A 115,343-nucleotide genomic window follows, 5' to 3' on the forward strand; every position below is an offset into this window, starting at 1 on the left:
CAGACGCGGGCTGATGCGGATCGGCGCGATCGGCCTGCCGATCGCTTTCGTGCTGACCTTCGCGGTGCCGGCGGGGATCGGCCCTGCGGCATCCGCGATCTGGGTACTGATCGCATTCATCGCCGCGGCGACCTGCTTCAGCCTGTTCCAGGTGCCCTACATCGCCCTGCCTGCCGAACTCACCGACGGCTACCGTGAGCGCACGCGGCTGCTGACCTGGCGGGTGGTGATGCTCACCGTCGCGATCCTGTTGTTCGGCGCCGGCGGCCCCGAGATCCGGGGCATGTTCCCCGACGACCCGTTGCTGGGGTATCTGGTGATGGCGCTGGTCGCCGCTGTAGTGCTGGGTATCGGGCTCTACATCGCGTCGACGGTTGCGCCGCAGCGTCCGCTGCTTCCGGTGCACCCGGGGGCGTCGATCGGCACCCACTACCGCGACGGAATCGCGGTGCTGCGGCAGAGCCAGCCGTTCCGCGCGCTGCTGGCGACCTTCATGCTGCAGGGTCTCGCCACGGGCCTGATGCTGGCCGCCGCGCAGTTCGTCGCTCGGTGGGTGCTGAACGATGAGGATGCCGTCACGCCGCTGTTCGCGTCATTGATCGCGCCCGCCCTGCTGATGGCCCCGGTCTGGAAGAAGATCGCCGACCGTGTCGGCAAAGAGCGAGGGTTCCGCCTGGCCAGCATGATCTTCCTGGTCGCCACGTTGGTGCTCACGGCGATGGTGTGGATGCCCGGGTGGTGGATCCTGTTGCCGGTCGCGCTCGCCGGCGCGGCCTACGCGGGCATGCAGACGCTGCCGATGGCGATGCTGCCGGATGTGATCGCCCACGACCGCAGCGAGACCGGTGGCGCGAACCGCTCCGGGATCTTCGGCGGGGTGTGGACCGCGGGTGAGACCACCGGCATGGCGCTGGGCGCGACGGTGCTGTCGATCGTGCTGGCGGCCACCGGGTACATCGAGACGACCGCGAACGTCGAGGTCGTCCAGCCGCATGCGGCCGTCACCGGCATCGCCGTCGCGTTCAGCCTGCTGCCCGCCGCACTGATGCTGATCAGCCTCGCGACGTTGGCCCGTTATCGCCTGCGCGAGCACGACATCATCGGGACGTCGGTATGAGCGCGGGGGAGCCGCGTCCGGCCGACATTCTCGACCGGCTGCATCGATTGCGCGCCGCTGACGCGCCGACGCACGGTGGCCGCGTGCTCTCGTATGTCTACGACTCGGGCGTGACCGAGCTCGATGAACTGGCGGATGCCGCCGCACGCCTGGCGCGGCCGTTGAACGGCCTCGACCCCACGGTGTTCCCGTCCATCGCCGCGATGGAGCGCGACGTGATCGGTTTCGCGCGGCGGATGCTGCACGGCCGACGTTCTGTGGTCGGTACCGTCACCAGCGGCGGGACCGAGAGCTGCCTGCTCGCGGTCAAGTCCGCCCGCGACCTCTGGCGTGCCGAGAACCCGACGGATGCTGCACGGAAGCGGCCGCGGCTGGTGGCTCCGGCCACTGCTCACGCTGCATTCCAGAAAGCCGCGGCGCTGTTCGACCTCGACTTCGATCCGGTGCCGTGCGCGCCGGACGGGTCGGTTGATCCGGCCGAGATCATTGGGCGGATGGGCAACGATGTGGCGCTGGTCGTCGTGTCTGCACCGAGCTATCCGACGGGCCTGCTCGACCCGGTCGGCGCCGTCGCCCCCGCCGCCGCCGACCGGGGCATCCCGTGCCATGTCGATGCCTGCTTCGGAGGTTTCGTCCTGCCGTGGTGGCCGAAGCTGCCGGCGTGGGACTTTCGGGTGCGCGGTGTCACCAGCATCTCGGCCGATCTGCACAAGTTCGGCTACGCACCCAAGGGCGTCTCGGTGCTGCTGCACGGCGGACCCCAGGCGCGCCGGCGCCGCCGCGCCCAGTTCTTCGCCACCACACGCTGGGCGGGGTACCCGGTCGTCAATCCGACGCTGCTGGGTTCACGCTCGGCCTCTCCGCTTGCCGCCGCCTGGGCGATCACGCAGCATCTGGGTGACGAGGGCTACGCCGAGTTGACCGCTGCGATCCGCCGTGCCGCGACGGCCGTGCGGCGTGCGGTGCACGAGATTCCGGGGCTCGCGGTGCTCGGCGATCCGGTCGGACCCGCGATCGCCGTCGTCGCCGATGAGTCGGTTCCGTCCGCGGACCGCGTGGACCCGCATCGCCTGGCGGATGCCCTCACCCGGCACGGCTGGAAGATCCAGCACCAGCCAGGATTCACGCAGTCCGACGGCGTGCGCATTCCGCACAGCGCGCACCTCACGCTCACACCGGCGCTCGACGACGGCATCGACGAGTTCACCGGGGCGCTGGCTGCGGCATCCGATGAGGTGCGCGGCGTGCCGCCCGCTGACGCGCGGGCCCTCGTCCGGGTCGTGACGGCGCTCGGGTACAGTCACGGCGGTCGCGTCCCGGGGCCGCGCGCCGCATGGACCCTGCTGCGCCTGGCCGGGGCCGCGAAGGTATCGGCCGATGCGCCGCTGGCCACGCTGATGGCGCTGGTCGAGCTTCTCCCGGCGCCGGTCGCCGAGGCGCTGCTGTCAGAGTTGCTGGCGCGGCTGTCGGATCCGCGCTGATTGGGGCGGGCGCCGCGTGGCGTGCGCTGTGCGTCGTGCCCCGCACGAGAACAGGCTCGTTGCCGAGAACAGGCTGGATTTCGAGCATCCATCCTGTTCTCGGGATTTGTCCTGTTCTCGGTGAGGGGAAGTGCGCGGTGGGCGACGAGTAGCGAACGGTGAGGGACGCGCGGTGCGCGGGGAGAGTGAGCGCGACGGCATCGGATGCCGGCGGCTGATAGCCTGGCAGGCTCGCCACTCGGTGGGCGGAAGGAAACCACCGTGGCCCACATCGACGTCAGTGCTCTTTCACTGACCCTCCCTGACGGACGCCCCCTGCTCGATGAGGTGACGTTCCGCGTCGGCTCCGGCGTGACCAGCGCGCTGATCGGGCCGAACGGCGCCGGCAAGTCGACGCTGCTGCGGATTATCCGCGGCGAACTCGCGGTGGATGCCGGTGCGGTGACCATCGACGGCTCCCTGGGGGTGATGGATCAGTTCGTCGGTCATGGCGACGGTGAGATGACCGTTCAGGATCTTCTGGTGAGCGTCGCGCCCACGCGCATCCGGGCCGCCGCCGAAGCACTCGACGCCGCCGAGAACGCGCTCATCGACACAGAGAACGAGCGCACGCAGATGGCGTACGCGACCGCGCTCGCCGACTACGCGGATGCCGGTGGCTACGAGCACGAGACCGTGTGGGACCAGTGCACGGTGGCCGCGCTCGGAGTGCCCTACGACCGTGCCCGGTATCGCTCTCTCGACAGCCTTTCGGGTGGCGAGCAGAAGCGGCTCGCCCTGGAGGCGCTGTTGCGCGGTCCCGACGACGTGCTGCTTCTGGACGAGCCCGACAACTACCTCGATGTGCCGGGAAAACGCTGGTTGGAACAATCTCTGCGCGACAGCGCGAAGACCGTGCTGCTGGTCTCGCATGATCGCGAGCTGCTGGCCAGAGCGGCCGATCGCATCATCACCCTGGAGGTCGGGGGAGCGGGCGCTACGGCGTGGGTGCACGGCGGTGGGTTCGCCACGTACCATCAGGCGCGCAGCGATCGCATGGACCGCCTCGACGAGCTGCGGCGCCGCTGGGACGAGCAGCACGCCAAGCTCAAGGCACTCGTCGCGACTCTCAAGGTCAAGGCGTCCGCCAACGACGGATTCGCCTCGCGCTACCAAGCGGCCCAGACCCGACTGCGCCGGTTCGAAGAGGCGGGCCCGCCCGAGGAACGCCCACCCGCACAGGACTTTGACATGCGTCTGCGTGGTGCGCGCACCGGCAAACGGGCGCTGGTGTGCACCGGGCTCGAGCTCACGGGCCTGATGCGGCCGTTCGATGCCGAGATCTGGTTCGGCGATCGGGTGGCCGTGCTCGGCTCGAACGGCTCTGGCAAGTCGCACTTCCTGCGCCTGCTGGCCCGCGGCGGCAGCGACCCCGATCCCACCCGGGGACACCTCACGACAGCATCCGAGGCATTGCTTCCCGTTCCGCACGGCGGCGCGGCCGTGCTCGGAGCACGCGTCGTGCCCGGCCTGTTCGCGCAGACCCACGCCCACCCGGAGTTCGTCGGACGCACCCTGCTCGACATCCTGCACCGCGGCGATGACCGGCGCGCGGGGATGCCTCGCGATGCCGCCAGCTCGGCCCTCGACCGCTACGGTCTGGTCCGGCAGGCGCAGCAGGCGTTCGAGCAGCTTTCCGGAGGTCAGCAGGCGCGCTTCCAGGTGCTGTTGCTGGAGCTCAGCGGAGCCACCATGCTGCTTCTCGATGAGCCCACCGACAACCTCGACCTGGAATCCGCCGAGGCACTCGAACAGGCCATCGCGCGCTTCGAGGGCACCGTGCTGGCCGTCACCCATGACCGGTGGTTCGCGCGTTCGTTCGACCGGTTCCTGGTCTTCGGCGAGGACGGTGACGTGTACGAGTCGGATGCCCCGGTCTGGGACGAGAAACGGGTGGTCCGCGCCCGGTGAGGAGCGGGCGGGGGCTTCCGCACCCGGCCGACGTGCGCCCGTGAACGAGAACAGGCTCGTTACCGAGAACATGCTGGATTTCGGGCATCCGTCGTGTTCTCGGGACTCGTCCTGCTCTCGGTGACGCGATGCCCACACCTCACCTGCGCGCCCGGCGCAGCCCCTGGGCGACGGCGTTGATGATCGTCTGCTGCACGTACGTCGGGTCGAACATCACCTGTTGGTAGTCGAAGCGCAGCACGGTGTACCCGAGCAAGGCCAGCCGGGCGTCCTGACGCAGGTCGCGGCGGCGGTCCTTCGGCTTGCGGTGATGTGTGAACCCGTCCAACTGCACCACCAGCCGTTCGCCGATCAGCGCGTCGACAGGGTGCCCGTCGATGACCACCTGCTGCTGCACCTCGACTCCGCAGCTGCGCGCGATCGCCAGGAAATGCGTCTCGACACCAGAGTCCGACAGGGTGCCGACGACGTCGAGCACGTTCTGCACCGCGGTGCTGTGCCATTCCGTGCGGCGCAGTTGCGGGAGCGTCACGAGACCGATGCGCAGGGCCGACTCCCAGATCGCGGTGGCATCCGAGGGATCCTGGCATCGACCCACGTGGTAGAGCACGTTCAGTATCGGATCCTCCACGGCGAAGCGCGCGACGGGCGCCGGGCCCGGTGCCCAGTGCAGCACATGGTCGTGATCCCCGATCCGCGACGACGCGCTCGGCCCTCCCGGCCTCGACGGCGCTCCGCATCTCGTGCACGGAGTAGCCGGCGGTGCGCAGATCCCTACTGTGTGCGACGCCGCCCCGCTGTCGCATCCACATGTCCAGGGGAGTTCTCATGCCACGACGATGCCGGTTGCGGGCATCCGCCGTGAGTCGGTTTCACGCCTTCTGGGGAGAACTCGTGCGAAATCGCGTTTGTGGAGGGCGGGCACGTGCGGGGAAGTGCGGGCACGCGCGAGCACGCCCGGCGAGATCGGGGCGGTGACCCCACGGAAGGGCGATGTCGGCCCGACGGGTAGGGTGGAGGGGTGAGCATGGACATCGAGATCGGCCGAGGCAAGCGTGCGCGACGCGCCTACACGTTCGACGACATTGCGGTCGTGCCATCGCGACGCACCCGCAACCCCGAAGACGTGTCGACGGCCTGGACGATCGACGCGTTCTCGTTCGACATTCCGGTGATCGGCGCGCCGATGGACTCGGTGATCAGCCCGCAGACGGCGATCATGCTGGGCCAGCTCGGCGGCGTCGGCGTGCTCGACCTCGAGGGCCTGTGGACCCGGTACGAGAACCCGCAGCCGATGCTCGACGAGATCGCCGCTCTGCCTGCCGAGCAGGCGACCGTGCGCATGCAGCAGCTGTACTCCGAGCCGATCAAGCCCGAGCTCATCAAGCAGCGCCTCGCCGAGATCCGCGAAGCCGGTGTCACCGTGGCCGGCTCGCTGACCCCGCAGCGCACGCAGGAGCTGTACGAGACCGTCGTGGCCGCCGGTGTCGACCTGTTCGTGATCCGCGGCACCACCGTGTCGGCCGAGCACGTCTCCAGTGTCACCGAGCCGCTGAACCTGAAGAAGTTCATCTACGACCTCGATGTGCCCGTCATCGTCGGCGGCGCGTCGACCTACACCGCGGCGCTGCACCTGATGCGCACCGGAGCGGCTGGTGTGCTCGTCGGTTTCGGTGGGGGAGCGGCATCCACCACACGCGTGACCCTCGGCATCCACGCCCCCATGGCGACGGCCGTCTCGGACGTCGCCGCGGCGCGCCGCGACTACCTCGACGAGTCGGGCGGACGCTACGTGCACGTGATCGCCGACGGCGGCGTGGGCACCTCCGGCGACATGGTCAAGGCTCTCGCGATGGGTGCGGATGCCGTCATGCTGGGCGTCGCGCTCTCGCGTGCCACGGATGCACCCGGTCAGGGCTACCACTGGGGTGCTGAGGCGCACCACCCGCAGCTTCCGCGCGGACGCCGTGTGGCGGTCGACCGCGTCGCGAACCTTGAAGAGATCCTGTACGGCCCGGCCCCGGTCGCGGACGGCACCGCCAACCTGATCGGCGCGCTGCGCAAGTCGATGGCCACCACCGGCTACTCCGACCTGAAGGAGTTCCAGCGGGTCGAGGTCGTGCTGGCGCCGTACGAACTGGGATGACGACACGAGCCGGGATGAGCACGACGGAGCCCGACGCGACACCGCGATTCGCCCCCACGCTGCGCGAGGTAATGCTGCGTCCGCGCTGGATGGGCGTGCTCGGGCTGTGCTTGATCGTCGCCGGCGTGTTCGCCTGGCTCGGACAGTGGCAGCTGGCCAGTGCGATCGATACCGACCCGCCTCCGCCCGGTGCGACAGAGCAGGTGCTCCCGCTGACCGAGGTCATCGAACCGGGTACGTACCTCGCTGAGGAACTGGGCGGCCAGAAGGTCACCACCAGCGGCACGTGGGTGCCCGAGGACTTCATCGTCATCTCGTCGCGCGTGAACGACGGTGCCGAGGGCTATTGGGTCAGCGGTCAGCTCCGGGTCGCCGAGCGCACGTCGATCGCCGTGGCGCTCGGGTGGGCTCCGACGCGCGAGCAGGCGGATGCCGCCGTCGCGTCCCTCACGCAGGCGGGCGCCGTACCGGCTGAGCTGCAGGGGCGACTCATCGACGACGAGGGTGTCCAGGTGCCGCCGAGTACCGAGCCGATGCGGCTGGATCGGATGTCTCCCGCAGCGCTGCTGAGCCGCTGGCACGACACCGAGCAGCTCGATGTCTACCGGCCGTACCTGGCCTCGATCGAGGCTCCGCAGGGGCTGGTCGACATCAGCTCGCCGGCACCCGAACTGAAGTCGCCGATCAACTGGCTCAACATCTTCTACGCCATCGAGTGGGCGGTCTTCGCCGGCTTCGCGTTCTACCTCTGGTATCGCCTCGCGCGCGATGCGTGGGAGCGTGAGGTCGAGGAGTTCGAGGACGCCACGAGTAGCGCAGCCTGAGCGGGTTCTTCGCACCGGGCCGCGCCGCAGGGTGACGCGCGCGACAGCTGTTCCGCTGCCGTTCACCCCGGCGACGCTTTGGTGCGTGCCCGGTGTCGGCGCCGACCCCTATGGTCGCATTCATGCGCGTGTTCCCGTGGCACGCGTCGGTCGCGGGGTTCACAGCACCTCCTGACCGTTCACCGATGGAGGAGACTGCAACGATGATGCCCGATCTCCGGGACGCGAGCCGCACGGCTTCCGCACCCCGACACCGGATGCGAGCGCGCTGGGGCGCACTCGCACTGACGACCGCATGCGCGATGAGCCTCGGAACGCTCGTCGCCACACCCGCCTTCGCCAACCCGGCAGGCACGGGCGTGGTCATCAACGAGGCGTACCTGTCCGGCGGAAGCGCCGGCGCTGCGTTCACGAACAAGTTCGTCGAGCTGTACAACCCGACCGACCAGGACATCGTCCTCGACGGCATGTCGCTGCAGTACCGCTCTTCGGGCGGCACGGAGGCGTTCACCGGGGTCGGTGTGCTGACCGGCACGATTCCCGCCGGTGGCTACTTCCTGGTGCAGGCGAACAGCAACGGATCCAACGGTGCAGCACTGCCGACAGCCGATGCCGAGACCTCCCTCACGCCGAGCGGCACGAAGGGCACCCTCGCGCTGGTGCAGGGCACCACGGCGATCACGCTGACGCCCGGTTCCTCCGTGGGCGCTGAGAACGTCATCGACCTGCTCGGCTACGGCACCTCCAACACGTTCGAGACCGCCGCGGCGACCGCGCCGTCGGGCAACACCGACGTCAAGTCGCTGAACCGCACCGACGCGGTGGATACCGACGACAACAGCGCCGACTTCTCGCTGTCCGCCGACATCACTCCGACCAACGCCGCCGGCGAGACCGACGGTGGTGACGGTGGTGACGGTGGCGCCGTGATCGAGGCGACCATCGCCGAGGTGCAGGGCACCGCAGGCGCGTCTCCGCTGGTCGACGAGACCGTCAAGGTCGAGGGCGTCATCACCGCCGACCACCGCACCGGTGGATACAACGGCATCGTCATCCAGACCGCCGGTTCCGGTGGCAGCGACGCCGCGCGCGAAGCATCCGACGGTGTGTTCGTCTACCTCAACGGCAAGAGCGTTCCCGGTGAGATCGGCGATCTCGTCTCGGTGACGGGAGTGGTCGGAGAGTACTTCGGTCAGACCCAGATCACGCCGGCGTCGGCATCCGATGTCACCGTCGTGACCGCCGAGGCGGGCCTGCCCGCGCTCACCCCGCTGCCCGCCACGGTCATCGGCGACGACCGCGAGGCCTACGAGAGCATGCTCGTCGTGCCGACCGGCGACTACGCGGTGGCCTCCAGCCACCAGCTGTACAACTACGGAACGCTGTGGCTGAACCCCGGCGAGCTGAACGTCAAGAGCACCGAGATGCACCGGCCCGGTGCCGACGCCGACGCCGTCGCTGCGGCCAACCGTGCTGAGCGCATCCTGCTCGACGACGGTTACAGCATCCAGGTCAGCAACGCGGCCCACCCGGGCGACCAGCCCTACTTCACGAAGGATGTCGTCGTGCGCAACGGCGACGTCGTCGACTTCGGCGACAACGGCTTCGTGCTGCAGTACGGCTTCAACGACTGGCGTCTGCAGCCCACGACTCCGCTGAACAGCGAGTCGCCCGCGGCACAGAAGGTCACCTTCGAGACGAAGAACCCGCGCCCCGAGGTCCCGGCCGTCGGTGGCGACGTGCAGGTCGCGGCGTTCAACGTCTACAACTACTTCACGACGCTGCGCTCCGAGAACTCGGATGCCCGTGGCGCCGGCGACGCGGCGCAGTTCGCGATCCAGAAGTCGAAGATCGTCACGGCGATCAACGATCTGGACGCTGAGATCGTCGCGCTGATGGAGATCGAGAACTCGGTCAAGTTCGGCGACCCCGTCGACACGGCGCTCGCCGACCTCGTCGACGGGCTCAACGCCGCCGCCGGCAGCGAGGTCTGGGACTACGTGCCCACGCCCGAGGTGCTGGACAACGCCGCGATCACCGACTTCATCACGAACGCGATCATCTACAAGAAGGATGCGGTCTCGACCATCGGCGACAGCGCCTCGATCGTCGACGAGACGGTGTGGAACATCGCTCGTGAGCCGATCGCGCAGGCGTTCGACATCGACGGCCGCACCGTCACCGTGGTCGCGAACCACTTCAAGTCCAAGGGCGGTAGCGGTGCTGAGCCGGCCGACGGACAGGGGCGTTTCAACGCCGAGCGCGTCGAGCAGGCCGAGTCGCTGCTGGACTTCACCGAGCAGCTCGCCGATGACGCGGGCAGCGAGGACATCCTGCTGATCGGCGACTTCAACGCCTACAGCGAAGAAGACCCGATCGACGTGTTCGCCTCGGAGGGATGGAGCAGCCTCGTCGCTGACCGTACCGACGGTCAGTACACCTACACGTTCGACGGTGAGCTCGGCTCGCTCGATCACGTGATCGCCTCGCCGTCGCTGGCGCCGTCGATCACCGACGCGGCCGTATGGGCCATCAACTCGCCCGAGTGGAGCGACCGGGGCTACGCCTTCGGCGCCGCCGAGACCGGTACCCCCTACCGCTCGAGCGACCACGACCCGATCCTGGTCGGCGTCTCGGCGTCGGCCCCGCCGGTGAGCATCGACATCGCCACGATCAACGACTTCCACGGTCGGATCGAAGCCGATGGTGCTGCTGCTGGTGCCGCGGTCCTGGCCGGTGCTGTGCAGCACGTGCGCGACGAGAACCCGAACACGATCTTCGCCGCCGCCGGTGACCTGATCGGCGCATCGACGTTCACGTCGTTCATCAACAACGACGAGCCGACCATCGACGCGCTCAACGCCGCCGGGCTCGATGTGAGCGCCGCGGGCAACCACGAGTTCGACCAGGGCTGGGAAGACCTGCGCGACCGTGTGCAGGACCGGGCCGACTGGGAGTACATCGCGGCGAACGTGTTCCTGACCGACACCGGTCAGCCTGCGCTCGCCCCGGCCTGGGTCAAGGAGATGGACGGCGTGCGCGTCGGCTTCGTTGGCGCCGTGACCGAGGATCTTGGTTCGCTGGTCCGCCCCGAGGGCATCGCCGACCTCGAGGTGCGCAGCATCGTCGACTCGGTCAACGCCGTGGCCGACGACCTGCGTGACGGCAACAGCGCCAACGGCGAAGCCGACGTGGTCATCCTGCTGGTGCACGAGGGCGCGTCGACCGTCGTGGTCGAGGACATCACCCCCGACACCCCGCTGGGCGAGATCGTCTACGGCGTCGACGGCGACGTGGATGCCATCGTCTCGGCCCACACCCACCTGGCCTACAACCACGTGATCGACGGACGCCCGGTGATCTCGGCCGGTGAGTACGGTAAGAACCTCGGTGTGATGAACCTGCAGGTCGACCGCGACACCAAGGAGCTGCTCTCTATCGAGAACGAGATCCGTCCGCTGGCCACCGAGGTCGCACCGCGCCAGTGGGAGGGCAACTACCCGGCCGTTCCCGAGGTGCAGCAGATCGTCGACGCCGCCGTGGCGGAGGCCGACGTGCTCGGTGCCGTCAAGGTGGGCGACATCACCGCAGACTTCCTGCGGGCACGCCAGAGCGACGGCACCACCGAGAACCGCGGTGGCGAGTCGACGATCGGCAACTTTGTCGCCGACGTGCAGCAGTGGGCGACCGACGCCGATGTCGCACTGATGAACCCGGGTGGTCTGCGGGCCAACCTCACCTTCGCGTCCTCGGGCGCCGAGGACCCGGATGGCAACGTGACCTACCGCGAAGCGGCGACGGTGCAGCCGTTCGCCAACACGCTGGTCACGCAGCAGCTCACCGGTGCGCAGCTCAAGAGCGTGCTCGAAGAGCAGTGGCAGCCCGAGGGCGCCAGCCGTCCGTTCCTCAAGCTCGGTGTCTCGGAGGGGCTGGTGTACACCTACGACCCGACCGCCGCTCAGGGCGATCGCATCACCTCGATGATGCTCGACGGTGAGGTGATCGACATGTCGGCCAGCTACACCGTCGCGGCCAACTCGTTCCTCGCCGGTGGTGGCGACAACTTCGCCACGCTCGCCGAGGGCGCCGACAAGCGCGACACCGGCCGCATCGACCTGCAGTCGATGGTCGACTGGTTCGACGCGAACGGCACCGCGACCCCCGACTACGCGCAGCGTGCGGTCGGCGTGGTGCTCGACCCGGCAGATGACGAGTTCAGCGCCGGCACCGAGGTGACCGTCTCGCTGTCGTCGCTGGCATTCAGTGCCGGTGAACCCGCACCGGGCGAGGTCACGCTGTCGCTGGGCGCGACGCAGCTGGCGTCGGGCGCGATCGACCCCACCGTCGTCGACACCACCGACGAGGTCGGGCGTGCGAGCCTGACGTTCACGGTCCCGGACGACGTGACCGGTGCGCAGACGCTCACTGTCGCGGTCGCCTCGACCGGCACGGTCGTGCAGGTGCCGTTCCGCATCGCCGCCGAGGTCGCCGAGGGCACGATCTCGCTCGACCGCTCGACGGTCGCGGCGGGCGAGTCGGTGACGATCTCGGGTGAGGGCTTCCCCGCCGGCGAGAAGGTCAAGCTCGAGCTGCGTTCCACGCCGGTTCAGCTCGGCTCGGCGACCGTTCGCGAGGACGGCACGCTGTCGGCCACCGTCATGATCCCGAAGGGCACCGCGGCCGGTGAGCACAGCATCGTCGCGATCCTGACCGATGGATCCGAGGCGAGCGCGAAGCTCACGGTCACCGCGGCCGGCGGCGACACGGGCTCCGGTGACGGCGATCTCGCCACCACGGGTGCCGACTCGACCGCCTTCATCGTGCTGGCCGTGCTTCTGCTGGTGGCCGGTGGGGCGCTCGTGCTGATCCGCCGTCGCATGCGGGCATGAGTGCATGCTGGCTGACGCTCGAGGGATGATTCCCCAGGGCTGAAGGCCACGGGCCCGCCGCAGACGACACGTCTGCGGCGGGCCTTCGCGTTGCCCCGCACAACGCGCCAATCGCCCGCGCGCACGGCGGCTAGAATGGAGGGCATGCCCGAGCCCAGAGTCGCCAGCTTCCCGGCGATCCGCGGAGCGCTGAAGTTCTATCAGATCGCATCGATCATCACCGGCGTCATGCTGCTGCTGCTCGTCGCCGAGATGGTGCTGAAGTACACGCCGATCCGTCTCGAACTCTTCCTCGGAGGGTCCGGCGGATTCCTCTGGTTCGCCGATGTCATCGAAGGTCCCGAGGGCCTGGAATCGACCGGTGATGGGATCAACCTGTCGCTCGGCGTCCTCATCGTGCACGGCTGGTTCTACGTCGTGTACCTCTTCGCCTGCTTCCGCATGTGGAGCCTGATGCGCTGGAAGTTCCTGCGATTCATCTGGCTCGCCCTCGGTGGCGTCATCCCGTTCCTGTCGTTCATCATGGAGGCGCGGGTCGCGCGCGATGTGAAGACGTACCTCGCCGAGCGGGAGGCCGCCGACGCCGCGGCTGGAGCAGAACCTCAGAACTCTCAAACGGAAGGTGCCCGGTGACCGAGCAGACCGAGACCCAGCAGCGCCCCGCGCTCGTCGTCGATTTCGGCGCACAGTACGCCCAGCTGATCGCCCGCCGCGTCCGCGAGGCCGGCGTCTACAGCGAGATCGTGCCGCACACGGCGACGGCTGAAGAGATCGCCGCCAAGAACCCGGTGGCGCTGATCCTGTCGGGCGGTCCCTCGTCGGTGTACGAGGACGGCGCCCCCAAGCTCGACCCGGCCGTGTTCGATCTCGGCGTGCCGACGTTGGGCATTTGCTACGGGTTCCAGTACATGGCGCAGACGCTCGGCGGCGAGGTGGCACACACCGGCCTGCGCGAGTACGGCGCGACCGACGCCCACATCACGGCAGAGGGCAGCACGTTGCTGGGCGACCAGCCCGCCGAGCAGAACGTGTGGATGAGCCACGGCGACCAGGTCGCCCGCGCGCCCGAGGGCTTCGAGGTGCTCGCCTCGACCGATGCCACCAAGGTCGCGGCGTTCGCTGACGAGAACCGTCGTTTCTACGGTGTGCAGTGGCACCCCGAGGTGAAGCACTCCGATCACGGCCAGGCCATCATCGAGAACTTCCTGCACAAGGGGGCGGGCCTGCCCGCCGACTGGAACAGCGACAACGTCATCGCCGAGCAGATCGAGCGCATCCGCGAGCAGGTCGGCGACGCCCGCGTCATCTCGGCGCTCTCGGGCGGTGTCGACTCGGCCGTTTCGACCGCACTGGTGCACCGTGCCATCGGCGACCAGCTGACCGCGGTCTTCGTCGACCACGGTCTGCTGCGCAAGGGCGAGCGCGAGCAGGTCGAGAAGGACTACGTCGAGTCGACCGGTGTGCGTCTGATCACCGTCGATGCCGTCGACACGTTCCTGGGGCACCTGGCCGGGGTCACCGACCCCGAGACCAAGCGCAAGATCATCGGCCGTGAGTTCATCCGTGCGTTCGAGCAGGTGCAGCGCGATCTGGTCGAAGAGGCCAAGGCCACGGGTGGCGCGCCCGTGAAGTTCCTCGTGCAGGGCACGCTGTACCCCGACGTCGTCGAGTCCGGCGGCGGATCGGGCACCGCGAACATCAAGTCGCACCACAACGTCGGCGGCCTGCCGGACGACCTCGACTTCGAGCTCGTCGAGCCGCTGCGCGCGCTGTTCAAGGACGAGGTTCGTGCGATCGGTCGTGAACTCGGCATTCCTGAGGCGATCGTCGGGCGTCAGCCCTTCCCGGGGCCCGGCCTCGGCATCCGCATCATCGGCGAGGTGACTCGCGAGCGCCTCGAGGTGCTGCGCGAGGCCGACGCCATCGCGCGCGAGGAGCTCACCAAGGCCGGCCTCGACCAGACGATCTGGCAGTGCCCGGTCGTGCTGCTCGCCGACGTCCGTTCGGTGGGCGTGCAGGGCGATGGACGCACCTACGGGCATCCGATCGTGCTGCGTCCGGTCTCGTCGGAAGACGCGATGACCGCCGACTGGACCCGCCTGCCCTACGACGTGCTCGCGAAGATCTCGAACCGCATCACCAACGAGGTGCGCGAGGTCAACCGGGTCGTGCTCGACGTCACGTCGAAGCCACCGGCAACCATCGAGTGGGAGTGAGAGAAGGGGTCGCGAGAGCGGCCCCTTCTTCGTCTCCGGCACCCGTCATCCGCTGAGAAACCACTTCCCGTCTGAGGAACCACGTGTGAGGTGGTTTCTCATGCCGGAAGTGGTTTTTCGGCGGGATGCGTGGTGACGACAACAATGCCCCGGGCACACGAAAAGGGCCGCCCTCCGGAGGAGAGCGGCCCTTTCGAGAAGAGCGTGCGTCAGTCGCTGCCGCGCAGGATCGCGATCATCCGCAGGATCTCGATGTACAGCCAGACGACGGTGACCATGATGCCGAAGCCGCCGAGCCAGCCGTACTTGCGTGGGGCGCCGTTGCGCACACCCTGCTGGATCTGGTCGAAGTCGAGCACCAGCGAGTACGCGGCCATGAAGACCACGAGCACGCCGATGATCAGGCCGAGCGGGATGCCCGCGACCTCGATGCTGCGCATGCCGAAGGCGCCACCGGCCATCGGAACGCCGACCCACATCAGGATGAGGTTCAGCACCGAGAACGCCAGGTAGCCGAACATGGCGATCAGGAAGATCTTGGTCATCTTCGCCGACGCGCGGATCTTGCCGCTGGCGAACAGGGCGAGGGTCACACCCACGACGGCGAGGGTAGCGAGGGTTGCCTGCATGACGATGCCGGGGAAGATGGTCTCGAACCAGGCCGAGATCGCACCGATGAACAGACCCTCGAAGGCGGCGTACGCCCAGATCAATGCCGGACGCACCTTCTTGCGCGAGGTGAATGTGACGACCAGGGCGAGCACGAAGCCGCCGAGGGCACCGACGATCCACGGCGTGAGGTCAGCGCCGAGCTGCCCGGTGTTCGGGTCGACGTACAGCGTCGACATCGTCCACATCCAGCCCGCGACAGCGGTGACCAGCAGGATTCCGAACAGGCCGACGGTCTTCCAGATGGTGTCCTCGACGGTCATCCGGTCGGTCTCGATGGCGCCGGCGGGCGGAGCGGCGAACATGCCCTCCAGCTGCGCGTTCGCGGCGGCATCCGCAGCGGCGTGCTGAGCCGACGGCGGCGGCGGGGGCGCGTACTGCGTCGACGCGCCGTTGCCGCTGCGCGGCTCCTGGAACGCCGGGTTGTTGAATGCGAAGTTGCTCATTGGTGGCCTCTACTCCCGAGGGATCGGTCAACGCTTACCCCCACGATACCGGGACGAGGCTATGAGCACGCTCGTTTACGCTGAGAACGTGCCCAGGAGATCGCCACTTGTCATCGGGCACCGCGGTGCACCCGGATACCGCCCCGAACACAGCCGCTCGTCGTACGAACTCGCGTTCGCGATGGGAGTGGATGCTGTCGAACCCGACGTCGTCGCCAGCAAGGATGGCGTGCTCGTGCTGAGGCATGAGAACGAGATCTCGGGCACCACCGACGTCGCTGACCGGCCGGAGTTCGCCGAGCGCCGAACGACCAAGAAGATCGACGGGGAGTCGCTGACCGGCTGGTTCACCGAGGACTTCACCTGGGCCGAGCTTGCCACGCTGCGCACGCGCGAGCGGCTGCCGAAGATCCGTCGGTCGAGCGCGAGCTTCGATGATGCCCAGCCCATCCTGCGGCTGACCGACCTGCTCGAGATGGTGCGCCGGGCGTCGGCCGAGCACGGTCGCGAGATCGGGGTCGTGCTCGAGGTGAAGCACGCCACCTACTTCGCGGGCATCGGACTCGACCTGGTGCCGCTCATCGAGCGTGATCTGCGCGCGACCGGCTGGGCCGACGGCGCTCTGCCGCTGATCGTCGAGGCCTTCGAGTCGACGCTGCTGCACCGCCTCAGAAAGACCGGCATCGCGGCATCCTTCATCTATCTCATCGAGGCGAAGGGCAAGCCCTTCGACCTCGTCGCCGCGCACGGTCGTGCCGCTCCCAAGTACGCCGACGAGGTCACGCCGGTCGGGCTCGACGCGCTTGTGGGCACGGTGGATGGCATCAGTGTGAACAAGCGGATGCTACTTGCATCCGACTCCACGCTGGTGGCCGATGCGCACGCACGCGGCCTGCGCGTGTTCACGTGGACGTGCCGCCCCGAGAATGCGTTCCTGTCGGCGCCGTACCGCGCCGGTGGTGGCAAGGCCACCTTCGGCGACTACGAGTCGGAGTGGGGCGTGATCGCCCGCACCGGCGTCGATGGCGTGTTCGTCGACCACCCCGACCTGGGCGTGGCGTTCTTCCGCGGCTGAGGGTTCGCGACCGTCGTCAGCGCGTTGCGCGCACGATCTCTTTGCCGAGCGGCATGAGTGAGATCGGCACCATCTTGAACGCGGCGATGCCCATGGGGATGCCGATGATCGTCAGGCACATCGCCACACCGGTCACGATGTGCCCGATGGCGAGCCACCATCCGGCCAGCACGACCCAGATGATGTTGCCGAGCAGTGAGCCGACGCCCGAGGTGGAGCGGTCGACGACGTCGCGCCCGAAGGGCCAGAACGCGTAGTTCGCGAGGCGGAACGACGCGATCGCCCACGGGATCGTGATGATCGGAATGCACAGCAGGATGCCCGCGAGCACGTAGCCGAGGAACATGGACCACCCGGCGAAGATGACCCAGATGATGTTGAGGATGGTGCGCATGCCCTGATTCTCGCATCACCTGTCCTAGGCTTCGGGGCATGTGTGGAATCAGTGCGGAGGGGGTGCGCCGCTCATTCGGGTCGGTGCACGCAGTGTCGGATGCCACGTTCCGGGCGGAACCGGGGCGGGTCACAGGGCTGGTCGGCCCGAACGGGGCGGGAAAGACGACGCTGCTGCTGATGCTGGCATCGCTGCTGGCGCCGGATGCCGGCAGCATCCGCATCGGCGATGTCGATCCGGTTGCGGACCCGGCGGCGGCACGGCGGATGCTGGGATGGATGCCCGATGCGCTGGGAGCCTGGCCGTCGCTGACCGCCCGCGAGAGCATCGTGACCACCGCGCGCCTGCATGACATGTCGCCCGCCGACGCGGCCGCCCGTGCGGATGAACTGCTGCATGTGGTCGGTCTCGCCGAGCTCGCGGCATCACCGGCGCGGGTGCTCTCGCGCGGACAGAAGCAGAAGCTGGGGCTCGCCCGCGCGCTGGTGCACGAACCGCAGGTGTTGCTGCTCGATGAGCCGGCCTCCGGGCTTGATCCCGAGGCGCGCGTGCACCTGCGCGTGATGCTGCGCGATCTCGCCGCGCAGGGCAAGACCGTGCTGATCTCTAGCCACGTGCTCTCCGAGTTGGAGGAAGTCGTCGACGACGTCGTCTTCATGGTCGCCGGGGCGATGGTCGATGCCGCGGGCGCGCCCTCGGCGCGCGCGTATCGGGTGCGGGTGGCGGGTGCGGATGCCCGTGCCGGCGTCGCAGAGGCGCTGGGCCTGCCGGCGGAGAGCGTCGGGGCCGACCGGGGTGACGCGCTGGTGTCGTTCACCGATGACACCGCTGCCGTCGAGGGGCTGCGCCGCATGATCACGGCGGGACTGCCGGTGCTGGAGTTCGCACCGGCGCAGAGCGCCCTGGAGGAGTCCTTCCTGGCGCTGCGGCAGCCGGATGGTCAGCATCCGACGCCGCCGCAGACCCCGGACGCACCCCAGGAAGGAGCGGGCGCATGAGCTTCGCACGCATCACCACCCTCGCCCGACTCGAACTCACGCAGCGCCTGCGCAGCGTGGGCTGGTACGTGCTGCTGGGCGTCTTCGTACTGCTGCTGATCGGCATCACGCTGCTGTCGTTCATGGTGTTCTCGTTCCAGAGCGAACCGAACGCGGGCGTCTACTCGATCGTGGTCAACTTCGTGTTGCTGCTTGTGGTGCTCGTCTCACCGACGTTGAGCGGCAACGCGATCAACGGCGACCGTGAGGCCGCCACCCTCGCACCCGTGCAGGTCACCGCAGCGACGACCGGTGACATCATGCTGGGCAAGCTGCTCGCCGCTGTCGCGACCGGCTCGATCTTCCTGCTGATCGCCGTGCCGTTCCTGCTCATCAGCATGCTCGGTGGTGGGGTGACGGCGGGGATGCTGATCGTGTCGTTGCTGGTGCTTCTGGCCGAGATCATCGTCGTCGCCGCGATCGGCGTGGGACTGAGCGGTCTGATCGCACGACCGCTCTTCTCGATAGCGACCACCTACCTCGCCGTGGCCGCGCTCGTCGTCGGAACGCTGATCGCCTTCGGGCTCGGCGGCACGGCGATCCAGTCCGAGGCGCGTGGCTACGAGCGGCCGTGGGATGAGACGACCGGTGAGCCGGTGTGCGATGAGTGGGTGGAGGTCAATTACAACCAGCCCCGTTTCGACCTGGTGTGGGGATTCCTCGCGGCCAACCCGTTCGTCGTGCTCGCCGATGCGACCCCGACGACCTTCTCTCACGGGTATCCGAACGACCTCTTCGGACAGGTGAAGGTCGGCGTCCGACTGGCCCAGCTGCCGCCCGAGATCGAGCGCTGGGACGCCTGCGAGAACGGATGGATCGAGAGCCCGACGTCGCAGGAGCAGATCGAGGGGACCGTACCGAGCTGGTTCGTGGGACTCGGGCTGCAGGCGTTGATCGCCGGCGGTCTGTTCGCGGGCGCCTGGGCGCGCACGAGAACGCCCGCGCGGCGCTTGCCGCCGGGTACCCGGATCGCCTGAGCGGTCGGCTGCGGCCGCGCCTCAGGCGCGGTCGCGGCGCACGTGGCGGCCCGAGATCGTCTCGGGCGTCAGCCGCAGCGCGCGCGAGCGGTCGCCGCCTGCCCACGGGTGCTTGTGTGCGGCGCCGGGAGCGGTCGCGACCTCCGCGGCGTCGATCTCGGATGCCCGAGTGCTCAGCAGTACGCTCCAGCCGCTGCCCGCAAGGTCGTCGTGGCGATCCACCTCGAAGGCGATGGGGGTGTCGGGGAGGGGGCTCAGGATGCCCTCGGGTGCCGTGCGGATGAGGACGTCGCGTCCGTCGAGCACGTAGTTGACGGGCAGGATGAGCACGCGATCGTCGGCGACGAATCCGACGCGACCGACCGTGGTCGTCGTGAGGAGTTCGAGGCACTCCTGCTCGGTGAGCTCCGCGATCATCATGGCCTCCCAGCGTTCACGTGGCTCGAGCGTACCCGGCGTCGGAGGCCCGCTCTAGACTCGTAATGACATGACCGACGCACCCCTCATCGTTTCCGGAACGCCCGATTCGACCCCGAACGGCGACCCGCTGCTCGCCGGGCTCAACCCGCAGCAGCTCGAAGCCGTCACTCATCGCGGCAGCGCGCTCCTCATCGTGGCCGGTGCCGGATCCGGCAAGACGAGTGTGCTCACGCGCAGGATCGCCCTGCTGCTGCGCCAGCGTGAGGCATGGCCCAGTCAGATCCTGGCCATCACATTCACGAACAAGGCCGCCGGTGAGATGCGTGAACGCGTCGAAGGACTGGTGGGCGAGGCCGCGCGCGGCATGTGGATCTCGACCTTCCACTCGGCCTGCGTGCGGATCCTGCGCCGTGAGGCCGAGCAATTCGGGTTCACGAAGTCGTTCACGATCTACGACTCGGGCGACTCGCGCGCCCTGCTCAAGCGCCTGGTGAAAGAGCACGAGGCCGACGCGTACGGGCTGACCCCCGGAGCGGTGCAGTCGCGCATCTCGAAACTGAAGAACGAGCTCACCGATGCCGAGGGGCATGCCCGTCAGGCGAACCTGAGCGACCCCGCAGAGCGCAAGTTCGCCGACATCTTCAGCGACTACCAGCGGGCGCTGCAGAAGGCCAACGCCTTCGACTTCGACGACCTGATCGCGCAGACGGTGTTCCTGTTCCGGGCGTTCCCGAAGGTGGCCGACACGTACCGGCGCCGGTTCCGGCACATTCTGGTCGACGAGTATCAGGACACCAACCACGCCCAGTACGCGCTCATCCATGAGCTCACCCGTCCGGTCGCCGCTGAGGCACCCGATCCGTATGCCTCGAACGGCATGATGATCTTCGAGCCCGAGACGGCCGAAGCCCAGGCCGGTGCGTCGCTGACCGTCGTGGGTGACTCAGACCAGTCGATCTACGCGTTCCGCGGAGCCGACATCCGCAACATCACCGAGTTCGAGCGCGACTTCCCGGGGGCGAAGGTCGTGCTGCTCGAGCAGAACTACCGGTCGACCCAGACGATCCTGTCGGCGGCCAACGCGGTGATCGGCAACAACTTCGACCGCAAGGCGAAGAACCTGTGGAGTGACCGCGGCGCGGGCGACAAGATCGTCGGCTTCACCGGGTACTCGCAGCACGACGAGGCGCAGTTCGTCGCCGATGAGGTCGAGGCGCTGCGTCGCACCGGCATGCCGTACTCCGAGATGGCGGTGTTCTACCGCACCAACTCGCAGTCTCGCGCGCTGGAAGAGATCTTCATCCGCGCCGCTGTGCCATACAAGATCATGGGCGGCACCAAGTTCTACGAGCGCGCCGAGATCAAGGATGCGCTGGCCTACCTGATCGCGGTGGCGAATCCGGCCGACGAGATGGCCGTGCGTCGCATCCTCAACCGGCCGCGTCGCGGCATCGGCGGGGTCACCGAAGCGTCCATCGCGATGTTCGCCGAGCAGCAGGGCATCAGCTTCCGCGATGCGCTGCGCTCGCCGGCGTCACTCGGCGTCGGGCCGAAGATCCAGGCGGCGATCACCCGCCTCGATGCCGTGCTCGACGAGGCGACCGAGATTCTGCTGCCTGCCTCGGGCGAGGTGCCGCCGTCGACCGCGGTCGCCGAGGCGCTGACGGTGCTGCTCGACAAGAGCGGCTACTTCGAGGCGCTGCGTGCGAGCCGCGACCCGCAGGACGAGGCGCGTCTGGAGAACCTCGACGAGTTCGTCGCCGTTGCGCGCGACTTCGCACGCAACAACCCCGACGGCACGATCGCCGACTTCCTCACCGAGGTGGCGCTGGTCTCGGATGCCGATGACCTCGACGACGAGTCGGGCTCGGTCTCACTGATGACGATGCACACCGCCAAGGGACTCGAGTACGACGCGGTGTTCGTCACCGGTGTCGAAGAGGACCTCATTCCGCACCGCATCTCGGCGGGGGAGCCCGGTGGTCCTCAGGAGGAGCGGCGGCTGTTCTACGTCGGCATCACGCGGGCGCGCAAGCGCCTGCACCTGTCGTTGGCGATGACGCGCGCTCAGTTCGGCGAGGTGTCGGTCGCGATGCCGAGCCGGTTCCTGCAGGAGATCCCGGCCGACCTCGTCGACTGGCGGCAGTCGCCCGGAGACATCAACTCGCGCGGCGGCTCGTCCTCGCGGGCCGTCAATGCGCGCCGTTCCGGCGGAGGATTCGGCGCGAGCGGCGGTCGCTCCGGTGACCGCTTCGCGCCGACGGCGCTGCCGAAGGGCGCCGGACTCAAGCCGCTTTCGATGGCGATGGATCGCTTTCCGAACAAAGTCACCGGCAAGGTGCGCGACAACGGCGATCTCGAACTGGCCGCCGGCGACCGGATCCGCCACGACGACTTCGGTGAGGGGCGCGTCGAGGCTGTCACGGGTGAGGGCGCCAAGCGCATCGCTCACGTGCGCTTCGATGCGGCCGGGCAGAAGAAGCTGCTCATCAAGATCGCGCCGATCACGAAGCTGTAGCCCGGGATGCGGTGCTCGTCGTCCGGCGCTCACCGCGCGGCAAGGCGGATAGGCTGGCTGATATGGCCCTCTTCTCTCGCCGCAAGAAGTCCGTCGATCAGCCCGCCGTCGGTGAAGACGCCGCAGCAGCGGAAGACACCACCGGCGAGGTGAGCGCGCAGCCGAGCGCCGCAGCTCCGATGGATGCCGAGACGGCTGCCGCGGGCGAGCAGGACGCCAAGAATGCCGAGTCTGCGGTCGACGACGCCCCCGCGACCGAAGCCGTTCCCGCGGTCGGCATCTCGGTGCAGGCGTTCCGTGGCGTCGGGGCCGACGCTGGCCCGGAGGTCGCCTTGCCCGCCGACGAGGCCACGGCATCCGCGACGCCGCCGCGACCCGCGGCGCCCGTTGCAGCCGCGCGCCCGACCTCTCCCGGCGATGCGATGCCCACCGAACAGCAGACCGTGCCGCGCCTGCCGCTGGCCGCGGCTGTGCCGCCCGAGCAGACGCACACTGTCGATGGGCTCAACGACAACGTGCTGCTGCGTGAGGCGCTGGCCGAGCTTGGCGAGGGCGCCACGAACGAGCAGCTCATCGGCGTGATGCGACAGTCGCTGCAGAGCCACCTGTACCTGCGGGTCAACGGCGATGCCCGCGAGCAGCTCAAGAACGGTCAGCCGCTCGCGGTCGGCGTCATCCGCGACGGCGAGCGCTCGTTCATGCTCGCCTACAGCTCGGGCAAGGCACTGCGCGACTCGGTCGAGGGGGCCGAAGACGCCGCGTCGACATCGGCTATCGCACAGCCGGTCACGGCCGTCTACCAGCAGGTCGTCTCTGGCGGGTTCGCCGGTGTGATCATCGACAACTCCTCGGCGCCGCACCGCGCCGTCTTCCCGACCGAGCTGCTGCAGAAGGCACTCGAACAGGGCGATGAGAACATGGCGGTCAAGAGCCTGCTCGCCGCTCCCCGTGACGAGGGCACCCCGGTGCGTGTCGCCGAGGCACTGGCCAAGACCCGCAGCTGGGTCGCCGTGAACGACGGTTCCAACGGCAAGCCGGTGGGCATCGCCGAGGTGCACACCACCGACGACAACCGGTACCTGCAGGTGTTCTCGCACCCGCTCGAGGTCGTCGCGCTCGGTCGCAACGACCGGCCGATGCCGTTCCAGCCGGAGCAGCTGGCGAAGGTGCTGAGCGATCACAGCGAGATCGCGGGCGTGATCGTCGACCTCGGCGGCCCGTCGCTCGCGATCGGCCGCGACGCACTGAGCGCACTGCTGGTGCTCGCTATCAACGTCGACGACTGATCACGCAGACGCGAAGGTCTGTCGCGGCGCGCACTCAGCGCCTAATGTCGGGGGCATGGCCTCCGAACGCGTGACCGTGACTGTGCACGACACCGACGGCGAGCGCGACGTGTCGCTGTCGAGCCCGAACAAGGTCATCTGGCCGGTCGACGGCGCCGACGGAATCACCAAGGCCGAGTACGCCGACTACGTGCAGCAGGTTTCGGTGCCGTTCCTGGCATCCAACGGACACCGGCCGGTGTCGCTGGAGCGGTTCCGTGAGGGGGTGACAACGGCATCCGGTGGCAGGACCGAAGGGTTCTTCTCGAAGAACCCACCCAAGGGCACACCCGACTACGTCGACGCCGTCACCGTCACCTACAACAGCGGTCGGCGGCATCCGCAGATCGTGTTGAACCGCGCCAGCGCGATCGTGTGGGCCGTGCAGATGAACACGATCGTGTTCCATCCGTGGGCGTCGCTGGCCGACGACACCGACAACCCGGTTGAGCTGCGCATCGACCTGGACCCGCAGCCGGGCACGGGGATCACCGAGACCGTGGCCGCGGCGCACGAGCTGCGCGCGGTGCTCGCCGAGGCGGGGCTGGAAGCGTTCATCAAGACCAGCGGCAACCGGGGACTGCACGTGTTCTGCCCCATCGAGCCCGCATGGGAGTTCCTCGTCGTCAGACATGCCGTGATCGCCGCCGGGCGTGAGCTGGAGCGGCGGATGCCCGACCGGGTGACGATGAACTGGTGGAAGGAGGAGCGCGGTCAGCGCGTCTTCGTGGACTTCAACCAGGCCAATCGCGACCGCACGATGGCCGGCGCATACAGTCCGCGGGCGATTCCGGGCGCACCGGTGTCGACGCCGCTGCACTGGGACGAACTCGATGACGTCGATCCGACACGGCACACCGTGCGCAGCATCCCGCATCGGCTCGCCGAGGTGGGCGACCCGTGGGCCGACATGCATCGGGCGCCGGGGCGCATCGACACGCTGCTGGAATGGTGGGAGCGCGATCTCGCGAACGGGCTGGGCGAACTGCCCTTCCCTCCCGAGTTCCCCAAGATGCCCGGCGAGCCGCCGCGCGTGCAACCGAGCCGCAAGGTCGCCGCGCACTGGGCTGACAGCGCCGAGTGAGGTGACTCAGGTCAACACCCTTGCGAGGTCGTACCCGGTCACCGTCTCGAGTTGCTCGTACGTGCACGAGCGCGCGTCGCGATCGGGACGCCACCGTGCGAACTGCACCGTGTGCCGGAACCGATCGCCCTCGAGCTGGTCGTAGCGCACCTCCAGAACGCGCTCCGGCCGCAGCCGTACGAACGACACGTCCTTCGCGCCGCTGAATCGCGACCGTTCGCCCGCGTCGGTCACGGCCGCGCCCGAGTCGTCGCGTTCGACGAGGGGCTCCAGCTCGGTCACGAGCTGACGGCGCATGGCATCCGACCACGCCGCCACGCCGCCCACCTGACGCAGCGCACCGTCGGCGTCGTACAGGCCGACCAGCAGCGATCCGATGCCCGACCCGCTCTTGTGCACCCGGTACCCGAGTGTGACAACGTCGGCGGTGCGGGCGTGCTTGATCTTGATCAGCGTCCGTTTGCCGGGGGCATACGCATCATCCAGGGGCTTCGCGACGACGCCGTCCAATCCGGCGCCCTCGAACTCGGCCAGCCACCGCCGGGCGAGATCGGGATCGTCGGTGGTGCGGGTCAGGTGCAGGGGAGGGGTGGTGCGTGCCAGCATCCGCTCCAGCCGTGCCCGGCGCTCACGGAACGGCAGCGGCTGCAGATCGTCGGCACCCTCGGCGAGCAGATCGAAGGCGATGAACGACGCCGGCGTCTCGGCCGCGAGTCGCGCGACGCGCGAGGCGGCCGGATGGATGCGCTGGCTCAGCGCGATCCAGTCGAGTCGCTGCGCGCCCGCCTCGCCGGTGGCGACGACGATCTCACCGTCGAGCAGGCAGGGGCCGGGCAACAGTGCGGGCAGATGCTCGACCAGCTCGGGAAAGTACCGCGTCAGCGGCTTCGCGCCGCGGGATCCGATCCGAAGCTCCGTACCGTCCCACGCGATCAAGCCGCGGAAGCCGTCCCACTTCGGTTCGTAGAGCAGCGGACGCTGCGTGGGATCGGGAACGGATGCCGCGGCCTTGGCCAGCATCGGTGCCGGGATCTCGTACATGGCATCCATTACCCCGCACGCGGCCGGCGCCCGCAACCCCGACGTGCCACCGGCAGTTCGGGACGCCCACTGATCAGGGGAACAGCGTGTCGAGTGCGACGGGTGTGCCGGCGTCGCGCAGCGCGGTGCGGGCCGCGTGCCAACCGGCCATCCCGCTGACGCCGGGGCCGGGCGGGGTGGACGCCGACGCCAGGTACACCCCGCGCATCGGCGTGCGCCAGGGGGAGGGGGAGAGCGCGGGGCGGCGGAACGCCTGACGGATCGTGAACGCACCTCCGAAGATGTCACCGCCGATCTCGCTCGGGTTCAGCAGCGCGCGATCGGATGCGGCGACGGCGCGACTGGTCAGGATCCGGTCGCGGAAGCCGGGGGCGAAGCGCTCGATCTGGCGCGTGATCAGCTCGGTCGGGTCGAGTCGCGAACCAGCCGGTACGTGTATGTACGTCCACAGCACCGAGTGCCCCGCCGGTGCCCGGCTGTCATCGAGCACCGACGGTTGCACCGCCAGCACGTACGGCCGATCGGCGACCGTGCCGCGGGCCACGGCGTTCTCGCTCTCCCAGACCTCCTCGCGCGTGCCGCCGACATGCACGGTCGGAGCGTGCGCCACCTGCGCATTCGCCCACGGCACGGGGCCGTCGAGCGCGAAGTCGACCTTGGCGGCGGCCGGGCCGTAGCGGTAAGCGCGCAGCGCCCGGGCGTAGCCGGCGGGGATCCGCGGATGCGTCAGCGCCAGTCGCGGTGATGAGTTCAACAGCAGCAGATCCCCCTGCGCGGGGTCACCCCAGTCGAGCGCCGCCACGTCGTCGACGTACCGACCCGTGCGCACCCGGCCGCCGTGCGCTTCGAGGTCTGCGACCAGGGCATCCGCGATGCGCTGCGCCCCACCGCGCGGGTACGGCCAGCCGGCTGCGTGACCATGAGCGGCCAGTAGCAGTCCCGCCGCCGCTCCGCTGAGCGAGGGCAAGGGCACATTCGCATGCGCGATCACGCCGGACAGCAGCGCGGCACCGGCCTCGGTGCGCAGGGACGTCCGCGCCAACGGGGTGCCCTGTTCCAGCATCCGAATGCCGAAGCGCGCCGCCGCGACCGGGTCTCGGGGCAGGCGCAGCAGGGTGTCGCCGGTGAAGTCGACGACCCCCTCGATGCGTCCCACCAGGGGGCGCAGCAGGGCCCGCCAGTGTCGGCCGTCGGGGCCGAGGGCATCCGCCGTGCGCTCCAGATCGCGCCACGCAATCGCGGCGCGACCGTCGTCCAACGGATGCGCGTATGAGATCTCGGGAGTGATCCACTCCAGGCGGGAGGCCAGATCGAAAGCGCGGAAGAACGGCGACGCGACCGTCGCCGGATGCACCGCCGAGCAGACATCCCACACGTATCCCGGCAGGGGCGCGGACTCGGTGCGGACACCGCCACCGACCGTCGCCGAGGCCTCGAGCACCTCGACCTCGTAGCCGGCGCGGGCCAGCGACACCGCCGCGACCAGCCCGTTCGGTCCGCTGCCGATGACTGTCGCCCGTGCCATGCCCTCAGTGTCGCACGGCGGTCGGCAAGGGGCGCGGGAACGGCTGTCGGCGCGGCTTACGGGGTGAGAGAATTGAAGCGATGAACGAAGTCCAGGGGCCGACCCCCGCAGGAACCTCCCGCCCGTACCGATCCCTCGCCGATGCGCTGCGCGCGCACCGGATCCCCGACGAGAACCACGAATTCATCGTCGCCGTCACCGACGCCGTCGGTGTCACCTCCTACATCGACCGCGGTCGCTACATCGAGGCGCTGCGTCGCGACGGCGCCGCACTGCACATCGGCCGCACCTACACCAACGGGTTCACCGAAGACGAGCAGGTGCTCGTCGCCGGACGCGCGCTGCCGCTGCTTCCCAGCGAAGGACGCGCGCCGTACTTCTACGTCAACCACCCCAGCGTGCTCCCCGGGGCACCGTCCGCAGGCCGCTCCGGTTCGCGCTCCGGCTCGTCGCGCGCGAGCTCGGCGGCAAAACCGAAGGCCGAGCCCCGCGCGGTCAAGCCCAAGCCGATCGAGCGCGACTACGGCGTGTGCGATACGTGCTTCATGGTCAAGACCGCGGCCGGCCGCTGCGGTTGCGACGAGTGAGCAGCGCTCACGACAGTTCGGCCTGAACCCGGCGTGAGATCTCGGCGATCGGCATCGATCGCGGGAAGACGGCCACCACGACATCATCGGATGCTGCCTCGGCGGCGCCCGGAAGCACGCCGTAGCGGCGGCGGACGTCGTCCAGGGCGGTGCGCAGCACCGTCACGGGCACGTCCGCCCCACGCAGCAGCTGCCGAAGTACGTGATTGTGCACCGCGGTGACCAGCGCCGAGAAACCGACCGCATCGATCGGCGCCAGACCCGGCAGGGCGCTGCGCAGGTACTCGTCGAACAGTCGCTCGTAGCGGAACACGGTGATGATCTCGCGCTCACGCAGCACCGGCACCTCACGGACGACCTCGTAGCGGCGCCGCGCCAGCACGGGGTTCTGCACGAACGCGGTGAACACCTGCTCGGAGGCCTCGCATACGGCGGCCCACGGGTCTTCGTGCGGGCGGTCCAGGAACTCGCGCAGGTCATTCAGCATCTGCTCGTGATCGGTGAAGATCACATCCTCTTTGCCGCCGAACTGACGGAAGAAGGTCGAGCGCGAGACTCCGGCGGCCTTGGCGATCTGCTCGACGGAGGTCGCCTCGAAGCCCTGCGTGGCGAACAGCTCGAGGGCGGCGGCGACGACGCCGGAGTGGAGCGGGGTCGGATGCTGCATATCGGAAGCCTAGACCCGGCGTGCTCGCGTTGTCGCGGGGCGGTAGTAGGCTTGAGGATCGGGTCGAATGATATCGACACCCGACACATTTGTCGCGTCCCACCCGCCGCAACCAGCGAAGGACTGCAGAGTGGATCTCTACGAGTACCAGGCACGAGACCTTTTCGAATCGTACGGAGTGCCGGTTCTTGCCGGCATCGTCGCGGATACGCCGGAGGAGGTGAAGGCGGCGGCCGAGAAGATCGGCGGTGTTGTCGTCGTGAAGGCGCAGGTCAAGACCGGTGGTCGCGGCAAAGCCGGCGGCGTCAAGGTCGCGAAGACTCCTGACGAGGCGTACGAGGCGGCCAAGGCCATCCTCGGCCTCGACATCAAGGGCCACATCGTCAAGCGCGTCATGGTCGCCCAGGGCGCCGCGATCGCCGACGAGTACTACTTCTCGGTGCTGCTCGACCGCGCCAACCGCTCGTACCTGTCGCTGTGCAGCGTCGAGGGCGGCATGGAGATCGAGCAGCTCGCCGTCGAGAAGCCCGAGGCGCTCGCGCGCATCGAGGTCGACCCGCTGGTCGGCATCAACAAGACCAAGGCGATCGAGATCGCCAAGGCAGCGAACTTCCCCGACGACCTCGTCTCGAAGGTCGCCGATGTGTTCGTGAAGCTCTACGACGTCTACAAGGGCGAGGACGCCACCCTCGTCGAGGTCAACCCGCTGGTGCGCACCGAGTCCGGTGACATCATCGCCCTCGACGGCAAGGTCACCCTCGACGACAACGGCTCCGAGGTGCGCCACCCCGCACACGAGGCGCTCGAAGACAAGGACGCCGCCGACCCGCTCGAGGCCAAGGCCAAGGCCGCCGGCCTGAACTACGTCAAGCTCGACGGCCAGGTGGGCATCATCGGCAACGGCGCGGGACTGGTCATGTCGACGCTCGACGTCGTCGCGTACGCCGGCGAGAACCACGGCGGCGTCAAGCCCGCCAACTTCCTCGACATCGGTGGCGGCGCCAACGCGCAGGTCATGGCCAGCGGCCTCGACGTCATCCTGGGCGACGAGCAGGTCAAGAGCGTGTTCGTCAACGTCTTCGGTGGCATCACCTCGTGCGTCGCTGTCGCAGAGGGCATCGTCAAGGCGCTCGAGATCCTCGGTGACGCGGCGACCAAGCCGCTCGTCGTGCGTCTCGACGGCAACCAGGTCGAAGAGGGTCGTGCGATCCTCGCCGAGGCCAACCACCCGCTGGTCACCCTTGCCGCAGGCATGGATGAGGGTGCCGACAAGGCCGCCGAGCTGGCGAACGCCTGAGCCCGACTGAGACTGCGAAGGACAGAAGATATGTCGATCTACCTCAACAAGGACTCCAAGGTCATCGTCCAGGGAATCACTGGCGGTGAGGGCACCAAGCACACGGCCCTGATGCTCAAGGCCGGCACCAACATCGTCGGCGGTGTCAACGCCCGCAAGGCCGGTACCACCGTCACGCACGAGAAGCCGCACGAGGGCGAGATCGAGCTGCCCGTGTTCGGCTCGGTCGCCGAGGCCATGCAGAAGACCGGTGCCGACGTCTCGGTCGCCTTCGTGCCGCCGAAGTTCGCCAAGGACGCGATGATCGAGGCCATCGACGCCGAGATCCCGCTGCTCGTGGTGATCACCGAGGGCATCCCGGTCGGCGACAGCGCCGAGGCCTGGGCGTACGCCAAGTCCAAGGGCAACAAGACCCGCATCATCGGCCCGAACTGCCCCGGCATCATCACCCCCGGTGAGGCGCTCGCCGGCATCACCCCGGCGAACATCACCGGCAGCGGTCCCATCGGCCTGGTGTCGAAGTCGGGCACGCTGACGTACCAGATGATGTTCGAGCTGAAGGACATCGGCTTCTCGACCGCCATCGGCATCGGCGGCGACCCGGTCATCGGCACCACGCACATCGACGCGCTCGCCGCGTTCGAGGCCGACCCCGACACCAAGGCGATCGTCATGATCGGTGAGATCGGTGGCGACGCTGAAGAGCGTGCGGCCGAGTACATCAAGGCGAACGTCACCAAGCCGGTCGTCGGCTACGTGGCGGGCTTCACGGCTCCCGAGGGCAAGACCATGGGCCACGCCGGCGCCATCGTCTCGGGCTCGGCGGGCACCGCTCAGGCGAAGAAGGAGGCCCTGGAGGCCGCCGGTGTCAAGGTCGGCAAGACGCCGTCCGAGACCGCTGAACTGATGCGCGCGATCGTCGAGGCGCTGTAAGCACGCTGAAGCGAGTAGACTGATCCACGAAGGCCCCGAGCTCCACCTCGGGGCCTTCGTCATTTTCCGGGCCGTCGTCATTTCCGGCGAGGGTGCGCGGCACGTGCACGGACGCTGCGCCCGGCCTGGCAGAATGGAGACATGCGCCCGTCGAGACTCCCGCACCTGCTGCGGGGTTCGGCGGCGGCGGCGGTGGCCACCTTCACCGCCTTGCTCTCGCACGTCGCGGCGGACGGTGAGATGCCCGGTTGGTTGGGCGTACTCGTTCCCCTGCTGCTGTCGATGATGGTCAGCGTCGTGCTGGCCGGGCGTCGACTCTCGCTGCTGCGCCTGTCGCTGTCGGTGACGGTCAGCCAGTTCCTGTTCCACACGCTCTTCGTGCTCGGGGCGATCACGCCGTCCGGCATGGCGCTGGGGCACCAGCACGGCGCACCGCTCGAACTGCCCGCGGCGGTGGGAGACCTCGCCCTCGTGGCGCCGGATGCGGGGATGTGGCTGGGGCACGCGCTGGCGGCTGGCGCGACGACGCTGCTGCTCTACCGTGGCGAGCAGGCGATCCAGCAACTGCTGCACGCCGCACGCACCGTCGTCGGCTGGGTCGTCGCCGTGCTCGCGCGCGCCCTGGTGCTGCCGGTCGAGGCGCGTCCGCGCGCCGCGCGGCCCGCGCCGGAGGGCGATGTCCGTTCGCACATCGCGCTGCGCGTGGTGCATCAGCTGCGACGTCGCGGTCCTCCGGTGTTCTCGATTCTCTGAGCGCTCCCACCCTCCGAGTGGTGCGGGGCGACGCCCGTCGATCACGGGCGACCTGCACGCACGGCTGAGCCGGCGTGCGCGGTCGCGCGCCCGCGCGCCCGCAGAAGAGTCTCGAAAGGCACCACTGACATGAACACCAACACCCGCCTGCGCGCCACCCGCCGCGTCTCGATCGTCGCCGCAGCGCTGCTCGTCCTGACCGGCTGCTCACCCGTGGCCGAGGCCTCGTCAGCAGCGGGCGAGAGCGTCACGATGACCGACGGCTGGGTCAAGGCGGCCCCCGAGGGGATGACCGCAGCGTTCGGCACACTCACCAACGCTTCGGATGAGGATGTCGTAGTCGTCTCGGCGACCACCGAGGTCGCCGGATCGACCGAGCTGCACGAGATCGTCGTGGACGACGCCGGCAAGTCGACCATGCGCGAGGTCGAGGACGGCTTCACGATTCCCGCCGACGGCTCGCTCACCCTCGAGCCCGGCGCGGACCACCTCATGCTGATGGGGCTGACCGGACCCGTCGTCGCGGGGGAGGAGCTCTCGTTCACCCTCACGTTCGCGGATGACTCCACCATGACGTTCACCGCCCCGGTGAAGGACTACTCCGGCGCGCAGGAGGAGTACTCGGACCACGACATGGATCACGACGCTGATCACGAGATGGACGACGAGTCGGGCCACGAAGGGCACGGCGAGAACTGATGTCGGCGCACGAGGTCAACGGGCCTCGGCGCGGCGCCACCCGGCGGCAGCTCCTCCTCGGAGGGGCTGCCGCCGGCGCGGGCGCGGCCGTGGCACTCGGAATCGATCGCGGCATAGCCGTGCGCGCGGCCGCCACTCCGGCGCCGCTCAACGGTGATGGGATCGTGCCCTTCCACGGGACGCACCAGGCCGGGATCGGCACCGACGCGCAGGCGCACGCCACGCTGGTTGCCCTGGACCTGCTCCCCGAGGCGGACCGCGAGGCGCTGCGCCGCATGATGCGCCTGCTGTCGGACGATGCCGCACGGCTGACCGCGGGCATCCCCGCCCTCGCGGACTCCGAGCCGGAACTGGCGGCATCCCCGGCGAACCTGACGGTGACGTTCGGATTCGGCCCGGCGTTCGTCGCGCGGGCCGGAGCCTCGGCGCCGACCTGGTTGGCGCCGCTGCCGCCGTTCTCGATCGACGCGCTGCTCGACGAGTTCAGCCATGGCGACCTGCTGCTGCAGATCGCCGCCGACGACCCGCTCACCGTGGCGCACGCGACGCGGATGCTCCTGAAGGACACCCGCAGTTTCGCAACCGTGCGGTGGCTGCAGCACGGCTTCCGTCGCGCCCACGGCACCGTGGCGCCCGGAACGACCATGCGCAACCTGTTCGGGCAGGTCGACGGCACCGAGAACGTTCGCCCCGGTACAGAGGCGTTCGACGACATCGTCTGGAGCCGTGACGGCTGGCTCGCGGGCGGCACCGGGATGGTCGTGCGGCGCATCCGCATGGACGTGGACAAATGGGACGAGGCCGACCGCATCGCCCGGGAGTTCTCCATCGGTCGTACGCTCGGAAACGGCGCACCCCTGACTGGTACGGATGAGCACGACGAACCGGACTTCGAGGCCAAGGGCCCGCGCGGGTTCCCCGTGATCGACGATCTGGCGCACATCCGTCGGGCGCGCTCATCCGACCCGCGTGAGCGCATCTTCCGACGCGCGTACAACTACGACGTGCCGCCGACCGGGACGTCCGTGTCGGAGTCAGGACTCGTCTTCATCTCGTTCCAGGCCGATGTCGCCCGGCAGTTCACCCCGATGCAGGAGCGTCTGGCGCAGGCAGACCTGCTGAACCTGTGGACGACCCCGATCGGCAGCGCCGTGTTCGCGATCCCGCCCGGATGCCGTGAGGGTGGGTACATCGGCGAGACCCTGCTGGAGGGCTGACCTCCGCCGCTCGGGCGGTGGCGACCGCGTCGAGCAACGCCGGATACACGGAAGGGGTCGGATGCCAGCATCCGACCCCTTCCGTGTGAAGCGCCTCAGATACTGGCGCCGAAGAGCATCTCGATCGGCCCGCGGGCGAAGAAGATCAGGAAGCCTGCGCCGACCACCCACAGCAACGGGCTGATCTGCTTGGCGCGGCCCGAGAACGCGTGGATGATCACCCAGCTGACGAAGCCCGCGCCGATGCCGTTGGCGATCGAGTACGTCAGCGGCATCACCGTGACGGTCAGGAACACCGGCAGCAGCACGCGGAAGTCGGCGAAGTCGATGTGACGGATCTGCGCCATCATCATCGCACCCACGATGATCAGGGCGGCCGCGGCGATCTCGGTCGGCACGATCGAGGTCAACGGGGTCAAAAACATCGCGATCAGGAACATGCCGCCCGTGACGAGGTTCGCGAATCCGGTGCGCGCGCCCTCACCGATGCCGGCGCCCGACTCGATGAACACCGTGCTCGACGACGACGAGGTCGCACCACCGGCGATCGCACCGACACCCTCGACGACCAGCGCCGACTTGATGCGCGGGAAGTCGCCCTTCTTGTCGGCGATGTCGGCTTCCTTCGCCAGGCCCGTCATGGTGCCCATGGCGTCGAAGAAGTTCGTGAACAGCAGCGTGAAGACGATCATCACCAGGGCAACCGAGCTGACCTTGCCCAGGTCGAACGTGAAGTCGACGGCACCGATCAGGCTGAGGTCGGGCACGCTGATCGGCGAGCCGTTCAGCGCGGGAACCGTCAGACCCCACCCGCCCGGGTTGACGATGTTGCCCTCGGCGTCGAAGGTGCGCGGGCCGATCTTCCAGATCGCCTCGACGATGAGGGCCAGCACCGTACCGGTGACCAGACCGATCAGCATGCCGCCCTTGACGCGCAGGGCGACCAGCACGCCCGTGATCAGCAGGGTCACCACGAACAGCAGGGTCGGCACGGTGGCGACCGAGCCGTTCACGCCCAGGCCCACCGGGGGAGAGCTGGTGCCGGTCGCGGTGACGAAGCCCGAGTTGACGAAGCCGATGAAGGCGATGAACAGGCCGATGCCGACGGTGATCGCGATCTTCAGCTCGAACGGCACGGCATCGAAGATGGCCTTGCGCAGACCGGTGGCCGCCAGCAGCACGATCAGCGCGCCGTTGATCATCACCAGCGCCATCGCCTCGGGCCAGGTGACCTGGCCGACGACGCTGAAGGCCACGAACGCGTTGATGCCGAGCCCTGCCGCGAAGCCGAACGGCAGGCGGCTGATGAGCCCGAACAGGATCGTCATGACACCCGCGGTCAGCGCGGTGGCCGCGCCGACGGCGTTGAAGTCGAGCATGTTGCCGGCGACATCGGGTTTGCCGGCGAGGATGATCGGGTTGAGGATGACGATGTACGCCATCGTCACGAAGGTGACCAGACCACCGCGGATCTCAGCGCCGAAGCTGGACCCTCGCTTGGTGATCTCGAAGTAGCGGTCGAGTGAGCCGGTGGGTTTGGGCTCGGTGTCGGGGCGGGTAGGGGCAGTTGTCATCGAGAACCTCCGCTGTGAATCTATCGTGTCGGCGCCCGCGCGCGTGGCCGGGGCGGATGCCCACGATCCACGTCGTAGGCTCGAACAGTCATGCAACGCGTCACCGTCCTGCTTCTCGCCGCTCTCGACGCCGCCATCGCGGCGGCCGTGGGGCTGGCGGTCGTGCTCGCGCCACTCACCCTGCTGTGGGTGCTCGCGTTTGGCGCGAGCGCGCAATGGGGCGAACTGTGGCCACTCACGGGTGCGCTGTGGCAGTTCGGCCATGGCGTGCCGCTCGAGGTGGTTCTGCCGGATGAAGTGCTGTCTGCACTGGCGATCCCGAAGGGCGCTGCCCAGTTCGCGCTGTCCGTGCCGCCGCTCGCATTGCTTGCCTTCGGAGCGCTCTTCGCGGCGCGCTCGGGTCGTCGCGCGGCCGTCGCGGGATCCTGGGCGTACGGCGTCGCGTCGGGCGCCGTCACCTTCACGCTGATCACCGTGATCGTCGCGCTGACCGCGCAGGCCACGCTGCTGCGCGCGCCGCTGTGGGCGGCGATCGCCATCCCGGCATCCGTGTATCTCGCGGGACTGCTGATCGGCGCGCTGGTGCATGCCTGGACCGAGGGCGACGGCGGCTTCATCGACTGGTTGCACGACATCGTCGACGGATGGGATGACTGGTCTCCGGTGCCCGGCGAGGCGATCCGCGGGGCGAGCATCGCCCTGCTCGCCTTGACCGGCGCCGCGGGGCTCGGGTTCGCCGTGATGACGCTGCTGCGCGGTGGCGAGGTCATCGCGCTGTTCGAGGCCGCGCACGTCGATGCGCTCGGGGCGACCATGCTCACGATCGTGCATCTGGCGTACGTGCCCACCCTGCTGGTGTGGGCGGCCGCGTGGATCGCCGGCCCCGGATTCGCGATCGGCACCGGCACCTCCGTGTCGCCGGTCGGCACCGAGCTCGGACCGCTCCCGGGGTTCCCCGTGCTCGGTCTGGTGCCCGAGAACTCGTCGATCTGGATGCTGGTGATCGTGCTCGTCCCCATCGGGTGCGGTGCGCTCGCCGGTTGGATGGTGCGCTCGCGACTGGTGTGGGAGGGCATGGGCGACGCGTTCGCACCCCGCGCGGCGATCTCTGGTGGGATCGCGTTGCTGTCGGCGGGAGCCGCCGCTCTTGCTGCGGTACTCGCGTCCGGATCCATCGGCCCCGGGCGCATGGCCGAGGCCGGGCCCCACGTCGGCGCGTTCGCCCTCGCGGTCGGCGTCGAGGTGCTGATCGGCAGCGCCATCCTGCTGCTGACGCCGCGCCATCCGGACGAACTCGCCGAGGAGCGCACCGACCGCTGGAACGAAGAGATGGCCGCCCTCACCGCCCCGGTAGACTGACCGGGTGCTGACGCTCGCCGTTCTCATCTCTGGTACCGGCTCGAATCTCCGGGCCCTGCTCGAGGCCGCCAGCCACCCCGATTTCCCGGCGCGTGTGGTCGCCGTCGGAGCCGATCGGGATGCGGCCGGTCTCGCGCACGCCGAGGAGTTCGGCATCCCCTCGTTCACGGTGCCCTACACGGCGTACGCCACCCGCGAGGACTGGGGCGCCGAGCTCGCCGCGCAGCTCGATGTCTGGCGGCCCGACCTGATCGTGCTCAGCGGACTCATGCGGCTGCTGCCCGCCGCTGTGGTCGACCGGTACGCCCCGAACATCATCAACACGCACCCCGCGTATCTGCCCGAGTTCCCCGGCGCCCACGGCGTGCGTGACGCGCTCGCCGCCGGGGTGACGCAGACCGGCGCCAGCGTGATCGTGGTCGACGCCGGGGTCGACAGCGGTCCCATCCTCGCCCAGGAGCGCATCCCGGTACTGCCCGGAGACACCGAGGCCACTCTGCACGAGCGCATCAAACCCGTCGAGCGGCGCCTGCTCATCGACGTGGTGCAGCGCATCGCGACCGGCGACCTGCCGCTGGCATCCTGACCGCCCGAACGACACCCGCACGAACGAAGGAGCACCCTCATGGCCGGCCCCCGCCTTGACCCCTCGCTGTACCGCGACCGCGACCTGGTCCCGATCCGGCGCGCGCTGGTGTCGGTCAGTGACAAGTCCGGCCTGCTCGAACTGGCCGCCGCGCTGGCGGCATCCGGTGTCGAGATCGTCTCGACCGGCTCGACCGCACAGACCATCCGCGACGCCGGGCACGAGGTGACCGACGTCGCCGCCGTCACCGGTGTCGCCGAGATGCTCGACGGCCGCGTGAAGACGCTGCACCCGAACGTGCATGGCGGCCTGCTCGCCGACCTGCGCCTGCAGGACCACGAGAGCCAGCTCGCCGACCTCGGCATCGAGCCCTTCGAACTCGTGGTGGTCAACCTGTACCCGTTCGTCGAGACGGTGGCATCCGGTGCCGAGCCCGACGCGATCGTCGAGCAGATAGACATCGGCGGCCCCGCGATGGTGCGCGCCGCGGCCAAGAACCACGCCAACGTCGCCATCGTCGTCTCGCCCGAGTCGTACCCGGCGATCATCGAATCGGTGACAGAGGGCGGCACGACGCTCGTGCAGCGCCGCGAACTCGCCGCCCGCGCGTTCGCGCACACCGCCAACTACGACTCCGCGGTCGCGCAGTGGTTCGCCGAGGGCACCCTCGCCGAGGCCGGCGATCTGCCCGCGCACCTCACCGTCAAGGCCGAGCGCCTGGCGACGCTGCGCTACGGCGAGAACTCGCATCAGCGCGGCGCCATCTACACCCGCGCGGGTGGTCACGGCATCGCCCAGGCCACGCAGCTGCAGGGCAAGGAGATGTCGTACAACAACTACGTCGATGCGGATGCCGCGCTGCGCGCCGCATACGACATGGTGTTGCCCGCGGTGGCGATCATCAAGCACGCCAACCCGTGCGGTATCGCCACGACCGCTCCCAACGCGCTCGACCCGATCGCCAGCGCGCACCTGCGCGCCCACGAGTGTGACCCGGTGTCGGCGTACGGCGGTGTGATCGCGGCGAACGGCACCGTGACGCTGAAGATGGCCGAGAACCTCAAGGACATCTTCACCGAGGTGATCGTGGCCCCCGCTTTCGAGCCGGCGGCACTGGAGGTCTTCAAGGCCAAGAAGAACCTGCGTCTGCTGCAGCTGCCCGACGACTGGCAGCAGGAGCGTATGGACGTGCGTCTCGTCTCGGGCGGTCTGCTGCTGCAGGACGCCGACCGGTTCCCCGACGACATCTTCTCGGTCGCCAAGGGCTGGGAGCTCGTCTCGGGCGAGCGCCCCGATGACGCCGAGATGGAGAACCTGATCTTCTCGTGGAAGGCGTGCCGCGCCGTCAAGTCGAACGCGATCGTGCTGGCCAAGGGCAACGCGACCGTCGGCGTCGGCATGGGGCAGGTCAACCGTGTCGACTCGTGCCGCCTCGCGGTCGAGCGCGCCGGTGACCGGGCAGCCGGTTCGGTGGCGGCATCCGATGCGTTCTTCCCGTTCGCCGACGGACCGCAGGTGCTCATCGACGCCGGGATCACGGCGATCGTGCAGCCGGGTGGATCGGTGCGCGACGCCGAGGTGATCGACGCGGCTCGCAAGGCGGGCGTGACGATGTTCTTCACCGGCGAGCGTCACTTCTTCCACTGACTCACGCGGGGCTCGGAGTCTGACGCTCCCCGGGTCAGCCCGCCGACACCCCTATCTATCGCCGAGACCCCCTGCTGCAGGCGCCTGCAGCAGGGGGTCTCGGCGTGTACTGGGGGTGTCGGCGATAGGGGCCGGCCGGGGTGGAGGCAGGGCGCGGTGAGGCGGCGGATCAGATCGTCGCGGAGCTCAGCAGGATGCTCGTCTCGCTGTCGCGGATGCCATCGATGCCGCGGATGACGCTCAGCGTCTCGTCGAATGAGGCCAGGCTGTCGCAGCTGATGTCGGCCACCAGGTCCCACCGCCCGTTGGTGGTGTGCAGCGACGCGATCTGCGGCACGCCCCGCAGGCTGCGGATCACCTCTCGGGTGTTGCGACCCTCGACGGCGATCAGCATGATGGCCCGCACGATCGAGGTCTCGGCAGGGTCGTGTACGCGCACCGAGAAACCGACGATCACCCCGCTCTCGACGAGCCGCTTCAAGCGGCTGTCGACGGTGGCACGGGTGACGCCCAGGCGGCGGGCGAGGTTGACCACCGACTCGCGACTGTTCGCGCGCAGCAGAGACAGCAGGCGGCGATCGAGGTCATCGAGGGAACTCATTCTTCAGAACTTACATCCTGACTAATCAGATTGCATGATCTGCGATGCAAATGATCCAGGTTGCTGATTGAAAGTGCCATCGCGGGCCTCGTAGATTGGGATCTCCACGAGAGAGAGGATGGGCGATGGTCCGTTTCGTCGATGTTCCGAACATGCGCCGCTGGCTGATCAGCACCGGTATCGAGCGTGCCATCGAGGGGATCGCCGACACTCTCGTGGAGGACTTCCGCCGCTGGGAGCAGTTCGACCGCACCGCACGCGTCGCCAGCCACTCCGACATCGGCGTGATCGAGCTGATGCCGACCAGCGATGGCGAGCAGTACGGCTTCAAGTACGTCAACGGCCACCCGAGCAACCCCGGGCGGGGCCTGCAGACCGTTACCGCCTTCGGTGTGCTGGCCGACGTCGACAGCGGCTACCCCACGCTGTGGACCGAGATGACCATCCTCACGGCACTGCGCACCGCCGCGACGTCTGCGATGGTCGCCCGCGTGCTCGCTCCGGCGGATGCCACGACGATGGCCATGATCGGCACCGGCAGCCAGGCCGAGTTCCAGGCTCTGGCCTTCCGCGCTCTACTGGGCATCACGCACCTGCGTGTGTGGGACACCGACCCGAACGCGCTCGACGTGTTCGCGCGCAACATGCGCCCGCTGGGCTTCGAGATCGTGCGTGCGTCGAGTGCCGCCGAGGCGGTCGCGGGTGCGCAGATCATCACGACCTGCACGGCCGACAAGGCCAACGCCACAGTGCTCACCGACGACATGGTGGGCCCCGGCGTGCACATCAACGCGATCGGTGGGGACTGCCCGGGCAAGACCGAGCTCGACGCCCGTATTCTGCACCGCGCCGAGATCTTCGTGGAGTACCCGCCGCAGACCCGCATCGAGGGCGAGATCCAGCAGCTCGACCCCGAGCACCCCGTCACCGAGCTGTGGCGCGTGCTGCGCGGCGAGGCCGCGGGTCGGGCATCCGCCGACCAGATCACGGTGTTCGACTCGGTCGGCTTCGCCGTCGAGGACTTCTCGGCCCTGCGCTACCTCGCCGCCGCGATCGAGGGTACCGACTTCTACACCGAGGTCGACATCATCGCCGAGCCCGAAGACCCCAAGAACCTCTTCGCGCTCGTCGCCGAGGGCGCCGCCGCGCCCGCACTGGCGTGAGAGCAGCTTCGGCGCAGGCGCCGGGCGCGGTGGTGATGATCCGTCCCCACCGATTCCGTCCGAACCCGCAGACGGCCGCCGACAACACCTTCCAGCGTCCCGCCGACCACGACGTCTCGCGCGAGGCGTACGACGTGTGCACGCAGGTCGCCGAGCGTCTCACCGAGGCGGGTGTGCGCGTGCACGTGTTCGAGGACGAGGGCGACGCCCACCCCGACAGCGTCTTCCCGAACAACTGGTTCTCGACACACGCCGGCGGCCGGGTCGCGGTGTACCCCATGTACACGCCGAACCGGCGAGGTGAGCGTCGTGCCGACATCATCGAGATGCTCAAGGCGCAGTACCGGGTGCAGGAGGTCATCGACTACTCGGGGCTCGAACCCGACGACCTGTTCCTTGAGGGCACCGGAGCGATGGTGCTCGACCACGTTTCACGGATCGCCTATGCGGTGCGCTCGAACCGCTGCGACCCGGTGCTCGTGGAGCGCTTCTGCACGGTGTTCGGGTATGAACCGGTCGTCTTCGATGCGGTCGACCCCGACGGGGTGCCGATCTATCACACCAACGTCATGATGTGCATCGGCACCGACATCGCCCTCATCGGGCTGGACGCGATCGTCGGCGACGCGCGCCGCGACGAGATCGCGCGGCGCATCCGCGAGACCGGGCGCACGCTGATCGAGCTGACGGCTCAGCAGGTCGCCTCGTTCGCGGGGAACGCGCTGGAACTGCGTGGGCGCGGCGGCGAGCGGATGCTGGTGATCTCCGAGACCGGCTATCGCAGCCTGACCGATGAGCAGGTGCAGACACTGTCGGCATCGTGCCGGATCGTACCCGTCGATGTCGCGCCGATCGAGCTCGCCGGCGGTTCCGTGCGTTGCATGCTCGCAGGCATCCACCTCGACGCTCGCTGAGCACTCGTCCGAGAGCAGCGCGAACAGACCGTACTGTCGTGTCCGATTTCCGCCAGCCCGGCGGTCGTGAGCGTGTCACGATGGACGTATGAGCCTCACAACCGAGCACGCCGAGCGGTACCGGGCGATCAGTGCGCGCGACACGCGGTTCGACGGGCAGTTCGTCACAGCGGTGCGCTCGACCGGCATCTACTGCCGGCCGAGTTGCCCCGCGCGCACCCCGAAGCCCGAGAACGTGACGTTCTACCCGACCAGTGCCGCCGCGCACGAAGCGGGGTACCGGGCCTGCAAGCGCTGCCTGCCCGAGGCGGCTCCGGGCTCGCCGGCATGGAACCTGCGCGGAGACGTGGCCGCGCGGGCGATGCGGCTGATCGCCGCCGGAACGGTGGAGCACGAGGGCGTGCCGGGGCTCGCGCAGCGTCTGGGATACTCGCCCCGGCATCTCACCCGCCTGCTGAACGCCGAACTCGGCGCCGGCCCTCTCGCCCTGGCTCGTGCGCACCGTGCGCATACCGCTCGCATGCTGCTGGTCGGCACCGATCTGCCGGTTGCCGAGGTCGCCTTCTCGGCCGGCTTCTCCAGCATCCGCCAGTGCAACGACACGATCCGCGAGGTCTTTGCGATGACTCCGGGCGAGCTGCGGGCCCGGCGTCGCGGCGCCATCGGCGCCGAGAGCGGAGCCATCGACCTGCTGCTGCCGCATCGCGCGCCGATGGATGCCGGTGGCGTGTTCGCCTGGATGGCCGACCGTGCGCTGCCCGGGATGGAGGTCGCCACGGCGACGTCCTTCGCGCGGAACCTGCGGATGCCCGGCGGACCCGCACATCTCGAGGTGCGGCAGACCCCAGAAGGGCAGTTGCGTCTGCGTGCTCGTGTCACCCGACTGGGAGACCTCGCCCCGCTCGTCTCGACCGCGCGGCGACTGTTCGACCTCGACGCCGATCCGCAGGCCGTTGACGAGGCGCTCAGCGCGCATCCGCAGCTCGCGCCCCGCGTCGCGGCACTCGCCGGCATCCGCGTGCCCGGCGCCGCCGACCCGCACGAGATGCTCATCCGTGCCATGGTCGGCCAGCAGATCACCGTCGCGGCCGCGCGCACGGCGCTGACGGCGCTGGTCGAGCACCTGGGGGAGCGCACCGCTGACGGCGGAATGCTGTTCCCGACCATGGCTGCGATCGCCGAGCACGGTACCGACGTGCTGCGCGGCCCCGCCGCGCGCATCCGCGCGATCACCGGGGCAGCGGCGGCCCTCGCCGACGGGTCGCTGACCCTCACGGTCGGCGACGACACGGCCGAGCAACGGGAACGGCTGCTCGCGATGCCGGGTATCGGACCGTGGACGGCGGACTATGTGCGCATGCGGGTGATCGGCGACCCCGATGTGTTCCTGCCCGGCGATGTCGCCATGCGCGCCGGAGCTGCCGCCTCCGGTCTACCGGGCGAGGCGAAGCCCCTCGCCGAGTGGGCTACGCGGGTGGCGCCCTGGCGCAGTTACCTCACCGCGCACCTCTGGCGCGCGTCGCCCGTGCGCGCGCCGCGCCAGACGAAGACGATCCCGAAGGAGTCCTCATGACCGCTCTCATCCAGACCATCGACACCCCTGACGGTGCCCTGACGATCCTCGCCGACGCCCGGCAGCGCGTGCTCGCCTCTGGCTGGAGCGCCGATCACGCCCAGATCGTCGCGCGGGTGCACCCGTCGTTGCGCCCTGACGGAATCGCGGAGGGGGCGACGGATGCTGCCGGCGCGGCCCGCGCGTACTACGCGGGCGACCTGTCGGCGATCGACGGCGTCGTCGTGCGCCAGCACGGCACCGAGCTGCAGCGGGCCGGCTGGGAGGCGCTGCGGCGGATCACGCCGGGCAGCCCGCTGACCTACAGCGAGTTCGCGGTCGAGCTCGGCAGCCCCCAGGCGGTGCGCGCGGCGGCATCCATCTGTGCCCGCAACGCACCCGCCCTGTTCGTACCGTGCCATCGCGTGCTGCGCGCCGACGGGACGCTCGGCGGTTTCGCCTGGGGGCTGGAGGTCAAGCAGCGCCTGCTCGCGCGCGAAGCGGTGGGTGTCGGCTGATCTGCCGGGCGGTCAGCCGACGCGGGTCACATCCGCCAGGTGGATGTAGGCGCTCTCGGTGGCGTGCACGAGCGTGACGACCATGTCGTTGATCGGCGTCGGCACTCCGGCGCGGCGCCCTTCGCGGGCGACCGCGCCGTTGATCGCATCGATCTCGCTGCGCCGTCGCAGCACGCCGTCCAGCCGCACCGACGGGTAGGCGTCGCCGATTCTGGTGCCGAGGTGCCGGATGTGCTCGATCGGGTCGCCGACATCGAGGGTGACGCCCAGCGCTGACGCGACGTCGATCGCCTCCTGTGCGCACCCGCCGCCGATCTCCCACGCGGCGGGCGTGTCGATGATGCGACCGATGGGCAGGCCGGTCAGGAACGAGGTTCCCGAGAACGCCGCGTTCATGATCAGCTTCTCCCACACCATCTGGTCGAGGTCGTCGAACAGTGCCACGCCGAAGCCTGCGCTGGTCCACACCTCTCCGCCTCGCTCGAGCGCTTCACGGGAGAGTCCGCGGTACGAGCCGAACCGCGTGATCTCGCGACCGTTGTGGTGAGCCTCTCCGGGCGTCGGCACCGATGCCCCGAATCCGCCGACGACACCGACGGCGATGCGGTCGGGATCGATGTGCTCCGCAGCGATCTGCGGGGAACCGAGCCCGTTCTGCACGGTCTGAACGATCGTGTGCTCGGCGAGCAGCGGTGCCACCGACTGCGCTGCGGCGGCGATGTCGTACGCCTTGGTCGCGATGATCACCAGATCGCAGGTGCCGATGCCCTCGGTCGTCGTTGACATCGACGCGAGGCGTACCGTGCGGTCGCCGCTGTCGCCGTACACGCGCAGCCCGCGTTCGTTCACCGCGGCGACGTGGTCGGTCCACAGCGTGACTCCGTGCACCTCGTGACCGGCTTCTTGCATCAAGCCGGCATAGACAGAGCCCATGGCTCCGCATCCGACGACAGCGACCTTTGCCATGCGTGTGTCCTCTCGGGTCAGTGGATGCCAGTGGTCTTACCTCTGGGTGATCCCCATCATGACCGACGCGGCGTTGAGTTTCAATGAAAGTCGGGAGATTCCTCGCGAGATCGGGTCATCCGGCGGGTTTGGCACGGAATGCTGGCAAATTGTATCCAGAAGTTCTAGCATGAGGATTTCCAGCCTTCCCACGTGAGGAGATACCCATGACAGGCACGACGCCCACGAGCGCACTCGCAGGCCTGCGCGTGATCGACGCGGCCTCGCTCGCCGCCGCACCCCTGGTGGCCACCTATCTGGCCGAGTTCGGTGCCGAGGTGATCAAGGTCGAAGACCCGAACGCCGGCGACGCGTTGCGCGCCTGGGGCGTGCGCAAGGACGGCGTCGGCCTGATGTGGAAGAGCGTCGCGCGCAACAAGAAGCCCGTCACCGCGAATCTGCGCACCTCCGCGGGGCAGGAGCTGCTCAAGCAGCTCGCCGGTGAGGCCGACGTCATCATCTTCAACACTCGGCCGAGCACGCTCGAGAAGTGGGGGCTCGACTACGAGTCGCTTCGCGAGACGCATCCGCACCTGATCTACCTGCACATCACCGCATTCGGCGAGGGTGGCCCCGACACCGACCGTCCGGGGTTCGGAACGCTGGGCGAGGCGATGAGCGGGTTCGCCCACACCACGGGTGAGGCCGACGGCCCGCCCACGCTGCCGTCCTTCATGCTGGCGGATGGTGTCGCATCATTGAACGCGGTGTACGCCGTGCTGATCGCGCTCTACCACCGCGACGTGCGCGGAGGTGGCGGGCAGAAGATCGATGTGAATCTGGTCGAGCCGTTGGCGCGGCTGCTCGAGCAGTCGGTGCTGACCTTCGACCAGCTCGGCGAGAACCCGGCGCGCACGGGCAACCGCTGGGCGATCACCGTGCCGCGCAACACGTACAAGACCCAGGACGGGCGGTGGATCGTGATGTCGGGCAGTGCCCCGTCGATCGCGTTGCGCGTCTACAAGGCCATCGGTCGACCGGAGCTGGTCGACGACCCCGCCTACGCCGATCCGCAGCAGCGGTTGCAGCGCGCCGACGAGATCGATGCCATGGTCGCCGACTGGATCGGCGCGCACCCGTTCGATGACGTCATGCGCATCTTCGCCGACGAGCAGGTCGCCGTCGCCCCGGTCTACGACGCCGAGCAGCTTCTCGCCGACCCGCACCACCAGGCGCGTGGGACCTTTGTGCGGATGCCGGATGCCGACCTCGGCAGTATGCGTGTGCAGGCGCCCGTGCCCCGGTTGTCGGTCACGCCGGGACGAGTCGAGCATCTCGGGCGCGAGCTCGGCGCCGACAGCTCCGAGATCTACGCGTCGTGGCTCGGACTGGACGAGGCCCGAATCGGCGAGCTGCGCGCCGCCGGCGCCGTCTGACCGGTAGCTGTCCGTAGATGCCGAAAGCCCCTTTCGCCTGAACGCAGGCGAAAGGGGCTTCGTGGTGGTGGTGAGCACTCGCTCGATCAGACCCCGAGGATCTTCTCGGCGCGCTCCACGATCGCGTAGTCGACCAGTCGGCCATCGTGCACGATGGCCCCCGAGCCGGCTGCCTCTGCGGCGGCGAACAGTTCGAGGATCATACGGGCGTTCGCCTTCTCGGCGTCAGACGCCTCGAACCCACGGTTGCTCAGGGGTACCTGGTTCGGGTGGATGAGCATCTTGCCGCGGAACCCGAACTGCCGTGCCTGGCGGCACATCGCGAGAAAACGCTCGTCCTCCTGGAACGCGATGAAGGGGCCGTCGAGGGGTTTGGAGACGCCCGCCGCGCGCGCCGCCAACACCAGTGCGGAGCGCGCGTAGAGCAGCTCCTCCGCGCTGTCGGAGTGGTCGAGTCCATCGATGTCGAGGTCGCGCATGAAGTCGTGCGCGCCGAAGATCGCCGTCTCGATGCGGGGGCTCGCCGCGAGGATCTGTCGTGCGTCGGCGATGCCCAGCGCCGACTCGATGAGGATCAGCATCCGCGTCGACCCCGGGGCCACACCGTGCAAGCGCTCCGCCTCGCCGATCCACTCGTCTGCGGCGCGCACCGTCTCGACGTCCTCGACCTTCGGCAGGACGATGCCGTTCAGGTCGGGCTGGATGACGGCCTCGATGTCGGCCTGCGTGCGCCCGGTCGACGGGTGGTTGACCCGGACGTAGCTGCGCACGTCGGGGATGCTCGCGATGCCCGCTCTGGCCAGTGCTCGTGCCGCGGTCTTGTTGGCGTCGGCGACGGCGTCCTCGAGGTCGAGGGCCGCGGCGTCGGGGCGGATCTCGTTCATCTTCTGCACCCGGCGTTCGTTGTCGGCCGGGCAGAAGAGCAGTGAGCGCAGCGGCGCCGGCGCTTCGGGGGCGGGTGCTTCAGTCATCAGACGACCTTGTCTCTCGTTCTTCGGCGATGGCATCACCGATGCGATCTGGATACAATCGAAGATAGGGCGAGGGTGCGTGGTGGTCAAGTCTTGAACCTCGGGTGGACATCCGGCGCAGAAGCCTGAAAAATCAGCGAATCACAATGAAAGTGAGCATGCCATGTCTGAGATCGTTCGTCCTCGCCGCTCTGCTCTGTACGTGCCCGGTGCGAACTCCCGGGCCCTGGAGAAGTCCACTGGTCTAGCCGCTGACATGATCATTCTCGATCTCGAGGACGCCGTGGCGCCGGCAGAGAAAGAAGCGTCGCGCACGCGCGTCTGCGCCGCGATCGAATCCCGGGCCTTCGGCCCTCGCGAAGTTCTGGTGCGCGTGAACGCTCGCGGTACGTCCTGGCATTGGGACGACCTGCGCGCTGTCGCAGCGACGCCTGCGCACGGGGTTCTGGTTCCGAAGGTGGACTCACCGCACGAGGCCGCGCGACTCGCGGATGCCCTTGACGAGCTCGATGCGCCGCAGTCGCTGAGGCTGTGGGTCATGATCGAGACCCCGCGCGCGGTGCTGGCCGCCGCCGAGATCGCCGCACCGAGCGACCGGATCGAGGGACTCGTGATCGGCACGAACGACCTCGTGAACGATCTGGGTGCGCTGCATGTGCCGGGGAGGATGCCCGTGCTCTCGTCGCTGTCGCACACGATCCTTGCGGCCAGGGCGTCGGGCAAGGCGGTTCTGGACGGGGTCTACAACGCCGTGCGGGACACCGAGGGCTTCGTCGCCGAGGCCGCCCAGGGGCGTGCGCTGGGTTTCGACGGCAAGACACTGGTGCACCCCGCGCAGATCGGGCCGGCCAACGCGGCCTTCGGCCCTTCCGCGGCTGATGTGCAGCGGGCGCATGAGGTCATCGATGCCTTCTCGCAGGCCGAGGCCGCGGGCGAGGGCGTCACTGTGGTCGACGGTCAGATGATCGAGCACCTCCACGTCGTGCACGCCCGACGCGTGATCGCGCTGCAGGCACAGATCGAGGCGTTGACGACCGCCGCGTGACGTGCGCGAGGGGCTCCGCGTGAGCATCCACGACACGCGATAGCGTGAACGTGAAGGAGTCCCGATGAACAAGCGCCAACCGTTACCCGTCGACCCGATCGCCGAAGCGAAGCGGCAGTGGGTGCTTCACGGGTGGGCCGATGCCGCCTCGGGGATGTCGGCCGTGACCTCCATCATCCGCGCACAGCAGCTCATGCTCACCAGAGTGGAGCGCACCCTCAAGCCGTTCGACCTGTCGTTCGCGCGATTCGAGATGCTGCGCCTGCTCGCGTTCACCCGGGAGGGGCGGATGCCGATGGCGAGCGTCATCGCCCGCCTGCAGGTGCATCCGACGAGCGTCACGAACGCGGTGAACCGGCTGGTGAGCGACGGCCTGGTCGAGCGCGCTCCGCACCCCGAGGACGGCCGGGCCGCGATGGTCGTGCTCACGCCCTCGGGGCGCGAACTGATCGAAGAAGCCACCGTCGCCCTCAACGCCGTCTTCACCGAGCCGGGAATGCCCGACGACGACACTCTGGAGCTCGTGCGGATCCTGGCACGGTTCCGCAAGAGCGAGGGGGACTTCAGCGACCCCGTCGCACCGCCGGATCCGCTGTGATCGAACGGGCGGCCGTCAGCCGTCGATCGATGAGCTCTGCGCGCGGATCATCTCGATGATGCCGGAGAAGTCCCGGTGCGCACCATCGCCTTCGGCGTACGCACGGAACATGTCGCGCGCGTGGATGCCGAGTTGGGCGTCGACACCGGTGAGTGCGATCGCGGCCTCGGCCAGGCCCAGATCCTTCGACATCAAGGCGCCGGCGAACCCCGGTCGGTAGTCGTCGTTCGCCGGACTCGTGGTGACCGGGCCGGGTACAGGGCAGTTCGTGGTCAGGGCCCAGCACTGGCCCGAGGCGTTGGACGCCACATCGAACAGCGCTTGATGGCCCAGCCCGAGCCGCTCCCCGAGGACGAAGGCCTCAGCGACCGCGATCTGCGTGATGCCGAGGATCATGTTGTTGCACACCTTCGCCGCCTGCCCCAGGCCGGATCCGCCGCAGTGCACGATCCGTTCGCCCATGATCTGCAGCACCGGGAGCGCCGCGGCGAAGTCCTCGTCGCTGCCGCCGACCATGAACGCCAGTGTTCCGCGCTGCGCGCCGATCACACCACCGGACACCGGGGCATCCGCCGCACGGTGCCCGGCCGTCAGCGCGAGGTCGTGCGCGCGGCGTGCTTCATCGACGGCGATCGTCGAGCAGTCCAGGAAGAGCGTGCCCGGGGATGCCGAGGCGAGCAGGCCCGGAGTGTGCTCGTCGCCCTGGTAGGCCGCGATCACATGAGCGCCCGTCGGGAGCATGGTGATGACGATCTCGGCGCCGGCCACGGCGGCATTCGGATCGGCGGCGACCTCGATCCCTTTCGCGCGTGCGGCATCGCGCGCGGCCGAGACGGGATCGAAACCGAGAACACGGTGCCCGGCCGCCACGAGATTGGCGGCCATCGGGCCGCCCATGTGGCCCAGACCGAGAAAAGCGATGTCAGACATGAGGGGTCCCCTTCAGGAGGTGAGTGCGGTGGTGAGTAGCAGGTCGTGATCGCCGTGCGGCGCGAAGTACGCGTCGACCAGCGCGCGGTCCTGTTCGTTGTAGGGCTGCCAGCGCGGCCGGCGGTCCTTGTCGATGACCTGTGCGCGCACACCCTCGACGAAGTCGGGTGCCGCGTGCGCGTGACGGGAGACGCGGTACTCCTGCCCGAGCGCCTGCTCCAGAGTGTCGAGCGTCGCGGCGCGACGCAGCGACTCCAGGGTCACGGCCAGCGCCATCGGCGACTGCCGAGCCATCGCAGCGGCTGCGCGGTCGGCATCCGCCCCGCCGGTCATCCGCAGCCGGTGAGCGATGCCGCTGATCGAGTCGGCGGCGAACGCGGCGTCGATCCACTCGCGCGCCGAGGCCAACGGGGGAGCACCTGCGTCCGTGCTGAGCAGCAGCACGGCCTCACCCGCTTCCATGCTCTCCAGGGCGGTGAGCAGTCGCGGAATCCGCTCGGAGGGCACGTACGCATCGCTCAGGCCCAGGAACATCGCATCCGCGGCATTCAGCGTTGCGGCGGTGAGCGCCGCGAACGTGCCCAGGTGTCCTGGCGCATTCGCGAGCAGCCAGGTCGCACCGACATCGGGGACGAAGCCGATGCTCACCTCGGGCAGCCCGAGTGAGCTGCGCTCGGTGACCACACGGTGAGAGGCGTGCGCCGAGATGCCGATCCCGCCGCCCAGCACGATGCCGTCCTGGACCGCCACGATCGGCTTGTCGTACCGGGCGATCTGCGCGTTGAGTCGGTACTCGTCGTACCAGAACGCGGCCGAGGCGGCGCCGTCACCCGAGCGGGCGTCGTGATACAGGCTGACGATGTCGCCACCCGCGCAGAGGCCGCGCTCGCCCGCACCCGTGATCGCGACCGTCCGAACCGAGTCGTCCTGCGCCCAGCCATCCAGGGCCGCGCGCATCGCGAGCACCATCGGGTGCGTGAGGGCGTTGATCGCGCGCGGGCGGTTCAGGGTGATCACCCCGACCCGCCCGCGCCGTTCGATCAGCACGTCCGGTGTGGCATCCGCCGTCATCGTGCGCCCGCCAGCAGCCCGCGGCCCACGATCAGCCGCATGATCTCGTTCGTGCCCTCGAGGATCTGGTGCACGCGCAGATCGCGGACCACGCGTTCGATGCCGTACTCGTGCAGGTAGCCGTAGCCACCGTGCAGCTGCAGCGCCTCATTGGCGACCCGGAACCCTGCGTCGGTGGCGAACCTCTTGGCCAGTGCGCAGGCGGAAGCGGCATCCGACGACTTCTCGTCCATCTGGGCCGCCGCGCGCGAGAGCAGCGCACGGGCCGCCTGCAGATCGGTCTCCATGTCGGCCAACGCGAACACGATCGACTGGTTCGCCGCGAGCGGGGCGCCGAACGCCTCGCGGTCCTTCACATAGGCGATGGCCCGGTCGAGCGTCCACTGCGCCCCACCCAGTGAGCAGGCGCCCATGTTCACCCGCCCGCCGTTGAGGCCCTTCATGGCGATGGCGAAGCCCTCGCCCTCTTCACTCAGGCGATTGGTCACCGGGACGCGGACGCCGTCGAAGACCACCTGTCGCGTGGGCTGGGCGTTCCACCCCATCTTCCTCTCGTTCGGGCCGAACGAGAGGCCCGCCGCATCCGCGGGCACGAGGATCGCGCTGATGCCGCGCGCGCCGGAATCGGATGCCCCGGTGCGCGCCATCACGAGATATACCGCCGAGGTGCCCGCGCCGGAGATGAACTGCTTGGTGCCGTTGAGCACGTACTCGTCGCCGTCACGGGTCGCCGTCGTGGTGATCGCCGCGGCATCCGATCCGGCGCCGGGCTCGGTGAGGCAGTAGCTGCCGAGGTCGGTCATCGCGACCAGTCCGGGAAGCCACTGCTCGCGCTGCTGCTGATCACCGAACTCATCGATCATCCACGCCACCATGTTGTGGATCGAGATGTAGGCGGCGATCGTCGTGTCGCCCTTTGCGAGCTCCTCGAAGATCGCCACCGCGTCGAGACGCGATAGGCCGGAGCCGCCGACGTCCTCACGCACGTAGATGCCGCCGAGGCCGAGCTCTCCGGCATCCTGCAGGGCGTCGACCGGGAAGTGCTTGTCGGCATCCCAGTTCGCGGCGTGCGGTGCGAGCCGCGCGGTCGCGAAGTCGCGCACGGCGTCGACGAGCGCGGTGCGCTCTTCTGTCGTCAGTGTCGCGTACATGATCAGTGCATCGTCGGGATGACGAAGCTCGCGCCTTCCTTGAGATCGTGCGAGAGCCAGCGGCTGGTCACTGTCTTGGTCTTCGTGTAGAAGCGGAAGGCATCGGGGCCGTGCTGGTTCAGATCCCCGAATCCGGACTTCTTCCAGCCGCCGAACGTGTGATAGGCGATCGGTACCGGGATCGGCACGTTCACGCCCACCATGCCGACGTTCACGCGCGCAGCGAAGTCGCGAGCCGCGTCGCCGTCGCGGGTGAAGATCGATACGCCGTTGCCGTACTCGTGATCGGTGGCCATTGCGAGTGCCTGCTCGAAGTCGTCGGCGCGGGCGATGAACAGCACCGGGCCGAACACCTCTTCCTTGTACACCGTCATGTCGGTGGTGACGTGGTCGAACAGGGTCGGGCCGAGATAGAAGCCCGATTCGTAGCCCTCGACGGTGTACCCGCGGCCGTCGGCGAGCAGCTGAGCCCCCTCGTCGATGCCCTTCTGGATGTATCCCTCGACGCGGGCGAGCGCGTCGGCCGAGACCAGCGGGCCGTAGTCCACTCCTTCGGCGAGTGCGGGGCCGACGCGCAGTGCTACGACGCGCTCGGCGAGCTTGACGGCAAGGGCATCCGCGGTCTGACGGCCCACCGGGACGGCGACCGAGATCGCCATGCAGCGCTCACCGGCCGAGCCGTAGCCGGCGCCGATCAGGGCGTCGGCGGCCTGGTCGAGATCGGCATCCGGCATGATGATCATGTGGTTCTTCGCACCGCCGAAGCACTGCGCCCGCTTGCCGTTCTGTGCGGCCGTCTCGTAGATGTACTGCGCGATGGGGGTCGAGCCGACGAAGCCCACCGCGTGCACACGGTCGTCGTGCAGGATCGCGTCGACGGATTCCTTGTCGCCGTTGACGACGTTCAGCACACCGGCAGGCAGGCCCGCCTCGAGGAACAGCTCCGCGATGCGCAGCGGGACCGAGGGGTCGCGCTCGCTGGGCTTGAGGATGAACGCGTTGCCCGCGGCGATCGCCGGGCCGATCTTCCACAGCGGGATCATGGCGGGGAAGTTGAACGGGGTGATGCCCGCCACGACGCCGAGCGGCTGACGCATCGAGTAGACATCGATGCCGGTGCCCGCGCCCGTGGAGTATTCGCCCTTGAGCAGGTGGGGTGCGCCTGCGGCGAACTCGATGACCTCGACCCCGCGCTGGATGTCGCCCAGCGAGTCCTCGTAGGTCTTGCCGTGCTCGCGGGACAGCGTCTTGGCCAGCTCCGGGGCCGCCTCTGCGATCAGTTCGAGGAACTTCAGCAGCACCCGTGCCCGCTTCTGCGGGTTCGTCGCACCCCACGCGATCTGCGCTTCTTCGGCGTTCGCGATGGCTGCCTGCACCTCGGCCGCGGTGGCGAGCGGCACGCGCGCCTGCACCTCGCCGGTGGACGGGTCGTACACGTCGCTGAAACGACCGGAGGTGCCGGCGACGTGCTCGCCGCCGATGAAGTGGGTGAGTTCACGGGTCATTGTGAAGCGTCCTTCCGTGATGCGGCATCGCATCGATTGCTTAGCGCCATTTGCGCGCCATTTGCCTAGTGCCCCCAACTATATAGTAGGAAGTCAAAGTAAAAGAACCCCTTCGGACTTCGCGCCGCGGCGGCACCGCTCACAGGCGCGGGCACGCCGAACAGCCCCCTCGTGAGGGGGTGGGTCACGTGCCGGTCAGTCGGTGGTGCGCCGGTCGGCTTCTGCGCGCAGCTCGGTGATGGTTCGATCGATGTGCGTGCGCGCCATCTGCTCGGCCCGCTCGGCGTCACCCGCCTCGATGGCGTCGACGATCTCGACGTGCTCCTGGATGGCCTGCACCGCGTTGCGCGGGCCGGTGTGCGCGATCGGGGCGAAGACCTGCCCGGTCATGCGCAGGATCGGACTCTGTGCGATGACGAACTGGTTGCCGGTCATCACCATGATCATCTCGTGGAAGTCGACGTTCAGCTTCGTGTACGCACGTGCGTCCCACGGCGTGACCGTGGCGCGCTGGGCATCGATGAGTCGGCGCAGACTCCGCACATCCGAGGCGGTGGCCTCGGTCGCGGTCAGACGTGCGGCGAGGGCATCCACCGCACCGCGCAGTTCGTACGCGTCGATGAGGGTGGCCGCATCGCCGCTGACGATGCGCATGCCCCGACCCGATTCGTGCGTGACGAGTCCCTCCTGTTCGAGACGCCGTAGCGCTTCGCGCAGCGGGGTGCGGCTGACGTTCAACTCGGCCGCCAGATGTTCCTGGCGGAGCCAGGCCCCGGTCGGATAGTGATGCGAGTAGATGCGCTCGCGGATCACCGCCGCGATCTCGTCGACCAGCGGAACGGCTCGCGCCACCGTCGTCGGCACCTCGCCCATGCTGCGTCCTTTCGCCGTCGTCGTGGTCACGTGTGTGAGGAAGGCCCCGTCACGACCATCGGCTTGATGATAGTGCGTCGTGCCCGGACCGCCCCCGAGGCGGCATCAGGCGATCAGCGACCAATCCGGGGTTGCGTCTGCGCGAACGCTCTCGTACCAGGCGCAGGCAGCCAGCACGAGATCGTCCGATCCGATGCGCCCGGCGACCTGGAGCCCGATGGTGCGGCCGTCGGCGGTGAACCCGCAGTTGATGCTGGCCGCAGGCTGGCCCGACATGTTGTACGGCATCGTGAACGAGATGTGCGCCATCGGACGGTCGGGATCGTTCACCGGCATGGGGTCTTCGGCCGGGAACGCCGCCATGGGAGCGACGGGGGAGAGCACGAGGTCGAAGGGCGCGGTCGCCGCGCGGGTGGCCTGCTGGATCTGGCCGAATCTGCCGTAGTTCACCAGAGTCTGCGCGCCGTCGTACGCGGCACCCGCCCCGCACCAGCGAGCGATGTAGGGCAGCACGAGCGATCTGCCTTCATCATCGAGCGCGCTGTAGTCCACCCACGAGCGCGTGCGCCAGAAGGCGTCGACACCCGCCAGCTGCTCGGCCGTCATGAACGGCGCCAAGGGAACGACCGTGGCGCCGGCCGCCGCGAACAGATCCGCGGCCGCCTGCACCGCCGACAGCACCTCCGCGTCGACGTCGGCGCCCGACCCGGCATCCAACTGGACGGCGATGCGCAGTCCGGCGACGTCGGGAAGGGTCTTGGACCAGTCCATCTGCGGGTACGGGCGAGCGGTGTAATCGCGTTCGTCTGGACGGGCGATCACGCTCATGAGCGCCTGCGCGTCCGCGACAGTGCGCGTGAGCGGGCCGGCGGCCCGCCCCAGGTACGGTGCGTGCAACGGCACGAGGCCGTCGCTGGGCTTGAGAGTGGCCAGTCCAGACCACGTACCGGGAAGACGAATCGATCCGCCGATGTCGGTGCCGACGTGCAACGGCCCATAGCCGGCCGCGGCTGCGGCGCTGCTGCCCGCACTCGACCCACCGGTGGTCAGCGCCGGGTTCCAGGCGTTGCGGGAGATGCCGTGCAGCGACGAGACCCCCGACGAGAGCATGCCCCAGTCAGGCATGGTCGTCGACCCCAGGATCACGAGCCCGGACTCGAGCAGCCGGTCGGTGATGGGGGCGTTCTGGGGTGCTGCCGGAGGATTCGGAATGGCCGTACCGGACGGCAACGGCTTTCCGGCGCGGGGGATGTTCTCCTTCACCGTGGCGGGCACGCCATCGAACGCGGAGAGCTGCGTGCCCGTTGCCCAGCGCTGGGCGGACGCCTCGGCATCGGCGCGCACCTGGCCCGGGTCGTGCAGATAGAAGGCGTTGAGCACCGGCTCCCGGTCGGCGATTCTGGCCAGCACCGCCTCGGCCACCTCCCGGGGATCCAGCCCGTCGGCGTAACCGGCCGCCAGTTCATGGGCGGACATCTCGTGCAGGCTGCGCGACATGGTGACTCCTCCTTCTGCGCTGCGCGACATCATGCCGTGACCTCGGCGGCCAGGTGCTTGGTGCGGATCTCGGAGCGCAGGTTCATCGAGCTCGCGATGAGCTTCGCGGTGTACGGGTGCTGCGGATCGGTGTAGACGCTCTCGGTCTCGCCCGCTTCGACGATCACGCCCGACTGCATCACCACGACCTTGTCGCACAGATGGCGTACGACGGCCAGATCGTGCGAGACGAACACCAGCGTGAGCTGGTAGGCGTCGACCAGATCGGCGAGCAGGTTCAGCACCTGTGCGCGCACCGACACGTCGAGGGCCGATACCGGTTCGTCGGCGACGAGGACGCGGGGCCTGCAGATCAATGCCCGTGCGATCGAGATGCGCTGTCGCTGCCCTCCCGAGAACTGATGCGGATAGCGATCCAGCGCGTCGGCGCTCAGACCGACCGCCTGCAGCATCTCGGCGGCCATCTCCCGACGCCGTGCCGGCGTCTCGTCGCGTCCGGGAACCAGCAGTGGCTCCGTGATGATGTCGACGACCCGCATCCGCGGATTCAACGACCCCATCGGATCCTGGAAGACGATCTGCAACTGCTGTCGCAGCTGCACCAGGTCGGATTCCCGTGCGCCGGCGACCTCGTTGCCGCTGACGACGACCGAGCCTGACGTCGGCTGGTCGAGCCCCGCGAGGATCCGCAGCAGGGTGGACTTGCCGGATCCGGATTCACCGACCACACCGAGGCGCTCGCCCGGCATCACCCGGAAGTTGGCGTCTTGGAGCGCCTTGACCGTCACCGGCTTGCCGCGAAGGGACGAGCGTCCGCGCGTGTAGTGACGCGTGAGGTCCTTAACCTCGATGACGGGGGCATCGTCGGTCTCCGCCTCCGACTCGGTGGCCTGCGGCGTGGGCGCATCCGCCGGGGCGGGCGCGCTGGCGGTCGGAGCCTCGGGTGCGTCATCAAGCGTGGGCGGGACGTACGACGCGGCGGATGCGACCGTGAACAGGCGCCCGTCGCTGTCGGTGGCCTCCAGATCGCTCGCGGCCAGCAGCCCCCGGGTGTAGGGATGCTGGGGGCGGGTGAAGATGTCTTCGGTGCGCCCCTGCTCGACGACGCGACCGTTGTTCATGACGAGCACGCGGGTGCACATGTTGGCGACCACGGCCAGATCGTGCGTGATGAACAGCAGCCCGGTGCCACGTTCCACGACCGACTCGAGGACGAGGTCGAGCACCTGACGCTGGACGGTGACATCCAACGCGGTCGTGGGCTCGTCGGCCAGCAGCAACCCCGGGTCATTGGCCAGTGCCATCGCCAACATCACGCGTTGACGTTGGCCACCCGACAGCTGATGAGGGTAAGCGCGCGCGGCTTCGGCGGGATCGGGCAGCTTCACCGACGCCAGCATCTCGATCGCCTTCGCGTTCGCCGCGCGCCGCGACGGGACGGTCTTGTGCTGGAGCATGACCTCGGCGACCTGCGCACCGGCGCGCATCAGGGGGTTCAGCGCCGTGAGCGGCTCCTGGAACACCATGCCGATGTCGCGTCCGCGGATGCGGCGCATGACAGCATCCGATGCGGTGACGAAATTGGCGTCGTGCCCCGCCATGCGCACGTTCCCGGTGGCGTGCAGGCCATCCGGAAGCAGGCCCATCAGGCTCGCCGTCGTCAGGGACTTGCCCGACCCGGACTCGCCGATCAGACCGATCCGTTCGCCGCGCGCGAGCGAGAAGTTCACGTCGGTCACCAGCGGCGCATCGCCGGTGAACACCGACAGGCCTTCGACCGAGAGGAGGTTTTCGTTGGCGGTCATGAACGCTCTCCGTTCAGCTTCGGGTCGAAGCGGTCCCGCAGGCCGTCTCCAAGCATGTTGAACCCCATCACGGCGATGGCGATGGCGATGCCGGGCCAGACAGCCAGCATCGGGTTGATCCAGAGGTACTGCTGTGACTCCTGCAGCATCCGTCCCCACGACGCCGTCGGCGGCTGCGTGCCCAGGCCCAGGAACGACAGGGCTGCTTCGGCGAGAACGGCCAGGGCGAAGGTCACCGAGCACTGCACGACGACCATGCCGGCGATGTTCGGCAGGACGTGCCGGATCGCGACGCGGATGCCCGGCTGCGAGGACGCCCGGGCGGCGAGCACGTACTCCGTGCTCATGACCTGCAGGGTGCCCGAGCGGGCGACGCGGGCGAATCCCGGGATCGAGGCGATGCCGATCGCGACCATCGCCGACCCCGTGCCAGGGCCGTAGACCGCGGCGAACATGATCGCCAGCAGCAGCGCGGGGAACGCCAGCAGGATATCGGCGAAGCGCATCGTGACCTCTTCGGTCGCGCCACGGCGCATGCCGGCGAGGATGCCGAGCGGCGTGCCGATGAGCAGGGCGATTCCCACAGCCACCAGGCCGACGAGCAGGGTGATGCGAGCGCCGTAGAGAATGTTCGAGAACACGTCGCGGCCCAGGCGATCGGTGCCCATCGGATGGGTCAGGCTCGACCCCTGGTGGGCGTTGTCGAGGAACTGCTGGTACGGGTCGAATGGCGTCCAGATGAAGGAGATCACCGCGGCGGCCACGACGAGCGCCACCAGGATCGAGCCGACGAGCATACTCGTGTTGCGGCGTCGGGAAGGCTTCACGGACACGCCCGCGATCGACGTGGTGGTCATGCTCTGCTCCCTCGTGCGGAGTTGCGGATGCGCGGATCGACGACCGTGTAGAGCACATCGACCATCAGATTGACGAACAGGGTGATGCCGACGAGCACCATCACCACGGACTGCACGGTCAGCATGTCGCGGTTGCCGACCGCATCCAGCAGCATCGACCCGAGGCCCGGGATGACGAAGACGCGCTCGATGACGACGGCGCCGATGATCAGCGCCGCGAGCTGGATGGAGGTGACCGTGATCACCGGGATCGCGGCATTGCGCAACCCGTGCTTGAGCAATGCGCCCAGGGGCGAGAGGCCCTTCGCCCGGGCCGTGCGCAGGTAGTCCTCGCTCATCACCTCGAGAACCGCCGAGCGCACGTAGCGCGTCAGGATGGCCGCCTGCACCGACGCCAGCGCGACAACCGGAAGCGTCACTCGCGAGAGGAAGTCGGCGAAGTCCATGCCCGGCGGCGTCCAGCCGCTGGCCGGGAACCAGCCGAGCTGCAACGAGAACACGACCACCAGCAGCAGACCCGCGAGGAACCCGGGGATGGCGATGCCGAGCTGGCTGATCGCGCTGATCATCGCGCCGGAGACCCGGTTGTGACGCATGGCGGCGAACGTGCCGAACGGGATCGCGATGATCACGGCCAGCAGCATCGCCAGCAGCACCAGGATCAGCGACACCTGGAGCTTGTCGAGCACCATCGGGCTGATGTCCTGCTGGGTGAGATGCGACGTGCCGAAGTCACCGAACGGCAGGCCGGATGCCCAGTCCCAGTACTGCACGATGAGCGGTCGATCCGTGCCGAGCTCAGCGCGCTTGGCTTCGAGCAGCTCCGGGCTCGCGTCGATGCCGAGAACGACCTGTGCGGGATCGCCGGGGATGAGCCGGAGCACCACGAACACCATGACGCTCGCGGCGATGATGCTGATGATGAACCGGGCGAGGTTGGTCAGAATGCGCATGACCATGCCGTGGCCTCCTTCGTATGGTTCGTGCGTGCCGGGGGAGTGCCGGCCCCGTAGCGGGGCCGGCACTCGCAGCCGTGCGGGCGACTAGTTCCAGCCGATGTCTCCGAGGAACAGGCCCTCGGAGACCGCGTTGGCGGGGATGCCGGTGACCTCGGCCTTGGCGACGACGGTGTTCGGGAAGAGGAAGAGGGTGTTGGACGCGGCGTCGTCGACGATGGTGCGCACGACCTCCTTCATGCCCGAGATGTAGCCCGCCTCGTCCGCCTGGTCCGCGGCCGCCGCGGCGTCGGCGATCTTCGAGTTGTCGTAGCCGATGTAGTAGTCGGGGTTGTTGAACATGGTCAGCACGTCGCGCTGCTCGACGGCGAGGATGATCGACATCTGGTAGTCGTGCTTGGTGAAGACCTCGTCGAGCCAGACCGCGGGGAACTCCGCCGAAGCGATCTTGGCGTCGATGCCGACGTCCTTGAGCTGCGCGACGACGATCTCCGAGATCGCGGTCGCATACGGACGGGTCGGGACGGTGAAGGTGATCGAGACGCCCTCCGCGCCGGCTTCCTTGAGCAGTTCCTTGGCCTTCGCCGGGTCGAACGGGTAGACGCCGTTGAGGTCCTCGTAGTACGGGTCGCTCGGCGGCACCGGGGCGCCGACCAGGGTGCCGTTGCCGTTCCACGCCGCATCCATCACCGCCTGGCGGTCAATCGCGTGCATCACCGCCTGGCGGACCCGGACGTCGTCGAAGGGGGCGACGCGGTTGTTCATCGACAGTACGATCTCGCCGGTCGACTCGCCGTTGAGCACCTGGAACTCGGGCTTGCCCTCGAACGCCGACAGCAGTGCGGGTGCCTGCATGTTGTAGATGACGTCGACATCGCCCGACTGCAGTGCGTTCGTCGTCGCGGTCGCCTCGGCAAAGTACTTCAGCGTCGCGGTGCTCACCTTCGGCGCATCGCCCCAGTAGTCGGCACGGGCGGCCATGTCGATCGCCTCGTTCGGCTTCCACGACTCGACCGTGAACGGCCCCGTGCCGATGGCCTGATTGGCAAGATCTGCGACGCCGCTCTCATCGAACATCGCACCCACACGCGTGGCCATGTCGTACAGCCAGACATTGCTGGGGCGTGAGAGCACCACCTCGACCTCGGTGTCGCTGAGCACGTTCACCGACTCGACGATGTCCATCTTCGTCTTGAGCCCGGACGTCCAGGCATCCGACTTCACGCGATCGATGCTGAACTTGACGTCTTCGGCGGTGAAGTCCGCGCCGTTCGAGAAGGTCACGCCCGAACGCAGCGTGAACGTCACCACCGTGCGGTCATCGCTCAGCGACCAGGATTCCGCCAGCAGCGGCTCGAGCTCGCCGTCCTGGTTCACCTGGACGAGCCCCTCGTACACGTTGCCCAGGAGCGCCTGGGGGATGGCGGCGCCCGCGGTGGTGGTGAAGTCGAGGTTCGCGGGCGGGCCGGTGAGTGCGACGGTGATCGAGTCAGTGCCGGCCGGATCGGCGGTGGCACCGCCGGAGCTGCCGGCCGTGCACGACGTCAGAGCGAGTGTGGCGACGGCGAGCGTCGACACCGTGAGGGTCAGGGTACGAGCACGGGACATGTGGTGTTCTCCATCTGTATGCGACATTGCAGTGAACGGGTAAAGGTGAAGCGGGCAGCGACGTCAGGGGTGCGTCGTCACTGGGGTTTGACCTCGTCGGCCAGAGCACGCAGGGCCTCCTGCTGCTCGGGCTCGACGAAGTCGACGTAGTGCCAGTAGGTGTCGTCGCGGGTGAGCCAGGCGGCGCGCTTGCCGTCGCGTCGCCGGATCGCGTCGAGCATCTCCTCGTGGTGATGGATCAGCGACTGCATCAGCACACGGCTGTCGGATGCCGAGGAGATCTTCTGCTCCATGAGCGATAGGACGGCGCCGCGCACGGCCTCGTTGACCAGCTCGAGCAGCGTGTTCCGACTGGCCTTGGCGAGCACCTTGTGGAACTCCAGGTCGGCTTCTCCGAAGGCGACCGGGTTCGTTCCGACGCTGGCGCGCATGCGTGCGTTGGCGCGTTCGAGTGCCGCGAGCTCTTCGTCATCGCGGTGGTGCGCGGCCAGGACGGCGGCGGCGCTGCTGATCACCATTCGGAACTGCAACAGCGACGAGAGATCCGCGCCGCTGAGCGCCGTCGCCTGCTTCAACGCCCGCTCCAGCGGGGCAGAGCTCAGAGGCAGAACCACGGGGCCGCGCCGATCGCCGAGACGCGACTCCACGACGTGGTTGCTCTGCAGCACCCGCAGTGCTTCTCGCACGGTCGGCCGGCTCACGCCGTACTGCTCGACGAGCTCGCGCTCACTGGGCAGGTGGTCACCCGGCCGGAGCTCACCGGACAGCACGGCCTGCTCGATGCGTTCGGCGATGACGCGGTACGCGGGTGGCGGCGAAGGGGCATTCATCGGGATCGTCTCCTGCTCGGGTGCGGGTTCGGGGTCGGCGGCCGGGTCTAGCTCATCGGGGGCGTGAACCGGCCGTCGACAGCCGTCCACCCGCCGTCCACGTACAGCACGCTGCCGGTGACGAACGTCGATGCGTCCGACGCGAGGTACACGACGGCGCCGGCGAGCTCGCTCGGCTTCGACCAGCGTCCCAGCGCGCTCTTCGAGGCATACGCGTCGTACCACTCGGGTGTCGCCTTGATGGTGTCGGTGAGAGGCGTGTCGACGCACCCGGGGGCGATCGCGTTCGCGCGCACGCCGGCGTGTCCGAACTCGGCCGCTGCGGTGCGGAGCAACTGGACAGTGGCCGCCTTGCTGGCCGCGTACACGCCCTGGCCGGGCTCGACGACGACGTGGCGGATCGAGGAGAACCCGATGATGCTGCCGCCCTGGCGCCCGACCATGTTCGCGCCGAACGCGCGGATGAGGTCGAAGCTCGAACGCTGGTTGAGCGCCACGACGCGGTCGTACTCGTCCGATGAGTAGTCGAGCAGCGGCTTGCGCACGTTGGTCGCGGCGGTGAACAGCAGCGTGTCGGCATCGTTGTGTTCAGCCGCCGCGTCGAAGACCTGCGCCGAGTCGAGCACGTCGAGCTGAAGAGCCTCGGCGGTGCCGCCCTGCTCGCGGATGAGCCGGCTCGTCTCCTCGGCACCGTCGAGGTTGCGGTCGGCGCAGACGACGTGCGCGCCGTGAGCGGCCAGGGCCAGCGCGCTCTCGCGGCCGATGCCGCTGGCGCTGCCGACGGCGACCGCCTTGCGGCCGTCGAGGCGGAACAGGTTGGTGTAGTCCATGGGATCCTTCTTCGTTCTACGGCCGGATGACGGCCATGCGGGTGACGGTCAGCTCTTCGGCGGCGAATCGGGGACCTTCGCGACCGATGCCGGAGTCCTTGACACCGCCGTAGGGCATGACGTCGTTGCGGTAGCCGGGCACGTGGTTGACGATGACGCCACCGACCTCGAACTCCTCGACGGCGCGGAAGGCCGTCTTGAGCGAGGTGGTGAACACGGCCGCCTGCAGCCCGTACCGGGAGTGGTTGACGGCAGCGACGGCCGCGTCGAAGTCCGGGACCGATTGGATGCAGATCACCGGACCGAAGATCTCCTCGTCCCAGACCCGTGCTCCCTGCGGAACATCGGTGAGAACGGTCGGCTCCAGGGCCGTGCCTCGACGGCCGCCGCCTGAGACCACCCGCGCTCCGCCGTCGACGGCCTCGGCGATCCACTCCAGGACGCGCTCGGTGGAGCGCTCATCGATCAGCGCGGCGACCTGCGTACTCTCGTCGCGGGGGTCTCCGACGGAGACATCCGCCATCCGCTGTGCGACGAGATTCGAGAACTCATCGACCACCGCGGCTTCGACGATGACGCGCTGCACCGAGATGCATGCCTGCCCGTTGGCGTAGAAGCCGCCCTGCACCGCGGCGTTCGCCGCCGCCGCGAGGTCGGCGTCGTGAGCCACGACCAGTGCCGCATTGGATCCAAGCTCCAGAAGTGCCTTGCGTGGAGCGCAGTCGCGAGCGATCTGATGGCCCACTGCGGCGGAGCCGGTGAAGCTGACCGCCCCGATGCGGGGGTCTGTCGTCAGCGTGCGTCCGACGTCGGGGCCGCCGGTCACGAGCTGCACCGCAGCGAGGGGAGCGCCGTGTCGTCGGAGCACCTCGCGCACGAGGTGGACGAGCCACAGCGTGGCCAGTGGCGTCTGCGGTGCCGGCTTGCAGATCACGGCGCACCCCGCGGCGATGCTGGGTGCGATCTTGTGGCTCGACAGCAGCAGGGGGTAGTTGAATCCGGCGATGCCGATGACGACGCCGATCGGCTTGCGGGTCCAGTACCCGATCAGTCCTTCGCCGCCGGACTGGATGTCCAGCGGCACCGTCTCGCCCCGCAGCTGAGCCACGGCCTCTGCGGCCGCATGCCAGGTGAACAGCGTGCGATCCACCTCGGTTCGGCAATCACGGAGCGGCTTGCCCGTCTCGAGCACGAGAAGGTCTTCGAGTTCGGCGCGGTGCTGTTCGAGCTCGGCCGCCACATCGAGCAGGATCGAACGGCGCACTCCCGCGCTCAGGGCGGCCACCTCGGGCTGCACCGCGAGCGCCGCTTCGAGCGCCCGCTCGGCGTGGGCCACTTCTCCTACCGGCGCCTCGGCGACAACCGTGCCGTCATACGGGAAGACGATAGATTCGTTGCTGACGCCATCCGTTGTCCATTCGTCCGCGAGGGGCAGGCCCGAGGGGAAAAGGGTAGGGAGAATGCCCATTACGGCTCCGCTCTGAAACGTAAGAATGATGCACGGCCACTGGTAAGACCGCTGGAGTCCCAAGCTAGGGTAAAGCGTTCCAGCGCGTCAACTTGTTCGCCGAAATGCGCAGAATTTGGACTGGATACAAACTGTCGGCGACGGAGCGTAGAACGTCTTCGGGCGCAACGCGCATCACGAGGTCACCGCCGAGCGCAGTGCGGGGCCGGAAATTTCTCTTGCGGTAGATGCGTTTGCGGGAATATGCTCAAAGGCTGTCGCGCCGACCGGCCGACGAAGCCGAGCCTGAGGAGGACACCATGGCCACGACGATTGTCACGTTCATCGCCCTCGGCTCGCGCGCAGCCCGCCTGCGTGATTGATTGCGGTCCGCGCCACTGACACGGCGCGTCGCACTGCCTCACACCGGATGCCACGGGCATCCGCCATCGTCTTCGTCTTCCGCTCGCAACGCAACTGAGAGTCATGTCTGTCACCGCTTCTTCGTCGTCTCTGTCCACCGTCGCCGCGCTCCTGCGCCTGAAGCCCTTCGTCCGCCCGATCATCGGCCGGCTCATCGGCGGTGCGCTCAGTGCGCTCGCCGCCGCCGTCATCGCCCTGATGATCCCGATCGTCCTCGAACAGATCGTGAAGGGCCCGATCGCCTCGGGCGTCACCGGTCTGATCGCCGTCGGCGCTTTCGGAGTGCTCGCACTCGCGCTCGGCGAAGCGGCCATGGTGTGGCTGCGCCGCTGGTTCGTGCTGACCCCGGCCACCGAGGTCGAGTTCCAGATGCGCTCCGAGCTGTACTCGCGGTTGCAGAACCTGCCCGTCGCGTTCCACGACCGCTGGCAGTCCGGGCAGCTGCTGAGCCGCATGATGCAGGACATCGGCCTGATCCGGCGCTGGATCGCGTTCGGCCTCATCCTGCTGGTGGTCAATATCCTCACGATCGGCATCGGCGCCGTGCTGCTGTTCCGCTGGCACTGGCTGCTGGGCACGATCTTCCTGGTCACCGGCATCCCGATGTGGATCCAGGGCTACCTTTTCGAGAAGCGGTACGGCGTGCTCGCGCGCCGTAGCCAGGACCAGGCCGGCGACCTCGCGACCAGCGTCGAGGAGAGCGTGCACGGCATCCGGGTGCTCAAGGCGTTCGGCCGTGGCAAGCACGCGCTGACCCGCTTCAGCCGTCAAGCCGAGACCCTGCGCCAGACCGAGCTGAGCAAGGCTCGCGCCGTCGGAGAGATCTGGTTCTGGCTCGATCTGATGCCCCAGATCGCGTTCGGGCTGAGCCTGATCACCGGCATCTGGCTGATCGCCGATGGTGCGATCGACGTGCCGCAGCTGTTCGCGTTCTTCGCGATGGCGACCGTGCTGCGCTGGCCGATCGAATCGATCGGCTTCCTGTTCTCGTTCATGCTCGACGCCCGCACGGCGACCGATCGCGTGTTCGACATCTTCCAGGAGAGCAACACGATCACTGATCCTGAGAGCCCGAAGCACATCGCCGAGTCCCGCGGACGCCTGGCCTTCGAGGGCGCACACTTCCGCTATCAGGACGCCGGCGCCGCCGAGCGCGACCTGCTCGACGGCATCGATCTCGTGCTCGAGCCCGGCGAGACCATGGCCCTGGTCGGACTCACCGGCAGCGGCAAGACCACGCTGACGACCTTGCCGGCCCGGCTCTACGACGTCACCGGCGGACGCGTGACGCTCGACGGCGTCGACGTTCGCGACCTGCAGCTGTCGGAACTGCGCCGCCACATCGCGATGGCCTTCGAGGACGCGACGTTGTTCTCGGCATCCGTCCGTGAGAACGTGCTGCTCGGCCGTGCTGAGCTCGACCTGCACGGCGAGGAGGCCGAGCGCGTGCTGCGCGAGGCGCTCGACGTCGCCCAGGCGGGCTTCGTCGATCAGCTCCCGGACGGCGTCGAGACGATCATCGGTGAAGAGGGTCTGAGCCTGTCGGGCGGACAGCGCCAGCGCCTGGCACTCGCCCGCGCCGTGGCCGCCGCACCCAAGGTGCTGGTGCTCGACGACCCCCTGTCGGCACTCGACGTCGACACCGAGGCCCTGGTCGAGGAAGCACTGCGTCACGTGCTCGCCGACACGACCGCACTGATCGTCGCGCACCGTCCTTCGACGGTCGCGCTCGCCGACCGGGTCGCTCTGCTCGAACGCGGGCGCATCAGCGCGGTCGGCACGCACTCCGAACTGCTGCGCACCAGCGCGCACTACCGGCACGTGATCTCCAGTCTTGAAGCCGAGGAGGCCGCCCGCACCGACGCGATCCCGATCATCACCGACGCCGTCGCCGAGGCACACGCGCGTCAGCAAGACGAGAAAGCGGGAAGCGCCCCGCACGACCAGACCCACGACGAGGAGGTGCAGGCATGAGCATCACCGGAACCCAGAACGAGGATCGTTCCGACTACACGCGGGAAGAGAGCCGCGCCATCCGCCAGCGCTCACTGCGTCTGCTCGGGTCGCTCGTGACGCCGCTGCGCCTGCGCATCGTCGTCGCCGCGCTCGTGCTCGTCGTGTCGACTGCGCTGCAGGTCGCCGGCCCCATCCTGATCGGCATCGCGCTCGACCGCGCACTCCCGCAACTGCTCCAGAACGCCGATTGGATGCCGGCGATCACCGTCACCATCGTGTACCTGGTGGCAGGCATCCTGGGGTCGGCGCTGATCGGCCTGTACGTCGTGCTCGCCGCCAAGATCACCCAGGCCGTGCTGCTCGACCTGCGCAAGCGCATCTTCGTGCACACCCAGCGGCTCAGCCTCGAGTTCCACGAGTCGTACACGTCGGGGCGCATCATCTCGCGCCAGACCAGCGACCTCGACTCGATCCGTGAGCTACTCGATGGCGGTCTGAACAACCTCGTCTCGGGCGTGCTGTTCGGCGTGTTCACCTTCATCGCCCTGGTGATCGCCGACTGGCAGTCCGGGCTCATCCTCGCGCTCGCCGGCATTCCGCTGGCACTGCTGATGCGCTGGTTCTACAAGCGCTCCCAGCTGGTGTACCGCGAGTCGCGCGTGATCAGTGCGAAGGTGATCGTGCAGTTCGTCGAGACGATGACCGGCATCCGCGCCGTGAAGTCGTTCCGCAAGGAACCCCGCAACGATGAGGCATTCCGCAAGGTCGCCGGCGACTACCGCGACGTGAACCGCCGCTCGATGGTGCTGTTCGGCACGTTCGAACCGGGGCTCATGGCCGTGTCGGCGCTGACCATCGCTCTTGTGGTGCTGTGGGGCGGGATCCGCGTGTCGGACGGCGCTCTCGGCGTCGGCGTGCTGCTGGCGACGGTGCTGTACGTGCGCAACTTCTTCGCGCCCATGCAAGAGATCGCGATGTTCCTGAACTCGTACCAGTCCGCCACGGCGGCACTGGAGAAGGTGTCGGGAGTGCTCGACGAGGTGCCCACCGTGCCCGACCCCGACAAGCCGGTCGACCTGTGGGAGTCGCGTGGGGCGATCCGCTTCGACGAGGTCACCTTCGGGTACAACGGCGAGAAGACGATCCTCCCGAACTTCACGCTCGACATCCCCTCGGGGCAGACCATCGCCTTGGTGGGTACGACGGGAGCGGGCAAGTCGACGTTGGCCAAGCTCATCTCGCGGTTCTACGACCCGTCGATCGGCACGGTCACCCTCGACGGTGTCGACCTGCGCATGCTGCACCCCAAGGATCTGCGCCGCGCGATCGTCATGGTCACACAGGAGGCGTATCTGTTCAGCGGCACGGTCGCCGACAACATCGCGCTCGGCAAGCCGGACGCCACGCTCGATGAGATCCGCGCGGCTGCCCGCGCGGTCGGCGCGGACGGATTCATCGAGAATCTTCCCGACGGATACAACACCGACGTCAACAAGCGTGGCGGGCGCGTGTCCGCGGGGCAGCGTCAGCTGATCTCGTTCGCGCGGGCCTTCCTCGCCGATCCGGCGGTGCTGATCCTCGACGAGGCGACCGCATCGCTCGACATCCCGTCCGAGCGCCTGATCCAGGATGCGCTGCAGACGCTGCTCGCCGACCGTACCGCGATCATCATCGCGCACCGACTGTCGACGGTTGCGATCGCCGACCGGGTGCTGGTGATGGAGCACGGCCGCATCATCGAGGACGACACCCCGCAGGCGCTGATCGGTGGCTCCGGCAAGTTCGCGCAGCTTCACGCGGCCTGGCAGCAGACTCTGGTGTGATTCTGTTCCGAGCGGTGCAGCACGTGGTTAGGTTGAAGGTGTGGATCCGTTCTGGGCGATGGCAGCAGAGCTGTGGTGGGTCGCACCCGTCGTCATCGGCGGGGCGACCACCGCTGTCGTGGTGTCACGGAGGGCCAGCGTGAGCAACAAGAGACTCGGTTATGACGCGGCGCGGCTCGAGTTGCGCCAGGCGCAGCAGGACGCCCGCGTCGCCGCCGACAACGCCCGTGTGGCTCGCGCCGAGGCGACGAGGGTCACGGCCGACCGTGCCGCCTCGCGGACGGATTCCGGCGCCGTGGCAGCCGCACGGCGCGCGCTGCGCGAGGCGCAGCTGGCGTCGAAGGCCGCGACGGCTCGGGTCAAGGCCGCCCGTGCACGGGTGGTCGCCGAGCGCACGGCGTTGAGTCATGGTGGGGGTGCCCCGCTGGAGCGCATGCGCCACCGCCACGACGCCGTTCTCACTCGCTGGATGGAGTACGAGACCGACCCCGACAAACTGCTCGCGTTCCCCGCGATGTCGGATGCCCGTGCCCCCGCCACCGCGGCCTTCCTCGCCGCGGTGCAGGAGGCGCGGGAGCTCCGGCCGAACGAGGAGCAGCGGGTGACGGCATCCGACTACGGCGCGTACCGCGACGCAGTGGAGCGCCTCGAGCGCGCCTTCGATCTCGCCGAACGCAGCGTGCGCGGTGAGAAGCTGCAACCCGACGGGGCCGATGCGCTGCGCGATGCCGCGCGCACTCTCATGGAACGCACCACCGACGTGATCAACCGCACGTCGGACGTGCTCGGGATGTGGACGCGCCCGCATCGTGACGATCCGCCGCGGGACAGCCGCTGACCCGGCTCACTTTTTCAGGACGATTGCACTTCTGCAGGATGCTGGTGGCTGATTCGTCCTGAGAAGTTGTGATCGTCCTGAAAACGGCGAGCGGCGACGGGGCCTCGATGGGGGAGGGGATTCGAGACCCCGCCGCCGGTTCAGTCCGTGACGCGGATCTCGGCGATGACCTCGGAGTACTCGGTCTCGCCGACCGGTTCGAAGCCGACGCGTCGGAAGAACGCCTCGGGGCCGCCATCACCGGCTTCATAGATCACGTTCACGTGATCGACGCCGCGGGCGCGGGCCTCGTCGATCAGAGCCTGCACAGCGAAGCGACCGACACCGCGGCCCTGATCCTCCGCATCCACATTGATGCGCCACAGCACGCTGCGGAAGTTCTCTTCCAACGCCTCGGGGTCGAAGCTCGCGCTGACGAAGCCGACGACCTGGTCACCGTCGAGCACGACGCGCTGCCATGAGGTCTGGGGGTTCACGACCGTCGCGGCGATGCCGTAGGAGACCGGAGCGAGGAACTGCTCCTGTCCGGGCTTGAGCGACAGCTTGTTGACAGCGACGATCGTCGTCGCGGAGAGTTCGACCATACGCAGTTCCGACATGTCCCCAGGCTAGCCCCTACAGCGCGACGGTGGAGAGAATACTGTCGTGCGAATGCACTCGGGTATCTTGGTATCGAGATAAAAAGCCCTCGTGAACGGAGATCCGGTGACCGACGACGCCATCATCTACACCTACACAGACGAGGCGCCGGCACTGGCGACCGCGTCCTTCCTGCCGATCATCAAGGCATACACCAGCCAGGCAGGCATCGAGGTGGAGACGCGTGACATCTCGCTGGCAGGACGCATCCTCGCCGCCTTCCCCCAGAAGCTCACCCCCGAGCAGCAGATCGGTGATGCCCTCGCCGAGCTCGGCGGACTGGCCACGCTGCCCGAGGCCAACATCATCAAGCTGCCGAACATCTCGGCATCGATCCCGCAGCTGAAGGCGGCAATCGCCGAACTGCAGCAGCAGGGCTTCGACGTCCCGGACTACCCGGACGAGCCGAAGGACCTCGATGAGCGCGACGTGCGTGCCCGCTACGACCGCATCAAGGGTTCGGCCGTGAACCCCGTGCTGCGCGAGGGCAACAGCGACCGCCGTGCCCCGTTGGCCGTGAAGAACTACGCCAAGAAGCACCCGCACCGCAACAAGCCGTTCGCCGAGGGCTCGAAGACGCGTGTCGCCACGATGGGGCACGACGACTTCAAGTCGAACGAGCGCTCGTGGGTCGCCGCGCACGACGACGTCCTGAGCATCCGTCACATCGCCGCCGACGGAACCACCACCGTGCTGAAAGAGGGACTGAAGGTCCTGCCGCGCGAGATCATCGACGCCACTTTCCTGTCGGCGAAGCACCTCGATGCCTTCCTCGCCGAAACGCTTGAAGCGGCCAAGAACGATGACGTGCTCTACTCAGTGCACCTCAAGGCCACCATGATGAAGGTCAGCGACCCGATCATCTTCGGCCACGTCGTCAAGGCATTCTTCGCCGACGTCTTCAGCCGCTACGGCCAGCAGCTCGCCGACGCAGGCCTGAGCGCCAACGACGGTCTCGGCTCGATCCTCGCAGGTCTGTCGAACATCGCCGGGGGCGACGAGATCGCCGCCGCGTTCGAGGCAGCGATCGCCGATGGCCCGCGCCTGTCGTACGTGAACTCCGACAAGGGCATCACCAACCTGCACGTGCCCAGCGACGTGATCGTCGACGCCTCGATGCCTGCTCTCGTGCGCAACGGCGGCAAGATGTGGGGCATTGACGGCGCCGAGGGCGACACCCTTGCCGTGATCCCCGACTCGTCCTACGCCGGCGTCTACCAGACCGTGATCGATGATGTCATCGCCAACGGTCCGCTCGACCCCGCCACGATCGGCACCGTGCCGAACGTGGGCCTGATGGCGCAGGCCGCCGAGGAGTACGGCAGCCACGACAAGACCTTCGAGATCGCCGCGGACGGCGTGGTGCAGATCGTCGACAGCGAAGGCACCGTGCTCATCGAGCACACCGTCGGCGCCGGCGACATCTGGCGTGCCACGCAGACCAAGCACATTGCGGTCATGGACTGGGTCAAGCTCGCGGTCACGCGGGCACGCGCCACGGGTGCACCCGCCGTGTTCTGGCTGGACGCCAACCGTTCGCACGACGCGCAGATCATCGCCAAGGTGCACCAGGGCCTCGCGCTGCTCGACACCGCCGGCATCACGATCACGATCCTCGCGCCCGAAGAGGCGACTCGCTACACGTTGGCGCGCATGCGCCACGGCCTGGACACCATCTCGGTGACCGGCAACGTGCTGCGCGACTACCTGACCGACCTGTTCCCGATCCTCGAGGTCGGTACCAGCGCCAAGATGCTCTCGATCGTGCCGCTGCTCGCGGGCGGTGGGCTGTTCGAGACGGGCGCCGGTGGTTCCGCGCCGAAGCACGTGCAGCAGCTCGTCGAGCAGAACTACCTGCGCTGGGACTCGCTGGGTGAGTTCTTCGCCCTGGCCGCGTCGCTGGAGCACCTGGCAGACCGCGTCGGCAACGAGCGTGCACGCATCCTCGCCGAGACGCTGGACGCTGCGACCGGCACGTTCCTCGAAGAGGACCGTTCGCCCGGCCGCGCCCTTGGCACGATCGACAACCGCGGCAGCCACTTCTACCTGGCGATGTACTGGGCACAGGAGCTGGCGAAGCAGACGAAGGACGCCGCGCTCGCCGCTGCATTCGCACCGGTCGCCGAGACCCTGGCTGCGAACGAGCAGACGATCGTCGACGAGCTGAACGCTGTGCAGGGTGCACCCGTCGAGATCGGCGGCTACTACCGGCCCGACGCGGCGAAGGTCGCGGCGGCCATGCGCCCGTCGCAGACCCTGAACGGTGTCATTGACGCACTGGCCTGATCGGGTCGCGTCCGAGACGCGCAAGAGGGCGGATGCTGACAGCATCCGCCCTCTTCCGTCTTCGTGCCGAGGTTACTCGCGCACCCACACCTCGAGTCCGAGCGGGGAGGCGTCGTACACCTGCTTGGCGGCGTCGAAGGTCATGTTGACGCAGCCGTGGCTCATGCGGTTGCCGAAGTTGGAGTGCCACCACGTGCCGTGGAATGCCTCGTCGCCGTTGAAATAGAGCACCCAGGGAACGTCCTTGGTGACGTACTTCGAGCCGTCCGCATTCGTGCCGCGCATGTCTTGGATGGGGACATGTGCGCGCACGCGGAAGTGCCCGAGGTCCGTCGGGGTGCCGGGCAGTCCGGTCGAAACCAGCCACGACTTGACGACCTTGCCGTTCTCGATCAGATAGGTGCGCTGGTCGCTGATGTCGACAGTGAGGCTGCGGGTGACATCGGTGGTCTCGAAAGGCGTCTCGGTGACCGTGAGCGGGTAGGCCGCGTCGCCCTTCTCGAGTGCGGCGGCGAACTCGGTGGCCATACCGGTCGTGTCGGCCAGCTCTCGGCCGGTGGCACCCTCAGTCTCGGTGCGCAGCACACTGCCGCCCGAGTCGACGATGTTCTTGGCCGGCACAGCCTCTCGGTTGACGGATTCTGCGAGCGTATCGACGGTGCGCTGGATCTGGGTGGAATCGGCGATGATCTGCAGTTCGCCGTCGACGGCCTCGACGCTCAGCCAGCTCGCGGCCACGTTCGGGGCGACCGGTACCGTGCGCTCGTCGCCGACGTAGAAGCCGATCGTGCCGAGCATGGTGTTGAGTTGCTCGACGCCGGCCGTCGCCTTCTCATCGGTGATCGGAGGCTCCACGGACGTGGGAGCTCCCGAGAACTCGAGCGTCGTCTCGCCCTTGTTCACGGCCTCGGTGAACGCGACCGTCAGGTCGTCGACCGAGATGCCGGTGCCGGAGGCGGCGGGAGTCGCGATGTACTTCGCCGCGTCGGCGTCGAAGACGACCTCGGCGTCGGTGGCGGCAGTGAAGCTGGTGGGGACTGCGGCGCGCAGCGCGCTGGTGGCGGTGTCGGCGTCGAGGGTGATCGCCGCCGCGACGGAGTCGCCCATCCAGGCGCCGAGGTTCCACATCGGCCGCTCGGCGAACGCCTGTTCGGCGAGCAGAGCTGCATCGACGTTCGCTCCGAGGGCGGCGCCGCTGACCTGCGCCTCCTGGTCGACATCCGTGAGGGTGACGTCGGTGGTCGCGATGCGATTGTTGATGGCATCCGCGGCCATGCCGGGGGTCATGCCGCCGACGGCGACGCCGGCCACGGTCGTACCCGGAGCGATCAGCACGAGTGACGCGCCGATGGTAGCCAGCAGCAGAGCACCGCCGCCGAGGCCGACCCACAGTCCGAGCCGGCGCTTCTTGGGGGCAGGTTCAGCGGGCGCCCACTCCATGGGGCGGTCGATATCGCCGGGGGGTCGCGTGTCGACCGATTCGGAGCCCTCGGAAGAGGCACCCGTATCGGGTCCGGAGATCACATCAGTCACGGAATGGCCCCCCAACGGATTGCGCGACGTATTGAACTCATGGTAAATGACGCTGGCGCTGAGCGGGGTGAGCGGAGCGGCGAAGGCGCAGGCTGCGCCGTAACGTTTGGGTAACCCGAGGGCTCCGCGGCGCGCCATGTTGCGCGAAAGGCGGTTCGTAAGGTGTACTAACAAATATGACGATCGTGAACCGATATCCAGGCGTGCGCATCGGCCTCGACATCGGCGGCACGAAGATCGCCGGAATCGCGCGTGCCGATGACGGCGCGATCCTCGCCGACGTCCGCCAGCCGACCGGCATCGGCGGCGACGCCGTCATCGCGGGCATCCTCGACGCTACTCGTGCCCTCCGCGACCAGCTACCCGGTTCCGACATCCGCTCGATCGGCATCGGCATCCCCGGGCTCGTCGACGCGAGCGCGGGGAGAGTGCTGCACGCAGTCAACCTGGGGGTGGAATCGCTCGACATCGCGGCGCAAGTGCAGCGCGCTCTCGACCTGCCCTGCTTCGTCGAGAACGACGTCAAGGCCGCTGCCCTGGGTGCGGCGTCATTGCGCGACGACAACACCCCGATCGCCTACCTCAACCTCGGCACGGGTGTCGCGGCCGGCATCGTCATCGACGGACGGATCTGGCGAGGGGCTCGCGGCATCGCCGGCGAGATCGGCCACCTTTCGGTCGATCCGCAGGGCCGCGTGTGCGGCTGCGGACAGCGCGGCTGCATCGAGACCATGTGCGGCGGGGGAGCGCTGGCTCGCGCCTGGGCACGCGAGGTCGATCTGCCGGTGAAAGACATCCTCGACGCCGCGGATGCCGGTGACCCGACTGCGACCGTGCTGCGCGATGACCTGTTCCGCGGCGTGGCGGCGGCGGTGCGGGCGCTCGTGCTGTCGGTGGATGTCGAGAGCGTCGTGATCGGCGGCGGACTCACCGCCCTCGCCGAACGGCTCGAGCCCGGCATCCGCACCGCGTTGCGAGCAGATGCGGCAACGTCACCGTTCCTGCGGTCGCTGCACCTCGATGAGAGGATAGAGATGCTTCCGGCGGACTCGCCGGTGGCGGCCATCGGGGCCGCCTTGCTGGGCAGCGCACCTGCAGATACCACCGCACTCGACAAGGAGATCGTCCCCCATGGCTGAAGTCGTCATCCTCCCCAGCAAGGCCGAAGCAGGCGCGCTCATCGCCGATGAGATCGTGCGACTGATCGACACTGTCGCTGAACCCGTGCTGGGTCTTGCCACGGGGTCGACGCCGTTGCCGGTCTACGAGGCCTTGCGCGAGCGCCTGGCCGGCCACGACGTATCGCACCTGCGCGGATTCGCGCTCGACGAGTACGTCGGCATCGACCCGGCTCACCCCGAGAGCTACCGTTCGGTCATCACCCGCGAGGTCATCGAACCTCTGGGGCTGGACCCCGAGCTGATCCGCGTGCCCAACGGAGCCATCGAGAGCGTCGAGCACGCCGGCGCCGACTACGAGGCGGCGATCGCGGCCGCGGGCGGCGTCGACCTGCAGATCCTCGGGATCGGCACAGACGGCCACATCGGGTTCAACGAGCCCGGTTCGTCGTTCGCCTCCAGCACACGCGTCAAGACGCTCACCGAGCGCACCCGTGAGGACAACGCCCGGTTCTTCGACTCGATCGACGACGTGCCCCGGCACTGCGTCACCCAGGGACTGGGAACGATCCTGCGCGCCAAGCACCTCGTGCTGCTCGCGTTCGGTGAGGGCAAGGCGCGCGCCGTCGCCGAAGCCGTTGAAGGGCCCGTCAGCGCGATCCTGCCCGCCTCTGCCATCCAGCTGCATCCGCATGTGACGGTCGTGCTCGACGAGGCCGCCGCCAGCGAACTGAAGCTTGCCGACTACTACCGCTACAGCTACGAGAACAAGCCCGCCTGGCAGGGCATCTGAGCCAGCACCGGCCCTCGGGCCGACATCTGCTTCCGCTCAGCGCCACGCGAGCGGAAGCAGATGCTCCACGCTGAGCGGGGCGAGCGGAACGCTGTGCATGTCGCCCGGGGCGAGCCAACGCAGCTCGGCCAGTTCGGCCTGCACGACGACGTCCGAAGATTCCGCCCGCAGCGCGAATGCCTCGGCGACCACGCGGTGATCGGGCTCGTTCGCCGCTGCCGATATGAACCTTCCCAGCGGCTGCAGCGCCGTCTCGTCGACCCGCAGAGCGAGCTCCTCATCCAGTTCCCGAATGAGCGTCTGCGCGGCGGTCTCGCCGGGTTCAGGCTTGCCACCGGGCTGCATGAACCGGGTCGTGCCGTGCTTGCGCACCACGAGAGCGTGACCGGCGCGGTCGACGATCACCGCGGCGCTGACGTGGATATCAGGCATCGAACACCTTTCCCGGGTTGAGGATTCCTTGTGGATCGAACACGCGCACGATGTCGCGTTGCAGCTGCCACTGGTCAGCGCCCAGCTCCTCGGCCAACCAGCGGCTCTTCAGTATGCCGATGCCGTGCTCACCGGTGAGGGTGCCGCCCAGCCGCACCGCCGTGCGGAAGAGATCGTCGGCGGCGGCCCAGACGTGATCGGGTACGTCCTCGCCGTCGAAGATGAAGTTCGGATGCAGGTTGCCGTCGCCCGCATGCGCGACGGTCGGGATGCTGACGCCGTGCTGTTGCTCGATCCGCTCGATCTCGTCGAACATCGCCGCCATCGCGCTGCGCGGAACAGCGACGTCCTCGATCAGCGTCGTGCCAAGCGCGGCCATCGCCGGGTGCATGGAGCGGCGCACGCGCAGGAGTTCCTCGCCGGCATCCGGATCATCCGTGACCGCGACAGTGCCGCCGGACGCTTCGAGCACGTGTGCGATCGCGGCAGCCTCTTCGCGTGCGGCCGAGCCATCGGTCTGGATGGTCAGCTGCGCGGATCGCGCGGCTGGCAGCGGCATCCCGAGCAGATCGTGGACGGCGGCTAGCGCTGTGGCGTCCATGAGCTCCATGACCGACGGCTGCACACCGGCGGCCGTCACTGCGGCCGCGCCCGCTGCCGCAGCGCTCACTGTGGGGAACGAAGCCGCGAGGGTGCAGACCACGCCCGCAGGGCGTCGGCGCAGTTTGAGCGTCGCACCCACGATGACGCCCAGCCGGCCTTCGGAACCGATCGCCAGCGAGGTCAGATCCAGGCCCGTGACGCCCTTCACCGTGCGGTGGCCGAGGCGCAGCATCCGTCCGTCTGCGAGCACCAGATCCACCCCGAGCACCGCATCGCGCACGACGCCGTACTTTGCACACAGCAGACCACCGGCACCGGTGGCGATGTTGCCGCCGACCGTGCTGATCTCGCGGCTGGCGGGGTCGGGCGCCCACCACAGGTCGTGCTGTGCCAGGTGCGCGTTCAGGTCGGCGTTGAGGATGCCCGGCTCGACGACCGCGATGAGATCATCGGGCCGTACTTCGAGGATGCCGGTCATCGCCGCTGTCGACAGCGCGATCTCGCCGGGGCCGGCGTTCGCGCCGCCTGCGAGGCCTGTACCCGCGCCGCGGGTCACGACCGGGGTCTCGGTCTGCGAGGCGATGCGCATCGTGCGCTGCACCTCGTCGACGGTCCTGGCATGCACCACGGCCAGAGGGCACCCGGCAGAACGATGTCCGCTACGGTCGGCCCTGGCGGCTTCGAGCGCGCCGGACGTCGTATCGACGATATCGCCGAGTTCGCTCTGCAGCAGTGCGAGGACGTCGGTCATGGCCGCGCGGGGTTCAGCGGAAGGCGCGGCGCCCGGAGATGACCCCCGTTGCGACAGCCACCACGGCGAAAGCGATGCCGATCCACGTCGAGCCCATCGACCACCATGCCAGCGTGACACCCACGTAGATCAGCAGTTCGACCAGGGCGCGCAGGAACGGGTGCAGACGAAGCACGGGCTTCGATGAGAGCACGAGGGCCCACAGCACCAGCACGATCAGCGGCGCACCGATGCCGACGACGATGCTCCACGGCATCGCCCACGTGGCGAAGCCCCACAGGGCGAGGCTGGCAAGGGCCGCCAGCAGCACGAGCACGCGGACGATGTCGAGCGGGGTGACGTTCGGGCGGGTCACACCGGGTTCGGTGGCGGGATCCTGGGACATGAGTCCAGTCTATTCGGCGGGCGCGCTGGCCCACGCCGATGCCGGGTGAGCGGTCGCTACCGGCTGAGGAAGCCCTTGATGGTGAAGTACGTCCACTCACCGGGTTCGCCGTCGACGACATAGCGCAGTCCGAGCTCGGCGCCGAGCGCGATCTGCCAGGCGTTCGGGCGCAGGTCGATCAGGCCCTCGCCCTGGGAGTCGAGAGTGATCTCATCGCCTCCGCCGGGGCTGCCACCCAGCCATGCCTGTACGACGGCGTTCGGGGTGCCGCTGACGGGGAGGACGTAGTGGGTCTTGCCCTCGTCGTCGACCCAGACCTCGCGCTGACCGTCCCACACGATCGGAGCCAGATCCTGCTCTGGCTCTGGTACGGGGGTTGGCGTTGGCGTTGGCGTCGGTGGGGCCGTCGGTGTGACGGTCGGTGTCGGCTTCGGCGTGACGGTCGGCGTCGGCTTCGGGGTGACGGTCGGCGTCGGCTTCGGCGTGACCGTCGGTGTCGGCTTCGGCGTAACGGTGGGAGTGGGCTCGGGCGTGACCGTCGGGCTCGGCTCGGGCGTGACCATCGGCTTCGGGCTCGGCTCGGGCGCGGGGGGCGTCTCGGGCGCGGCGGGTTCGCTGGGGGTGGCCTCGGCGGCCGGAGGTGCAGCCTCGACGCCCGGCAGGGGTGACGGCGCCGCCGGCGGCTCGTCGTCGACCTCGATCACCAGCGGGTTCTCCAGTGGCTTCGAGGTGTCGGGGTTCACCTCGGAAGTGATCGCCGACGAGTCCGACAGCGATGCGCTCGGTGAAGAGGTGGCGCTGCCCGCCGACGTCAGCGCCGGCACCACCGCGACGGCGGCGACGACGCCGGCGACGACCAGTGCGGCCGAACCCGCACCGACCAGTGCGCCGATTCCCGCGACGGAACCCGCGCCCGCGCCAGTACCTCCGGAGCCCGCGGCTCCCGCAGCTTCGGCGCCGCCCATGCTCGGCGGTACCGCGCCCGCACCGGAGATCATCGGTGCACCGACACTTGATGTCGTCCCGCCGATTGTGGCGACATCCACCACACCCGCGGGCATCGCGGCCAATGCGACGATCGGCGCACCGCCGCCCTGCAAAGTGGCGAGGTAGCTGGAGGCGGCGCCAGCGCCCAGTACGAGCGGAAGGATGACGATCGCCAGGCGCCCGGAGACGTCCTTCGCCTCAGCGGCGACGATGATGCACCGCGTGCACGAGGCGAGGTGCGCGTCGATACGCTGCTGCGCACGCGGCCCGAGATTGCCGCGTGAGTGAGCGCCGAGGTGTTCGATCGTCCACTGGCACTCGGAGCCCTCAGCGACGCTGCGCAGATGCGCTTGGATCCACGCTTCGCGCAGGCCCTCCCGCGCGCGGAAGGTCAACTGGGAGACCGCGCCGGCGGTCATCCCGAGCAGAGGTGCGATCTCGGCCGGCTTCATCTGCTCGATCTCGGAGTACCAGAGCACTTCCTGCCAGCGCGAGGGAAGTGACCGGAACGCTTGAGCGGTCAGCCCGCGATCCAACGCTTCATCGGCGGCCGAGTCGGTACTGTGCGGATCGACGACCGCGTCCATCTCATCGATGGGCACTTCGCGGCGGGAGCGCCCCCATGCCGCCGCGGTGTTGCGGATGCTGGTGAACAGGTACGCGCGGAACGACCCATTCGGGCCGCCGCCCTTGAGGATCGCCTGGTAGATGCGGGCGTAGGCCTCTTGCACCAGGTCGTCCGGGTCGATAGATGACGTCACCGACCGTGCCACGGTCAGGCCGGACACGTGGTGTCGTCGCCAGAGTTCCGCGAATGCCTCGGTGTCGCCCGATCGCGCACGCAACACCAGGTCTGCATCGGCGGATGCCGAATGATCGGCTTTCTGGTCTCCCACTTGATGTCCTCACCACGCGCTTATCGGAACGCGCTCACACGAAGAGACGCGTGAAGTGTCGTTTCATCACGCGTCCTCCCAATTCTGGTCACAAACGAGCGTCGAAACCAACCCTGTGGAGAACTCCCCAACCGGGCAGCGGAACTTTCTCGTGAAATTTGTTGGGACTCGCGTAATGAACCCGGTACAGCGGCGTCTCATTACTCGGAGCGAACTGCAGCACCACCGGGGGGCGGCGTTGCAGCATCGATGCACGGGGTATCGCATCGATGACCCGGTCCGGGCCGAAGACCTCGGGGGAGGAGCCTTCGGTCCGACCGGCTCCTGGGGACGCGAGGCCGCCGTGCTGGGGAGTACGGCGGCCCGAACCCCGTTCTCTCAGCAAGAGCGCGTCGGCGCCGCTCCGACCCAGACGCCCTGCACGTCGAACCCGTCGCTCAGCAGCACCGCATCGGCGACGAAGCCCGGCTGCAATGTTCCCAGCGAAGCGCCGTATCCGATCGCGCCGGCAGGCGTCGATGTGAGGGCGCGGACGGCCTCGGCCAACGGCACACCCGCGGCGACGGCGTTGCGCAACGCCACGTCCTGCGTCAGCGTCGAACCCGCGATCGAGCCGGTGTCGTCGGTGCGGGCGACGCCGTCCTTCACCGTGACCTTCACCGCGCCGAGGTCGTAGTGCCCGTCGGCGCTACCGGCCGCCGCCATCGCATCGGTGATCAGCGCCACGCGACCTGGCGCGACGTCGAAGAGCAGCTTGATGATGTTCGGGTGCAGGTGGATGTTGTCGGCGATGCCCTCGAGCACCACGCGGTGATCGGCCGCGGCAGTGATGACCGGCCCCGGCGTGCGGTGGTGAATGCCGTTCATGGCGTTGAACGCGTGCGTCAGGATCGATGCGCCCGCCTCGAAGGCCGCGCGTGCGGCATCCGCGTCCGCGTCGGTGTGACCGATCGCGGCGACCGCGCCCGACGCGACGATCTGACGGACCGCGTCGAGGCCACCGGGCAGCTCCGGCGCGATCGTGACCTGACGCACCGTCCCGCGGCCGGCCTCCAGCAGGCGCGCCACGTCGGCCGTCTCCGGGTGGCGCAGCAGCGACGGCTCGTGCGCGCCCTGATGGCCGGGATCGAGGAAGGGGCCCTCCAGGTGGCTACCGAGGATCTCGGCATCCGACTCGGCGAGATCGGCGATCACGGCGGCCTGCTGCGCGAGCGCGTCGACGCTCGCGGTCACCAACGAGATCACGGCACGTGTCGTGCCGTGCGCGCGGTGCATCATTCGGCCGGTGCGGATCGCCTCGGCTCCGTCGTCATAGGCGGCGCCGGCACCACCATGACCGTGGATGTCGATGAATCCAGGGCACAGCAGCGCACCCGGACCGGCGACCGACACGGCATCGACCACGTCGTCCGCATCGGTCCAGTCCGTTCCCGTGCCGCGGGCGGCGACGTAGCCATCCTCGAAACGCACCCACGCGTTCTCGGTGATCGAACCATCTCCGTCGACCAGACGTGCGGAATGGACGACCCGCGATCCGCGGAAGTCGGTGGTCGGGGTCATCAGGAGCTCCAGTCGATCTCAGCTGCGCGGTGGAAGTGGATGCCGTCAGCCTGCCACAGCGGAGCCATTGCTCCCAGTCGGGTACGGAACGAGTCCCAGGTCAGCTGCGGCGATCCTGCGGGCGTCCATGCGCGCTCGGCGACGGCTGCGATGCGTGGGTAGATCAGCTGATCGGCGTCTTCGAAGGTGCGCACCGTCTCGGTCCACAGCGGTCCCTCGATGCCGAGGATCGCCTCGTCGGGCACATCGAGCATGTCGGTCGGTTCCCACTCGTACGAGCGGCGCACGTCGATCAGGCCCGCCCAGGCCAGGCCCAGCGGGTAGTCGGCGTCGTACTTCATATCGAGGTAGATCGTGTCGGACGGCGACAGGATCAGCCCACCGCCGCGCGCGACGAAATGCGCCGCCTCGGACGCGTGCAGCTCGGACGGCTTGAGGGCACCCCAGAACTGGCCGACCGTGCCCGTGGCGATCTCGGCGGCAGCGCCGGCCTCGTGCCACGCGACCGGAGTCTTTCCGATCTGCTGCACCATCGCCGTCGCGCGCTCGACGAAGTACGCGAAGTCCTCGGCCGAGGTGCCCAGCGACTCGTCACCACCGATGTGCAGGTACGGGCCGGGGGTGATCTCGGCGAGCTCGGTGAGCACGTCGCGCACGAAGTCGTACGTGCGCTCGTCGCGGATGCGCACGCTGGAGTGGCCCACGCCCCAGCCGGTGAACGGCTCGCCGCGTACGGGCAGCTGCTGCCCCCACGCCTCGGTGGCGCGCACGAGCTCGTCGTTGAGCACAGGCTCTTCGACGAGATCCGGGTAGGCGACGCCGATCGCGTGCGTGTGGCCGGGCAGGTCGATCTCGGGCACGATCGTGACATGCCGCGATGCCGCGTGCCCGACGATCTCGCGGTAGTCGTCCTTCGTGTAGAAGCCGCCGGCGTCGCCGTTGGCAGACGTCGTCGAGGCCTTCTCTGCCAGCAGCGGCCAGGCATCGATCTCGATGCGCCAGCCCTGGTCGTCGGTGAGGTGCAGGTGCAGGTGGTTGAACTTCAGCGCGGCAGCGCGGTCGATGACGGTCTTGACCTCGTCGACGGGGAAGAAGTGGCGGGTGACGTCGAGCATCACACCGCGGTAGGCGAAGCGGGGGGCATCCGCCACCTCGGCGCGCTGCCACCCCCAGCCGTCCTCGCCCTCGCGCAGCAGCTGCAACAGGGTCTGGACGCCGTAGAACAGGCCGGCCGCATCGGCGCCGACCACCTCGATGCTCTCGGCGACGCGCAGCGTGTAACCCTCGGCGGCGGCCGCCGCCGGGTCGACCCGCAGAGCGATCGTGGTCGCGGCGTCGTCGGTGGCATCCGACGTGGTGAGGCGGGTGCCGGTACGGCGCTCGACGGCGTCGATCAGGGCGGCGGATGCTGCCTCGCACCCGTGCACGAGGGTGCCCGGCGTCAGTGCGAGGCGCCCCTCTCCGGCCGTGGCCGAGATCGGGGAGGGGATCAGGGGGAGGGAATCTGGAAGGGCCATGAACAAAACCTATCGGTTCACGGGAAACGCGCAACGGTCTAAGTCCGGCCGATCCGCTAGACTCATGTGCGTCGCGACTGGCGTCTGGGTGGGTCACCACCGGGGAGCGACCTCATGGGATTCGACCGCGCGCCTGGGCCGATGAGGAACATTCCCTATTTCCCCTGTGAACAGGAGACTGCCATGACCGACCGCTACTTCGACGCCCCGCTCGCCGAGGTCGACCCCGAGATCGCCGAGGTTCTCGAGCGCGAGTTGAACCGCCAGCGCACGTACCTCGAGATGATCGCCTCTGAGAACTTCGTGCCCGTCTCGGTTCTGCAGTCGCAGGGCTCGGTGCTCACCAACAAGTACGCCGAGGGCTACCCCGGCCGCCGCTACTACGGCGGTTGCGAAGAGGTCGACGTCGCCGAGTCGCTGGCCATCTCGCGCGCCAAGGAGCTCTTCGGCGCCGAGTTCGCCAACGTCCAGCCCCACTCGGGCGCGACGGCCAACGCGGCCGTGCTGCACGCCATCGCCCGTCCCGGCGACACGCTGCTGGGCCTGTCGCTCGACCACGGCGGCCACCTCACCCACGGCATGAAGATCAACTTCTCGGGCCGGCTGTACGACATCGTCGCGTACGGCGTCGACCCCGAGACCTCGAAGATCGACATGGACGAGGTGCGTGCGCTCGCCATCGAGCACAAGCCCAAGGTGATCATCGCCGGCTGGTCGGCGTACCCGCGCACCCTCGACTTCGCCGCGTTCCGTGAGATCGCCGATGAGGTCGGCGCACTGCTCTGGGTTGACATGGCCCACTTCGCCGGTCTCGTCGCCGCGGGGCTGCACCCCAACCCGGTGCCGCACGCGCACGTGGTCTCGTCGACCGTGCACAAGACGATCGGTGGCCCCCGCTCGGGCTTCATCCTGACGAACGACGCCGACATCGCGAAGAAGATCAACTCGGCTGTCTTCCCCGGTCAGCAGGGCGGTCCGCTCATGCACGTCATCGCCGCCAAGGCGACGGCGTTCAAGATCGCCGGTTCGCCGGAGTTCAAGGAGCGTCAGGAGCGCGTGCTGCGCGGTGCGGCGATCATCGCCGACCGGCTGTCGCAGCAGGACGTCAAGGACGCCGGTGTCGCGGTGCGCTCGGGCGGCACCGACGTGCACCTCGTGCTGGTCGACTTGCGTGACGCCGAGATCGACGGCAAGCAGGCTGAAGACCTGCTGCACGAGATCCACATCACCGTCAACCGCAACGCGGTGCCCAACGACCCGCGCCCGCCGATGGTCACCTCGGGTCTGCGCATCGGCACGCCGGCGCTCGCCACGCGCGGCTTCGGCGACGCCGAGTTCACCGAGGTCGCCGATGTGATCGCCCTGGCACTGCAGCCGGGTGCCGACATCGACGCGCTGCGCGCCCGCGTGGATGCTCTCGCGACGGCTTTCCCGCTGTACCCCGACCTCCAGCAGTAACCCCCTCTCGTTCCCTCCCCGCGAGGGCCCGCTCTCCGCAAGGAACTCCTCCCCGGGGAGCGAACCCCCACCCACGAGGGGTCAAGAAACGTCGCCTGGGCATGCCCGGACCCGACGTTTTCTGACCCCTCGTGGGAGTGGACTCCTCGTGGGAGGGGAGGGAACGACCGTGAAAGGAACCGTGACATGACGGCGAAGACCCTCGACGGCAAAGCCGCTGCGGCCGAGATCAAGAGCGAGCTGACCGAGCGCGTCGCGGCGCTGCGTGCCCGCGGCATCGTGCCCGGCATCGCCACCGTGCTGGTGGGGGCCGACCCGGCCTCGCAGCTCTACGTCGGCATGAAGCACCGCCAGTCCGAGGCGATCGGCATGAACTCCATCCAGCGCGAGCTGCCGGCGGATGCCACCCAGCAGCAGGTCGAAGCGCTGATCGATGAGCTCAACGCCGACCCGGCGTGCCACGGCTACATCGTGCAGCTGCCGCTGCCGAAGCACCTCGACACCGATGCCATCCTCGAGCGCATCGACCCGGCCAAGGACGCCGACGGTCTGCATCCGACCAACCTCGGCCGGCTGGTGCTCAACGTCAACGCGCCGATCCACACACCGCTGCCGTGCACGCCCCGCGGCGTGATCGAGCTTCTCGTGCGCAACGGCTACGACTTCTCGGGCAAGCACGTCGTCGTCGTCGGTCGCGGCGTCACGATCGGCCGGCCGATGGGGCTGCTGCTCACGCGGCGCGACGTCAATGCCACGGTCACCCAGGTGCACACCGGCACGCCGGATATGGCGCCGTACCTGCGGATGGCCGATGTGATCGTCGCCGGCGCGGGGGTCAAGCACCTCATCCGCGCTGCCGACGTCAAGCCCGGCGCTGCCGTGCTCGACGTGGGAGTGACCCGTGAGGATGACCCCGAGACGGGCAAGTCGAAGGTGTACGGCGACGTGCATCCCGACGTTGCCGAGGTCGCCGGATTCCTCTCGCCCAACCCGGGCGGTGTCGGCCCGATGACCGTCGCGCTGCTGATGACGAACGTCGTCGAGGCCGCCGAGCGGGCGTAGCGAGAAGCCGTACGCGGCGCCGCGGCGCGGCGTACGTCACCCCAGGTCGTCGAGCATCCGACGCTGTTCGGGCGTCAGCCCGTCGGCGAGCTCCTCGCGTCCCGCGCGGGTCGCGGGGGAGTCGGGAGCGGGAGCGGCGGATGCCGGAGACGGACGTCGCCCGGTGATCTTGGCCGAGGTCGCGTCGTAGATCTGGCCCGCCTTCGCGCGGAACCGGTCGTCGAGGCGGTCGTAGACGACCCAGCCGATCAGCAGCAGCACGGGCGGGAGCACCCAGCCCCAGAAGAATCCGCTGACGCGCACACCGCTCAACAGCACGGTCACGATCCACACGATCAGCTCGACGGCGAAAACGCTGGCGTACTGCACTGCCTTCTCGCCGAGCTTCGTGCGCTCATGCGCTGACTTCGCGACGCCCTTGCGGAATGCCGCGCGCAGCGCGGGCTTGATCAGCAGTGCGGCGGCGGTGAGCACGACGGCGGCCCACAGGGCGTGCCAGCCCACGCGCACGCTCGGCAGCAGCAGACCGAGCAGCAGCAGTGCCGCCGCGTTGAAGACGTAGAGGGCACCGAACCGGATGATCGCGTTGCGCATGCCTCCAGGGTCGCACATTCGCCGGTTCAGGCGCCGGTGAGTGTGCTCTCGATGCCGGAGATTCGGGCGTGCTCGTCGAACCGGAATGTGGCGGTGCCGGTGGCATCCGATACGACGGCCGCCGAGAACGACTCATCGGCCCACTCGAGTCGCCACCCGGCCAGACGCGAGAGATCCCAGACGGATGCCCGCGGATCGCGCATCGTCAGGCCGGCGAGCACACGGGGGAGCGCCTGTACCGCGGTGCTGACGCTCAACGTCGGTACCGCAGCGTCGAGCAGGATCACCGCGCGCGTGTCTCCGACGTTGGCGATGTAGTACGGCGACAGCCCGGTGATCTCGACGGCCGCGCCGCCCACGAGGTGCGCGAGCGATGACAGCGCGGAGTCCCCGTCGTCGCCGTCGGGCAGAGCGACCTCGCCTGCCGTGAGCTCGGCGATGCCGTGCTGCTCACCGTACGTCCGTAGGCGGTCGGCCACGGTGGTGTCGTAGCTTTCGGGGAGTGCCCACGACCACATCAGCGAGCGGGGGCCCGGTGCGATGGAAGCGATCAGGTGCGGCGTCGCCTGCAGAGTGCGCGACGGGTCGGCATCGGCGGCGAAGGTGAACACTCCTGCCGAGAGGTCGACGCTCCAGCGGTGCTCGCCCAGGTCGTCGACGGCGGCGACCAGCTGGTCCTGCCGGAGGGCCGTGAACAGGGCGGCGCGGTCGGCGAGGGCGCGCAGGGTGTCGAAGTTCATGTCTCCAGTGTGCGTGTCGAGGCTGTGCGATGCCAAAGCCGCAGCCGTGAATTCGCTATGGTCTTTGAGGCACGGACACGTGTGCCCAGAGACAAAGGAGTAGCTGTCATGCACACGACGCAGACACGCCCCGGCAAGCGCAGCTTCATGCGCCCCATCAACAGGTTCCTCGAACAGTGGATCCCCTCGGCGCTGACCTTCGCGATCGTCCTGACGTTCATCGTCGCCATCCTCGCGATGACACTGACACAGACGAGCCCTGTCGACGTCGTCGTCAGCTGGGGCGACGGTCTGGCGGGCCTGCTGGCCTTCATGACGCAGATGTGCCTGATCCTGCTGTTGGGGTACATGCTCGCCAACACCGGCCCCGTGCGCAAGCTGCTCGGCTGGCTCGCCCGTGTGCCCAGCAACGCGGCGTTCGCGTACGTCTTCGTCTTCATCGTCGCGGCCTTGGCCTGCCTGATCACCTGGGGGCTGGGACTCATCGTCGGCACCCTGCTGGCCCGTGAGGTCGCCGTACAGGCACGCAAGCGCGGCATGAAGGTGCACTTCCCGCTGCTGGTGGCCGCCGGCTATTCGGGCTTCGTCGTCTGGCACATGGGCTACTCGGGTTCGGGCCCACTGACCGCCGCGACGCCGGGGTCCTTCCTTGCACCGGCTCTGAACGACGAGGTCATTCCCGTCACCGAGACGCTGTTCTCGACGTGGAACCTGCTGGCCGCCGTCAGCGTGATCGTCGTCTGCTCGCTGCTGTTCTTCCTGATCCGTCCGCGCAAGGACGACCCGATCTTCGAGCTGCCGGTGCACGTCGGCTCCGAGGAGCATGATGAGGCCGACGACCAGGTCGTCACCCCCGCTGACCGCGTCGACGCGTCGCGCATCCTCACCCTCGCGCTCGGGGCGGCGCTCGCCGTCTACCTCGTCGTGCACTTCGTTCAGGGCGGCACGCTGACCCTCGACATCGTCAACTGGTCGTTCCTGGCGCTGATCCTGCTGCTGGTGCGCAACCCCTTCGAACTGATCCACCTGACCAAGAAGGCCGCATCGAACGTCGGCGAGATCCTCGTGCAGTTCCCGCTGTACGCGGGCATCCTGGGCATCATGGCCGGCTCGGGGCTGATCGAACTGTTCTCGAACTCGTTCGTCGCGATCGCCACGCCGGTCACGTTCGGCGTGCTGGCGTTCCTGGCCGCCGGTGTCGTGAACTTCTTCGTGCCCTCGGGTGGCGGGCAGTTCGCCGTACAGGGCCCGATCATGCTCGATGCCGCCGACCAACTGGGTGTCGACCCCGCGGTGGCCGTCATGGCGGTCGCCTACGGCGACCAGTGGACGAACATGATCCAGCCGTTCTGGGCGCTGCCCGTGCTGGCGATCGCCGGTCTGAAGATGCGCGACATCCTCGGCTACACGTTCGTGACGCTGCTCGGCTCGGGCGTGGTGCTGATGACCGTGCTGGTGCTCGTCAGCCTGTGATCGGGACGGCGCGCGTGCGCCCCATGCGCCACACGCTCGGCACCAGTACGGTGCCGAGCGCGATGGCCGCGTAGAGCACCGCCGAGGTGGTCAGCACGACAGCCGGATCGGCGTGCGTGATGAGCCAGCCGTAGACGAGCGTGCCGATGGGCATCACGACGAAGCTGCCCAGCATGTCATAGCTCGATACCCGGCTGAGCTTGTCGGTGGGGACGTTCTCCATCATCGCCACGCTCCAGCCTGTGCTGAACACCTCGGCGCCCGCCCCGGCGAGAAACGCTGCGATCGCCACGAGCACAACCGCCGGATGCAGTCCGAGCGCGGTCAAGGGCAGGGCGAAGAGGCTGATGCCGATCATGCCCATCCGCAGCGGGCGTTTCAACGGCACCCACATCAGCACGAGCGTCATGAGCAGCACTCCGGCGCCTTCGGCGCTGACCACCCAGCCCCAGCCGGCGATGCCCAGGCGGTCATCGTTCTTGGCGATGTACGGCCCGACCACGCCCCAGGCGCCGACGTGGATCGCGTTCATGATCATGAACGCGAAGACGACCGCGACGAGCCAGGAACGGCTCCAGAACTCGGTCCATCCGATGCGCAGGTCGGCGAACAGTGAGAAGCTGCCGTCTCCGACCGGCGGGGGCAGCTTGACCAGCGCAAGGATGGGGATCGCGACGAGCCAGCCGATCACCTGCACGACCATCGCCCAGGCCGGACCGACCGTGGTGACCAGGATGCCGGCGATGACCGGACCGCCGATGGTCACCGCCGACCGGACGAAAGACAGCATGGCGTTGGCCTGCTGCAGCGTCTCGGGTGTCGTCAACTGGGGGATGATGCCCTGCATCGCGGGCAGGACGAACGCGGTCGACGCGCCGTTGACGGCGGCGAGGGCGATCACCACCGGAATCGTCGCCGTCTCGGTGAATAACAGGTAGGCGACCGTGCCGATCGAGAGGATGTCGATCACGTAGCAGACCTGGATGACCACGGCGCGGGGCAGCCGATCGGCGATCACGCCACCGAACAGCACGAACACGATGTTCGCGACCGTGAACGCGGCGAGCACCAACAACAGACTGACGGGGTCGTTGTCGATCTGCAGCACGGCGAACGCCAGCGCGATCGACGACATCGATCCGGTCACCAGAGTGATGGCACGCGCCAGGAAGAACCAGCGGAAGTTGCGGTCGGTCAGTGCGGCCAGCCCGCGGTTCACCGGAAGGCTCTCGAGGTCAGCATCCGATCATCCAAGCACACACCGCGCCGTCGCCTTGAGCGGCGTCGTTCAGTACGCGTCGGAGGAGGAATCGGATGCCGGGATGAACCGCGCCGCAAGGGCTTCAGAACCGCGCGCGAGCAGGGTCACGTCGGCGCCGACGGTGACGAAACGGGCGCCGGCGTCGAGGTACGCGTCGGCCGCGGCGGGGTCGAATGCGTTCACGCCCACGTACTTGCCCGCGGCATGCACCGCCGCGAAGACCCGGCGCACGGCGGCGACCACATCGGGATGCCCCTGCTGACCGGGTACTCCCATCGACGCGGCCAGATCCGCCGGGCCCACCAGCACGCCGTCCACGCCGTCGACGCCGGCGATCTCGGCGGCGGCATCGACAGCATCCGCCGATTCGATCTGCACGAACAGCGACACCGTCTCGGAGGCGTTGGGCACGTACCCGACGACCCGGCCCCAGCGGCCGCTGCGGGCGAGCGCGGAGCCCACCCCACGCACGCCCTCGGGCGGATAGCGCACCGCCGCGACGGCGTCGCGCGCCTCATCGGCCGACGCGACCATCGGCACCAGCAGGTTCTGCGCGCCGGTGTCGAGCACCTGCTTGATGATCACCGGATCGTTCACCGGCACCCGCACCACGCACGTGGCCGGGTAAGCGGCGACCACTTGCAACTGCTGCTGCACAGTGGTGAGCGTGTTCGGTCCGTGCTCCATGTCGATCAGCAGCCAGTCCAGGCCCGAACCGGCGCAGATCTCGGCGTTCAACGCCGAGCCGGTGCTCAGCCACATGCCGATCAGGGGGCGCTCGGCACGGGCGAGCGCCTCACGGAACGTCGGGTCTAGACGAAGCGGCATTCGATCGTTCCCATCTCGCGGTAGTCGCAGAGCACGGTGTCGCCGCGCTCGACCCACATCGGGCGTGTGAACGATCCTGCCAGGATGATCTCGCCCGCCTCCAGGCGCGCGCCGTGCTGATGGAACTTATTCGCCAGCCAGGCCACACCGGTCGCCGGATGCCCGAGCACGCCCGCAGCCACACCGGTCTCTTCGATCTGACCGTTGCGCGAGAGCACACCGGGCACCCAGCGCAGATCGATCTCGTCGGGGCGCAGGCGCACGTCGCCGAGCACCATCGCCCCGTACGCGGCGTTGTCGCTGATCGTGTCGACGATCGTGCGCCCCTGCAGCTCGATGTGCGAGTTGAGCACCTCCAGCGCCGGCACCGCGTAGTCGATCGCCGCGAGGGCATCATCGAGTGTGCAGTCGGGGCCTTCGAGCGGATGCTTCAGTACGAACGCCAGCTCGACCTCGATGCGCACGTTCGAGAAGTCGTCGAACGGGATCTCCGCGCCCGAGGCGTACACGGTGTCATCGAACATCACGCCGTAATCGGGCTCGGAGATGCCCGTCGCCTGCTGCATGGCCTTCGAGGTGAGACCGATCTTGCGCCCCACCAGGCGGCGTCCGGCGGCGACCTGCGAGTCGCGCCAGACGCCCTGGATGGCGTACGAGTCCTCGATGGTGGCATCCGGATACCGGGCCGTGATCCGCGGGATCACCCCGCGGGTGCGCTCGGCCTCGGCGAGTTCCGCCGCCAACGCGGTGATGGTCTCGGTGGGCAGCGTCACAGCTGGTGTCCGAGCTTGTACTCGCCCTGCTTCCACTCGGGCATCGACTTCTCACCCTCATCGGGGCGGGTGTACGAGAACCCGTCGGCGCCGATCGTGACGGCCATCTCGCTGCTGTCGGTGCGCGCGACCACCGGCTGCGGGTTGCCGTCGAGGTCGAGCACGAGCGATGCATCGGTGTACCAGCTGGGCACCACGGGGGTTCCCCACCAGTCACGGCGCTGGTTGTCGTGCACATCCCACGTGATGACCGGGTTGTCGGGGTCGCCTGTGTAGTAGTCCTGTGTGTAGATCTCGACACGGTGGCCGTCGGGGTCGCGCAGGTACAGGTAGAACGCGTTGCTGACGCCGTGGCGGCCGGGGCCGCGCTCGATGGCATCCGATCGGCGCAGTGCGCCGAGCTTGTCGCAGATCGCGAGGATGTTGTGCTTCTCGTGCGTCGCGAAGGCGACGTGGTGCATGCGCGGGCCGTCACCGCCGGTCGCGGCCGTGTCGTGCACCGTCGGCTTACGGCGCATCCACGCGGCGTACACGGTGCCGGACTCGTCCTGGATGTCCTCGGTGACGCGGAACCCGAGGTCCTGGTAGTGGCGCACCGCGCGCGGCACGTCCGGGGTGACCTGGTTGAAGTGGTCCAGACGCACCAGCTCACCCGGGGTGTGCAGGTCGTAGCGCCACGACAACCGCTCGACGTGCGTGGTCTCGAAGAAGAACTCGTACGGGAAGCCCAGCGGGTCGACCACGCGCACCGAGTCGCCGATACCGAGCACGAACCCGTCGGGGTTGCGACGCACATCGCAGCCGAGCTCGGTGTAGAACGCCACTGCCCGGTCGAGGTCCTCGGCGCTGCGCACCCGGTACGAGAACGCTGCGACGGCCGCGACGGGGCCCTTGCGCAGCACCAGGTTGTGGTGGATGAACTCCTCGGTCGAGCGCAGGTAGATCGCCTCATCGTCCTCGGTGGTGACGTACAGGCCGAGCACGTCGACGTAGAACTCGCGTGACGCGGCGAGGTCGGTCACGACGAGCTCCATGTACGCGCAGCGCAGGATGTCGGGCGGGGTCGACGCGGGCGTCGCCACCGGGTTGTCGCTGCTGATGGGGGCCTCCTGGCTGACGTAGAAGCCAGAGGAGGTGAGGGTCTTCGCGGTCTTGTCGGTCATGACGGGCTTCCTTGCTCAGTTCTTGCCGAAGGTGGGGTTGTGGGGTTCGCCGAGAGTGATGTGCACGCTCTGCTGGTCGGTGTAGAAGTCGATCGAGCGGTAACCGCCCTCGTGGCCGAGGCCCGACGCCTTCACACCGCCGAAGGGTGTGCGCAGATCGCGGACGTTGTTCGAGTTCAGCCACACCATGCCCGCCTCGACGGACTGCGCGAAGTTGTGCCCGCGCTTGAGGTCATTCGTCCAGACGTACGCCGCCAGACCGTACTTGGTGTTGTTCGCCAGGGCCAGTGCCTCAGCATCCGATTCGAACGGTGTGATCGCCACGACCGGACCGAAGATCTCCTCCTGGAAGATGCGGGCGTCGGGCATGACATCGGCGAACACCGTCGGGGCGACGTAGTTGCCCGTCGGGAAGCCCTCGGGGCGGCCGCCGCCGGCGACCAGGCGTCCCTCGGTCTTGCCGATCTCGACGTAGCTCATCACCTTGTCGTAGTGCTCGGGGTGCACGAGTGCCCCGACCTCGGTCGCCGGGTCGTGCGGGTGGCCGACCTTCACACGACGTGCCTGGGCCGCGTAGCGCTCGACGAACTCGTCGTAGATCGCCCGCTCGACGAGGATGCGCGAACCCGCCGTGCAGCGCTCGCCGTTGAGTGAGAAGACGCCGAAGATGCAGGCGTCGATCGCCACGTCGAGGTCGGCGTCGGCGAAGACGATCGCCGGGCTCTTGCCGCCCAGCTCCATCGACAGCCCCTTCAGGAACGGTGCGGCGTTGCCGAAGATGAGCTGACCCGTGCTGCTCTCGCCGGTGAACGAGATCAGCGGCACGTCGGGGTGCTTCACCAGCGCATCGCCGGCGTCCTCACCCAGGCCGTTGACGAGGTTGAACACGCCCTTGGGCAGGCCGGCCTCTTCAAAGATGCCCGCCCACAGCGACGCCGACAGCGGCGTGAACTCGGCCGGCTTCAGCACGACCGTGTTGCCGGTGGCCAGCGCCGGGCCCAGCTTCCACGACTCGAGCATGAAGGGCGTGTTCCACGGCGTGATCAGGCCCGCGACGCCGATCGGCTTGCGGTTGACGTAGTTCATCTGGCGGCCCGGCACCTTGTAGGCGTCGTCGGCCTGCGCGACGATCAGATCCGCGAAGAACCGGAAGTTCTCGGCGGCGCGTCGGGCCTGACCGAGCGCCTGCGTGATCGGCAGGCCCGAGTCGAACGACTCCAGCTCGGCCAGACGCGCATCGCGGGACTCGACGATGTCGGCGATACGGTGCAGCACCCGTGAGCGCTCGCGCGGCAGCATCCGCGGCCACGGGCCGTCCTCGAAGGCGGCCTTCGCCGCCGCGACGGCACGGTCGATGTCGGCCTTCTTGCCGGCGGCGGCGTGCACATAGGTCTCGTTGGTGACGGGGTTGAGCACCGCGAAGGTGTCGCCGTCGGCGGAATCGACGAACTCACCGTCGATGTAGTGCTGGATCTTCTGCGGCAGATCGGCCGGGGTGTACACGTCGGTCATCATCGTCCTTCTTCTTCGCGGTCGGGGTGGCGGGAGGCCAGGAACGCGTCCATGGTGCGCCAGCGGTGGTCTCGTGCGGCGAGCTCGATCGTGAGCGCATCGGCGCCGGAACGGATCAGCTCGAGGATGTGGGCGTGCTCTTCGACCGAGTGGCGGGCCCGGCCCGGCACAAAGGCGAACGTGGTGTCGCGGATGCCCGACAGCCTGCCCCACCCGCGGTGGACGAGGTCGAGGATGTGCGGGTTCGGGCACGGCTCGTAGAGCACGGAATGGAAGTCGCGGTTGAGCTCGGTGAAGCGGTGCGCGTCGAAGTGGTCGAGCAGTCGCAGCATCCGCTCATTGATCTCTTCGGCGCGCTCGAGCGCGCCCTCGTCGAGGAGCGGCGCCGACAGCGCGGTCGCGGCGCCCTCGACCAAGCCGAGCGTCTGCATCGTGTGGGCGTACTCGCCCTCGTCGACGAGCGACACGTGCGCCCCGACGTTGCGTTCGTAGGTAACCAGCCCCTCTGCTTCGAGTCGGCGGATCGCCTCGCGCACCGGGACGACGCTCATGCCGAGGTCTTCGGCGATGGCACCCAGCACAAGGCGGTAGCCGGGGCCGTACCGGTGCGAGCTGATGCGCTCACGCAACCAGGTGTACGCCTGCTCCGACTTGCTGCCCTCACGCACGGTCGTCATCGCTGCTGCTCTGTCTGAGGCGCGGATCGCGCGTCGTACTGGGCGCGCCACTGGGCGTTCATCGGAAACAGCCCGTCGACGGGGTGGCCCGCCGCGACCTGCTCGGCGATCCAGGCATCCTCGTCCTCCTGCGCGAGGGCTGCGTCGGTGACCTCTTCGGCGAGGTGGGCGGGGATCACGATCACGCCGTCGCCGTCGCCGACGATGACATCGCCCGGTTGCACGGTCGCGCCGCCGCATCCGATGGTGACGTCGTGCTCCCAGGGCACGTGTCGTCGCCCGAGCACCGAGGGGTGCGCGCCCTGCGAGAACACCGGCAGGCCGATCTCGGCGACGGCGTCGAAGTCGCGTACGCCGCCGTCGGTGACGACGCCGGTCGCTCCGCGCGCAACGGCGCGCAGGGCCAGGATGTCGCCGAGCGTTCCGGTGGTGGCGTCGCCGCGAGCCTCGATGACGATGATCTCGCCCTCTTCGACGGCGTCAAAGGCGCGCTTCTGGGCGTTGTAGCCGCCGCCGTGGGTCTTGAACAGGTCTTCGCGGGCGGGCACGAAGCGCAGCGTCTTGGCGGTGCCGACGATCTTGCTGCCGGGGATGTTCGCCGAGACGCCGTCGATGAAGCACGAGTGCAGTCCGCGCTTGCGCAGCTGGCTCGACAGGCCGGCTGTTGGCGCCTCCATCAGCTTGGCTCGCAGCTCGGCCGAGAGCCCCGCGGCCGGCTCGACCGACGCTCCTCCCGACGCTCCTCCAGACGCTCCTCCCGACGAGGGGTCAGAAACGGTCGGGTTGGGTGCTGCGGAGGGGACGTTTTTTGACCCCTCGTGGGTGGGGTAGGTGGTGATGGCGGCGGACGCGGGGGCGGATGCTGGAAGGCCGGCGGCCTCGCGGGAGCCCCAGGCCTCTTCGCGCTGCAGGTCGTCGACGGCCGGCATCGAGCCGATCTGCGCGTCGAACGGGATCTCGCCCTGCGTCACGGTGGTGCGCAGGCGGCCCGAGGACGGAGCGCCGGGTGCGGTCGGGGCATCCACCTCGACCTCGACGACATCGCCGGGCACGATCACGCTGGACCCCGCCGGGGTGCCGGTGAGGATGATGTCGCCGGGCTCGAGTGTGAAGTGCTGCGAGAGATCGGAGATGAGCTGGGGGAGCGGGAACAGCAATCCGGCCGTGGTGTCGTCCTGCGCGAGCTCGCCGTTCACCCACGTGCGCACGCGCAACGCACCGGGGTCGATGTCGGCCGCCGCGATCAGGTTCGGCCCGACCGGGGTGTACCCGTCGCCGCCCTTCGAGCGGACGTTCGACCCCTTGTCGTTGGTGCGAAGGTCGTACAGTCCCAGGTCGTTCGAGGCTGTCACGTGTGCCACGTGCGCCCAGGCCTGCTCGACGGACACGCGCCGGGCGGCGGTGCCGATGACGAGGGCGATCTCGCCCTCGAAGGCAAGCAGCTCGGTACCGGCAGGGCGTTCGACGGTGCCGTCGGTGCCCGCGATCGAGCTGGCCGGCTTGAAGAAGTACGACGGGGCGGCGGGGCGGCGCCCGCGCTGGTCGGAGCGCGAGACGTAGTTGAGATGGATCGCGATGATCTTGCCGGGACGGGTGATCTCGGTCACGGTGGGCGCCTCCTCGCGCTGGGTCGTTCGCCGATTCTGCCGGTCTGAACGATGTCTTGTGCGTCGTATTTGAAATCGTATATGATCACCGAACGGGTGGCAAGCAACTGCCGCCACCGACAACGACGTCACCGACGAGGAAGTCAAAGGAGCACCATGAGCGAACAGCCCGGGTTCACACCGACGGGAACCATCGCCAGCCCACGGGACCGCCGCAGAGTCGTGTTCGCCACGGTCGTCGGAACGACCGTCGAGTGGTACGACTTCTTCATCTACGCCACGGCCGTGGGACTCGTCTTCGGCCAGCTCTTCTTCGCGCCGCTCGGCGCGAACAGCGCACTGATCGCCTTCGCCACCGTCGGTGTGAGCTTTCTGTTCCGCCCGCTCGGTGCGTTCCTCGCCGGACACTTCGGTGACAAGGTCGGCCGCAAGGCGGTGCTGATGTGGACGCTGATCCTGATGGGCGCCGCGACCGCCCTGATCGGTGTGCTGCCGACGTACGAGACGATCGGCTTCGCCGCGCCGCTGCTGCTGGTGCTGCTGCGCATTCTGCAGGGCATCTCGGCCGGTGGCGAGTGGGGCGGTGCCGTGCTGATGGCCGTCGAGCACGCACCCAAGACCAAGCGCGGCATCTTCGGAGCCTCGCCGCAGATCGGCGTTCCGCTCGGTCTGCTGCTGGCATCGGGCGTCATGGCGATCATGACGGCGATCGCCCCCGGTGAGCAGTTCCTCATCTGGGGCTGGCGCGTGCCGTTCCTGCTCAGCGTCGTGCTGATCCTGGTGGGCTACTACGTGCGCCGCAAGGTCGAGGAGAGCCCGGTGTTCACCGAGCTGGCCGAGCGCAAGGAAGAAGCCAAGATGCCGATCGTGCAGCTGTTCCGCAAGCACACGCCGCTCGTCATCATCGCCGCGCTCGTCTTCGCCGGCAACAACGCCGTCGGCTACATGACCACCGGCGGCTACATCCAGGGCTACGCCACCAACCCCGAGGGTCCGCTGGCCATGGAGCGGGGCCCTGTGCTGTGGGCCGTTGCCGGCTCTGCCGTGACGTGGCTGGTCTCGACGCTGATCGCCGGCTGGGTCAGTGACCGGTTCGGCCGCCGCAACACGTACATCCTCGGATGGATCCTGCAGCTCGCGGGTGTGTTCACCCTGTTCCCGCTGGTGAACTCCGGCAACATCGGTCTGCTGTTCGCGGGGCTCGCCATCCTCACCATCGGTCTCGGCTTCACCTACGGTCCGCAGGCGGCGCTGTACACCGAGCTGTTCCCGGCCAGCATCCGCTTCTCGGGCGTCTCGATCTCGTACGCGATCGGTGCGATCGCTGGCGGTGCGTTCGCTCCCACGATCGCCACGGCCATCGTGCAGGCCACCGGCTCGACAGAGGCCGTCACCTGGTACCTCGCCGGCATGACCGTGATCGGCCTGCTGGCCACGCTGCTGCTGCGTGATCGCAGCGGCATCCCGCTCGGCCCCGACCACGAGGACGAGCAGTCGAAGAGCCCGATCTACGGCCTGTCGAAGGCCTGACCCTCTGAGGGGCGGATGCAGACGGCATCCGCCCCACGACGTCCTGCTGAAGGAGAAGCGATGCAGTTCCACCACCACGGCTACGTCTCCCACGACCCACGGGTGCTGCCCGCCGAGGGCCTGGGTGTCGACCGCCCCACCGATCTTCCCGACGAGGTGGACGTGCTCATCGTCGGCTCCGGACCGGCGGGCATGCTGCTGGCCGCGCAGATGTCGCAGTACCCCGACGTGAACACGCGCGTGATCGAGAAGCGCGAGGGGCGTCTGGTGCTGGGGCAGGCCGACGGCATCCAGCCGCGCAGCGTCGAGACGTTCCAGGCGTTCGGGTTCGCCGAGCGGATCATCGCCGAGGCCTACAACATCGGCTGGATGAACTTCTGGGGCCCCGACCCCGAGAACCCCCAGAACATCATCCGCACCGCGCGGACGGCCGACTACGCGTACGACATCTGCGAGTTCCCGCACCTGATCGTGAACCAGGCGCGCGTGCTCGACTACTTCGCCGAGGCCGCCGCCGACGGGCCGGGACGCATCGTGCCCGACTACGGCGTCGAGTTCGTGGGACTCACCGTGCACGAGGGCGGCGCGTTTCCGGTCGAGGTGCGCGTGCGCGACGGCGCGGGGGAGCGCACGATCCGTGCGAAGTACGTCGTCGGATGCGACGGTGCACGCAGCGGGGTGCGCGAGGCCATCGGACGCAAGCACGTCGGCGGCATCTCGGCGCACGCCTGGGGCGTCATGGATGTGCTCGTCAACACCGACTTCCCCGATTGGCGCACCAAATGCGCCATCAATGCTGAGGCGGGCAACATCCTGCACATCCCGCGTGAGGGCGGCTACCTCAGCCGTATGTACATCGACCTCGGCGCGGTTGCCGAGGACGATGATCACCGTGTGCGGCAGACCCCGATCGACGAGATCATCCGACAGGCGAACGCGATCCTGCACCCGTACTCGATCGACGTCAAGGATGTCGCCTGGCACAGCGTCTACGAGGTGGGGCACCGCGTCACCGATGGCTTCGACGATGTGATCGACGGCTCGGGGCGCACGCCGCGCGTCTTCCTCACCGGCGACGCCTGCCACACGCACAGCGCGAAGGCCGGGCAGGGCATGAACGTCTCGATGCAGGACGGTTTCAACCTGGGCTGGAAGCTCGGTTCCGTGCTCACCGGGCGCAGCCCCGAGGAGTTGCTGGCGACGTACGGCGCCGAGCGCCGCCCGGTGGCGCAGCAGTTGATCGACTTCGATCGGGAGTGGTCAAGCCTGATGGCGCGCAAGCCCGAAGAGATCTCCGACCCCACCGAGCTGGCGACCTTCTACCTCGGCACGGCCGAGTTCCCCAGCGGATTCATGACGCAGTACACCTCGTCGATGATCACGGGCACCGACGCCCACCAGGCGCTCGCCGCGGGCTTCCCGCTCGGCAAGCGCTTCAAATCGGCCGAGGTCGTGCGCGTCTGTGACGGCAATGTCATCCACCTGGGGCACCATGCACGTGCCGATGGCCGGTGGCGCGTGTACGCGTTCGGTGACCGCACCGGCGCTGCGCTGGGTGCGTGGGCAGAGAAGGCCGCGCCGCTGTTCGCGCGTTTCACTCCGTCGGATGCTGATGTCGATGCCGTCTTCGATGTGAAGGCCGTGTTCCAGCAGCCGTTCGAAGAGGTCGAGGTGACCTCTGCGCCCGAGTTGTTCGCGCCCAAGACCGGACCGCTGGGGCTGACCGACTGGGAGAAGGTGTACGCAGCCGGGCCGAGCAAGTGGACCGACGTCGACATCTTCGAGGCGCGCGAGCTGTCGCGTGACGGCGTGGTGATCGTCGTGCGCCCCGACCAGTACGTGGCCGCGATCCTGCCGCTGGACGCGGTCGACGAGCTGGGGACTTTCCTGGAGGGGATGCTGCTGCCGGCATCCTGATCGCCGTGGTTCGGCATGACAGATGTCATGCCGAATCCATGACATCGCCCTCCGGCATCCGCGACGCGCTCTCGCGATGCTGGAAGCATGCTCACCACAACGCAGACACAGACAGCGCAGACAGCAGCGCCGCCGGCCGACGCGGTGATCGAACTGCGCGGCATCAGCCGCCACTTCGGAACGGGCGCGGATCGTGTGCAGGCCGTCGACGGCGTCGATCTCAGCATCCGCCGCGGTGAGGTCGTCGCGCTGCTCGGTCCCAATGGGGCCGGCAAGACGACCGCGCTCGACATGCTGCTCGGACTCACCGATCCCGACGCGGGCACGGTGCGCGTGCTCGGACTGGCTCCTGCCCGCGCCGCACGCTCGGGCGTGATCGCGGCCGTGCTGCAGACCGGTGGCCTGCTCTCGGATCTCACGGTCGGCGAGACCGTGCAGTTGATCGCGTCGCTGCACGGTCGGGCCACGCTCGACCGGGTGCCCGAGATCCTCGAGCGAACCGACCTCGCGCACCTGACCCGTCGACGCGTGTCGAAGTGCTCGGGCGGTGAGCAACAGCGCGTCAAGTTCGCGCTCGCCCTCACTGCCGACCCCGACATCCTCGTGCTCGACGAGCCCACCGCGGGCATGGACGTCACCGCACGCCGCCGGTTCTGGGACGTGATGCGCGCGGATGCCGACGCCGGACGCACGATCGTCTTCGCCACCCACTATCTGGAGGAGGCCGAGCAGTTCGCACGGCGCACCGTCGTGATGCACCGCGGGCGCATCGTCGCCGATGCGCCGACGGCAGAACTGCGCGCCGGTCTCGGCGCGCGTTCCGTCGCCGCGACCCTTCCACGGGAGGGTGCTGAGCAACTGCTGAGCGCACTGCAGCAGCATGCCGACGTCGTCGACCTGCGCGTCGACGCCGGTCGCGTCACGCTGCGCAGTGCCGAGTCGGATGCCATCGCCGGTGTGCTGCTCGGCGCCGGCGCGCACGCGCTGGAGATCACCGCGCCCACGCTGGAGACCGCCTTCACCACCCTCACGGAGGACTGACCGATGATGACCACGACGACGATGCTGCGGATCGAAGGGCTGCGTCAGCTGCGCAATCCCTACACGCTCGCCTTCATCCTGGCGATGCCAGTGGTGATGTACCTGCTGTTCGGGGCGAGCTCCGATTTCGGCTCACGACAGGCCGGCAACGGAAACGTCGCGTTCTACGTGATGACCTCGATGGCCGCGTACGGCAGTGCGGTGGCGATGAGCTCGCTCACTTCGCTCGCCTCGGCGGAGTCGAAGCAGGGGTGGGGGCGCCAGCTCGCGATGACGCCGCTGACGACTGCGGGCTACGTCGCCACCAAGGTGATCACCGCCCTGTCGTTCGCGGTGCTGTCTCTTCTTGCCGTCTTCACAGCCGGCGCGATGACGGGGGCGGCGGCCGACGACCTGTGGCGCTGGTTCGCCACCGCGGGGATCATCCTGGGCGTCGGCCTCATCTTCGGTCTGTTCGGGCTCGGTGTCGGGTTGTTCTTCACAGCCGATTCGGCCGCGGCTCTCGCGTCGATCTCGATGACGTTCTTCGCCTTCTTCGGGAATGTGTTCATGCCGCTGGACGGCGTGATGCTCGACATCGCCCGGTTCACGCCCCTGTACGGATTCGTCTCGTTGTCGCGCTGGCCGCTCACTGACGGAATGCTCACCACCGGGCAGACCGATCAGATGTGGGCGGTGCTTCTGAATGTCGCCGTCTGGGTGGGAGTGTTCGTCGCGCTGGTCGTCGCCGGTATCAAGCGCTCGAAGGCCCGCCGCTAGCGGCAATAGGGTGGGACGATGACCAGCCCGCAGCGCACCGCGCCGAGGCCGCCCGCCGAGAGGGACCCCTGGGACCGCTACGGCTGGGTGATGGCCGCCGTCTGGCTGATCTTCCTGATCTATCCGGCGCTGGCGCTGGTGCGGTCGACGGCGGGCGTCGGGTGGATCGTGCTCGGCTGGGCCGCCCTGGTGGTGTTCGTCGTGCTGTACATCGGCGGCTTCATCCGCGGGCTGCGTCTGGACAGCGGGCTCGGTCGGCCCGTCCCGGCCGGGCAGTGGTGGATCTTCGGAGCGCTGATCGCCTGCATGCTGCTGACCATCCCCGGGGCCGGTGTCAGCTACATCAGCTTTCTGCCGTTTCTGATGTCGTTCGCGTCGTACGGGCTGACCAGGGCGGCGCACTGGGTGACGATGGCAGCCTCGATCACCCTCACCGCATTGAGCGTGTTCCTGATCCCCGGGGGACTGCCGTACCTGACGGTGCTGGTCATCGTCGCCCTGCTCGGCGTCGTCAACACGGTCACCACGTGGCTGATCATCCGTTCTGCCGAGACCGAACGCCTGGGCCGGGAACTGGCGACCAGCGCCGGGCGCGAAGCGGCGGCCCGTGACGTGCACGACCTGATCGGGCACTCGCTGACCGTCGTGCAGCTCAAGGCCCAGCTCGCGCAGCGCTTGATCGAGACCGACCCCGAACGCGCCAAGGCCGAACTCGCCGACATCACCGCGCTCACCGCCGAGGCCATCGCCGGGGTGCGGGCCACGGTGGCGGGAGCCCGTGCCACAACGCTGGTCGAGCAGCTGGCATCCGGTCGTGATGCATTGCAGGCGGCCGGCGTCGACCTGCGCGTCGACGGCGAGCCTGCGGCGCTCTCGCCCGTCCAATCGTTGACGGCGAGCTGGGTGCTGCGCGAAGCGATCACGAACGTGCTCCGGCACGCCAGGGCGTCCGAGGTGAGTGTCACGATCATCCCGGGCAGTCTGATCGTGGCCGACGACGGCCGGGGTCCGGCATCCGATGCTCCCGCGCACGGCGCGACCGAGGGCAACGGCGTGCGCGGCATGCGCGAGCGCGCGGCGGCCGCCGGGGCCGCACTGGAGTTCGGGCCGGGGCCCGCGGGAGGAACACGAGTGGAGCTGAGATGGTGAATCGGGTGCCCGATGCGGATCACCGGCCGGAACGCATCCGCCTGGTGATCGCCGACGATCAGGCACTTGTGCGGGGCGCCCTGGCCGCTCTGCTCGATCTGGAGAGCGACTTGGAAGTCGTGGGCGTCGCCGCCGACGGCGAACAGGCCGTGCAGACCGTCACCCGGCTGCGCCCCGATGTCTGCCTGATGGACATTCAGATGCCCGACGTCGACGGTATCGAGGCGACCCGTCGCGTGCGCGCCGCACACGACGGCACCCGCGTACTCATCGTCACGACCTTCGCCCGCCCCGGCTACCTGCGCTCGGCGCTCGACGCCGGTGCGAGCGGTTTCGTCGTGAAGGACACCCCGGCCGAGCAACTCGCCGAAGCGGTGCGGCGCGTGCACGCCGGGCTGCGCGTGCTCGATCCGGCGCTCGTCGAGCAGAGCCTGTTCGACGGGGCCAGCCCGCTCAGCGAACGCGAGCAGCAGGTGCTGCGCCTGGCCGCCGACGGGCGGTCGGCCGGCGCGATAGCATCCGAAGTCTTCCTCTCGGCGGGCACCGTGCGCAACCACCTCTCGTCGGCCATCGGCAAGACCGGTGCGGCCAACCGCGCACAGGCCGTGCGGATCGCGCAGGACAAGGGCTGGATCTGAGGCTGGTGCCGACCGGCGTCAGGAATTCACGCGGATGATCTCCTGCTGATACGGGGCGATCACCTTGCCCGAGATGCGCAGGTCGAGCACCAGAAAGCGGCGCTCGTCGGGGTTCTCGGTGGCCCAGGTGCGCAGCCGCTCCAGGTCGGCGAGCGAGCGCACGACGACGCCTTCGGCACCGACGGCCGCGGCGAACGCGGCGAAGTCGACCTCGGGGATCAGCATCGGCCCCTCGGCCAGTCCCTTCAGCCCGTACAGGTTGACCTCGGCGCCGTACGCGGCGTCGTTCCAGACCACAGCGATCCCGTGGCCGGCGGCCGCACGCACGGCCGACTCCAGATCGGCGATCGCCATCAGGCCACCGCCGTCGCCCGAGGTGAGCACCACGGTCGACTCGGGGCGCGCACGGGTCGCGCCGACCACGCTCGGCCAGCCCTGCCCGATCGACTGGAACGCCGTGCCGATCATCATCATCCGGTCGGGTGAGGCGACGGGCCAGTACATGTTCGCCCAGCCGATGAAGTGCCCGCCGTCCGACACGACGACGCGGTCCTCGGGCAGCAACTCGGCCAGGCGGCGGGCGGCAGCGCGCGGATCGAGCCGGCCATCCTCGGCGAACTCGCCGGAACTGGCCTGGGCCCGCGCGGCGGTGACGTCGACGGTTTCGCGCCAGGGTGTGCGCGCAACTCCGGAAGAACCGGCCTCCGGTGTGGTGCTCACCTCTTCTGCGGGCCGATCCGCCGGTGTTTCTCCGGAGTTGTGAACGGCGGCGAGCCGCGCAACGAGCGCCTCCGCGGCCAAGCGCGCGTCGGCACGGACGAATCCGCCCACATGCGCGTGGGTCGCGGCCGGGGTGACATCGACCTGGAACACCCGGGTGCCCGGCGCGAACAGGTCGCCGAAGCGCATCGTGAACTGGTTTAGTGACGCACCGAAGACGACGGCGACGTCGGCCTCGCGCACCAGCTCCATGGCCCCATCGGCGCCGAATCCGCCGGTCACGCCAAGGTCGTAACGTGCATCGGGGAAGACGCCTCGGCCGAGCGCCGTCGTCGCGGTGAGCGCACCGGTGGCTGCGGCAAGAGCACCGAGGGACTCGCCCGCACCCGCCAGCCAGGCGCCACGACCGGCCAGCAGGAACGGACGCTCTGCCCGCGCGAGCGCATCGGCGATCTCATCGAGCATCCCCGCACCGAACTCGCCGCGAGGGGCGAGCGGTGCCGGAACCCGCGGCTCGGGGGCCTCGGGCACCACGCCGGCCTCGAGGGCTGCGACGTCGTAGGGGATGGCCAGCACGACCGGTACCCGGTAGGTCAGGGCGTGCTCGATGGCGATGACCGTGGTTGCCGCGGCATCCGCACGTCCGGTCGTATAGGTGCGTGCGCCGACGGCCGACGCGAGCGCAATCTGGTCGACGTCCCACGGACGCGGACCCGAGGTGGGCTCATCGCCCACGACGAGCACCAGCGGCACGTGCGCCTGCACGGCCTCGGCCAGCGCCGTCAGGGTGTTCGTGAAGCCGGCTCCGTACGTCGAGGTCGCGGCGGCAATGCGCCCGGATGCCCGGAAATGCGCGTCGGCGGCAACGACCGCACCTTGCTCGTGGCGCACGGCGGTGAAGACGGCATCGGTCTGCGTCTCGATGGCGTCGAGGAAGTAGGCGTTGCCATTGCCCATCACCCCGAAGACGTGGCCGATGTGCTGGGCGAGAGTGAGGGCGACGTGCGCGGAGACGCTGGGCATGACTGAGCCTTTCAAGACAGTGACGGAGGGAACCGTATGTGTCTGGCGGCTCACGCGACGGCGCGGAGTGCTGCGTGCCCCTTTTTCGGGCACCGGCCGCGAACGGCCGGACCTTCTGATACTAACTGCGCGAGAGGGCTGTCGGTGTCAGCTCGACGATCTCGCGGGAACGATCGGCGAGACGGATCGCGGTGACCGATTCGGCCGGTAGCGCTTGCCAGCCGTCGCCGGCGACCCCGGTCGAGCTGATGGCGACTGTGCCGTCGGGGGACTGGCGCCACCGCAGGGCGAAGTAGTCCTCGTTGTGGCCGGACGGCAGATCGTCGGCGAGGGGGCCCATGCGCGAGATGTCGTGCGCGGTGAGTGCGCTGGTTGCGCTGGCGTGCACGACGATGAGCTGCTCTCCGCTCAGCAGCAGCGCATTCAGGCTGGCATAGGGGAAGTGCTCGCGCAGCCGGCGCACCACCTGCACGGTGGCATCGAGCAGGGGAAGGCCCTGAGTGACCTGCTCGCGGATCAGCGCGAAGTACATCTCGCTGTCGGTCGTGCCCTTCAACGCTGCGACACTGGCCGGCGAGAGCAGTGAGCGCAGGTCATCGATCGGTGTGATCGTGCCGTTGTGACCGAACGTCAGGCCGTCGACCAGGAACGGGTGGGCGTTGTCGAGGTTGACCGGCAGACCTGCGGTCGCCCACCGCAGGTGCACCAGCGCGGCGTGCGCGGGTGTATCGATGGCCGAGGCGAAGCCGGCATCCGTGACGGCCGAGTGCGGTGAGCGCCGCATCGTGGGCGCGCTGTCATCGTCGACACCAGCCCAACCCCAGCCGTCGCCGTGCAGGCGCGCGAGCGAGAGCAGGCTGTCGAGTCCATCGGGGCGCAGCTCGCGGCGCGCGGTGGAGCGCGAGGGCGAGACGAAGGCGAACAAGCGGCACATGATCTTCCCAGATTAGGCGTCCCGCGCGCCCAGCTGTGTGCTCAGCTGCGAGTTGTCGTCTTCGCCAGACTCATCGAGACGTAGGTGGAGAAGCCCGCGCGTGCGGCGAACTTCACGGGGCGCGTGTCTGACACGGTGAATCCGAGCTTTCGGTACAGGCCGAGCGCCGGGGCGTTCGTGTCTTTGATGTCGCGCAGGACGAACTCGTCGTAGGGCAGCTCGAGCAGGTGCGTCATCAGCGCCGTGGCGACGCCCTTGCCCTGGTGCTGTGGTGCCGTGGTCACGAAGCCGATCTCGGCGAGCCCGGGACGCGCGCCCGGATAAGCGCCGAGGAACTGGCTGCGGACGATGGCGAAGCTGATCAGCCCATGGAACCATCCGAGGGTGCGTTGCATCTCGTGGCGGTCGGGGGCGAAGCACTCCTGATCGCCTTCGGTCACCGAGGCGATCGCTGCGGGCTCGCCGTCGACGAGCGCCACGAAGAAGCGTTCCAGGATGATCATGTGGGCGAAGGCGCCCGCAAGGGTCTGCGGGTTCTTCGAGAAGTACTCGAAGTCCTCGGCGAAGCCGTTCACCAGGACGTCGCTGATCTGTCGGCGATGACTTTCGCCGAGTGCGTCGCCGCGGGCGATCTCGATGTTCATGCGCGTTCCTTTCGAATGAGCAGGCGCAGCACGATGTCGACGGCGGTGTCGTCGGTCGCTGCGGGCATCGTGGAGTGCATGCCGGCGACGCCGGAGAGCGTGGCGAAGTAGAGGGTGGTGAGTTGGTCGGGGTCGCCGCCGGCGAAATCGCCGGCCTCTTGCCCTCTGCGGACGAGTGCCGAGAAGGCATGCCAGAGCGGTCGCTGGGTGGTGTGCAGTCGCTCTCGGGTGCCGGCGGGCGTGTCGGTGAGGAAGCCCTGGTTCATGACGAGAAAGAACTCGGCTTCGCCGGAGCCTCGTCGCAGGTCCGAGAGGAATGAGCGGGTGAACTCGCGCACCAGCTGGTGCGGGTCGGCGTCGCTCGCGAGAGCGTGGGCGGCTTCGCGTTGCCCGGTGGTCGCCTGATCGAGCAGCTCGTCGAACAGGGCCTCTTTGCTGGCGTAGTGACGGTAGATCGATCCGGTGCTGAGGTGGGCTTCTTCGGCGATGTGCCGGATGCTGGACGCGGCGAACCCGCGACGAGCGAAGACGCGCACCGCGGCCGTCTCGATCGTCTCGCGCGTCGCGTCGCGCAGGGCTTCGTTGTGCGCGGCGGTGCGCACTATCGCACCCTTAAAATGAACATGTGTTCATTTTAAAACGATGACCCTCTGTGGTGTCAATGCCCTCTGAAGGTGGGCCGGCGTTTCTGCTGGAAGGCGGCGAAGCCCTCGCGGTAGTCATCGGTGTCACACAGTGCCGCCTGCGCCGCGTTCTCGATATCGACCGCCTCCCACAGGGCGAGGCGCTCGTCGCGAATGCGGGCGATGAGCTGTTTGCTCGCCAGGAACGCCGCGGTCGCGCCGCTGGCCGCCGCGACCGCGGCGTCGTCGGTCGCCTGCCGCACCGCGTCATCGGGGAACACGCGTGAGAACAGACCGGATGCCACGGCCTCAGCCCCCGACATGAGCCGGCCGCTGTAGATGAGATCGAGTGTCTTGTGCGCACCGAGACGCTGGGCGAACAGGGCATGGCCGCCCGAGTCAAGCGTCGCCCCGAGCGCGGCGAACGGCGAGCCGATCTTGGCCGACTCCGCGACATAGACCACGTCGGTGGCGATCAGCAGTCCCAGCCCGACTCCGAGACAGGCGCCGTGCGCGACGGCGAACGTCGGCGCGGGAAACGCCGCCATGCGCTTGAGCAGCGGGGTGACCGTGCCGCCCAGGTATCCGAGCACGTCGTCGTCTCGTGGGTCGACCCCCGAGATGTCGCGTCCGGCGCAGAACGCGCGTCCCTCGCCTCGCAGCACGAGCGCGCGCACGCCGGCCTGTTCGGCCTCGGTGTAGGCGCTGTCCAATCCGTGCAGTGCGTGTTCGTCGAGCGCGTTGAGGCGGTCGGGCGCGTTGAGCGTCACGTGCGCGACGTCATCGGCGATGGCGAGGTCGATCATGGCGTGTCCTCCTGCGGGCTGTCGGCGGATGCGGTCAGACGTCGTAGTCGACGACGAGGCGGTCGCTGGTGGGGTGCGACTGGCAGGTCAGCACGTAACCGCGTTCGATCTCATCGGGTTCGAGTGCGTAGTTCTCGGTCATCGTCACGCTGCCGTCGACGACGCGTGCGCGGCAGGTGCCACACACACCACCCGAGCAGGCGAACGGGGCATCCGGGCGCACGCGCAGGGCGGCGTTGAGCACCGACTCGTGTGCATCGACCGGACTCTCGACCGTCGACGAGACGCCGTCGAGGTTGATCTCGATGCGCACGGCCTTCTCGCCCTGCCGCACCTCGACTTTGCGGGGGCCGCGTTCTGCGGGCGCATCGCCGGTGGTGAACAGCTCGAAGCGCACGTGCTCCCGGGGCACGCCGAGGTCGGCGAGCACCTCGCGGCACAGGTCGACCAGCGCGAACGGGCCACAGAGAAACCACTCGTCGACGGTGTCGGGAAGGATGAGTGCGCCGAAGATGGTGCGTAGACGCTCTTCGTCGAGGCGCCCCGACATCAATGGCGCGGTGCGCTGTTCGCGCGAGAGCACATGGTGCAGCACGAGCCGGGTCGGGTAGCGGTCCTTGAGGTCGGCGAGGTCTTCGAGGAACATCACGTCGCTGGTCGCCTTGTTGGTGTACAACAGCGTGAACCTCGTCGAATCGGATGCTGTCAGCAGGCTTCTGGCGAGCGCCATCATCGGGGTGATGCCTGATCCTGCGGCGATGCCGACCACGTGCGCTCCGGCCAGCTCGGCCAGGCCCGAGGTGAACGTGCCCTGCGGGCTCATCACGTCGATCTCGAAGCCGGGGGTCAGTTCGGTCTGTGCCCACGTCGAGAACAGCCCGCCCTCGTCGCGTTTGACCGCGACGCTGAGCGTCGTGCCACCTTCGTCGGCCGGGATCGGCGGGCGGCACAGCGAGTACGAGCGCCGTACCTCCGCACCCTCCAGGTGCACCCGCAGTGCCACGTACTGACCCGGCAGGTAGGCGTAGTCGTCGACCAACTCGGGTGGCACGGCGAAGCTCACCTCGACGGCGTCCTTGGTGAGCGGACGTACTTGCGACACGGTCAGTGCGTGGAATCGCGCGCGGTGCCGGCCGCCGTCGCCGCTGGCGACTGTGACGGGGGCCTGCGCCGTGGGAACACGGAAGAGTGCCATCAGATCACCTTGAAATGGTCGAAGGGTTCCAGGCACGCGCGGCACTCGTAGAGTGCCTTGCACGAGGTCGAGCCGAAGCGCGACACCTCATGCGTGTCGAGGGAGCCGCAGCGCGGGCATCGGATGCTGAGGGCGAGCCGCACCGGACCCTGCCGGTGGGCCGCCCGTCCGCTGGGCGGGGCGATGCCGTACGCCGTCAGCTTGCGTTTGCCCTCCTCGCTCATCCAGTCCGTCGTCCACGCGGGGGAGAGCACGGTGCGCACCTCGACGTCGGCGAAGCCGTCGGCGGTCAGTGCCAGCACGACGTCGTCGCGGATGGCGTCCATCGCCGGGCATCCGCTGTAGGTCGGGGTGATGTCGACGATGACGCGCTCGCCGCGCTCCGACGCGTCGACGCGCACAGCGCGCAGCACACCGAGGTCTTCGATCGTGAGCACGGGCACCTCGGGATCGACGACCGTCGCGGCCACCCGCCACGCGTGCTGTTCGCGTGCGGTGCCGTGTTCGGGGGACGTCGCGAGGGCGGTCACCACGTCGCCCCCGGATGCCGTCGTGCGAGCACCTGCATCTCGGCGAGCAGGTGACCCATCGGTGTGGCGTGCGACCCACGGCGCCCGCCACCGCGCGAGTCGCCACCCGAGGGGATCTGCAGATCGGCGGCGCGGAAGACCTCGTCGATCACGGCGTCGAAACCGGGGCGCAGCGTCGAGGGCCGCACCGCGGCGCCTTCGAGCCGGTCGATCAGTGGTTCGTCGCGGAACAGTTCTGCCACGTACGGCCAGACGTCGCCGATCGCGCGGATCATGCGCTCGCGTGAGAGATCGGTGCCGCCCGCCAGGCGCAGCACCCACTGCACGGCGTGGTCGCGGTGGTAGTCGACCTCTTTCACCGACTTCGCGGCGATCGCGGCGAGAGTCTCGTCGGACGAGGCGCGCAGCGCCGAGTGCAGCTCGAACATGTACGCGGATGCGAACAGCTGACGGGCGATCGTCTGGGCGAAATCGCCGTTGGGCTGTTCCATCAGCCAGGCGCTGCGGAACTCGGGCTCGTCGCGGAAGTAGGCGAGGTCATCTTCGCTGCGGCCGTCCCACGTGCCGGCGTAGTGCAGCAGTGAGCGGGCATGCCCCAGCAGATCGAGGGCGATGTTCGCCAGGGCGACGTCCTCTTCAAGCTCGGGGGCACGCGAGACCCAGGCCCCCAGTTGCTGTGACAGGATCAGCGCGTCATCGCCGAGCCAGAGCGCGTACTCGGCGATGTCGGCCGATGTCGCGCGGGCATCGGTGCCGGTCAGTTCGGCGGCCAGGTCGAGCTGGTCGACCGACACGGTGACGTTCTTGCTCACAGGTGCGGCACCCCCTCAGAGGCGGTGTAGTACACCGCGTGCCGGTAGTTCTTGCCGGCTGGGCTCTCGAAGAACGCGTCCTTGTCGTCGGGGTCGCTCGTGGTGATCGCCTCGGCGGGCACCACCCAGATCGATACGCCCTCGCTGCGGCGCGTATAGAGGTCGCGCGCGTTGCGCAGCGCCATATCGGCATCCGGTGCGTGCAGTGAGCCGACGTGCACATGGTTCAGCCCGCGGTTCGCGCGGACGAACACCTCCCAGAGCGGCCAGGTCTCAGCATCCATCAGGCCACCCCGGTTCCGGTGGTTGAGCGAGCGAAGCGAGACGAAACCCTGGCGTACTCGGCTGCCGCCTCGCGGACCCACGCGCCTTCTTCATGCGCCGTGCGACGGCGCTCGAGGCGCTCGGCGTTGCACGGCCCGTTGCCGCGCAGCACCTCGTAGAACTCGTCCCAGTCGATCTCACCCATCGCGTACTGGCCGGTCTGCTCGTCGTAACGCAGATCGGGATCGGGCAGCGTGATGCCGAGGATCTCGGCCTGCGGCACCAGCATGCCGACGAAGCGCTGACGCAGGGCGTCGTTCGAGAAGCGCTTGATCTTCCACTTCATCGACTGCGCCGAGTTGGGCGACTCATCGTCGGGAGGGCCGAACATGGCCAGACTCGGCCAGTACCAGCGGTTGACGGCATCCTGGGCCATCTCGCGCTGCTCATCGGTGCCCTGCATGAGCTGCAGCAGAATCTCGAACCCCTGGCGCTGGTGGAACGACTCCTCTTTGCAGATGCGCACCATCGCCCGGCCGTATGGGCCGTACGAGGCGCGGCACAGCGGCACCTGGTTGACGATCGCGGCGCCGTCGACGAGCCAACCGATCGCGCCCATATCGGCCCAGGTCGGGGTGGGGTAGTTGAAGATCGACGAGTACTTGGCCTTGCCGCTGATGAGCTGGTCCATCATCTCGTCGCGCGTGATGCCGAGGGTCTGCGCGGCCGAGTAGAGGTAGAGGCCGTGGCCGGCCTCGTCCTGCACCTTCGCCATCAGAATCGCCTTGCGCTTCAGGCTCGGTGCCCGGGTGATCCAGTTGCCCTCGGGCTGCATGCCGATGATCTCGGAGTGCGCGTGCTGTGAGATCTGGCGGATCAGCGTCTTGCGGTACGCCTCGGGCATCCAATCGCGCGGCTCGATGCGCTGCTCGTGCGCGACGAGATCGTCGAAGCGCTCCTGCGCGTCGGCGTCGCCCTCGACGAGAGAGAGGTCTGCGGGGGTTGTCATCATCGACTCCTGTTTACTGACCGATCGTTAGGTAATTCTGACACAGATTCTCTTTCCCAGCGAGAGGGGTGGACGACGAGCTCGCGGCTCTGTCATAGTTCCAGCCATGGAACAGCGGCACCGTCGTGGATGAGAACTCCGAGCAGGGTGCGGCGCGCCCCCGTCGGCTGTGGTTCGCGCTCGCCGCCGCTCTCGCCGTGGCCGTCGCGGTCGTCTTCGCGACGATTGGAGACGGCGTCGAGGCTGAGGTATCCGGATTCGCGGGCTGGATCATCGACCACGCGCACACCGCTGTGTGGGTTCTGTTGGCCGCGGCGCTCGCCATCGCGGCCTTCCGCGGCGCCTGGACCCGCGCCGCGGGGGTCGTAGCCGTCATTGCGGGTGTCGTGTACGCGGTCTTCCTCGTCACTCTCTTCACCGTCGGCTGAAGGACGGCGGCTGGGGCGGGCGTCGGTGGGAGAGCGTCGGTGGCGTGCGGCAGAGTGGAGGTATGGCTTCCTCCGACACCCGCACGGCCGCCCTCGACGCGCTTCGCGAGCTGGTCGGGCGGCCCGATGCCGAGTTCCACGATGGCCAGTACGAGGCGATCGAGGCGCTGGTCGACGGGCGGCGCCGGGCGCTGGTGGTGCAGCGCACCGGGTGGGGAAAGTCGGCGGTCTACTTCGTTGCCACGCTGCTGTTGCGCCGGCAGGGCGCGGGGCCGACGGTGCTCGTGTCGCCGCTGCTGGCGCTGATGCGCGACCAGATCTCCGCGGCCGAGCGGGCCGGTGTGCGCGCGGTCGCCATCAACTCCACCAATGCCCACGAGTGGGACGAGGTGCTCGCCCAGCTCGACCGTGACGAGGTCGACGTGCTGCTGGTGTCTCCCGAGCGGCTGAACAACCCGGCGTTCCGCGAGCAGCAGCTGCCCGCGCTCGTGCAGCGTCTGGGCATGCTCGTGGTCGATGAGGCGCACTGCATCAGTGACTGGGGTCACGATTTTCGCCCGGACTACCGGCGGCTGCGCGACCTCATCAGTGCGATGCCCGCGGGTGTGCCCGTGCTCGCCACGACCGCGACGGCAAACAGCCGCGTTGTCGCCGACGTTGCCGAGCAGCTTGATGCGGTGGGGTCGGATGCCACGGGCGGGCCGGCCGGTGTGCTGACGATCCGCGGGCCGCTCGCGCGGACATCCCTGCGTCTGGGCGTGCTGCGTCTGCCGAGCTCGACGCAGCGGCTCGCCTGGCTGCTCAGCCACCTGAACGACCTTCCGGGCTCGGGCATCATCTACACACTCACGGTGGCCGCCGCCGTCGACACCGCGCGGCTGCTGCGCGAGCACGGTCACGAGGTGCACGCGTACACCGGGCAGACCGATGCTGAGGAGCGGGCCGACCTCGAAGGCCGACTCAAGCGCAACGAGGTGAAGGCGCTCGTCGCCACGAGCGCACTGGGCATGGGGTTCGACAAGCCCGACCTCGGGTTCGTGCTGCACCTGGGTGCGCCATCGTCGCCAGTGGCGTACTACCAGCAGGTGGGCCGTGCAGGACGTGCCAGCGAGAGCGCCGACGTACTGCTGCTGCCGGGCGTGGAAGACCGCGACATCTGGCACTACTTCGCGACGGCCTCCATGCCCGACCGGGAGCGCGCCGAGCGGGTGATCGCTGCGCTCGGCGACGCGCCGATCTCGACGCCGGCACTGGAGTCCATCGTCGACATCCGCCGCACCCCGCTGGAGCTGCTGCTGAAGGTGCTCGACGTCGACGGCGCGGTGCGGCGCGTGCAGGGCGGCTGGGTCGCGACCGGGCAGCCGTGGACGTACGACGCCGAACGCTACGAGCGCATCGCGGCCGAGCGCCGCGCAGAGCAGCAGCACATGATCGATTACGAGCAGACCGACGGATGCCGGATGGAGTTCCTGCAGCGCTCGCTCGACGACGACACCGCGGCCCCGTGTGGGCGCTGCGACAACTGTGCCGGCGTGTGGTTCCCGGCCGAGATCGGATCGTCGGCCGCGGATGCCGCCGGCCAGTCGCTCGACCGTGTCGGCGTGCCGCTCGAACCGCGTAAACAATGGCCGACCGGCGCGGATCGCGTCGGCGTTCCGGTGAAGGGACGCATCCCGGCAGAGGAGCAGGCGGGGGAGGGCCGGGCGCTGGCGCGCCTGACCGATCTGGGCTGGGGCGGCACGCTGCGCGAGATGTTTGCCGCAGGAGCCGCGGATGCTCCTGTCTCTCCGCAGGTGCTCGGTGCCTGCGTGCGCGTGCTCGCGGATTGGGGCTGGGAGCGTCGGCCGGTCGCCGTTGTCGGGATGCCGTCGCGTTCGCACCCGCTGCTGGTCGAGTCACTCGCGCGCGGCATCGCCGAGATCGGGCGGCTGCCGTACCTGGGCTCGCTGGCGTTCGCCGGCGGCGGCCCGAGCGGACAGCCCGGCGGCAACAGCGTGTTCCGCCTCGCCGGGCTCTGGGAGCGCTTCAGCGCCGAAGGTCTCGACGTCCCCGAGGGGCCCGTGCTGCTCGTCGATGATCAGGTCGACAGCCGGTGGACGCTCACCGTCGCAGCCCGCGAACTGCGGCGCGCCGGCGCGAGTGAGGTGCTGCCGTTCGTGCTCGCGATGCGGGGGTGAGCGCGGGGAAACCCTCACTCCACCGCCCGGTTCGTGATCATCGACCGGCCTCGCACCTCGGCCACCACGTCGCCGGTCTCATCGCGCACGGTCACGTCGTAGAGGCCGGTGCGTCCGCTGACGACCCGTCGCACGGCCGTCGCGGACAGCACCTGACCGGCACCCGTCGACTTCAGGAAGGTGATGTCTGCGCCGGATGCCACGGTGACCCGCTCGTCCTCGTTGCAGGCGATCGCGAAGGCCGTATCGGCGAGAGCGAACACCAGACCACCATGGGTGATCGCGAAGCCGTTGAGCATGTCGTCGCGCACGGTCATCGACACGACCGCGCGCCCCGGCTCGTCGACCTCGACGGTCATGCCGAGCATCGCCGAGGCGGCGTCGCGTCGCATCATCTCCCTCACGCCGTCACGACCTCGGCCGCCGCCTCCTTGGTGACCAGTGTCAGCACGTCGTACGTCGCGACGATCTCATCGTCCTGGTTGCGGATCACAGCGTCCCAGCGCACCTCGCCGTACTCGTCGGTCTCGCGCGGCGTGATCTGCTTGGCGGTCAGATCGACGCGGATGCTGTCACCCGGCGACACCGGTGTGATGAACCGCAGATTCTCGAGGCCGTAGTTGGCGAGCACGGGGCCGGGCTCGGGATCGACGAACAGCCCCGCTGCCCACGAGACCAGCAGGTAACCATGTGCGACGCGGCCGGGGAAGAACGGGTTGGCCGCGGCGGATTCCTCGTCCATGTGCGCGTAGAACGTGTCGCCGGTGAAGTGCGCGAACGTCTCGATGTCGTCGAGCGTGACTTCACGGGCATCCGATGAGATCCGGTCGCCGATACGCAGCTCCGACAGCGCCTTGCGGAACGGATGCCGGTCGCCGGCGTTCGCGCTGGCGCCGGCGTGCCAGATGCCGGTCAGAGCGGTGAGCATCTCGGGCGATCCCTGCACGGCGGTGCGCTGCATGTGGTGCAGCACGGCGCGGATGCCACCCAGCTCCTCGCCGCCGCCGGCACGGCCAGGGCCACCGTGCACCAGACCGGGCAGGGGAGAGCCGTGCCCCGTCGACGACCGCGCATCGTCGCGGTCGAGCAGCAGCATCCGACCGTTGAACGGCGCGATCCGCGTCGCCAACGCGACGGCCTGCGCGGGGTCGTGCGTGGCGATGCTGGTCACCAGCGAACCGCCGCCGCGTGCGACGATGTCGGCGGCCTCTGCGATCGTGTCGTAGGTGATCAGCGACGAGACTGGGCCGAATGCCTCGACGGCGTGCACGGCGTCGGCATCCGCGCGGTCGAAACGCAGCAGTACCGGCGAGACGAATGCGCCGCCGGTCGCGGTGCCGGTGGTGCCGTCGGCCAGACGCACCTCGGGGGCATCCGTTGTGCCGATCACGATCCGACCGCCGCCGTCGACCAGCTTCTGCACCTGCCTCCGCACCTCATCGCGTTGCGCGGCCGAGGCCAAGGGGCCCATGGTGACGCCCTCTGCGCGGGGGTCGCCGATGACCGTCTTCGCCTCGATGCGCGAGCGCACGGCGTCGACGACGGCATCTGCGACGGCCGTGGGAACGACCGCGCGACGGATCGCGGTGCACTTCTGCCCGGCCTTCGTCGTCATCTCGACCACGAGTTGGCGCACGTAGGCGTCGAACTCGGGTGTGCCCTCGACCGCGTCGGTGCCCAATACCGAGGCGTTGATCGAATCGGTCTCGGCCGTGAACCGCACGCCGCCGGTCTGCACTGCGGGGTGGGCGCGCAGAATCTCGGCGGTCGAGGCGCTGCCGGTGAATCCGACGAGGTCGCCCAGCCGCAGGTGGTCGAACAGGTTCGGCACGCTGCCGCTGACCAGTTGCACCGAGCCTTCGGGCAGCAGGTTCGACTCGACGAGGATGCGCACCATCGC

100 protein-coding genes and 1 riboswitch (2 of these 101 running past the window's edge) are annotated in these 115,343 nt (G+C 68.7%); of the genes, 47 read left to right on the top strand and 53 right to left on the bottom strand.

What is annotated here, in order from left to right; all coding sequences use genetic code 11:
- The 3 genes from JF543_RS05470 to JF543_RS05480 all read left to right on the top strand — a co-directional run.
- On the top strand, positions 1-1,117 hold the 3' portion of the coding sequence (locus JF543_RS05470; protein ID WP_206823042.1) for an MFS transporter. It extends 236 nt beyond the left edge of the window; 1,117 of the gene's 1,353 nt are visible here — the last part of the coding sequence; its start codon lies beyond the left edge, outside the window; its stop codon occupies positions 1,115-1,117.
- Positions 1,114-2,598 (top strand): pyridoxal phosphate-dependent decarboxylase family protein, encoded by a 1,485-nt coding sequence (locus JF543_RS05475; protein WP_206823044.1) that lies wholly within the window; start codon positions 1,114-1,116, stop codon positions 2,596-2,598. The genes JF543_RS05470 and JF543_RS05475 overlap by 4 nt, the downstream gene beginning before the upstream one ends.
- A gap of 261 nt (positions 2,599-2,859) precedes the next feature.
- The gene (locus tag JF543_RS05480) at positions 2,860-4,548 is read left to right on the top strand and encodes an ATP-binding cassette domain-containing protein (RefSeq protein ID WP_206823046.1); all 1,689 of its coding nucleotides are present in this window, start codon (positions 2,860-2,862) and stop codon (positions 4,546-4,548) included.
- Between the two features lie 139 nt (positions 4,549-4,687).
- Here JF543_RS05480 and JF543_RS14615 read toward each other — a convergent pair whose 3' ends face one another.
- Positions 4,688-5,158, bottom strand: a complete 471-nt coding sequence (locus JF543_RS14615; protein WP_347401104.1) for an endonuclease domain-containing protein — start codon at positions 5,156-5,158, stop codon at positions 4,688-4,690.
- 417 nt (positions 5,159-5,575) lie between these two features.
- On the opposite strand from JF543_RS14615, the gene JF543_RS05490 reads away from it, so the two are divergent.
- From JF543_RS05490 to guaA, 5 genes are all read left to right on the top strand, one after another.
- On the top strand, positions 5,576-6,694 hold the full coding sequence (locus tag JF543_RS05490) for a GuaB3 family IMP dehydrogenase-related protein (protein ID WP_179411940.1): 1,119 nt from the start codon (positions 5,576-5,578) through the stop codon (positions 6,692-6,694).
- Positions 6,695-6,708: 14 nt separating this feature from the next.
- The gene (locus tag JF543_RS05495) at positions 6,709-7,518 is read left to right on the top strand and encodes an SURF1 family protein (protein WP_242519403.1); all 810 of its coding nucleotides are present in this window, start codon (positions 6,709-6,711) and stop codon (positions 7,516-7,518) included.
- A 203-nt stretch (positions 7,519-7,721) separates the two neighbouring features.
- Positions 7,722-12,407, top strand: coding sequence for an ExeM/NucH family extracellular endonuclease (locus JF543_RS05500; RefSeq protein WP_206823048.1), 4,686 nt, complete (start codon positions 7,722-7,724; stop codon positions 12,405-12,407).
- A 144-nt stretch (positions 12,408-12,551) separates the two neighbouring features.
- Positions 12,552-13,040, top strand: a complete 489-nt coding sequence (locus JF543_RS05505) for a DUF3817 domain-containing protein (protein ID WP_179411566.1) — start codon at positions 12,552-12,554, stop codon at positions 13,038-13,040.
- Positions 13,037-14,623: a glutamine-hydrolyzing GMP synthase gene (guaA, locus tag JF543_RS05510; RefSeq protein ID WP_179411565.1), complete on the top strand. Its 1,587-nt coding sequence runs from the start codon at positions 13,037-13,039 to the stop codon at positions 14,621-14,623. Before JF543_RS05505 ends, guaA begins: the two co-directional genes overlap by 4 nt.
- A gap of 209 nt (positions 14,624-14,832) precedes the next feature.
- Here the strand turns inward: guaA and JF543_RS05515 are convergent, their stop codons facing one another.
- Positions 14,833-15,738 carry a Bax inhibitor-1/YccA family protein gene (locus tag JF543_RS05515; RefSeq protein ID WP_206823050.1) on the bottom strand — a complete coding sequence of 302 codons (906 nt, stop codon included), beginning with the start codon at positions 15,736-15,738 and terminating at the stop codon, positions 14,833-14,835.
- A gap of 88 nt (positions 15,739-15,826) precedes the next feature.
- Here JF543_RS05515 and JF543_RS05520 point away from each other — a divergent pair, with 88 nt between their 5' ends.
- On the top strand, positions 15,827-16,813 hold the full coding sequence (locus JF543_RS05520) for a glycerophosphodiester phosphodiesterase family protein (RefSeq protein WP_347401105.1): 987 nt from the start codon (positions 15,827-15,829) through the stop codon (positions 16,811-16,813).
- 16 nt (positions 16,814-16,829) lie between these two features.
- Here JF543_RS05520 and JF543_RS05525 read toward each other — a convergent pair whose 3' ends face one another.
- Complete coding sequence (locus JF543_RS05525) at positions 16,830-17,207, bottom strand: YccF domain-containing protein (protein ID WP_179411562.1); 378 nt, start codon at positions 17,205-17,207, stop codon at positions 16,830-16,832.
- 38 nt (positions 17,208-17,245) lie between these two features.
- Here JF543_RS05525 and JF543_RS05530 point away from each other — a divergent pair, with 38 nt between their 5' ends.
- Together JF543_RS05530 and JF543_RS05535 are read left to right on the top strand one after the other, a co-directional pair.
- Positions 17,246-18,205, top strand: a complete 960-nt coding sequence (locus JF543_RS05530) for an ABC transporter ATP-binding protein (protein ID WP_206823052.1) — start codon at positions 17,246-17,248, stop codon at positions 18,203-18,205.
- Positions 18,202-19,221, top strand: a complete 1,020-nt coding sequence (locus JF543_RS05535; RefSeq protein WP_179411560.1) for an ABC transporter permease — start codon at positions 18,202-18,204, stop codon at positions 19,219-19,221. Before JF543_RS05530 ends, JF543_RS05535 begins: the two co-directional genes overlap by 4 nt.
- A gap of 21 nt (positions 19,222-19,242) precedes the next feature.
- Here JF543_RS05535 and JF543_RS05540 read toward each other — a convergent pair whose 3' ends face one another.
- Entirely contained in the window at positions 19,243-19,641 is a 399-nt protein-coding gene (locus JF543_RS05540; protein ID WP_242519404.1) for a pyridoxamine 5'-phosphate oxidase family protein, read from the bottom strand.
- A gap of 67 nt (positions 19,642-19,708) precedes the next feature.
- On the opposite strand from JF543_RS05540, the gene JF543_RS05545 reads away from it, so the two are divergent.
- The 3 genes from JF543_RS05545 (at position 19,709) to JF543_RS05555 (ending at position 24,568) form a co-directional block, all read left to right on the top strand.
- Positions 19,709-22,159 carry an ATP-dependent helicase gene (locus tag JF543_RS05545; protein WP_206823053.1) on the top strand — a complete coding sequence of 817 codons (2,451 nt, stop codon included), beginning with the start codon at positions 19,709-19,711 and terminating at the stop codon, positions 22,157-22,159.
- A gap of 62 nt (positions 22,160-22,221) precedes the next feature.
- Positions 22,222-23,445 (top strand): hypothetical protein, encoded by a 1,224-nt coding sequence (locus JF543_RS05550; RefSeq protein WP_206823055.1) that lies wholly within the window; start codon positions 22,222-22,224, stop codon positions 23,443-23,445.
- 55 nt (positions 23,446-23,500) lie between these two features.
- A complete protein-coding gene (locus tag JF543_RS05555; protein WP_206823058.1) occupies positions 23,501-24,568 on the top strand; it encodes a DNA polymerase domain-containing protein in 1,068 nt (355 codons plus the stop codon).
- 6 nt (positions 24,569-24,574) lie between these two features.
- Here JF543_RS05555 and JF543_RS05560 read toward each other — a convergent pair whose 3' ends face one another.
- Both JF543_RS05560 and JF543_RS05565 read right to left on the bottom strand, forming a co-directional pair.
- Positions 24,575-25,609 carry an ATP-dependent DNA ligase gene (locus JF543_RS05560; RefSeq protein ID WP_206823061.1) on the bottom strand — a complete coding sequence of 345 codons (1,035 nt, stop codon included), beginning with the start codon at positions 25,607-25,609 and terminating at the stop codon, positions 24,575-24,577.
- A gap of 73 nt (positions 25,610-25,682) precedes the next feature.
- The gene (locus JF543_RS05565) at positions 25,683-27,134 is read right to left on the bottom strand and encodes a phytoene desaturase family protein (RefSeq protein ID WP_206823062.1); all 1,452 of its coding nucleotides are present in this window, start codon (positions 27,132-27,134) and stop codon (positions 25,683-25,685) included.
- An 80-nt stretch (positions 27,135-27,214) separates the two neighbouring features.
- Here JF543_RS05565 and JF543_RS05570 point away from each other — a divergent pair, with 80 nt between their 5' ends.
- Positions 27,215-27,721, top strand: a complete 507-nt coding sequence (locus JF543_RS05570; protein ID WP_179411555.1) for a hypothetical protein — start codon at positions 27,215-27,217, stop codon at positions 27,719-27,721.
- A 7-nt stretch (positions 27,722-27,728) separates the two neighbouring features.
- Here the strand turns inward: JF543_RS05570 and JF543_RS05575 are convergent, their stop codons facing one another.
- Entirely contained in the window at positions 27,729-28,388 is a 660-nt protein-coding gene (locus JF543_RS05575; RefSeq protein ID WP_179411554.1) for a TetR/AcrR family transcriptional regulator, read from the bottom strand.
- Positions 28,389-28,518: 130 nt separating this feature from the next.
- On the opposite strand from JF543_RS05575, the gene sucC reads away from it, so the two are divergent.
- The 5 genes from sucC (at position 28,519) to JF543_RS05600 (ending at position 33,287) form a co-directional block, all read left to right on the top strand.
- Positions 28,519-29,685, top strand: coding sequence for an ADP-forming succinate--CoA ligase subunit beta (gene sucC, locus JF543_RS05580; RefSeq protein ID WP_206823063.1), 1,167 nt, complete (start codon positions 28,519-28,521; stop codon positions 29,683-29,685).
- A gap of 30 nt (positions 29,686-29,715) precedes the next feature.
- Positions 29,716-30,618 (top strand): succinate--CoA ligase subunit alpha, encoded by a 903-nt coding sequence (gene sucD, locus JF543_RS05585; protein WP_179411552.1) that lies wholly within the window; start codon positions 29,716-29,718, stop codon positions 30,616-30,618.
- 141 nt (positions 30,619-30,759) lie between these two features.
- Positions 30,760-31,371, top strand: a complete 612-nt coding sequence (locus JF543_RS05590; protein ID WP_206823064.1) for a hypothetical protein — start codon at positions 30,760-30,762, stop codon at positions 31,369-31,371.
- A 129-nt stretch (positions 31,372-31,500) separates the two neighbouring features.
- Positions 31,501-32,070, top strand: coding sequence for a copper chaperone PCu(A)C (locus JF543_RS05595; RefSeq protein WP_206823066.1), 570 nt, complete (start codon positions 31,501-31,503; stop codon positions 32,068-32,070).
- On the top strand, positions 32,070-33,287 hold the full coding sequence (locus tag JF543_RS05600) for a Dyp-type peroxidase (RefSeq protein WP_206823067.1): 1,218 nt from the start codon (positions 32,070-32,072) through the stop codon (positions 33,285-33,287). Before JF543_RS05595 ends, JF543_RS05600 begins: the two co-directional genes overlap by 1 nt.
- 95 nt (positions 33,288-33,382) lie before the next feature.
- On the opposite strand, the gene JF543_RS05605 is transcribed toward JF543_RS05600, so the two are convergent.
- Complete coding sequence (locus JF543_RS05605; protein ID WP_206823068.1) at positions 33,383-34,861, bottom strand: NCS2 family permease; 1,479 nt, start codon at positions 34,859-34,861, stop codon at positions 33,383-33,385.
- 90 nt (positions 34,862-34,951) lie between these two features.
- Between JF543_RS05605 and JF543_RS05610 the strand changes: the two genes are divergently transcribed.
- From JF543_RS05610 to purH, 3 genes are read left to right on the top strand one after another with little or no spacing between them, the layout of a single operon-like run.
- Entirely contained in the window at positions 34,952-36,220 is a 1,269-nt protein-coding gene (locus JF543_RS05610) for a cell division protein PerM (RefSeq protein ID WP_206823071.1), read from the top strand.
- Positions 36,221-36,224: 4 nt separating this feature from the next.
- Entirely contained in the window at positions 36,225-36,806 is a 582-nt protein-coding gene (gene purN / locus JF543_RS05615) for a phosphoribosylglycinamide formyltransferase (RefSeq protein ID WP_206823073.1), read from the top strand.
- 39 nt (positions 36,807-36,845) lie between these two features.
- A complete protein-coding gene (gene purH / locus JF543_RS05620) occupies positions 36,846-38,453 on the top strand; it encodes a bifunctional phosphoribosylaminoimidazolecarboxamide formyltransferase/IMP cyclohydrolase (RefSeq protein ID WP_179411545.1) in 1,608 nt (535 codons plus the stop codon).
- Positions 38,454-38,622: 169 nt separating this feature from the next.
- Here purH and JF543_RS05625 read toward each other — a convergent pair whose 3' ends face one another.
- Positions 38,623-39,054, bottom strand: coding sequence for an Lrp/AsnC family transcriptional regulator (locus JF543_RS05625; protein WP_179411544.1), 432 nt, complete (start codon positions 39,052-39,054; stop codon positions 38,623-38,625).
- A gap of 125 nt (positions 39,055-39,179) precedes the next feature.
- On the opposite strand from JF543_RS05625, the gene JF543_RS05630 reads away from it, so the two are divergent.
- From JF543_RS05630 to JF543_RS05645, 4 genes are all read left to right on the top strand, one after another.
- A complete protein-coding gene (locus tag JF543_RS05630) occupies positions 39,180-40,217 on the top strand; it encodes an ornithine cyclodeaminase (RefSeq protein ID WP_206820895.1) in 1,038 nt (345 codons plus the stop codon).
- Between the two features lie 35 nt (positions 40,218-40,252).
- Positions 40,253-41,131 carry a citrulline utilization hydrolase CtlX gene (ctlX, locus tag JF543_RS05635; RefSeq protein WP_206823075.1) on the top strand — a complete coding sequence of 293 codons (879 nt, stop codon included), beginning with the start codon at positions 40,253-40,255 and terminating at the stop codon, positions 41,129-41,131.
- 88 nt (positions 41,132-41,219) lie between these two features.
- A complete protein-coding gene (locus JF543_RS05640) occupies positions 41,220-42,704 on the top strand; it encodes a DNA-3-methyladenine glycosylase 2 family protein (RefSeq protein WP_206823077.1) in 1,485 nt (494 codons plus the stop codon).
- Positions 42,701-43,201: a methylated-DNA--[protein]-cysteine S-methyltransferase gene (locus JF543_RS05645; RefSeq protein WP_206823079.1), complete on the top strand. Its 501-nt coding sequence runs from the start codon at positions 42,701-42,703 to the stop codon at positions 43,199-43,201. The genes JF543_RS05640 and JF543_RS05645 overlap by 4 nt, the downstream gene beginning before the upstream one ends.
- A 12-nt stretch (positions 43,202-43,213) precedes the next feature.
- On the opposite strand, the gene JF543_RS05650 is transcribed toward JF543_RS05645, so the two are convergent.
- Positions 43,214-44,167: a ketopantoate reductase family protein gene (locus JF543_RS05650; protein ID WP_206823080.1), complete on the bottom strand. Its 954-nt coding sequence runs from the start codon at positions 44,165-44,167 to the stop codon at positions 43,214-43,216.
- 206 nt (positions 44,168-44,373) lie between these two features.
- Here JF543_RS05650 and JF543_RS05655 point away from each other — a divergent pair, with 206 nt between their 5' ends.
- The gene (locus JF543_RS05655; protein WP_179411538.1) at positions 44,374-45,582 is read left to right on the top strand and encodes a CaiB/BaiF CoA transferase family protein; all 1,209 of its coding nucleotides are present in this window, start codon (positions 44,374-44,376) and stop codon (positions 45,580-45,582) included.
- 86 nt (positions 45,583-45,668) lie between these two features.
- Here the strand turns inward: JF543_RS05655 and JF543_RS05660 are convergent, their stop codons facing one another.
- Complete coding sequence (locus JF543_RS05660) at positions 45,669-46,553, bottom strand: HpcH/HpaI aldolase/citrate lyase family protein (protein WP_206823083.1); 885 nt, start codon at positions 46,551-46,553, stop codon at positions 45,669-45,671.
- 163 nt (positions 46,554-46,716) lie between these two features.
- Between JF543_RS05660 and JF543_RS05665 the strand changes: the two genes are divergently transcribed.
- Positions 46,717-47,598 (top strand): HpcH/HpaI aldolase/citrate lyase family protein, encoded by an 882-nt coding sequence (locus JF543_RS05665; protein ID WP_206823085.1) that lies wholly within the window; start codon positions 46,717-46,719, stop codon positions 47,596-47,598.
- A 64-nt stretch (positions 47,599-47,662) separates the two neighbouring features.
- On the top strand, positions 47,663-48,196 hold the full coding sequence (locus tag JF543_RS05670; RefSeq protein WP_179411535.1) for a MarR family winged helix-turn-helix transcriptional regulator: 534 nt from the start codon (positions 47,663-47,665) through the stop codon (positions 48,194-48,196).
- A gap of 15 nt (positions 48,197-48,211) precedes the next feature.
- Here JF543_RS05670 and mmsB read toward each other — a convergent pair whose 3' ends face one another.
- From mmsB to JF543_RS05735, 13 genes are all read right to left on the bottom strand, one after another.
- On the bottom strand, positions 48,212-49,126 hold the full coding sequence (gene mmsB, locus JF543_RS05675; protein WP_206823093.1) for a 3-hydroxyisobutyrate dehydrogenase: 915 nt from the start codon (positions 49,124-49,126) through the stop codon (positions 48,212-48,214).
- 12 nt (positions 49,127-49,138) lie between these two features.
- The gene (locus JF543_RS05680) at positions 49,139-50,197 is read right to left on the bottom strand and encodes an enoyl-CoA hydratase/isomerase family protein (protein ID WP_206823102.1); all 1,059 of its coding nucleotides are present in this window, start codon (positions 50,195-50,197) and stop codon (positions 49,139-49,141) included.
- Positions 50,194-51,348, bottom strand: coding sequence for an acyl-CoA dehydrogenase family protein (locus JF543_RS05685; RefSeq protein ID WP_206823103.1), 1,155 nt, complete (start codon positions 51,346-51,348; stop codon positions 50,194-50,196). Before JF543_RS05685 ends, JF543_RS05680 begins: the two co-directional genes overlap by 4 nt.
- A 2-nt stretch (positions 51,349-51,350) precedes the next feature.
- Positions 51,351-52,853, bottom strand: coding sequence for a CoA-acylating methylmalonate-semialdehyde dehydrogenase (locus JF543_RS05690; RefSeq protein WP_206823104.1), 1,503 nt, complete (start codon positions 52,851-52,853; stop codon positions 51,351-51,353).
- A gap of 195 nt (positions 52,854-53,048) precedes the next feature.
- Positions 53,049-53,756, bottom strand: a complete 708-nt coding sequence (locus JF543_RS05695; protein WP_206820886.1) for a GntR family transcriptional regulator — start codon at positions 53,754-53,756, stop codon at positions 53,049-53,051.
- A gap of 75 nt (positions 53,757-53,831) precedes the next feature.
- Entirely contained in the window at positions 53,832-55,223 is a 1,392-nt protein-coding gene (locus JF543_RS05700; protein WP_206820885.1) for an amidase, read from the bottom strand.
- 29 nt (positions 55,224-55,252) lie between these two features.
- Positions 55,253-57,028, bottom strand: a complete 1,776-nt coding sequence (locus tag JF543_RS05705; protein ID WP_206823105.1) for an ABC transporter ATP-binding protein — start codon at positions 57,026-57,028, stop codon at positions 55,253-55,255.
- A complete protein-coding gene (locus JF543_RS05710; RefSeq protein ID WP_179411529.1) occupies positions 57,025-57,885 on the bottom strand; it encodes an ABC transporter permease in 861 nt (286 codons plus the stop codon). Before JF543_RS05710 ends, JF543_RS05705 begins: the two co-directional genes overlap by 4 nt.
- Complete coding sequence (locus JF543_RS05715; RefSeq protein WP_179411528.1) at positions 57,882-58,844, bottom strand: ABC transporter permease; 963 nt, start codon at positions 58,842-58,844, stop codon at positions 57,882-57,884. Before JF543_RS05715 ends, JF543_RS05710 begins: the two co-directional genes overlap by 4 nt.
- Positions 58,845-58,928: 84 nt before the next feature.
- A complete protein-coding gene (locus tag JF543_RS05720; RefSeq protein WP_179411527.1) occupies positions 58,929-60,449 on the bottom strand; it encodes an ABC transporter substrate-binding protein in 1,521 nt (506 codons plus the stop codon).
- 77 nt (positions 60,450-60,526) lie between these two features.
- Positions 60,527-61,279: a FadR/GntR family transcriptional regulator gene (locus tag JF543_RS05725; protein WP_179411526.1), complete on the bottom strand. Its 753-nt coding sequence runs from the start codon at positions 61,277-61,279 to the stop codon at positions 60,527-60,529.
- Positions 61,280-61,326: 47 nt separating this feature from the next.
- The gene (locus JF543_RS05730) at positions 61,327-62,109 is read right to left on the bottom strand and encodes an SDR family NAD(P)-dependent oxidoreductase (RefSeq protein ID WP_206550317.1); all 783 of its coding nucleotides are present in this window, start codon (positions 62,107-62,109) and stop codon (positions 61,327-61,329) included.
- 16 nt (positions 62,110-62,125) lie between these two features.
- Positions 62,126-63,577, bottom strand: coding sequence for an aldehyde dehydrogenase family protein (locus JF543_RS05735; RefSeq protein WP_206823107.1), 1,452 nt, complete (start codon positions 63,575-63,577; stop codon positions 62,126-62,128).
- Positions 63,578-64,042: 465 nt separating this feature from the next.
- On the opposite strand from JF543_RS05735, the gene JF543_RS05740 reads away from it, so the two are divergent.
- The 3 genes from JF543_RS05740 to JF543_RS05750 are packed head-to-tail and all read left to right on the top strand — an operon-like array spanning position 64,043 to position 68,596.
- Positions 64,043-65,953, top strand: coding sequence for an ABC transporter ATP-binding protein (locus tag JF543_RS05740; protein ID WP_206823109.1), 1,911 nt, complete (start codon positions 64,043-64,045; stop codon positions 65,951-65,953).
- Positions 65,950-67,758, top strand: coding sequence for an ABC transporter ATP-binding protein (locus JF543_RS05745; RefSeq protein WP_206823111.1), 1,809 nt, complete (start codon positions 65,950-65,952; stop codon positions 67,756-67,758). Before JF543_RS05740 ends, JF543_RS05745 begins: the two co-directional genes overlap by 4 nt.
- Positions 67,759-67,798: 40 nt before the next feature.
- A complete protein-coding gene (locus tag JF543_RS05750; protein ID WP_179411521.1) occupies positions 67,799-68,596 on the top strand; it encodes a hypothetical protein in 798 nt (265 codons plus the stop codon).
- Positions 68,597-68,736: 140 nt separating this feature from the next.
- On the opposite strand, the gene JF543_RS05755 is transcribed toward JF543_RS05750, so the two are convergent.
- Entirely contained in the window at positions 68,737-69,195 is a 459-nt protein-coding gene (locus JF543_RS05755; protein WP_179411520.1) for a GNAT family N-acetyltransferase, read from the bottom strand.
- A gap of 106 nt (positions 69,196-69,301) precedes the next feature.
- Between JF543_RS05755 and JF543_RS05760 the strand changes: the two genes are divergently transcribed.
- Positions 69,302-71,521 (top strand): NADP-dependent isocitrate dehydrogenase, encoded by a 2,220-nt coding sequence (locus tag JF543_RS05760; RefSeq protein WP_179411934.1) that lies wholly within the window; start codon positions 69,302-69,304, stop codon positions 71,519-71,521.
- Between the two features lie 72 nt (positions 71,522-71,593).
- Here JF543_RS05760 and JF543_RS14620 read toward each other — a convergent pair whose 3' ends face one another.
- Positions 71,594-73,054, bottom strand: coding sequence for a L,D-transpeptidase family protein (locus JF543_RS14620; protein ID WP_179411519.1), 1,461 nt, complete (start codon positions 73,052-73,054; stop codon positions 71,594-71,596).
- Positions 73,055-73,239: 185 nt separating this feature from the next.
- Between JF543_RS14620 and JF543_RS05770 the strand changes: the two genes are divergently transcribed.
- Positions 73,240-74,193 (top strand): ROK family protein, encoded by a 954-nt coding sequence (locus tag JF543_RS05770; protein ID WP_347401106.1) that lies wholly within the window; start codon positions 73,240-73,242, stop codon positions 74,191-74,193.
- Positions 74,186-74,965 (top strand): glucosamine-6-phosphate deaminase, encoded by a 780-nt coding sequence (locus tag JF543_RS05775; RefSeq protein WP_206823113.1) that lies wholly within the window; start codon positions 74,186-74,188, stop codon positions 74,963-74,965. Before JF543_RS05770 ends, JF543_RS05775 begins: the two co-directional genes overlap by 8 nt.
- Before the next feature lie 36 nt (positions 74,966-75,001).
- Here JF543_RS05775 and JF543_RS05780 read toward each other — a convergent pair whose 3' ends face one another.
- The 6 genes from JF543_RS05780 to JF543_RS05805 form a co-directional block, all read right to left on the bottom strand.
- On the bottom strand, positions 75,002-75,397 hold the full coding sequence (locus tag JF543_RS05780; RefSeq protein WP_206550310.1) for an NUDIX hydrolase: 396 nt from the start codon (positions 75,395-75,397) through the stop codon (positions 75,002-75,004).
- On the bottom strand, positions 75,390-76,751 hold the full coding sequence (locus JF543_RS05785) for an FAD-binding oxidoreductase (protein ID WP_206823115.1): 1,362 nt from the start codon (positions 76,749-76,751) through the stop codon (positions 75,390-75,392). Before JF543_RS05785 ends, JF543_RS05780 begins: the two co-directional genes overlap by 8 nt.
- Before the next feature lie 13 nt (positions 76,752-76,764).
- Positions 76,765-77,136: a YrdB family protein gene (locus JF543_RS05790; RefSeq protein ID WP_179411515.1), complete on the bottom strand. Its 372-nt coding sequence runs from the start codon at positions 77,134-77,136 to the stop codon at positions 76,765-76,767.
- 56 nt (positions 77,137-77,192) lie between these two features.
- On the bottom strand, positions 77,193-79,019 hold the full coding sequence (locus JF543_RS05795; RefSeq protein WP_206823117.1) for a sigma-70 family RNA polymerase sigma factor: 1,827 nt from the start codon (positions 79,017-79,019) through the stop codon (positions 77,193-77,195).
- Between the two features lie 378 nt (positions 79,020-79,397).
- Entirely contained in the window at positions 79,398-80,579 is a 1,182-nt protein-coding gene (locus JF543_RS05800) for an N-acetylglucosamine-6-phosphate deacetylase (RefSeq protein WP_206823119.1), read from the bottom strand.
- On the bottom strand, positions 80,579-82,096 hold the full coding sequence (locus JF543_RS05805; RefSeq protein WP_206823126.1) for a family 20 glycosylhydrolase: 1,518 nt from the start codon (positions 82,094-82,096) through the stop codon (positions 80,579-80,581). The genes JF543_RS05800 and JF543_RS05805 overlap by 1 nt, the downstream gene beginning before the upstream one ends.
- Before the next feature lie 63 nt (positions 82,097-82,159).
- A riboswitch (ZMP/ZTP riboswitch) is annotated at positions 82,160-82,242 on the top strand.
- A 37-nt stretch (positions 82,243-82,279) separates the two neighbouring features.
- Between JF543_RS05805 and glyA the strand changes: the two genes are divergently transcribed.
- Entirely contained in the window at positions 82,280-83,554 is a 1,275-nt protein-coding gene (gene glyA / locus JF543_RS05810) for a serine hydroxymethyltransferase (protein ID WP_206550304.1), read from the top strand.
- A gap of 186 nt (positions 83,555-83,740) precedes the next feature.
- Positions 83,741-84,616, top strand: a complete 876-nt coding sequence (locus JF543_RS05815; protein WP_179411510.1) for a bifunctional methylenetetrahydrofolate dehydrogenase/methenyltetrahydrofolate cyclohydrolase — start codon at positions 83,741-83,743, stop codon at positions 84,614-84,616.
- Between the two features lie 36 nt (positions 84,617-84,652).
- On the opposite strand, the gene JF543_RS05820 is transcribed toward JF543_RS05815, so the two are convergent.
- Both JF543_RS05820 and JF543_RS05825 read right to left on the bottom strand, forming a co-directional pair.
- Complete coding sequence (locus JF543_RS05820; RefSeq protein ID WP_206823128.1) at positions 84,653-85,210, bottom strand: hypothetical protein; 558 nt, start codon at positions 85,208-85,210, stop codon at positions 84,653-84,655.
- A 26-nt stretch (positions 85,211-85,236) separates the two neighbouring features.
- Complete coding sequence (locus JF543_RS05825) at positions 85,237-85,950, bottom strand: DUF6882 domain-containing protein (protein WP_179411508.1); 714 nt, start codon at positions 85,948-85,950, stop codon at positions 85,237-85,239.
- Positions 85,951-86,058: 108 nt separating this feature from the next.
- Here JF543_RS05825 and JF543_RS05830 point away from each other — a divergent pair, with 108 nt between their 5' ends.
- On the top strand, positions 86,059-87,423 hold the full coding sequence (locus JF543_RS05830; RefSeq protein WP_224817429.1) for a short-chain fatty acid transporter: 1,365 nt from the start codon (positions 86,059-86,061) through the stop codon (positions 87,421-87,423).
- Here JF543_RS05830 and JF543_RS05835 read toward each other — a convergent pair.
- From JF543_RS05835 to JF543_RS05865, 7 genes are all read right to left on the bottom strand, one after another.
- A complete protein-coding gene (locus JF543_RS05835) occupies positions 87,413-88,642 on the bottom strand; it encodes an MFS transporter (RefSeq protein ID WP_206823131.1) in 1,230 nt (409 codons plus the stop codon). The genes JF543_RS05830 and JF543_RS05835 overlap by 11 nt on opposite strands.
- 69 nt (positions 88,643-88,711) lie before the next feature.
- Positions 88,712-89,512 carry an HpcH/HpaI aldolase family protein gene (locus JF543_RS05840; RefSeq protein ID WP_206820874.1) on the bottom strand — a complete coding sequence of 267 codons (801 nt, stop codon included), beginning with the start codon at positions 89,510-89,512 and terminating at the stop codon, positions 88,712-88,714.
- The gene (locus tag JF543_RS05845; RefSeq protein WP_206821697.1) at positions 89,497-90,279 is read right to left on the bottom strand and encodes a fumarylacetoacetate hydrolase family protein; all 783 of its coding nucleotides are present in this window, start codon (positions 90,277-90,279) and stop codon (positions 89,497-89,499) included. The genes JF543_RS05840 and JF543_RS05845 overlap by 16 nt, the downstream gene beginning before the upstream one ends.
- Positions 90,280-90,281: 2 nt before the next feature.
- The gene (hpaD, locus tag JF543_RS05850) at positions 90,282-91,448 is read right to left on the bottom strand and encodes a 3,4-dihydroxyphenylacetate 2,3-dioxygenase (protein WP_206820873.1); all 1,167 of its coding nucleotides are present in this window, start codon (positions 91,446-91,448) and stop codon (positions 90,282-90,284) included.
- 15 nt (positions 91,449-91,463) lie between these two features.
- Positions 91,464-92,960 (bottom strand): 5-carboxymethyl-2-hydroxymuconate semialdehyde dehydrogenase, encoded by a 1,497-nt coding sequence (gene hpaE, locus JF543_RS05855; protein ID WP_206550299.1) that lies wholly within the window; start codon positions 92,958-92,960, stop codon positions 91,464-91,466.
- Complete coding sequence (locus JF543_RS05860) at positions 92,960-93,637, bottom strand: GntR family transcriptional regulator (RefSeq protein ID WP_179411503.1); 678 nt, start codon at positions 93,635-93,637, stop codon at positions 92,960-92,962. The genes hpaE and JF543_RS05860 overlap by 1 nt, the downstream gene beginning before the upstream one ends.
- Entirely contained in the window at positions 93,634-95,244 is a 1,611-nt protein-coding gene (locus JF543_RS05865) for a fumarylacetoacetate hydrolase family protein (protein ID WP_206823133.1), read from the bottom strand. The genes JF543_RS05860 and JF543_RS05865 overlap by 4 nt, the downstream gene beginning before the upstream one ends.
- Before the next feature lie 156 nt (positions 95,245-95,400).
- On the opposite strand from JF543_RS05865, the gene JF543_RS05870 reads away from it, so the two are divergent.
- From JF543_RS05870 to JF543_RS05895, 6 genes are all read left to right on the top strand, one after another.
- Complete coding sequence (locus JF543_RS05870) at positions 95,401-96,774, top strand: MFS transporter (protein WP_179411501.1); 1,374 nt, start codon at positions 95,401-95,403, stop codon at positions 96,772-96,774.
- 60 nt (positions 96,775-96,834) lie between these two features.
- Positions 96,835-98,691, top strand: coding sequence for an FAD-dependent monooxygenase (locus JF543_RS05875; protein WP_206820871.1), 1,857 nt, complete (start codon positions 96,835-96,837; stop codon positions 98,689-98,691).
- Between the two features lie 87 nt (positions 98,692-98,778).
- A complete protein-coding gene (locus JF543_RS05880) occupies positions 98,779-99,732 on the top strand; it encodes an ABC transporter ATP-binding protein (RefSeq protein WP_206823136.1) in 954 nt (317 codons plus the stop codon).
- Between the two features lie 3 nt (positions 99,733-99,735).
- Positions 99,736-100,491, top strand: a complete 756-nt coding sequence (locus tag JF543_RS05885; protein ID WP_179411498.1) for an ABC transporter permease — start codon at positions 99,736-99,738, stop codon at positions 100,489-100,491.
- An 18-nt stretch (positions 100,492-100,509) separates the two neighbouring features.
- Positions 100,510-101,640 (top strand): sensor histidine kinase, encoded by a 1,131-nt coding sequence (locus JF543_RS05890; RefSeq protein ID WP_206823140.1) that lies wholly within the window; start codon positions 100,510-100,512, stop codon positions 101,638-101,640.
- 5 nt (positions 101,641-101,645) lie between these two features.
- Entirely contained in the window at positions 101,646-102,278 is a 633-nt protein-coding gene (locus JF543_RS05895; RefSeq protein WP_347401107.1) for a response regulator transcription factor, read from the top strand.
- Positions 102,279-102,296: 18 nt separating this feature from the next.
- On the opposite strand, the gene JF543_RS05900 is transcribed toward JF543_RS05895, so the two are convergent.
- The 10 genes from JF543_RS05900 to paaA all read right to left on the bottom strand — a co-directional run bounded on the left by JF543_RS05900 (position 102,297) and on the right by paaA (position 110,838).
- Positions 102,297-104,021 carry a thiamine pyrophosphate-binding protein gene (locus tag JF543_RS05900; RefSeq protein WP_206823148.1) on the bottom strand — a complete coding sequence of 575 codons (1,725 nt, stop codon included), beginning with the start codon at positions 104,019-104,021 and terminating at the stop codon, positions 102,297-102,299.
- Between the two features lie 121 nt (positions 104,022-104,142).
- Positions 104,143-104,946 (bottom strand): class II glutamine amidotransferase, encoded by an 804-nt coding sequence (locus tag JF543_RS05905; RefSeq protein WP_206823151.1) that lies wholly within the window; start codon positions 104,944-104,946, stop codon positions 104,143-104,145.
- Between the two features lie 50 nt (positions 104,947-104,996).
- The gene (locus JF543_RS05910; RefSeq protein WP_206823153.1) at positions 104,997-105,599 is read right to left on the bottom strand and encodes a GNAT family N-acetyltransferase; all 603 of its coding nucleotides are present in this window, start codon (positions 105,597-105,599) and stop codon (positions 104,997-104,999) included.
- A complete protein-coding gene (locus JF543_RS05915) occupies positions 105,596-106,201 on the bottom strand; it encodes a TetR/AcrR family transcriptional regulator (protein ID WP_347401108.1) in 606 nt (201 codons plus the stop codon). The genes JF543_RS05910 and JF543_RS05915 overlap by 4 nt, the downstream gene beginning before the upstream one ends.
- A gap of 56 nt (positions 106,202-106,257) precedes the next feature.
- Complete coding sequence (locus tag JF543_RS05920) at positions 106,258-107,028, bottom strand: enoyl-CoA hydratase/isomerase family protein (RefSeq protein WP_206823156.1); 771 nt, start codon at positions 107,026-107,028, stop codon at positions 106,258-106,260.
- A 34-nt stretch (positions 107,029-107,062) separates the two neighbouring features.
- On the bottom strand, positions 107,063-108,223 hold the full coding sequence (gene paaE / locus JF543_RS05925) for a 1,2-phenylacetyl-CoA epoxidase subunit PaaE (protein WP_206823160.1): 1,161 nt from the start codon (positions 108,221-108,223) through the stop codon (positions 107,063-107,065).
- Positions 108,223-108,753 (bottom strand): 1,2-phenylacetyl-CoA epoxidase subunit PaaD, encoded by a 531-nt coding sequence (gene paaD, locus JF543_RS05930; protein ID WP_347401109.1) that lies wholly within the window; start codon positions 108,751-108,753, stop codon positions 108,223-108,225. Before paaD ends, paaE begins: the two co-directional genes overlap by 1 nt.
- Entirely contained in the window at positions 108,750-109,565 is an 816-nt protein-coding gene (gene paaC, locus JF543_RS05935; RefSeq protein ID WP_206823167.1) for a 1,2-phenylacetyl-CoA epoxidase subunit PaaC, read from the bottom strand. Before paaC ends, paaD begins: the two co-directional genes overlap by 4 nt.
- Entirely contained in the window at positions 109,562-109,849 is a 288-nt protein-coding gene (gene paaB, locus JF543_RS05940; protein WP_179411488.1) for a 1,2-phenylacetyl-CoA epoxidase subunit PaaB, read from the bottom strand. The genes paaC and paaB overlap by 4 nt, the downstream gene beginning before the upstream one ends.
- Positions 109,849-110,838, bottom strand: coding sequence for a 1,2-phenylacetyl-CoA epoxidase subunit PaaA (gene paaA / locus JF543_RS05945; protein ID WP_423494797.1), 990 nt, complete (start codon positions 110,836-110,838; stop codon positions 109,849-109,851). The genes paaB and paaA overlap by 1 nt, the downstream gene beginning before the upstream one ends.
- A 125-nt stretch (positions 110,839-110,963) precedes the next feature.
- On the opposite strand from paaA, the gene JF543_RS05950 reads away from it, so the two are divergent.
- Both JF543_RS05950 and JF543_RS05955 read left to right on the top strand, forming a co-directional pair.
- Complete coding sequence (locus tag JF543_RS05950; protein ID WP_206823171.1) at positions 110,964-111,266, top strand: hypothetical protein; 303 nt, start codon at positions 110,964-110,966, stop codon at positions 111,264-111,266.
- Positions 111,267-111,328: 62 nt separating this feature from the next.
- Positions 111,329-113,443: a RecQ family ATP-dependent DNA helicase gene (locus JF543_RS05955; RefSeq protein ID WP_206823182.1), complete on the top strand. Its 2,115-nt coding sequence runs from the start codon at positions 111,329-111,331 to the stop codon at positions 113,441-113,443.
- 14 nt (positions 113,444-113,457) lie between these two features.
- Here the strand turns inward: JF543_RS05955 and paaI are convergent, their stop codons facing one another.
- Positions 113,458-113,838 (bottom strand): hydroxyphenylacetyl-CoA thioesterase PaaI, encoded by a 381-nt coding sequence (paaI, locus tag JF543_RS05960; protein ID WP_206823184.1) that lies wholly within the window; start codon positions 113,836-113,838, stop codon positions 113,458-113,460.
- Positions 113,839-113,843: 5 nt separating this feature from the next.
- Positions 113,844-115,343, bottom strand: partial view of a phenylacetic acid degradation bifunctional protein PaaZ gene (paaZ, locus tag JF543_RS05965; RefSeq protein WP_206823187.1) — the 3' portion only. Its footprint extends 582 nt past the window's final position; the window shows 1,500 of its 2,082 coding nt (coding positions 583-2,082); its start codon lies off the right edge, out of view — the gene reads right to left on this strand; the stop codon is at positions 113,844-113,846.

This window comes from Microbacterium esteraromaticum (genome assembly GCF_017303215.1).
Lineage (GTDB): Bacteria > Actinomycetota > Actinomycetes > Actinomycetales > Microbacteriaceae > Microbacterium > Microbacterium esteraromaticum_C.

Bases quoted from the DNA above. Each gene is read 5' to 3' on its own strand.
- JF543_RS05660 (WP_206823083.1), bottom strand. From the start codon at position 46,553: ATGACTGAAGCACCCGCCCCCGAAGCGCCGGCGCCGCTGCGCTCACTG.
- JF543_RS05910 (WP_206823153.1), bottom strand. From the start codon at position 105,599: ATGAACATCGAGATCGCCCGCGGCGACGCACTCGGCGAAAGTCATCGC.
- JF543_RS05705 (WP_206823105.1), bottom strand. From the start codon at position 57,028: ATGACCGCCAACGAAAACCTCCTCTCGGTCGAAGGCCTGTCGGTGTTC.
- JF543_RS05830 (WP_224817429.1), top strand. From the start codon at position 86,059: ATGCACACGACGCAGACACGCCCCGGCAAGCGCAGCTTCATGCGCCCC.
- paaB (WP_179411488.1), bottom strand. From the start codon at position 109,849: ATGGATGCTGAGACCTGGCCGCTCTGGGAGGTGTTCGTCCGCGCGAAC.
- JF543_RS05590 (WP_206823064.1), top strand. From the start codon at position 30,760: ATGCGCCCGTCGAGACTCCCGCACCTGCTGCGGGGTTCGGCGGCGGCG.
- JF543_RS05725 (WP_179411526.1), bottom strand. From the start codon at position 61,279: ATGAATGCCCCTTCGCCGCCACCCGCGTACCGCGTCATCGCCGAACGC.
- JF543_RS05565 (WP_206823062.1), bottom strand. From the start codon at position 27,134: ATGGCACGGGCGACAGTCATCGGCAGCGGACCGAACGGGCTGGTCGCG.
- JF543_RS05785 (WP_206823115.1), bottom strand. From the start codon at position 76,751: ATGACCGACGTCCTCGCACTGCTGCAGAGCGAACTCGGCGATATCGTC.
- JF543_RS05655 (WP_179411538.1), top strand. From the start codon at position 44,374: ATGACAGGCACGACGCCCACGAGCGCACTCGCAGGCCTGCGCGTGATC.
- JF543_RS05670 (WP_179411535.1), top strand. From the start codon at position 47,663: ATGAACAAGCGCCAACCGTTACCCGTCGACCCGATCGCCGAAGCGAAG.
- JF543_RS05955 (WP_206823182.1), top strand. From the start codon at position 111,329: ATGGCTTCCTCCGACACCCGCACGGCCGCCCTCGACGCGCTTCGCGAG.
- JF543_RS05495 (WP_242519403.1), top strand. From the start codon at position 6,709: ATGAGCACGACGGAGCCCGACGCGACACCGCGATTCGCCCCCACGCTG.
- JF543_RS05610 (WP_206823071.1), top strand. From the start codon at position 34,952: ATGCAACGCGTCACCGTCCTGCTTCTCGCCGCTCTCGACGCCGCCATC.
- JF543_RS05630 (WP_206820895.1), top strand. From the start codon at position 39,180: ATGGTCCGTTTCGTCGATGTTCCGAACATGCGCCGCTGGCTGATCAGC.
- JF543_RS05745 (WP_206823111.1), top strand. From the start codon at position 65,950: ATGAGCATCACCGGAACCCAGAACGAGGATCGTTCCGACTACACGCGG.
- JF543_RS05710 (WP_179411529.1), bottom strand. From the start codon at position 57,885: ATGACCACCACGTCGATCGCGGGCGTGTCCGTGAAGCCTTCCCGACGC.
- hpaD (WP_206820873.1), bottom strand. From the start codon at position 91,448: ATGACCGACAAGACCGCGAAGACCCTCACCTCCTCTGGCTTCTACGTC.
- paaI (WP_206823184.1), bottom strand. From the start codon at position 113,838: ATGATGCGACGCGACGCCGCCTCGGCGATGCTCGGCATGACCGTCGAG.
- JF543_RS05690 (WP_206823104.1), bottom strand. From the start codon at position 52,853: ATGACCCGTGAACTCACCCACTTCATCGGCGGCGAGCACGTCGCCGGC.
- JF543_RS05825 (WP_179411508.1), bottom strand. From the start codon at position 85,950: ATGAACTTCGACACCCTGCGCGCCCTCGCCGACCGCGCCGCCCTGTTC.
- JF543_RS05900 (WP_206823148.1), bottom strand. From the start codon at position 104,021: ATGCCCAGCGTCTCCGCGCACGTCGCCCTCACTCTCGCCCAGCACATC.
- JF543_RS05740 (WP_206823109.1), top strand. From the start codon at position 64,043: ATGTCTGTCACCGCTTCTTCGTCGTCTCTGTCCACCGTCGCCGCGCTC.
- JF543_RS05680 (WP_206823102.1), bottom strand. From the start codon at position 50,197: ATGACGGCGGATGCCACACCGGACGTGCTGATCGAACGGCGCGGGCGG.
- JF543_RS05890 (WP_206823140.1), top strand. From the start codon at position 100,510: ATGACCAGCCCGCAGCGCACCGCGCCGAGGCCGCCCGCCGAGAGGGAC.
- JF543_RS05715 (WP_179411528.1), bottom strand. From the start codon at position 58,844: ATGGTCATGCGCATTCTGACCAACCTCGCCCGGTTCATCATCAGCATC.
- JF543_RS05490 (WP_179411940.1), top strand. From the start codon at position 5,576: ATGGACATCGAGATCGGCCGAGGCAAGCGTGCGCGACGCGCCTACACG.
- JF543_RS05645 (WP_206823079.1), top strand. From the start codon at position 42,701: ATGACCGCTCTCATCCAGACCATCGACACCCCTGACGGTGCCCTGACG.
- JF543_RS05800 (WP_206823119.1), bottom strand. From the start codon at position 80,579: ATGACCCCGACCACCGACTTCCGCGGATCGCGGGTCGTCCATTCCGCA.
- JF543_RS05505 (WP_179411566.1), top strand. From the start codon at position 12,552: ATGCCCGAGCCCAGAGTCGCCAGCTTCCCGGCGATCCGCGGAGCGCTG.
- JF543_RS05885 (WP_179411498.1), top strand. From the start codon at position 99,736: ATGATGACCACGACGACGATGCTGCGGATCGAAGGGCTGCGTCAGCTG.
- JF543_RS05700 (WP_206820885.1), bottom strand. From the start codon at position 55,223: ATGTCGCGCAGCCTGCACGAGATGTCCGCCCATGAACTGGCGGCCGGT.
- JF543_RS05780 (WP_206550310.1), bottom strand. From the start codon at position 75,397: ATGCCTGATATCCACGTCAGCGCCGCGGTGATCGTCGACCGCGCCGGT.
- JF543_RS05735 (WP_206823107.1), bottom strand. From the start codon at position 63,577: ATGGGCATTCTCCCTACCCTTTTCCCCTCGGGCCTGCCCCTCGCGGAC.
- JF543_RS05640 (WP_206823077.1), top strand. From the start codon at position 41,220: ATGAGCCTCACAACCGAGCACGCCGAGCGGTACCGGGCGATCAGTGCG.
- JF543_RS05625 (WP_179411544.1), bottom strand. From the start codon at position 39,054: ATGAGTTCCCTCGATGACCTCGATCGCCGCCTGCTGTCTCTGCTGCGC.
- glyA (WP_206550304.1), top strand. From the start codon at position 82,280: ATGACCGACCGCTACTTCGACGCCCCGCTCGCCGAGGTCGACCCCGAG.
- paaA (WP_423494797.1), bottom strand. From the start codon at position 110,838: ATGACAACCCCCGCAGACCTCTCTCTCGTCGAGGGCGACGCCGACGCG.
- sucD (WP_179411552.1), top strand. From the start codon at position 29,716: ATGTCGATCTACCTCAACAAGGACTCCAAGGTCATCGTCCAGGGAATC.
- JF543_RS05840 (WP_206820874.1), bottom strand. From the start codon at position 89,512: ATGCCGCTTCGTCTAGACCCGACGTTCCGTGAGGCGCTCGCCCGTGCC.
- JF543_RS05870 (WP_179411501.1), top strand. From the start codon at position 95,401: ATGAGCGAACAGCCCGGGTTCACACCGACGGGAACCATCGCCAGCCCA.
- purH (WP_179411545.1), top strand. From the start codon at position 36,846: ATGGCCGGCCCCCGCCTTGACCCCTCGCTGTACCGCGACCGCGACCTG.
- JF543_RS05525 (WP_179411562.1), bottom strand. From the start codon at position 17,207: ATGCGCACCATCCTCAACATCATCTGGGTCATCTTCGCCGGGTGGTCC.
- JF543_RS05555 (WP_206823058.1), top strand. From the start codon at position 23,501: ATGGCCTCCGAACGCGTGACCGTGACTGTGCACGACACCGACGGCGAG.
- JF543_RS05595 (WP_206823066.1), top strand. From the start codon at position 31,501: ATGAACACCAACACCCGCCTGCGCGCCACCCGCCGCGTCTCGATCGTC.
- JF543_RS05755 (WP_179411520.1), bottom strand. From the start codon at position 69,195: ATGTCGGAACTGCGTATGGTCGAACTCTCCGCGACGACGATCGTCGCT.
- hpaE (WP_206550299.1), bottom strand. From the start codon at position 92,960: ATGACCGACGTGTACACCCCGGCCGATCTGCCGCAGAAGATCCAGCAC.
- JF543_RS05720 (WP_179411527.1), bottom strand. From the start codon at position 60,449: ATGTCCCGTGCTCGTACCCTGACCCTCACGGTGTCGACGCTCGCCGTC.
- ctlX (WP_206823075.1), top strand. From the start codon at position 40,253: ATGATCCGTCCCCACCGATTCCGTCCGAACCCGCAGACGGCCGCCGAC.
- JF543_RS05880 (WP_206823136.1), top strand. From the start codon at position 98,779: ATGCTCACCACAACGCAGACACAGACAGCGCAGACAGCAGCGCCGCCG.
- mmsB (WP_206823093.1), bottom strand. From the start codon at position 49,126: ATGTCTGACATCGCTTTTCTCGGTCTGGGCCACATGGGCGGCCCGATG.
- JF543_RS05815 (WP_179411510.1), top strand. From the start codon at position 83,741: ATGACGGCGAAGACCCTCGACGGCAAAGCCGCTGCGGCCGAGATCAAG.
- JF543_RS05730 (WP_206550317.1), bottom strand. From the start codon at position 62,109: ATGGACTACACCAACCTGTTCCGCCTCGACGGCCGCAAGGCGGTCGCC.
- JF543_RS05540 (WP_242519404.1), bottom strand. From the start codon at position 19,641: ATGATGATCGCGGAGCTCACCGAGCAGGAGTGCCTCGAACTCCTCACG.
- JF543_RS05530 (WP_206823052.1), top strand. From the start codon at position 17,246: ATGTGTGGAATCAGTGCGGAGGGGGTGCGCCGCTCATTCGGGTCGGTG.
- JF543_RS05650 (WP_206823080.1), bottom strand. From the start codon at position 44,167: ATGGCAAAGGTCGCTGTCGTCGGATGCGGAGCCATGGGCTCTGTCTAT.
- JF543_RS05535 (WP_179411560.1), top strand. From the start codon at position 18,202: ATGAGCTTCGCACGCATCACCACCCTCGCCCGACTCGAACTCACGCAG.
- JF543_RS05500 (WP_206823048.1), top strand. From the start codon at position 7,722: ATGATGCCCGATCTCCGGGACGCGAGCCGCACGGCTTCCGCACCCCGA.
- JF543_RS05790 (WP_179411515.1), bottom strand. From the start codon at position 77,136: ATGTCCCAGGATCCCGCCACCGAACCCGGTGTGACCCGCCCGAACGTC.
- JF543_RS05920 (WP_206823156.1), bottom strand. From the start codon at position 107,028: ATGATCGACCTCGCCATCGCCGATGACGTCGCGCACGTGACGCTCAAC.
- JF543_RS05685 (WP_206823103.1), bottom strand. From the start codon at position 51,348: ATGTACGCGACACTGACGACAGAAGAGCGCACCGCGCTCGTCGACGCC.
- JF543_RS05475 (WP_206823044.1), top strand. From the start codon at position 1,114: ATGAGCGCGGGGGAGCCGCGTCCGGCCGACATTCTCGACCGGCTGCAT.
- JF543_RS05805 (WP_206823126.1), bottom strand. From the start codon at position 82,096: ATGGCCCTTCCAGATTCCCTCCCCCTGATCCCCTCCCCGATCTCGGCC.
- paaE (WP_206823160.1), bottom strand. From the start codon at position 108,223: ATGGCACTCTTCCGTGTTCCCACGGCGCAGGCCCCCGTCACAGTCGCC.
- JF543_RS05605 (WP_206823068.1), bottom strand. From the start codon at position 34,861: ATGACAACTGCCCCTACCCGCCCCGACACCGAGCCCAAACCCACCGGC.
- JF543_RS05570 (WP_179411555.1), top strand. From the start codon at position 27,215: ATGAACGAAGTCCAGGGGCCGACCCCCGCAGGAACCTCCCGCCCGTAC.
- JF543_RS05515 (WP_206823050.1), bottom strand. From the start codon at position 15,738: ATGAGCAACTTCGCATTCAACAACCCGGCGTTCCAGGAGCCGCGCAGC.
- JF543_RS05860 (WP_179411503.1), bottom strand. From the start codon at position 93,637: ATGACGACCGTGCGTGAGGGCAGCAAGTCGGAGCAGGCGTACACCTGG.
- JF543_RS05665 (WP_206823085.1), top strand. From the start codon at position 46,717: ATGTCTGAGATCGTTCGTCCTCGCCGCTCTGCTCTGTACGTGCCCGGT.
- JF543_RS05775 (WP_206823113.1), top strand. From the start codon at position 74,186: ATGGCTGAAGTCGTCATCCTCCCCAGCAAGGCCGAAGCAGGCGCGCTC.
- JF543_RS05875 (WP_206820871.1), top strand. From the start codon at position 96,835: ATGCAGTTCCACCACCACGGCTACGTCTCCCACGACCCACGGGTGCTG.
- JF543_RS05550 (WP_206823055.1), top strand. From the start codon at position 22,222: ATGGCCCTCTTCTCTCGCCGCAAGAAGTCCGTCGATCAGCCCGCCGTC.
- JF543_RS05560 (WP_206823061.1), bottom strand. From the start codon at position 25,609: ATGTACGAGATCCCGGCACCGATGCTGGCCAAGGCCGCGGCATCCGTT.
- JF543_RS05575 (WP_179411554.1), bottom strand. From the start codon at position 28,388: ATGCAGCATCCGACCCCGCTCCACTCCGGCGTCGTCGCCGCCGCCCTC.
- JF543_RS05545 (WP_206823053.1), top strand. From the start codon at position 19,709: ATGACCGACGCACCCCTCATCGTTTCCGGAACGCCCGATTCGACCCCG.
- JF543_RS05820 (WP_206823128.1), bottom strand. From the start codon at position 85,210: ATGCGCAACGCGATCATCCGGTTCGGTGCCCTCTACGTCTTCAACGCG.
- JF543_RS05600 (WP_206823067.1), top strand. From the start codon at position 32,070: ATGTCGGCGCACGAGGTCAACGGGCCTCGGCGCGGCGCCACCCGGCGG.